The organism is Fibrobacter sp. UBA2449 (genome assembly GCF_002342555.1).
Taxonomy (GTDB): Bacteria; Fibrobacterota; Fibrobacteria; order Fibrobacterales; family Fibrobacteraceae; genus Fibrobacter.
On sequence record NZ_DDQF01000005.1, the window covers coordinates 57,672 to 172,210 of the forward strand.

A 114,539-nucleotide genomic window follows, 5' to 3' on the forward strand; every position below is an offset into this window, starting at 1 on the left:
CCCGCGTGTTCGCAGGTAACTTCGCCGCCCTTTCCGTGATTCTCGGGGTCGGCCTCGGCAGCGGAAACCAGATTCTCGTGGCGCATCTCGTGGGCGCGCACGATTTTGTGAAGGCGAACCGCCGCGTTTACCAGACGCTCGCCGTGGGCATCACGAGCGGGCTCTTGCTCTCGATAATCGTTGCGCTTTTGGGCGAACACCTGCTACGGCTCTACACTGACAATCCCGAAGTTCTCAGGCTCGGGAAAATTTGCCTCTGGTGCGACGTAGCCGTGCAGCCGTTCAAGGCGGTGAACTTCATCCTCACCACATCGCTGCGTGCCGCGGGCGATTCCAAGTTCCCCGCTATTGTCGGGAGCGGCATGATGTGGACGCTCGGGCTTGCAACTTCGCTTATACTCGCGTTTGTCGTGGGGCTAGGCCTCCCCGGACTCTGGCTCGGCATGGCGAGCGACGAATTCTACCGTTCGTTCGCGAACATCTGGCGCTGGCGTAGCGGCCGCTGGAAAAGCAAGGCCGTTGTTTAGTCCTGGAGACAACGGACGGAGAATTCGGAGTTCTTATCGTCGTAGTTCAGGCCCGCATCGTCGTGGTTGAAGTCTAAGCCCATGTAGTACGCGCTGAAGCTAATATTCTCCGTAGAACTCCAGAAGAGCGCGAGCCCGCCCTCGTTGTAGTAATCGACATTATTCTCCCTGTAACCAGCAGGCAACGCCGAGAACCCGAAAGAATCCGTGCCGTTGCCATTACTTTCCCATCCGGATGTGGACTTGAGCACCCTGCCAGCCGTCGATTGTCCGTCGACTGCATTGAACAAAGTTTCCCATTCGGCCTTGCTCGGCAGGTGCCAGCCTTCCGGGCATACTCCCTGGATGTTTCCTGATAGCAGAGAGCATGTATAGCCATAGCCACATTCGCTTTCCGACTTGCCTACCACCGCAGCCCACGTGTAAAGCCTTCCGTACTTGGTGCAGTTGGATTCATTGTTGTTATAGCAGAAACTGGAGTCCGTTTCGTAGTTCAGGTTTTCCGCCATCCATACTTGGTCACCAATTTTCACAGTCTTGTAAGTCTGACCATCGCGGTCATCCACCAACTCGCCGTATTCGCAGTTGTCTTCCGTTTCGGTCTTACAACCGACGACAGAATCCAAAGACTTAGACGAACTGCTGCTAGACTTGGCGCTGGACGAAGACCCGTCATCGCAGTCCTCGCACACGCTCGACGACGAGCCATCCGAAGGCCGCGTCACGAAATCGCTGTCGCCATCGCTACACGCGACAAAAGCAAGTGTCAGGCAAACGATTGCCGCCACCACGCTTCGCTCGTGGCAGGCTCTAGCAAATCCCCGCAGCAACCTAGAGAATAAGTACTTCATATTTCCTCCTATTTTTTTGAAATATAAGAAAATGCAGTTCAAAGGAAAACCGAAAGGACAAGCAGTCACGAGGTTTTACTCCCGCCGCCCCCCCCACATGCGCCAAAAACAACAAGCATTTTTCTACTGGAGTCCTCGTCATTTTTTGCGTAGAAGGCAACCTTACAAAGCGAATACTTAAACGAAGTGATTGTGCGAGCGTGCGGGGCGTGCCCGAAGCCAACATTTTTACTAAAAAAAGCTAAATTTGACGCATGCCGTTCTACCCTAACGAAGTCATTCAGCAGCTCAAGAGCCAAGCGGACATTTCGCTCGTGATCCAGCAGTTCTTGCCGCTGAAGCGCACGGGTACGAACCGCTACGTGGGCGTATGCCCCTTCCACGACGACCACTCCCCCTCCATGACCGTGAACCCCACGCTCGGCATCTACAAGTGCTTTGCATGCAATGCGGGCGGCGACGTGTTCAAGTTCGTGCAGGAGCACGAGAAAATCGACTTCAACGGCGCCGTGGAATGGGTTGCGAACTTCGTGGGTTTCGACCTCCCGAAATTTACATCGAAGGAAAACGCCGAGGTCACCGAAGAGCGCGCGATGGTGCGCAAGCTCAACGAACTCGCCTGCGAATGGTTCGAGCAGCAGCTCCCGCTCAGCAAGAAGGCTCTCGAGTACCTCAACAAGCGCAACATCAGCGAAAAGACGCGCAAAGAATTCCACATCGGTTACGCTCCCGATGGACGCGAAGGCTTTATCGGCTATGCGGCAAAGAACGGCTTTTCGCCCCGCGACTGCGTGAAGGCGGGCCTTGCCACCGAGAAGAAGAACGGGGGCATCGCCGACAAGTTCCGCGACCGCCTGATGATCGCCATCCAGAACCAGTCGGGAATCGTCGTCGCGTTCGGCGGCCGCGACCTCGCGCCCAAGCAGGAAGGCTTCGAACGCCCCAAGTACATGAACAGCCCGGATACCGCACTCTACAACAAGAGCGAGATCCTTTTCGGGCTCAACCACAGCCGCGCCGCCATCTCCAAGGAGAACGCGGTCATCATCGTCGAGGGCTACTTCGACCTGATGAGCCTCTACCAGGGCGGCGTGCAGAACGTGGTCGCCGCTTCGGGCACGGCGCTCACCGAAATCCACGCGAGCATCCTCGCCCGCTACGCGAAAACCGCCTACCTCGTGTTCGACGGCGATGCCGCGGGCCAAAAAGCGACCATGCGCTCGCTAGAAATCGTGCTCCCCAAGGGTATCAACCCGAGAATCTTTGCGCTGTCGCGCCCCGACGGTACCAAGATCGACCCCGACAATTTCGTGAACGAACAAGGAGCCGACGCATTCCGCGAAGAGCTCAAGCACGCCGATGACTGGCTCAGCTATCTCGCCCGCAAGACGGACCTCCAGAGTATCGAGTCCAGGGCCAGGTTCGTCACCTACGCAAAGTCTATCGTCAAGAGCATCCAGGACAGCGAACTCAGGAACCAGTACCTAAAGCTCATCGCCGAGCGCTTCGACACGTCGCGCTCACTGGACGGCATCCAAAGCATCCGCCCGCAAAGGGCGCCCAAGGTAAGCGTACCGCAGCCGCAACCGGATCCGGAATTCGCGGAATATGGCGAGATGCCCGCCGCTCCGCAGGAAGCCGAAAGTGTCCCGTGGAACGTCCTCGCCCAAGTAGAGACCCGGTTCGCGAATCTCCTCGTGAAAAACCCGACGCTTCTCGACCGTGCCTGCGAATATTTCGACATGGAACTCGCTGCGACCGGCATACAGTTCTTCGAATCCTCCCTCGTCGACGAATTCGTGATGACCGTCATCGCCTTCTACTCCGAAACAGGCACATTTTCCCCGCAGAGCCTCTACGAGCAGCTTTCGCCGTTACAGCAGCAGTTCATGGAAGGGCTTCCTGACGAAGCATGGACACCGCCGAAAGAAATCTACGAGTTCTACGAGACGCTCCTGGTGCTCACCTCCAGGCTGTGCGACCGGTTCCGCAAGACCATCGACCTCAGCACAAACGAGGGCGTGCAAAAGCGCATCTCGCTGAATACGTTCGTGCAGAACATGCAAAAACTCGAGATCCAATACCGGAACGGCGCCGTATCCATCGACAATCTCGCCGACCAGCTCATAAAGAGCAAGAAACCCCTTATACAAATCCTAGCCGCCACACAAGGATAAAACCATGTTATCTATCAAGAACCTGAAAGCAAGCATCGAAGACGGAACGCAAATCCTCAAGGGAATCGACCTCGAGGTAAGACCCGGCGAAGTCCATGCCATCATGGGCCCCAACGGCTCGGGCAAGAGTACGCTCTCGAAAGTCATCATGGGCCACCCCGCATACAAGGTGGACGACGGCTCCGTGGAACTCGACGGCAAGAACCTGCTCGAAATGGAAATCAGCGAACGCGCCAACTCCGGGCTCTTCATCAGCACGCAGTATCCGACCGAAATCCCGGGCGTGAACAACGTGGATTTCTTGAAGATGGCGCTCAACAGCAAGCGCGCCTACCTGGGCATGCCCGAAATGAGTGACGACGACTTCAAGAATCTTTGCGAAGAGAAGATGGCCCTCCTCGAAATGGACGAGCGCTACCGCGAACGCGGCGTGAACGACGGCATGAGCGGCGGCGAAAAGAAGAGGAACGAGATTCTCCAGATGGCGATTCTCGACCCGAAGGTGAGTTTCCTCGACGAGACTGACTCCGGCCTCGACATCGATGCGCTCCGCATCGTGGCTAACGGTATCAACCACATCATGGCGCCGGAAAAGGCCGTCATCCTCGTCACCCATTACCAGCGCCTGCTGGACTACATCAAGCCCACCTACGTGCACGTGCTCCGCCACGGAAAGATTATCCTCTCCGGAGGCCCGGAACTCGCCCTCAAGCTCGAAGAACAAGGCTACGACTGGATCGAGGAGAAGTGATGGACGCCATTGCCCGCATCAAGCAACTGGGGATGCCCCGCCGTAACGACGAACTGTGGACATTCTTCCCCGTTTCAAAGATTCCAGCGCCGGAATTCCCCGACGCATGCGCCTGCGAAGAGGACTTTTCGGACGAAAAGGATTTTGCAGCCCTCCTGCCCATCGCAAGCAACGCCCGCACGATGGTCCAAAGCATCGCCGACAACGCCGAGGAAATCGCGATGCTCAAATGCAACAACGACTTCGGGCGCACGGTACTCAACATCGGCAAGAACGCGAAGGCAAGCATCGAGATTCTCGACAACAAGGTCCTGCATCCCATATGCGCCGAACGCTTCGACGTGAACGTGGGCGAAGGCGCCGACGTCGAAATCTTCTTCGCGAACCCCGCAAACGACCTCCCGCTCGCCTTCAGGCACTTCCGCATCACGCAGGCGGCAGGTTCCCAGGTGCGTTTTGCCTCCATCGAGCGCGGGAACGGCATTAGCCGCGTGAGTATCGACGACTTCCTGAACGCCCCAGGCGCAAAGTTCGAATGCCGCACGCTCAACATGCTCGGCGGCACGGCAGAAAGCCACCACAGGCTGCATATCTACCACAACGCCCCCGAGGCAACGAGTACGCAGCTTTCCAGGAACCTGCTCGACGGCAGTTCCCGCGCGAGCTACGACGGCAGCGTCATCGTCGGTGCCAACTGCACCAAGGCTCTATCAAGCCAACTCGTGAACACCATCCTCCTCTCGGGAGACAGCTCCGTCTCCGTAAAGCCCGTGCTCAAGATTTACCACGACGACGTGGAATGCACGCACGGCAATACCGTGGGCGAACTCGATGCAGAACAGATGTTCTACCTCGTGAGCCGCGGAATCCCGCAGGAGACCGCCAAACGGATGCTCATGTCAAGTTTTGCAAAGGAAACGTTCTACCCGCTCCCCGATTCCGTAGGCAAGAAGCGCCTGCTGCAGGTCCTCGCCTAAGACCCGCCTACCGCAAAAAAAGAAACGCCCCCGTGCATGGGGGACGTTCCTTTGGTAGGATAGATTTTAGGAGGAGTTACGAAAGTGTCTGCAAAAGGTAGAGTGTCACGCCCATGAAGGCGAGCATGAAGTTGGCGAGGAACGTTGTGGAGGCGAGGTCTTTGAAGATTCGTGTCATCATCCGTTATCCCTTTTTTGGTTACGGTCACAATATAGAATAGAATATTCCAACTTCAAAGTAATGGAAATCACACTGCGATTTGCGTCACGCGAGATACGAACGGTCCTTGACAAGCGGGAACCAAGTTCCCAATTTTTCGCTACTTCTTCTCGTTCTCGATAATCTTGATGGGTTCGTCCATCATCTTTTCGGCGATGACTTCGGGCGTCTCTTCGGCAATAGCCGCATTAGATTCCTCGGGCATCCAGGGCTTGTCGAGGCTCTTTTCCCAAGATACAGTAGGCGCCGGCTGCACTTCGTGAGAAGCATCGACAACAGGCAAGCCAAGGAGTTCGCGGGCACGGTTCAACGCGGCGTCGATATTGCCAAGAGCATTCTCTTCGCCAAGCTGTTTCAAGACGCCGGCACGGGTGAGCGCCACCACGGGCTGAGCATGCACGCCACTGAGCAGGAGCTGCGTCCCTTCGCGGTTGCAACGATTCAGCAAGTCTTCAATCATCTGGATACCGGCGGCATCGATGCTTGAAACGCTGCGCATGCGCAAGATAAGGATTTTCGGCTTGTCGGAAATGCGCGCCATCGTGTCCTTGAACTTGTCGACCGCACCGAAGAACAGCGAACCGGCAAGCTCGTACACAACCACGCCCTTCGGCACCTGGCGGCTGAGTTCGTTGTGAGCGGCCTCCTCGTCGTCTTCCTTGAGGGCTTCGGTCACCGTCTCCATCTCGGAAACATCGCTCATGCGCTTGATGAAGAGCACCGCGGCCAGCAGCACACCGACTTCGATAGCCACCGTGAGGTCAATAATCACCGTGAGGAAGAAGGCCACGAGCATCACGATGACGTCGCTCTTCGGGGCCTTGAACATCTTGATGAAGCTCCGGTAGCCGCACATATTGAACGCCACCTGAAAAAGCACTGCAGCAAGCGCCGCCATCGGGATCATTTCGGCATACTTGCCGAGCACGAGCATAATGAGTAGAAGCACCACCGCATGCACAAGGCCCGAAACCGGACTCACTGCGCCGTTACGGATGTTGGTCGCCGTACGGGCAATGGCACCCGTCGCCGGGATACCGCCAAAAATCGGGGAAAGGATATTCGCCACGCCCTGGCCAAAGAGTTCGGTGTTGGAACGGTGCTTGGTAGAGGTCATGCCGTCGGCCACGACCGCAGAAAGCAGGGATTCGATGGCACCAAGGATGGCAATCGTCAAAGCCGGCTGGAACACCTTCTGCATCATCTCGAGGCTAATGTTCGGCAGGTGCGGAGTCGGAAAACCTGTCGGAATGTGGTTCTTCATGCCGATAGTCACCACGCCGTGGCCCGTAATCGGGTCGTCCCAGCCCAAGACCTTCACCATCACGGTCGCGACGATAATCGCAATCAGGGAGCCGGGCACCTTCGTGGTAATTTTCGGCCACAAGATGCATACGGCAAGCGCCACAAGGCCCACGATGACAGCATATATATTAATAGTGTCGAAAGAAGTCGCGTAAAGCTTGATCTTGCCGATAGCATCGGCGGGGTCCTTGGCCAAAAAGCGGAGTCCGAAGAAATTCGGGACCTGGCCGAGCGCGATGATGATGGCGATACCCGCCGTAAAGCCGACCGTCACCGGGTAAGGGATGAACTTGATGATGGCGCCAAGTTTCGCGATACCGAAAATGATGAGCAAAATACCCGCAAGGAGCGTCGCGGAAGCAAGGCCGTCGTAGCCGTACTGGGAGACGATGCCGTAGACAATAACAATGAATGCACCGGTAGGGCCGCCAATCTGGAAGCGGGAACCGCCCAGCAAAGAAATCGCAAAACCCGCGATAATCGCCGTGTAGAGGCCCTGTTCGGGACCCACGCCCGAGGCGATGGCGAACGCGATGGCGAGCGGAAGCGCGAGAATGCCAACGATGACCCCCGACATGAGGTCGCTCACGAAGTTTTTCTTGGTGTAGCCTCGACGCAGTACCCGGACAGATTCAGGGGTAATGGTCGCTTTAACGCCCGATAGGAAATTCTTGAAGGATTCCTTGGCGTGGATATTGGTCATCTGGCACTCCGAGATTGAAGAACGGCGCCAAATTTAGAAAACTTTACAATACCCGTTAAGGGTAAAAAGAAAAAATAATGGAAGACCTTTGCGAAGGCTACAACAGGCCCTTCTTGGCAGACCGCATCAGGTTCTTCACCTGCTTCTTGGAAAGCTGCGGAACCTCGGCGTCCTTCTGGGCCCTAGACTTCGGGGCGCATTCCTCGCAGAAGTGCTTGATGACGGTCCCGTAGCTTGCAGCGCCGTCCATCTTGTCGGCCTGGCGGGAGCGGAACGGCCTCACCAGTGCCTCGCGGTGGCACTTGTCGCAGATACCCATCTTGGGAGCAGCAGGCTCACGGCGCACGTGTTCCTTTTTGTCCTGGTCATGGGTCATTTCCCAGGCACGTTTCTGGGCGGCAATCTTCCTTGCAAATGCGTCATCTAATAGGCTCATATCATCTCCTTGTTTTCTTTAATCTCTTTCAATATACAATCTTGCAGGAAAAGGGAATGCAACGTGATGCACAAAGAAGTGGGTTTCGCCTCGTCCGAATAGAGGCTCCGGGCAAACTTGCCGCGTTCCACCTGTTTTTCCTTGAAAAATTGCGCGTGGCTGGCGAAATCGAGGACCTTGACGCGTCCCGGGAACTCGCTTTCGAAGCCTCGGATGGCCTCGTTAATGACCTCAATCTGGTCGGAAGCATCCGGGAGCAGGTCGCACGGAATGGTCTCGACAAAGATGTCGGACTGGGTCTTACTAACAAGTTCACGGACCAGGTTCCCATAGTTTTCGGCCGTTTTCGCCCCGTTGCCGTGTTCCCCCCTCGTCAAGTCGTGAAGCCCGAGGCCGAGCACGATGCGCCCCGCCTTCTTGCCGATGATATCGGACGCCGCACGCGACAGGAGCTGCGGAAGCAGGAGCGGAATCGGGGAATTGATGGAAAACTGCATGGGGCGGTTGGGCGCCCTGCAAAGGAGCATCTCGGCACAGCGGGTCGCCACTTCGCCCTGTTCGCCGAGCAATTCGTCACCTATGATGAGGATCCTGTTTTCCACGATTATAATCTACTACTTATCGGCGGGTTTGACCACCGAAATTTTCCAAAAATCCGCATTTTTTTCGCGGGAAACGATGCGGCAGCCGTCTGCAACCAGCGCTCCCGGTACATTTTCGATCGGGGAACCCTCGTCAAGGAGTATCGAAAGTTCCCTTCCCGGCGGAAAACCGGCCATCACGAGCCTTGACCGAGCCGCATTCAGGGGGCACTTCACCCCCCGCAGGTCGAGTTCGCCAGGCAAATCCCCCTGCAGGGCTTCCGGCAGAGGTCCGGACTTCGATTTTGCGCAAAAATCGGCAATTTCAGCCTGATGTTCTTCCGGGGACTCTAGCCAGCGGTTGACCGGGACGTCGGGAAGGCGCGCAAGGGCGACACGGGAAAGGGCCTCCGCAGGCGGAACGGGCACCCCCAATCCCCGGCGGAGCCACTCCGCACAAGCAAAGGAAACAAGCCTCGAAAGCGCCTCCGCAAACCCAGCCGAACCGCGGTTCGCCTCCATCCAGCGGACTACCGCCCGAGCATCTGCCTGTTGCCGTTCTTCCATCGTTTCATTCCTTTTATCATAAAAATCTGTTTTTTTCTCAGAAAAATACACAAAAATGATTTTTTTTCAAAAAAGCCTATCCTACCAACTTTTTTAACATAAAAAATCGACCTAGAACATAGCAAAGTTTTGGTTCAATTTCTATATTTGGCGCCAAGCATCACAAATGCAAAGGTTTTTGATACGATGAATACATTTCTCCTCTACGCAATGTTCGTAGTATATGTCATCGCCGGTGTGGGTTTGGTGATTTACGGCTTTAGCTGTTATTACAGCATCTACTTGTTCCTCAAAAACAGCCGAACCACGCGACTCACCGACCGCAAAAAGATTCTCAAGTTCTACCGCGAGCATTCCATCAATGACCTCCCGCAGGTCACGACCCAGCTCCCCGTATTTAACGAGGCGAACTGCGTGGAACGACTGCTCGACGCGGTTTGCGCTATCGACTACCCCAAGGACAAGCACGAAATCCAGGTTTTGGACGACTCCACCGACGAATGCTACGAAGTGGCGAAGAAGAAGGTGGCCGAACTTGCCGCGAAGGGTTACGATATCAAGCTTATCCACCGCACGAACCGCAAGGAATTCAAAGCCGGCGCCCTCAAGGAAGCCATGGCCGTCGCTAAGGGCGAATTCCTCGCGATTTTCGACGCGGACTTCGTTCCGGAGAAGGACTTCCTCCTCAAGACCATCCCCTACCTGGTGATGGACGACCAGATCGGCCTCGTTCAGGGCCGCTGGGGCCACCTGAACCGCACGGAATCGGGCCTTACGCTCGCCCAGTCCATCGGTATCGACGGCCACTTCGTTATCGAGCAGTCCGCCCGTAGCTGGGGCAAGCTGTTCATGAACTTCAACGGTACCGCAGGCGTGTGGCGCAAGCAGGCTATTTACGACGGTGGCGGCTGGGAAGGCGACACCCTGACCGAAGACATGGACCTCTCCTACAGAAGCCAGCTCGCCGGTTGGAAGATGAAGTTCGTGTTCGACGTGATTGTGCCGGCAGAACTCCCGAACGACATCAACGCCTACAAGGCACAGCAGTTCCGCTGGGCCCGCGGTTCCATCCAGACGGCCATCAAGATTCTGCCGCGCGTGTGGAAGGCGAAGGTTCCGCTCCGCATTAAGATTGGCGCGTTCCTGCACACCACGCACTACTCCATTCACCCCTGCATGCTGTTTACCGCCCTCTGCGCCTGGCCGCTTCTCGCGTTCTTCGAACCGGTCGCGCACTTGCCCAGCTGGGCCTACACCATCGGCTTCAGTTTCATTTTCCTCGCCGCTATCGCTCCTTCCGTCCTTTACTTCGTTGCACAGCGCTGCTCGGGCTACACCGGCTGGAAAATCCGCATGCTGAGCCTCCCCATCTTGATGGCGCTTGGCGTGGGCATCGCCGTGAACAACACGCGTGCCGTGTTCGGTGCCGTGACCGGCGTGAAGGGCAGCTTTGTCCGCACCCCGAAGAGCGGCGGATCCAAGAAGAAGGCGAAGAGCCACTACGCACAGAAGTTCCCCTGGATGGCCGTCCTCGAACTTGCCGTGGGCGTCTACTGCATCTTCGGTCTTCTGGAATACATCGGCGCACAGAAGTTCATTATCGGACCGTTCCTCGCCCTCTATGCGGTGGGCTTCCTCTCCGTGGGCGTCCTGAGCTTTATGCACTTTATCGGCAACATCATCGAAGTGCACAAGGCCCGCAAGGAACACGGCAACGTCGAAGAGCAGGAATCGTAATCCGCTACAAACGATTTGCATCAGGGCATCCGCGAAGTTCGCGGATGCTTTTTTGCATTTCTCGGACTTTCGCATCGAACATCAACGAATGCGAAGAAAGCGCGTAGGCGTAGTCGCGAAGCCCTTTTCCGTAAGCCCCGAGCGAAAGCGAGACCAGGACTCCGGCAAGAGCGAGAGCCACCATCAGTTCCATCAACGTAAATCCACGGTGCACCGCAGCAACCTCCTGAAAACGTAGGGTTCCGCGCGAACTTCCACCCACTGGAATCCGCCCATGCCGAGCGTCCACGATTGCAAGACGCTAAACCCGCCACCGCATGCAGGGGCAGGGCATGCAAACAAGGTGTCGGAGCAACGCTCCGGAGCGGAGATTCGTCGTTCCAAGTAGGATATAGCCTCTACCACAGCATCTGCCCGGGACTTTTCTCGAGCCGACATCCGGGCAAAAGCGGCCGGGAAAAATGAAATGGCGGCAAGCCCCGACGCAAGCACGGCAAAGGCGACAAGGATTTCCATCAGGGTGAATCCGCATGTCCGGTTCATGGTTCAAACCTCCGGCGGAACACCATACGGTCGCCATCGAACACGACCGGCAACAACGCAAAAGACGAATCCGTCACCGACCCCGGATACGACGCACCCAAAAGATTTTTTTTGTCTTCGATATCGACGCTACCTCCGGGGGATGCAATCACGCCCTCGAAGAGGGCGTGACCGGCGAGCTCGGCGCGGCTGTCGCCCGACCCGAGCGACACCGCGACGCACGGGAATATCCCGTGCGCACGGCCCGCGATGCGGAGCCCATCGCGGCCGTAGAGCCCGCCGGAAAAGCTGAATTCAGACTTAACTTCCACAAACGCATCGCTCACAAGTTCGAGGTACGCGACCGAGACTCGCCCCCCGAGTTCGACATTGCCGCGCGCAAATATGCGGAGCGTATCGAACGTCGCGCTCCCCTTTACCGCTACATTCCCGTCCACGTCGAAGGAGGCGCTCCGGACTCGTCCATCCAGGTCCAAATAAAGGTCCCCGTCCTGTATCCGGAACGCGGCCGAAGAATCGAGCGTAAAGAAGCGCCGGTTCCCCGACAAATGCCGCAGGCGCAAGTCGCCTGCAATCCCTTCGCGCACCCCACGGCGCAAGTTCTGAACAAACAGCATCCAGTCCTCGAAACGGAACCTCGCGAACTTCGACCCGTACAGGGCACAAACTTTCGATGGCTTCTGCAACGAATCGCCCGGAACCGGAGCGCACACCCTTCCCCACAAGCTTCCCTCTTCGGATTCTATGGCCACTTCCCCATGCGGCATGCCGTGAAGAAAAGCGACAATCGCCGACTCCGCAGCATAGATGCCACCCGCCTCCCGCGCGACCCTGTCCGCGTAGCGGCGCAGATTTCCCGAGGCATGCAGCAGTCCCTGGAAGAGGATTCCCAGCGAAAGCAAAATAATCAACACGAACGGCAAGACGAAACCCCTACATCCCATTTTCCACCTCCACGATACGGCCGCCGCAGGCAAGCGACACCTTAGAACCGCCGATGGATTCCACCCGGAAATTTCCAAGAGAATCACCCGTCCGAAACCAAGCCATTCGTCCATCTTCCATCTCGACCCGGACAAGCCTGCCGCCGACAATTCCACGAATCTTGAACAGCACAAGGCATGCGGGCGAATCCGGGAACGACGCTTCCGGAGAATCCACCTTCATAACCCGGACGCCATCCTTGCCCCTTGACATACCCATCGGATGATCAACGACGGTGATTTCCGGGGCGACCGACAAGGACGGGGCCGCCATGTCGACTTTTGCAACATTCTCTCCGCTCCCGCGCCAAACAAAGGAAAAAAAGAGAGCAACAGCGAATGTCGCCGCAAAGGCGAGACGCCATTTCGCCCGAGGTTTGATTCCATCGAACAAGTCCAGGTCGTAATCCTTCCAGAACGGGTCCCTGGATGCCGCCTTGAGAAGCGCCTTTCTCTGCGAATCCGAAAATTCCCTTGATTCCACAAAGACCTTCCGCCACGATTCCGCCCGCGAGAACAGGTCATCACGCATCAGGAACTCGTCAAAACGTTCAAGGCGTTCCTCCGCAGTCGCATTGTCGTGCGCCACTTCCTCCGTCCAATGGCACAGCCGCCCCTCAAAAAAGACAAGGATGTAAAGCGTCGATTCCGCAAGCACCGCATAGCGCAAGTTCCCGAAGCCATCGTTTGTCCGCATCAGCGCATCGGCAGCACCGTAAAGCATCGCCGTCTGCGGGAGCACCCGGTCAAAATGCCGCCTGAGACATTCTACGTCTTTTTCGGGAAGCGCCACCAGGAACCGGTGCCGACGCCCGCCCGAACTGTTGAAGCCCACCATCTCCCTGCAAACAGGATTGCGGTCCCTAAGCGTTTCCGGAAAATCTTCACGGAGCCATTGCAGCAATTTTTCATGGGACACGTCCGAATCAAAATTCGTCACAAGTTCCCAAGTCCACAGGCGGGCTCCAACAAAAGCAACACGTTCCAGCATCAGAAATTCACCTCGGGCGTGATGAAAATGGCCAGTTCGCTCTCGTCTTCGACCTCGCTCACGTAACTGAAAAGCCTGCCGATAAGCGGGATGCTCCCGAGGAACGGAACCGCCGTGCGCACCTCCGACTTGCCCTTCCGTACAAGGCCGCCCAGGCAAAGTGTCTCGCCGTTTTTCAAGGTGACGGTCGTCTTCAGGTTTCGCGTGCTGATATCGCGCGGGCCGTCGCCGCTCGAGCGCCCCGCCGTCTTGATTTCGGGCGAAATGTTCAGCGTGATGCTCCCGCCCTGCGTGACCGTCGGCGTGATTTCAAGCGAGATTCCGTCATTGAAACTGCGGTAATCCGTAATCGGGTAGCCGTCGGCGGATACCTGGCTCACCAAGTAATAGACCGTATTCGTCACGTTCAGTTCCGCCTTGTTGCCGTTGAGCGTCGTGAGCCGCGGACGCGCAAGGACTTCTGCCCTGTTGTTCTCTTCCATCGCGGAAAGTTCCATCTCGAAACGCGCCGGCAGAATCCCGATTTTCCCGAACGCTCCCGAGGTGGAAACGTCCTTCCCCATAAAGTCCCAGAACCCGCGCACGCCCAGGTCGTTCTCGCCCGTCTTGCGCGTAGAGCCGCTGTGGAGCCCGATTTCGAAATTGCGCCCGCGCTTGAGTTCCACGATTACGCACGAGATGGTCACCTGCATGGCGGGCCTGTCCAGGTTTTCAAGGATGGCGATTGCCTCCGCAATTTCTGAAGGCGACCCGCGAAGCATCAGCGCGTTCTGCTCCTTCACTTCCGACACGACAAGCCCCGAACCCGGCAACAGTTTGGAAAGTTGCGGTACGAGGGTCTCCGGCGTCGTTGCCCTCAGCGGGTAAAGTTCCGTTCGCGAGAGCACGTTTTTCGCCCCGCGTTCCGTCACAAACAAAGTATTTGAATCCAGCGCATAGGTGTAGCGGCTCCCGCGAAAGAGCGACTGCAGGAGATTCGCAAGCGGTTCGCGTTCAAAACGCATCTGCAAGCTCTCGCGCACGTCTCCGTACAGCATCAGATTGAGGTTCGATACCCGCGAAAGTTCCTTGAGGAAGATGTCCAGCGGGGTGCCGTCCAGTTCTACCGTATAGAGCGAATCGTCCTGAACGATATCCGGCACGGAATTTGCGCCCGCGGGCGAAACGCCGTTCGCACCCGCGCCATTCGGGCCCGAGCCACCCGCGGGAGAATTGCGCGAGCGTTCCACACGGAAGCAATCAGCATCGCGCCTCACGCGGAAACCGTGCGACTCGAGCAGCACCCGGAGCGCAGTCCCGGGCGGTACGGATTCCAGCCGTCCGCTCACGGGGCCCGCAACATCGGGCGAAGCCACCACGTTCAGTCCCGTATTCGCGGAAAAATCCCGGATAAACTCACGAACGTCGCGCTCCCGCACGTCAAGCGATACAAGCGAATCTCTGACCCGAAAAAAATTCTCGCCACGTTCCAGCCGCTTGCGGATATGGAAAACCGTCCCGTCGCGAATGAGTTCCAGCCCGAGGGTAGAACACAACGACGTGAGCCCCTCCAGCAGCCCGACACCATCGAGATGGAACGTGACGCGCGCCTCCGCACCGACGTCCACAAGCACGGGCACCCCGTAGGCAAGCGACACCGAGCGGGCGACATCCTGCAGGCTCGCATCCACGAAATCGAGCGAAACCTTGTCGGGCACGTCGCGCTCAGCGCACCACGCGCGCCCCAGGCAAAGAAGTAAAACAATAACGAGGCAAGCTACCGCGGGCATAAAGCATCCGCGACTTTCCTCCGCATTTTTGCGAGGCACAATCGTCCCCTAGATTTTAACACTATAATAAAAGGGCGTCACTCGACAGCCGACACAACCCGAAAAACGAGTTGAGCATAATCTACAAAATTAAAAACGGAAAAACCAGCAATTAGAGAAATTTTTCAAATTCCTTCAGGAGGGCTCGGCCTTCTTCCCATTCACCGAGGTTCGAAAGCGCATTGATATGCCCCTTGCGGCCCACGTCAAAGAACATCGAACCCCACGCATCCGCAAAAACACGCGCACGCTCAATAGTCACGTACTCGTCATTCTCGCTCGCGACAACACACGAGGGCACCGGCAACTTTTCCAAAGGCATCGGAGCAAAGTCCTCGACAATGTCAATCACGTCGATATCCGCAGGCGCAACGAGGAACACGCCCTTGACTTTCGCCGGAACGGCACCTTCCCTCGCCTTCTGCATAAGCCAGAGGACCGTCGTCGCGACCCCCAGACTGTGCGAAACGAGAACCGTATCGGACTCGAGCGCAGCCACCGTCCTGTCGAGCGTATCGACCCAATCCGCCTTGTGCGGGTGTTCCCAGTCGTGCTGTTCAACGCGACTTGCATCGGGCATGCTGTTCGCCCAATAAGTCTGCCAGTGAGTGGGGCCAGAATTGCTGTAACCGGGAACAATCAGATAATGCATCAAGAACCTTGTTGAATTACATGCTCACGAACTTGCGCATGCTTAGGATAGCAGTGAGTACGCTGAGGGCCAGACTTACAAGCAACGTAACCGCGGGAATGAAAAGCCCGACCAAGAACGTCTCGTGGAAAAGCTGGACCAGGAGGAGCAGCGGGACTACAACGAAAAGCGAGATGTGGGCCGCGGCACGGACCGTCTTTACGCGGAGCGAAAGCATCAGCGAGAACGATGTCGTGAGGAACACCGCCGAGAGCGCGCCGAGAATAGAAGCGAGCGCAGCGATGGTCGAAATATCGGGATGCGACGCCCAGTAGACGAACTGCGCCAGGAGCGCGAAACCCACCGGGAACGGAACAATCGCGAGCAACTTGCCCCAGAAGAGCCTCGCAGGCGCGATGGGAGAAAGCTGCAAAAGTTCAAGCGAATTGCGCTCGCGCTCGCCCGCAAACGAATCTCCGGCCAACGGCGAACCCATCGGGGCCATAAGGCAACCTAGCAGGAGCATCATGTAGCCTTCCATGCCTTCCATAATCTGCCCGCCGTACCGCGAAACTGCAATCCCCTGGCTCGCCGCGAGAATCACCGGCGGGATGATGAACGGAATCCAGAAGCGCGGATCCCGGAATATCAGGCGAAGTTCGTGTCTAAAAACGTGGAGCATGGGTTTGGGTGAAAAGATAGATTTATTCGCGCCAAAATAGGGCAAAGGTTCACTAAAAACATTTATTATCGCTTGCGGAACCAATGCAAAATGGGTATATTAAGGAGGGTATACTTATAGGGGATCTTTACAAGCCTCAAATACATTTCAAAGGAAGCCAGCAGGGACTAACAGTCACAAGGGCTTCCTCCCGCCGTTCATCTCGCAACCTGCAACAAAAAGCAACAAACGCTTGTTAACCGGAGCAATCGCCGTTGATTGGCGAAGGCGCGCGCTCCGCTAAGCGAACACTGGAACGAAGTGATTGTGTGAGCGTGCGAAGCACCGCCGCAGCCAACATTAATCCATGTGGCCACTTGCGGAACCGAATAAATAAAGGTATACTCAGAAAATAGATCCTAGCCTAGAGCTGCTTCTAGAACTTCATTCATTAGCGTCTGGTAGCCTACGCCATCAGACGCAGCCTTCTTCTTGTAGCCCTCAATTACGCGCACGGGAATGCGTATAGTGACGGCCTTCGATGCCTTCTCGGCCTTCCTTGCCTCACTCCTAGCCCGCGCCATAGCGAAGAACTGGTCGGGAGTCATGTTCTCTCCGACGAAACCGCGTCCGGACTCCACAGCCTCGCGCATTTCGTCGCCGAAGTCATGCTTCTTGTAGAAATCAACGTCCATGCTTTTCTTCATAGAGCCTTATCTCCTTTCCGTGCGCCCTTCGGGCAGTGATTACCGTTCCCGTGTTCCTGTTCGCGACGATTGTCCAGAGTTTTCCATCCCACTTTCCAGTGATGAGTTCGACATCTTCGTCGTGGTTTGACGGTGCCGACACGAATCGTCAGCCTTTTCAAGTCCATGCTTTCCGATCTTCATTGTAAATATAACCTGTATTTACACTTTTGTCAATACATTTTTGGGCGTTTTTCAGTGAATTTACTCCACGAACTATAAAAACAATATATTTAATGGAGGCAATCAATCATTCCGTGGCCCCGCGAGAAGATCAAAAACAAACCAGGCAATCAGCCCGCATAGAGCGAGAATGCCTCCAACAAAAGACCAGACAGCCAAAGCTCCGCTCAACAAGTCATTGTACATCAGCCAAAACGAAGCAAGCATCACCAACGCAAATGACACGGGGGTCAAAAGACGAGCCTTATGCAGAAAACGGCCAGCAGGCTTCAAAAACACAAGCCACACAAAAGCCCATAAGAAGCCGAAAGCAAAAGCCACAGCCTCTATCATCAGCACAACAATGGCACCAACACACATCGATTCCATAAAAACTCCTTGCACAAAATATACACAAAGCAAACGTCAAAAAATGTCAATAGGAACAAATTTCCAAAAAATGGCCCTAATATCACGAACCAATCTTTTTTTTGATTTCTCAGCCCCAATTCGCTTGCGAAAGCAAGTAAAACAAGATATATTACAAGAAGTAAACCTTACCCTCTTCAAGAGTCGACACGAAACCATCATGAAACTCATCAGTACAGATTTCTCTAATCTAGGGAAAAAGACCTTATACGACTTCGGCGACAACGAAGCCATTAATGAGCTTTTGAAAGAACATAAATCGACTAGGGATGAAATCACTAAAGAATTTTTCGATCTTGCCGACCCATTGGTTCGCTTAAACTGGATGAAGGATTTATCGGGGATGTTACAGCATGTAGACCCGAACACTAAAGAATTCTTCAAGGCCGTCGATAAAGAAATTGATAAATACAAGAAAGATCGCGACAAGAGAGCCGAAGAAGGCTGGATTGCAGATTGAATCATTTCCCGCCGCAGCCAACATTATTCCATTTTTCTCTTGCGGAATGGCGTGAAATTGGGTATATTACAAAAAAATCATATCGGAGAAAATCTGTGGAAGTCCAGTACATCAGCAAAATCGTTATCATCGCGATCGCCATTATAACATCCATCATCAGCATGGGTCTTTTGCAAGTACTCTTCCAATGGATCAAGGCCTTGCACTCCAACGTGGAGGTGAGCTATTTCAGGCTTCTCGGCATGAGACTGCGCAGGGTCCCAATACAAACCATCATTGAAGCGAGCGTCCTCGGCCGCAGCGAAGGCTACCCTATCGAATTAGACATGCTAGAAGCGCATTACCTCGCCGGAGGCAACGTGCTCCGCACAGTTCAGGCTGTCATCGCGGCAAACAAGGCGAACGTCAAGCTCGATTTCAAGGAAGCCGCCGCACTCGACCTTGCCGGAGACGACATGCTTGAGGTCGCAAAGAACATCGCCAAAAACAAGTCCTTCAACGGCATCATATAACCAGCGAGGCGTTTTAAAAATTCCTAACTTTTAACCATGGACGATATATTTGCTTTCATTGGCGCACTTTACATGGGAATCCATTTTACCCGGGCCAAGAAAATCGACTACATCTTCAAGATCCAATGGAATGAGCAGCCCGTACTTTTCGGCATTATCATACTTCTCTTTTGGTTTTTTGCACTAGACCGTTTTTACGGCTCTCTCGATCTTTTCGGGCTCTCCCCCATTACCGGGAGAACATTGAAGCTTCTGGACATCATCACATTTTTCGCAATATTCTTCGTCGCAACCATCGCAAGCATTTTCACGAAGCAGATCGAGATAAAGAAAAAGATTTTCACCTGGCAAGACAGGCCCCTAACCAGAAGTTCCATTCTGGTCATTTGCCTACTCTTGACAACCATTTTCGTGAAAGAACTGCTGGAATTCTTCGCTATTGTATGATTAGTAAATGAAACACGTTGTTTCATAAATACATCAAATAGCGAAGAATCCGCATCGAACGCACGATAAAGTTCCCCGATTCCGATAAATTTGCATCTTTAATTATATACATTAAGGTAGTTAGGATCGCAAAGTCCATGCGATTACGGGAAGGAGGAATACCATGTTCACGCTACGTTTTTTGTGGATTGCCGCAGCACTGTCCGCCATGTTCCTGGCTGGCTGCGGAACGCCCGTGTACAGGCAGGGGAACCTAACGCAAGGCATTTTCGAGACAAGCGTTCCCGAAAACTTCACCGGTGCAGGCAAGGAATTTGCAGCAGGCTCGTCTATCAAGGGTTTTTCTCTTTCGTTCGACTACACGACGGAAGAAGAAATGAAAATGAAAAACGTCAAGAACGCGGAACTCAAAGAAGGCGATTACGACCCTCTAATCAGCGGAAGCGACGATGACAAAAAAATCATGTCCGAAACAAAAATAAAGAAGTTCAGCTACAAGCGAAACCGCTTTCCCGTCTCGGCAGCATTCACGCACCTTTTCAAGGCGAAAGACGAACTTGCATGGGGATATTCCATCGGCCTGGACCCGGGAATCTACGCTCGGGTCATCGGCGGAATCAACAAGAAGAATTTCGAAGTCGGTGCCTATTTCGATATCGAGTTCTATAACGTGGGCGACATTTCGTTCGATTATTACGAATGCAGCGCCCCCACTAAGGAAGGATGCAAGGACATAACCGAAGAGAAGCACCTTGAAGAAGAAAATGTCCGTCAAGGCCGTCTGGGCGCAGGCATCTTCACGTCGTTCTACGTGAACGGCCTAGCGATTTCTTACTCACCGCTGCTCTACGTGCCCACAATAGAACAGGAATACGAGCTGCAAGAGAACGACATGCACGGGAACACCTTACGCACGCGCGTCGACAACCCATTCATACTGAGCCAATACGCAGGCGTATCGAAGTGGATTGACGAGCACTGGAAAGTTTCTCTCGGGGCAACGGTCCTCAGCAGCCTCTATTTCAACGACTTCTACCTTACCGCCAACGCTTCGCTCGGATTCTGGTTCTAAAAAAATTTCCGATGGCCTCCGTCTTAGCGAATGCAATCAGTAAGAGCTCGACGAAGACTCTAGTGTCCGCGCGCTCGACAACAAATCATGAACACTCATCGAACTTGAAGATTCGGGCATGGGAGGCTTGCCCGGATCCGGCTCATGCACAACTTCGTAAGTACTGTGCTTGGCATAAGGCGCCGAGTAATCGATATACTTGATACTTTCAAGTTCAGATCCATAATTTATTGCGAAATCAGACCAGCAGAGACAATAGGAACTCGCTTGCACATCAACAAATTTCAAGACCAAGGTGTCCCCAGACATCGTCTTGGATAAAGTTCCGCCAAGCCTTTGACAGTTATCTACAACATACCACATCGATCCCGAGAACCTTCCGTTCGAATCTGGCTGCATATACGCTTTGGTGGCAAGCGGCGGCACTTCCCCAATAGGATAATCAGCAAAGCAATTCATTGACACCTGGACATCCAATTCCTGCGGTCCCGAAGACGAAGAAGCATCTTCCGTAGACGAACTAGAATTCACAGTAGTCGTATCGCCCGAATCCGAGCTCGAGGATTCCTCAACGACTTCCGAAGACGACAGAGTTTTTTCTGATGAAGAAGATTTCTGTTCAGCTACAGAAGACGAAGATTTCGCCTTTTCTTTTGATGATGACGACACATCCTTTGACGAGGAACCTTTCTGTTCAATCGATGACGAAGAAAGCATTCCTTCTACAGAACTAGAACTGTCAAGTTCTGAATCTGCAGGATTTGAGGATGAAGGCGAATCATCGCCACAAGCAGCCAGCGCCATGGCAAGAGCCGTAGCCGTACTAAAGATAAATGATTTCTTCATAAGAACCTCCTTCTGTTTTCTCCCGTCCCCTATTAAATAATATAATCTTTTTTTCAACGCACTGCATGTAAAAAAGAAAGACGCAAAGTAAAATTAATTATCTTCACTTATATGAAATGAGCAAAAATGGCGGCTCAACGGCCGCCTCTTTTATTACTGTCTCGTGAGCGTCTTGTACCTGATGGGCTTCGGGTTGTCGGCATCTTCGCCGAGGCGCTTGCGACGGTCGGCTTCGTATTCACTCCAGTTGCCTTCGAACCACACCACCTTGGAATCGCCTTCATAAGCGAGGATGTGCGTGGCGATACGGTCCAGGAACCAGCGGTCATGCGAAATAATCACGGCACAGCCTGCGAACTTGAGGATTGCCTGTTCCAGAGCCTGCAACGTTTCGATATCCAAGTCGTTCGTCGGTTCGTCAAGGAACAAGAGGTTACCCGGCTTCTGCAGGTTCTTCGCCATGAGCACGCGATTGCGCTCACCGCCCGAAAGCGTCGTGAGTTTCTTCTGCTGGGCAGCACCGGTAAAGTTGAAGAGTCCGCAGTAGGCGCGGCCGTTCATCTTGCGGTCACCCACCATAATCTCGTCGTTACCGCCGGTGATTTCTTCCCACACGGTCTTGCTGTCATCGAGGCTATCGCGGCCCTGTTCCATGCTGATGATTTCCACAGTCTCGCCAATCTTGAGCGTACCGCCATCGGGCTTTTCCTGGCCCATAATCATCTTGAACAACGTTGTCTTACCCGCACCGTTCGGGCCGATAATGCCCACGATGCCGGAGCGCGGCAGGTTGAAGTTCAAGTCGTCGAACAGCACCTTGTCGCCAAAGGCCTTCTGCAAGTGTTCCGCCTGGATAACGATATCGCCCAAGCGTTTGCCGTTCGCAATGTGGATCTGCGCCACCTTGATCTGCTCGCGTGAATCTTCGGCGAGCAATTCCTCGTAAGCCTTGAGACGGGCCTTGCTCTTGGCCTGGCGTGCCTTCGGGCTCTGCTTGACCCATTCCTGTTCGCGGGCCAAACGTTTCTGCCTGTCGGATTCGCCCTTCTCCTCGCCACGGAGGCGTTCCAGCTTCTGGTCGAGCCACTGAGCGTAATTGCCTTCCCAGGGAATGCCGCGGCCGCGGTCGATTTCCAGAATCCAGTTCGTTACGTTGTCGAGGAAGTAACGGTCATGGGTCACGAGAATCACGGAGCCCTTGTATTCGCGGAGGTGGCGTTCGAGCCAAGCAACCGTTTCGGCATCCAGGTGGTTCGTCGGTTCGTCAAGGAGCAGCAAATCCGGTTCTTCGAGGAGCAAGCGGCAAAGGGCCACGCGGCGTTTTTCACCACCAGAGAGGTTCGTCACCGGCCAGTCACCCGGCGGGCAACGGAGAGCGTCCATCGCAATTTCGATATTGCGGTCGAGGCTCCACAAATCCTGCGCGTCGATGATGTCCTGAAGCTTCGCCTGTTCGTCGAGGAGCTTGTTCATCTCGTCGTCTTCCATGGGTTCGGCGAACTTCATGGAAATCTCGTTGAAGCGATCGAGCACGGCCTGCTTCTTGGCCACGGCCTGCATCACGTTTTCCTTGACGGTGAGGTTCGGGTCCAGCTGCGGTTCCTGCGGCAGGTAGCCTGCGGTACGGCCCGGTTCAATCCAGGCTTCACCCTGGAATTCCTTGTCGATGCCCGCCATAATGCGGAGGAGCGTCGACTTACCGGCACCGTTCTGGCCGATGATGCCAATCTTTGCGCCGTAGTAGAAACTGAGTGAAATATCCTTCAGCACCTCCTTGTTAGGCGGGTACGACTTGGTCATCTTGTACATGTAGAAAACGAATTTTTCTGCTTTATTCTGTTCGGCCATAAAAGGTTCCAGTTTGTTTATGGACTCTACGTCCAAGGTGATACGCTATATTTTTTCAATATAGCTTTTTCACGCAACGCCGTTCTTTACTTTTTGAACCGGACAATATCGGTGCGGTTTCCATTGCGGGCAACTACATGGTAGATTCCCGGGGCAAGGCCCTGCACATCGAAAACCGCCGAGCGCACCGCCTGCCTACGCATGACCTCGCGCCCCTGCAGGTCAAGGATGCGCACCGTCGCACCATCAATAAACGTGCTTCCGAGTTCTACAAACAGATGGCTGTCGGCGTAATGGACCGAAGTTCCGTACACGCTTGCGAAATCACCCAGCGCAGTCGTACCCGTGTCGGTTTTCGCCGTATCTTCCTTCGTCGGAATCTTGTCGTCCTTGCCCACCAGGCGCCACATCTGGTTCCATTCCCAGTCGTCGGCCCAGCTCTGCACCACGCGCTCGCCGTCCGTCGTCGCGCGCAGGTACATGTTGCTGTGCTGCATTTTCATGCGCACCACGGAGCCCTCGTAACCGGACTGCTTTTCCATCACCACCTTCTGGTGGGCGCCCCCATTCCACTTGTAAAGACCCATCGTGATGCCCGCATCCGTAGATTCGTTCGGGGTATCGAGAGAAATGTCGCCGAAGTTGATGCGGAACGTCGTCGAAGATAGCGGCGTAACCGTCGCAACAGCATTCTCGCCATTGCAATCACCCAGCGCAAGCTTGTCTTCGGATGTACGGACCATGCAGGTACCAAAATTCATTGACATGATGCGCACCGTATCGGGTTTCGCGGGCTTGGCCTGCCACACGCGCACCCAGTCCGCCTCGAAATACGCGGGCTTGTCGGAGGTAATCTCGATGTCGTCACCCGCCCAGCCACCGATGGCGAGGTTCACGATGATGTACTGCGCCGCGAGCTGCTTGATTTCTGTCGGGCGCGTGTAACTTGCAAACCGCTTGTCGTCAAAGTAAAAACTGAGTGTCGACTCGTCCCATTCCACGGCATAGTTGTGGAATCCCGCAGAACGGTCCACGTCATCGTCCTTGTGCCCGCCGAAGGACGCCTCGTGATCCCATGCAGAGCCGTGACTGCTATACCAGCTCGGGTCGGTGTAGTGCAGGTAGTAGTGGTGCTGCTTGCGCGACGCAGGAATTTCGAGAATGTCGATTTCCGGAGGCCAACCGTCCTGCAGGGTCCAGAACGCGGGCCACGTTCCCTTCTGCCACGGGGCCTTGAAGCGGCCTTCGATGTAGCCGTACTTGACTTCGAAGTGACCCTTAGTATCGATAGCGCCCGAGGTGTAGTCGACCGGAATTTCCTTGTTGTTGAACTTCGCCTTTTTTCCGTTGGCATTAGGGTGAACTTTCTTTTCGCCCTTCAGCTTGAGCGTACCATCGGAGACAATCACGTTCTCTTCGGCGCAGTAGGCGCGATGGTTGTGCGTCGGGCCCCAGTTGTACGTGGGGTTCCATTTCTTCTTGTCGAGAGAAGTACCGTCGAAGTTGTCCTCGAACACCTTCTCCCAGCCACTGAAATTCGCCGGCGGGTCAGCAAAGGCAAGCGTTACTGCAACCGCACCCGCGAGAACCAGGAATTTTCTTTTCATATCCTAAACCAACCTCATCCAAAGTTTATTTCCGACATCCCACCTTTTATTACCTCGCTTAATCTATACTCTTTTGTACAAAAACGCAATAGAGAGCCCCCGCACAAACGCAAAAACGCCCCGATTTCGGGGCATTTTCTAGAAAAATTTTACAAACGTTTATCGCATGCGGCGCGGGAGCTCGGACGCATGCTTCTGGAGCCACACGGCATCTTCGAGCGCGCGTTCGGCCTCGGTAGCCCAGTCGGAATCCGGGAACTGCTGCACGACGTCGCGGTAGCGCTGCGCCGCACTGTTGAAGTCGCGCAGTTCGCGGTAGATATTGCCCATCTGGAGCATGGCGAAGTAGCGTTCATCCGGAGAAATTTCCGTATTGAGCAGAGCCTTGTACATCTGGAGAGCCGCTTCGAAACTACCCGCCTTGAAGAGCAAGTTCGCATTCGCGATGGAATTACCGTCGGACGCGGGCGCCGTAGAAGCCTCGGGGGCGGATGCCGTCGCGGGGGCCGCGGCAGGTGCGGCGGCCACGGGTTCCACGGCACCAGCCTTCGCAATGGAATCCTTCTTCTCGGCTTCCGCAACCTTCAGCGAATCGGCGACAGCCTTCATCTCGGCAAGTCGGTCCTCGGCAGGGCGGCGGAACTTCGCATCGGGAGCGGCTTTCTTCAGGTACGCCGCCAGGGATTTCTTTTCGAGGTCGCCACGCTTGGTCTTCTGGTAGACAAGCGCAAGGTAGTAGTTGGCGTCGTTGCCCTCTTCCTTGTACTCGATACCCTTCTTCAGGTTGATTTCGGCCTTGTCGTATTCGCCCATGTAGTAGCGCGTGACACCGGCATAGAAATAGGCGCCCTTATCGCCCGGCTTCTTGGCGAGCACTTCGCGCCAGAGCGGAGCCGCCTCGCTGTATTTCCCGGCAGCGAGCAGGACCTTGCCCTTCTCGAACGGGTCGGTCGGCATCGCAGCCTCGGCCTTCGCGGGTTCCACCGGTTTGGCCTCAGGAGTGGCCTTTGCCGGTTCGGCGGCCTTTACAGATTCGGCCGGTTTCACGGGCTCAGCCGTTTTCACCGGCTCGGCGGCCTTCGTTTCGGGAGCCTTGGTCTCGACCGGGGCAGGTTTCGGTTCGGCGGGTTTCGCCTCCGCAACCGGTTCGGCGGGCGCTGCAGGAGCTTCCGCCTGCTGCACAGGCGCTTCTTCCACAGGCCTGTTCTTCGGGTCCTTCAGGCGCTCCTCGTCGGCCTTCGCCTTCTGCCCCATGAGTTCGTAGACTTTCGCGGCTCCCTCGTAGGCCTTGCTCATCGTGGGCGCAAACTTGTACGCGAGGCGGTAGTTGGCAAGCGCACGGCTATAGTTCTTCGTCTTGACGTAGACTTCCGCAGCAAGGAAGTAGGCCTCGGAATTCTGGGGCTGTTCCGCAAGGATCGCCCTGTATTCACCGAGAGCCATTTCGTATTCACCCTTCGCCTCGAAAATTGCCCCCTGTTCTATGCGGGGGTCAGCGGCAAAGGCGGCGCCAAACGCGAGCGCCAGCATGACAGCAGATACACGAATATTCATGCATAAAATTTAATAAAAATCCACTACGGGGCAGACTTGAAAATCTTCATTTGACGCACAGAGCCCGCCATCGTAAGCCGTACCACATACACTCCCGCACGCAGGCCCGAAAGGTCGACCACGCGGGAGGCGCTGGAGAGCACCTTCGTGCCGTCCATCTGCAAGACATCTACACGGGACGGGCCCGCCGCATAGACTTCCAGGCGGGATTCGCGGGCGATGTAGCGCATGGGCTCACCATGCAGGGATTTCGAGACCACGAGAGCGTCCGTACCATCCGAGGATTCCGCACTCGACGAGCTTTCCGCTTTTTCGGACGAAGAAGATTTCTCGGACGAGGAACTCGACTTCTCGGAACTGCTGGACAGATCCTCGACCGGAGCCGAGGATGACGAAGAAGCGGGAGTCGAGGATGACGATTCAACCGGCACAACATTCCCGTTCCAGCCCTTGTACGCCACAAGCGCATCCTTGAGCGGCTGGTTCACATCAGAAGAAGCATCATCAACAGAATTGTCGAAAGTCCACTTAAAATCGCCGCCCTGCACGCGGCCCGCATACCGGACAACGTTGTCCCTAGCCGTTACGGCATCGTCCGCCTTGTAGCTGTACATCACGGAATTGTCGGTATCGAAGTTGTTGTAGGTATTTCCACCATCGTACGACTTGACCGTAGAAGGCACCTTCGCGCTGCGGCTATCCACGACATACGCATCGAAATCCTCGGAGGTATTGATTCCCTGGCTCGCCGCCGTCGTTTCCACACCCTTCACCTTGTACGAGGTCGCGCCATACGGGATGAACGTGTAGGAGCCCTCCATGTAATTGCCGTAAGCCTTGATGGTACCGCCCGCTTCCTTGCTGAACGTGCCGTTGTTCGTCGGGTCGCGCTTGGTGCCGCTCGCATACACGTCAGTCCCCTGCATCGAAGTGAGCATCGGGTACTTGCAATTGCGGAAGTAGTTGTTTTCCATGAACACCGAGGAACCCAGCGTAGAGCCCGCACCGTATTTGGCATTGCCGTCGTAGTAGTTGTTGTACACATGCGCGCTGTAGTAGCGCACGCGCGGGTGGCGGCTGTCGGAATGGTCGTACCAGTTGTGGTGATACGTGATGTAGTAGCCATCGTTCGTACCTTCCTTAAGCCCGAGCAGGTTCGACTTGCCGTTGTCCCAGAAATGGTTATAGCTGAACGTAATGTACGTGGAAAGTTTGCAGTCAAGCGCGCCATCGCCCTTCACCTGGTCCTTGTCGCTGCCCGCATCGCCGTAGAAGAAGTCGCAGTTGTGCACCCACACGTACTGGTTGTTCTGCTGCAGGCCAACGTTGTCGCCTTCATCGCTGTTCACGTTCATGATTCCGAGATTACGGATTTCCACGTTCTGCGCGTTCTTGACGCGAATTCCCCAGCCGTTCACCGTAGCATCGGGCCCGACACCTTCCACCGTCACATAGGAGGTTTCAGACTTGCCGAGGTCAATCACCATGTCGCCCTGCACAAGCGAGTCGGAATCCGTCACGTTGCCGACAAGGCGCAGGTCGAGCGGAGTCGTCTCGTAGCCCTTCTTGTAGCAGTTCAATATGCCCTGGAAGCTCTTGCAAGTTGTCTTTGTACCCTTTGAACTTGTAGCCACGTCCATCGTCACGGTATTCTTGGTGCTTTCGGTAATGTAGAGCACCACGGCGCCATCCTTGAGCGTGCCGTCGGCCTTGTACGCACCGGGAACGCGCCCGTTAGCAAAAGCAAAACCGCTGCGGTCGTGCGCCTTTACCGAAAGCGTCTTTGTAGTGGCAGAAGCGCCTTCCTTGCCGCCCTTCACGCCCACAATCTTGAGCGTGTAGTCGCCCGCCTTGAGCCCCGGAACGTCTACGCGCCAGGTAGAGCCGTACTTGCGGACAAGTTCCGCATCGACCTTAACATTGCTCTTGCCATTACCCGAGTAATACACGTTGTAACTGTCGGAGCCGTCCGAAGCCCACTGGGCATAGGCAGATTCGAGCCAGCCACCGGCATCGCCGAGGGTCACCTGGGCACCCGCCACGGCCACCAAACCGAGGCAAGAAATAGCCATAACCAAACATTTCATACATCCATCCCTTTTTCGGGAACACCGCGAAGACATTCCGCTATTTGTTCTCAAATTGTTTCTCAAAAATATAATTCAATTTCAACTCAACTTGCAATTATTTTCTCTATTTTTAGGTAATTTTACAAAATTACGTTCTCAAATTTTTATAAAAACACCATTTTCAACGCAGATTTTGCGTAGAATATTACAAAAAACACGGAAAGTCATGATACAAAAGCCAACAAAAAACAACGCTTATTCCGGAAGTCGCCCCCTTTTTCACGCCTATTTTTTTATTCTTGTAGAAAATCAATTCGGAAAAAAGATGAAGTCTAGATTACTTTTGACAATGTTGTCCCTACTTTTTGCAACAACATTTGCAGAAAACGCACCGGACACAGCCAATTTCGATATTCTTCACGGAAGCGCCTACTACTATTCCGTAAATGCGCCGAGTGAAGCCCCTTCCACACTAAGAAACCTCTACACCCCGCACCTCATGTTCGGGCACAACCTCGCCTCCATCAACCTCAACGTGAACACCGGCGGCATCGCAAGCTACGCCTCCGGCAGCCACACCTCCTATATCGCCCTCCAGGGCAGAGAGGCCATGTTCGGCATCGCTACAAAGACCTTCGGTCTGGGCTTTGGGCTCATCATCGACGAAAAAGTGGACCTTTCCAGCGAAAAGGACGCCTACCACAAGGACGAATCCACAGAAATCGTCAGCAAGAACGCGCTCTCCCTCCGTTTCTCCATGCCCCTGCAATCAGTCGACTTCTTGGCGTTCTTGAGATTCACGCAAGGCGTCGATTCCGTTGCCATAAATGAGTACACCGACAGCGAAGGCAAGAACAACCTGGATTACCACAGAAACAACTACGAAATTTCCGGCTCGCTGAGCCTCACAAACCGGCCTTCCGCCAAAAACTTTTTCTGGAGCTCCGGCATAGGCGCAACCCGCAACAACAGGACAAGGGAGACGACCTACAAAAGCACAATCGACCCCGACGACAACTACCACAACCAGACCAACGCACAGGACAGCTACATCTATGCGAACCTCTTCTACAACTTCAGCAGCATCGTCCTGAAATCGAAGAACGCGCGTCTCCATGTCGGCAACAGCGCCCGCCTCTACGCCACCCTCTACGACCAGGTCGAAGACAAGGACAGCCATCGCAAGGACTTCTACGTAACCGGATCGCTCATTCTCACTCCCAACATACTCGCCGAATACGCATTCAACGAGAACTGGATGTTCTGGGGTGCGGCAAGCTACACCTGGACCACCTCCGGCAACCACGAAGACTACATCGAATACTGGAAAGACGAAAACGAAACGAAGAACAAATTTACGCGATTCTCCACCAATACCGGTGCAGTCGACGTGAGCACGGGACTCCTTTTCAAGTACAAGAAGCTGACTCTTGAAGCGGGAGTCGCCTCCAATTTATTCAGCAACCCCTTCAGGGGCTTCAGCGGCAACAACGTCCTGTACAACTTTACCGGGATTGTCGAATTTTAATCGGGAGAAAACATGAAAAAGACGCTATTCCTTTCTCTGCTCTTGATTCTAGCCCTTATTGTCGCGTGCACCTCGGACTCCGCCATCACAGGGCCGCACAACAGTTCCACCCCGCATGACAGCGCATACGTCTATTCCAGCAGCTCGAAGAAGGCCTCCAGCAGCAGCAAGGCCATCGAGAGTTCTTCCAGCGCAAAGTCCTCGTCCAGTGAAGACGACGAAATTTCCAGCAGCTCCGCAAGGTCGAGTTCTTCCGTAGCATCGAGTTCCAGCGAAGACGACGAGGAAAGTTCCTCCAGCGCCGAAGAAGAATCGAGCTCCAGCGAAGACGACGAAGAAAGCTCTTCCAGCGCCGAAGAGGAATCGAGTTCCAGCGAAGATAACGAGGAAAGTTCTTCCAGCGCCGATGAAGAATCGAGCTCCAGCGAAGCCGGAGAAGAAAGTTCATCAAGCGAAGAGGATCCGGGTTCCAGCAGTTCGGCGGAGCCGTCATCCTCGACATCAAACGAGGAGACCTCCAGTTCGTCGGACGACGTGGGAAACTCTTCTAGCAGCGAAAAAGTTTAAGAAACAATAACAAAGGACAAGCAATGAATATCAAACTGATTACCTTGACTGCGGCAGTCGCCTTCGCAACCGCCATGGCTCAGGATTCCAGCGAAGACACAAGCGCAGCCCCGCAGGCAGAACCTGCCGTGGAAGCTCCGGCGCCCGCACCAGCCCCCGCTCCCGCCCCCGCTCCCGCCGCCCCGGCTCCGGCAGCCACTGCGCCTACCACCGCACAGGCGACCGATTCCACCACGGAAACTCCGAAGGCAAACCGTATCCACGGCATCGCTTACAACAGGGTCGGCAACCAGGCCGCAGACGCGACAATCCGTGACAACCTGAACAAGCCCTACAAGATGGCCGGCGCCAAGCTTGTCTATATGGAACCCACGAGCAACTTCAGCGCAGTCGCCTTTGGCAACGGCAACACCAAGTTCCTCTCGTTCGATATGGAACAGGGGCTGGGCCTTGCCACCGCGGGTATCGCCAACGGCATGATGGGTATCTCCTTGAGCTACGCCCTGAGCAAGCAGATTACCTTTACCAAGAGCAAGGACGCCTACGAAATGGAAACCGAGGACACCTACACGGTCAACGCGGGTGACATCCTCCGCCTCCGCTTCGCCATGCTCCTCGGCGCCATCGACCTGAACGCATCCGTCTTCTGGCTCACCTACCAGAACGAAACGTCCACTAGCGAAGAATACAAGGACGCCGACACCAAGAGATCGACCGACATCGACCGCGACTACTGGGATATCGGCGGAAACGTGTTCGTGAGCAACGACCCCTCCGCCAAGGGCATCTTCTGGAACGCGGGCGTGAACTTCACTCGCCACGAAAGCGCCTACGAAAGGGAAGCGAAGAACGGCAACTCCACGTCCACCACCGAAACGACCGGGGAAGACGCGAACATCTACATCCAGCCGTCCATCAACATCGGCGCAAGCATCCTCCAGAACAAGTTCGCCAGGGTGCTTCTCGGCATCTACGCCCGCGCGCCCTTCGTCTTCTACGATGAATTCGAAGACGAAACGAACAAGAACAAGGATTCCTACTTCACCATGGGAATCTACGCCGTACCCAACATCTTTGCCGAACTTAGGCTCGGCAACTGCTGGAAGGTATTTGCAGGCGCGAACTTCAACTGGACCGTATTCGCCATGGAAGACGAAGAGTTCATCACCGACTACAACGACGAACTCGACATCGTGAAGAACAACACGACAAGCATCAGCATGCGCACGGGAACGACGAACGTGGATATCGGAGCCCGCTTCCAATACAGCAACTTCGCCGTGGAAGCCTCCATCGCCAATACGTTCTACTCGAATCCGTTCGGCGGGTTCGCGGATGAAAACTTCAACTTCATTGCCAACTTCGGCGGGTTCATCTACTTCTAACAGGGAGGCATCATCATGAAAAAAACATTTGCCATTCTTCTTGCGTCCTTAGCAGCAGTCGTCCTTTCTGCATGCTCCGCCGCAGACGACAGCACGATAACCTCCCCGCGCATGGGTAAAATTGCGAACGACATCTGTCCCAACCCCACCGCCATTACGGTCACCGCCTCGTACACCACCATCAAGTGTGACGACGGAACCACGTACAAGTGCGATGATCTCGGCTGCGAGAAGGATTAATTTATTATAACCCTACGGCAAGCACAGTTTGCCACGCGCCCGAAAGGGCGCGTTTTTTATAGTTTTTCAAGCTGGGCGTACAGGTCGTAAAGCCTCTGCACCCCGTTCTCGAGTCCGAAGTAATGCCTTATGTAGGGCACGAGAAGCACAAGGAACATCACGTCGAGGCAAAACACGGCAAGTGTGGGGTTAGAGACGAAGAAAAAGAAACCGCCGACCGTCAACAGCGCAAACAGCACCAGGACAATTTCATGCGCAAGCCTCTCGTGCTGGAAGAATCCGATATGCGTACGTACCGACAGCAGCTGCGCTTCCGTCAGCGGGGTACCTTCTGTGACAAGGTCCTGGAGCGATTTTTCGTAGTCGGAGAGTTTCTTGAGCATGGCGAATCCTTTTTTGTGCAAAATAATCAAAATATTTCAAAAAAAACATGAAATTTCGTAATAAGAATAGTATTTTAAGGGCATGGAACCGTTACAGTTTACCTCGCTTGTGTCTATGTTCTTTGCCAACTGCTCCCGCAATGACTTTGGCGGGTGGTACAAGCGGGTCGAAGGCCAATGGCTGCACTACTCGCGCGAATTCCTTCGCGACAGTTCCATCTACCTATCCATCGCCCTGAACAGCCGCGGACTCAAGCCCCGCGAAAGTGTCGGCATCATCGCGCCGAGTTCCCCCGAATGGTTCATCGCGGATATCGCGACGCAAATCAACCATGCGCAGGTGGCCCCCCTGTTCCCGAACATCTCTTCAGAAAATTTCAAGTTCCAGTGCGAGGATTCCAACGTCCAGATCCTGTTCGTGAATTCCGTCTCCGAGCTGGAAGCTCCGCTCAAGGAATTCCTTCCGCAGTTCAAGCTGGTCATCTGCATCGATTCCAATTCCGAGCTCCCCGAAAACGCCATCTACTGGAACACCCTCATCGACGAGGGCAAGGAGCTCGCAGAAACGAACCGGTATTTCAGCTGGGTAGACGACCAGATCCAATCGATACGCCCCGACGACCTTTTCAGCATCATCTACACGAGCGGTTCCATGGGAGCCCCGAAGGGCGTGGAGCTCACGCACAGGAACATGCTAGTGCAAATCCAGAACCTCCTCGAGCTCTACCACATGAACCGGAAAGAGGACTGCTGCCTCACGATATTGCCGGTCGCGCATGTGTTCGAGCGCATGGCGGTCTACTTCTACACGCTGAACGGAGTGCGCATCTACTTCGGCGACACCCCGAAAAACGTGGCGACCATGCTGACCGAGGTCCGCCCCACCGTGATGATCGTCGTCCCGCGCATCCTCGAGCGCCTCTACGAAAGCATAACCATCATCGGCGACAAGGCGAGAGGCCCCAAGCGGCTGCTCATCCAGAACGCCATCAAGCTTGCAAAGATAAGCGAGCCCGGAAAGAGGCGTTCGCCCATGCAGCGCATCTACGACCGCCTCGTCTACCGCAAGATGCGGGAAGCTCTCGGCGGAAGGTTCAAGCTCATCGTGAGCGGCAGCTGCGCCTTGAACAAGTCTATCCTCCGGTTCCTCCTGAACATCGGGCTTCCCGTATTCGAAGGTTACGGCATGACGGAATGCAGTCCGGTCGTCACCGCGAACAGCCCCAATTCCTCGAAGCCCGGGACCATAGGCAAGCCGCTCGCCCACCTCCAGGTAAAGATCGGCGACAACAGCGAAATCCTCGTGAAGGGCGAAAGCGTGTTCCGCGGCTACCACAACGATCCCGAGGCCAACAGCAGGGCTTTTACCGAAGACGGTTTCTTCAAGACGGGCGACCAGGGATTCTTCGACTCCGACGATTTCTTGAACTTCACCGGGCGTATCAAGGAACTCCTCAAGACGAGTACCGGCAAGTACGTGTGCCCGAGTCCCATCGAACTCGAAATCTGCCGCCACCCCGTCATCGAGCAGGCGCTCGTCATCGCGAACGATCGGAAGTTCACCTCCGCGGTCATCTGGCTGAACCCCGAAGGCGCACGCAGGCTCCTCAAGTTCCAGAAAGAAGAATTCAGCATCGAGAAGGCGCTTCAGTCCGGGCGCGTGCGCGAGGCAATCAACCGCCACATCACGCGCGTCAACAAGAAGCTGAACCACTGGGAACAAATCCGCAAGTGGACGCTCGTCGGCGACGAACTCACCACCGAATCGGGACTTCTCACGCCTACGCTGAAAATCCGGCGCAAGGTCGCGGAAGCCATGTACGCCGACAAGATCGAAGCGATGTACAAATAAACTACTTGGCGATAGCCTTGAAGCTTCCCGTCGGTGTCGTTTCGCCCGGCGGCAAAATCATCATGACCTTTTCCATGCGAGTGCCGTCCATCTTGAGGACGCGGAAGGTGTAGCCCTTGACCTTGATTTCGGCACCCGGGGAGGGAATCACGCCGAGAGTCGCCTGGATGAGTCCGGAGAGGGTTTCCACATGGGAATTCTCGGGAGCCTCAAGTTCGACGCCCAGTTCCTCTTCCAAATCCGAAAGCGTCATGAGCGGGTCGAGGATGTAGCGGCCGTCCTTCAGTTTCTGCACGTCGTCTTCCTCGTCGGCATCGTCCTCGTCCTTGATTTCGCCGACGATTTCTTCGAGGATATCCTCAAGCGTCACGAGGCCCGCGGTTCCGCCGTATTCGTCGATCACGATGGCAAGCTGGTTACCCGTCTTGCGCAGTTCGGTCAAAAGATCGTCAATCTTCTTGTGGTAGGGCACGAATACCGGCGGCATCACTATCTTCATGATGTCGAAAGGTTCATCGCCATGTTCGGTATACCATTCCAGGAAGTCCCGGTTCGAGAGGATTCCCACGATGTTGTCCATCGTATCCTTGTAGACCGGCAAGCGCGAATGGCGTTCGTTGTTCAGCACCTTCACCAAATCCTCGAGCGGCGTATCCACGTCGATAGCGCACATTTCCACACGCGGGGTCATGATTTCGCGCACGGGAGTTTCCACGAAGTCGAAAATATTGAGGATCATCTGCTGTTCCTCTTTTTCCAGGCCCTCGGCATCGCCGGACTTGACATCGGAAAGGTCGGCCTGCACGGCATCGCGCATCTCTTCGGGCAAGAAGTTCAGCTTGGAATCGTAGCCGAGAAGGTTCAGCATCTTGACAAACACCACATGGCAGAACTTGGCCACCGGAACAAACGGGAGGCGAATGAGCCTGAACAGCGGCACGAGGACGACAGACAACGTATCGGGCTTGAGACTGGCGAGCAGGTACGGGATGAACACCGTAAGCGTATAGAGAACCGCACTCGCAAATACCAGATACGCAGCGACACTCAAGTAGGGATAGGTGCGCACGAAATCCCACTGCGAATTGGCGAGTACAAAGAACCCGAGAACGCCCGCGCTCACGTTGCCGAAGATACGCCCGATGGAGACGCATTCGTTGAATCCGCGCCAGCGGACGAGCTTCGCTATTTTTTCTTCGCGCTCGCTGCGGTCATGCGGATCGCGCTTTGCGAAGATGAGGCTGAACGCGCACTTGGTCGCGGAGAACGTCGCCGAAGTCAGGACAAAGATGCAGAGGAATACGATAGCGAGGATTTCGGACGTTTCCATTATGCACCTTCCTTGTAGGGGTCGAGCCCCAGGAATTCGCATTCTCGCTTGCGCATCACCTTTCTATCGGCAGCCTTGATGTGGTCGTAACCCGAAAGGTGCAGAAGCCCGTGGACAATCACGCGCTTCATTTCGGCGTAGAAGGTGTTGCCGTATTCGGGAGCCTGGCGCTTCACCTGGTCACGCGCGATGTAGATTTCGCCGAGCATTTCTTCGGCACCCGGGAATCCGTCATCGTGCCACTCGAACGAAAGGACATCGGTCACCTTGTCGAGCCCACGGTAATCTCGGTTCATGTTACGGACAAACTCGTCCGTACAAAGTACGATATTGACGCTCCTTTCCTTGCCTTCTTCGGCAAGGAGCTTGCGCGCCATTTTTTCGAACTTGTCCTTATACGGAAAGCTTTCGATATCGCCTTCGCAAAGGAACTCTATACTGTAAAATTTCTTTTTACTACTAGCAGGGTCTGCCATTAAATGTTATACCACTTCTTGAGATTTTCAATAATGGCTTCGGCCTGGGCCTTGCCACTGATATTGAACTTGCTGCGGGCCTTGAAAGCACCACCAGCCTTCTGGTAGCGGCGGAGGTACACCTTCGGTTCCCCGAATTCGCCCGTTTTCGCGTTTTTTTCCTGACAAAGGAACATCATCGTCTGCCAGGCGCCCTTGGTGAGGACGGCCTTGTCCAGTTCCTTGATCACTTGTTCGCCAGTTTCGGCATCGACCATTTCGACGGTCGGTTCTTCAACTTCCATGCTCATTTTGGACCTCGCTAAAAAAAATCACAAAACACTCACACCAAAGATACATTTTTCTTCCACCTCGGGCAAAATAATACATATATTTGTTTATGGTATTCATCTTGCAAGTGAGGCTACATGTCTTTTTCGCAAAATTTAAAAACATCCGTTATCCTTCTGGTGGCACTCGGCACCATGGCCATGGCAAAGAGCACCACAGGCAGAGTGACCGACCGCGTCGGTGACGTCAAGGTCCAGAGCGCCAAGACCGGGAAATGGGAAGAAAACATCCAAGTAGGCGCGCGCATCCGCGAAAGGGACCAGATCAGTACCGGCGCCGAATCCTATGTGACGGTGCGCCTCCCCGACGGAACCTCCATCACCGTGCAAGAACAATCCCTGGTCCAACTGGACACCCTGGATTCCGAGAACGGCGTCCAGATGGCCTTCACCGACGTGAAGACGGGTAAAATCAAGTTCGAAGCCCAGAAGCAGAAAAACGGTGGATACCTCAAGTTCAAGACCGGTGTGGCAACGGCAGCCATCCGCGGAACGGTCGCCTTCATCGGTATAACCCCCGGCGGAAAGGCGTTCGTCTCGGCCAGCGAAGGTAAAATACGCACCACGCACAACAAGACCGGCAGGGAATGTGACGTGAGCGCGGGGCAGACGCTCTTCTTCACCAAGAACAATGACAACTGCAACGTCGTGGAAACGCAGACTTCCGGCGACCCGAGTTTCGTCAATGAGCTCGAAAGAATCCTCGACAACGACAGCCTGTCCATCGAAGAAATCACGAAATCTCTGAAAGATGCGGACGCGAACCTGCTACAGCTACTCTCCAAAATCAGCACGGAGAGCGCCTGCACGTTCGAAAGCCTAGAAGACACCGTAACGGTCAACAAGGTTTCCATCAAGGGATCCTGCCCCTCCGGTACGACCCTGCAGATCGCAGGCGCCTCCCAGAAAGGTACCGGCAACGCGTTCGACATTCCGGCCGAATGGGCCCCGAGTGCGGACGGCGATAAGAAATTCCCGGCTACATGCTCCATTGTAGCAGTCACCCCTTGCGACAAGAACAGCACCGACAGGAATTCCAAGAAAGGCAAGCAGAAGAAATCCGAAACATGCTCGAAGCCACTCACCTTCAACTGCGGCGAACTGCATACCTACTACAAGGCTCCCGTTTCCCCGGACACCGTCGTTGCGGACACTGCCGTGGCAGACACCTCGGTTCAAGACTCCTCCAGCACCAAGTCTTTCTCGATAAAGACGGCCTCCCCGGTAAAGGTTTGCGACCCCGGTTCCGTGACCATCGAGGGCACGTTTGACCCGAGCGACCCCGAAGCCTCCCTCTATGTGAAGCTCGGGAACTACACATCCCGGAACCTTGTCCCGCTAAGCGCGAACGGCGAATTCTCTCACACCGTTACCATCAACGACATCGTCGGGAACTGGAACGTGAAGAAGGCGACCGTCGAATACAAGGGCAAGAGCGGAAATCGCAGCGCCCACATCGAACTCGACATCGACAAGACCTGCAAGCAGGTGAACCAGGGACGCCCGATCGTATCGTTCACGTCGAGCGACTCACTCCGCTGCAAGGCGACCTTCATGGTTTCCGGTGCAAAGAGCGACATCGTCCTTGTCGAAAGCGAAATTGACGGAGACCTCATCAAGGAAACCACCTTCATGCAGGACGACCCCATAAAGATCAAGCTCAAGAGCGGCATCCACACCTACACCTTCACGGCCAAGGACCAGGCCGACAACAGGAGCACCCTGCAAAAGAAACTCAGCTGCCATCCCCAAAGCAACACGTCTGTGGAATTCACCGGCGGCGATTTCGAGCGCCTCCGCGTTCCGCCTCCGCCGCGAGGAATGTCAAGCACCTTCGTCAGGAACATGCATTTCAGAATCACCAATGTCCACTCGCTTAACCCGGCCCACATCAGGCGCCTCCAGGTAACGCAGGGGAACAAGTCGCTATTAAACATTAGCAATGGCCAGATTACCGACCTTGACTACGACGTTCAAGTCAACCTGACCCGCGGAGAAACGACAAAAGTGACCGTCACCATAGACATGAAGAATGGCATGAAGGTCGTTAAATCCAAGACTTACGAGGTCCGCTAATGAAGTATTCCTACAAGACCCTTATTTCGACCATTGCACTCGGTTCCACCCTGGCTTTTGCCCAGGCTACCCAACCGGCAGCGCCGGCCCCCGTAGCAGAAGAACCAGCCCCGGCAGTCAAGGAAGCTCCTGCAGAGGCGTCCGCCGACTCCTCGCAGGCAGCAACACCCGCAGCCACCCCTGCTCCCGAAGCTACAACCGCACCCGAAGCAAGCCCTGCGCCTGCAGAAAGCTCCACAGCCGCGGCAACACCTGCCGATTCCCTGCAGGCAGCAACCGACTCCACTGCAAGTGACAGCACAATGGCGGCTCCCGAGGAGCAAGCTGCAGCGCCCGCTGCAGAACCCGCCGTGGCCAAGGCCGATTCTTCGGCAACTGTCAATGCCGATTCCGCAGCCGCAGGATTTGTCGCCGACACGACAACACCCCCGCCGTCACTGCTTTCGGGAACAGAAATCTCAGGCAACGTCCATGGCTTCTTGAAACTGGACAAGTCGCCCTACCTCGTCACCGAAAACCTGACCGTCGCCCCCAATACGAGCCTCATTGTCGAGCCGGGCGTCGTCCTCTACTTCAAGCCCGGGACCGGCCTCGTCGTCAACAAGGGCCAGCTGGTCATCGCCGGTTCCAAGACCTCGCCCGTCATTATGCGTTCCGCCTTCGACCGTCCGAAAAGCGGGGACTGGAAAGGCATATCCATTACGGGTGACGAGCGCGCCGAAATCCGCCACCTGCAGATCAGCGATGCCGAAGCAGCCATCGCCGTCGAAAACGGCTCGATGGACTTCCAGAATTCGAGCGTCGAGAACACCTCCGTTCGCGGCGTCTTTGCGCGCAATTCCGAAATCAAGGTCAGCGACTGCGAATTCAAGGGAAACCGCGTGGCGGTCCACATATCCAACTATGCCGACGGTTCCATCGAACGCAGCACGTTCACCAAGAACGAAATCGGCATCCTGAATTCGAAACTCGCAAGCGTATCCATCTCCTCGACCGAAATTTCGGACAACGAGCTCGGCCTTCTGAGCATGGACAACAGCATCGTCTCGCTGAGCAACACCAAGATCGAAAAAAACAGGCTGGGCGTTGCTTCGGCAGAAGTTCTCGCTCCCGAAATCATCGAGAACGTCAAGGGCAATGAACTCGACATGAACAACGAGGCCGTGGCAGCCTCCTCGGCGCTCCCGCCCAACCCCGAAATTCCGGGCGTCGAGCAGCGTCCTGTCCGCGAAACCGACAAGATTGCCGACATCGTAAGCGAGAGGGCCGCAGCAGCCGACACTACCGCCAAGCGCTGGACAGTCATCGGAAACGCCATGCTCGGCGGAACGTTCCACCTCGTCACCACAAGCAAGAACGAAACCGGCAAAGATTACATTTCCAACGGGGACACAATCGCTCCGGGCAAGGACTACAAGAACATCTTCCAGGTTCCCGGACTTGCAGGCAGGGCCAGCGCTTACCTCTACATGCAGTCTCCCGACGGCAAGACTATCGAGTTCAACACCGACCTTACGGTGGATTCCTGGAACCACTTCTCTCCCAATCCTGTCAGCCTGCGTTATGCGGACAGCTACAATAACGTAGCCCTCGGCGACTTCCAGCTCGTCGGCGGGGAAACCTACATGGCGAACCTTCCGGTGTTCGGTGCCGACTACACGGTATCGCTCCTGAAGAACAACGCGAACCAGCCGCTCTTCCAGCTGAACGGATTCTTCGGAGAAGCCAAGAGGAGCCTCGTGGAAGGCGCTCGCCATCCCTACATCTACAACGACTACATCGACGACGGTGAACTCCAGGCCCAGCGTCTCGCTTCTGGCGGTTTCATCAAGTGGGCCCCGGTGCGCCGCTTCGATGCGAAGTTCGGCCTCGTCTACGCGACCGACGAACTCGAAGACCCGCTCCTGCGCGACGGTGCTAGCGGCAACTGGACCACGAGCGACCCGATCCAGAAATCCCTCACGCTCTATGCCGACGGGAACTGGCTGTTCTTCCCGGGCGACATCGAGCTCAACGGCCAGATTGCCGTCGGCCGCGCCGACACTGCCGACGTCATCCGCCAGCGCGCCATCAACAAGGTTTTCGCCGAAGAAGGAATCAGTTCGGCCTCCTACAACCTCCTGCGCAAGCTGATGAGGAACCCCAACAGGATTGACCAGCTTACCGAAGCGGAACTTCTTTCCATCTTCGGAGACAACACGACGCTCCGCAAGGGCCAGATGATCGAAAAGCTGAAGACCCTTATCGAGAAGGCAAAGCTCGTCCAGACGGAAGAAGAAAACGACCGCGACGACGGACGCGTGCTGGGTCTCAACTGGGGCAGCCAGAATTTCGCCATCGGCGCATCGCTCAACTGGAACATCTACAAGACAAGCATCAACGGCCACATCAAATACGTGGGCGAAGAATTCTACAGCGCAGGCTCTCCCGACCAGCTCTCCGACACCCGTGAATTCGGTGGCCGCATCGAGCAGGAAATCCTCACGTTCTGGGATCTCGGATTCGAATACCAGATTAACGTCGAGAATGCAGCCAAGGGAGACAAGACAAACATCTTCGGCCTGGGCGAAGGTTCGGAATGGGGGCTCTTCGCCGATGACGAAGGTTCGTGGTTCGACAAGCACGAGCTCGACAACGACCGTACCAAGTACATCCACAATATCGGCCTCGACAACACGTTCAAGATTAACAAGGACATCGACGTGACCGCGGCATACAACTTCGAATACAAGAACCAGTACCGTCCGTTCCAGCTGCACGGAGACTACATCCTCGAAGACGGCATCTATCGTGACGACTGGTTCGATGCTCGCAAGGGCAGGGATTCCACCGCGATTGACGACAACGGCGACACCACCTACGTGGATGCAGAACGCTGGGGCGAATACATGAGCCTCGCCACCAAGCCCTGGATTGCGAGCCGCTTCAAGGAACGCCTCTTCAAGCATACCTGGAATCTCGGAGCCTCCCTCCGTGCCCTCAATTCCGTATTCAAGGTCAACGGTCGCTGGACCTACCGCACCGACGGCTCTGTATTCGAACGCGACAGCCTCATCGACGGCATGGAACTTTCGAACACGACCTGGGACAAGCTCGGTTACTTCTTCGGCGGTTCCGACTACTTCGAACAGAGCTACCCCATGTCCGTCACGACGACTCTCAACATTCTGCAGAACCGCTTTGCCGTCACTCCGCGCTTCAAGAGCTACAACCGCGACAACATGGGCGAATTCGAAATCACCGTCGAGGATGAATTCGAGATGCCGTTCAAGAACCGCTTCTTCGTGCTGACCGTGAACGCCTCGTTCCGCTACATGAACACCGACTGGGAAGAAGAAGGCGAAAGCTTCGACGAAACCGAAATCGATGTTCTCAGCAACGCGAACCTCCGCGTGAACCACAACAAGAAGTTCTACACGGAATGGTTCCTGGGCAATGCGCTGTACTACCGTCCGGACAATCCGAGCAACGAATACAACGACTTCTACGTGGGCGTGAACGCACACTACGTGTTCTAAACCTAGATTCAGATTTCAAAAGGCGGGCCGAACGGTTCGCCTTTTTTTGAACGCAGAGTTTTTTATTTTTGACAGCAATGTTCACCTACCGCTTCAGAGAACTGCAGGTCGCACTCGACCGCAAAGGCCAAGTCCGCGAGGCCCTGGCACGAGAACTGCGCGTGCATCCCGAATGCATTTTCAATCTCGAGGTGGAGAGGTTCTCGCTGGATTGCCGCAGGAAGGGCGATCCGAAATGGAACTACAACGTCATCTTCGACGTGGAAAAGCCGTTGCGCGTTTCGGGAAACGCGGCGCGTGGCCTCGTGGAGGCTACGCGGGAGCGCGAGGCGCTCGACGGCGATGAATTCGCACACAGCATCCCGATGGCTTCGCACGTGGACATCGTAGGCGCGGGACCCGCAGGGCTGTGGGCAGCACTCCACCTGCTGCGTCGCGGATTCACCGTAGATTTATACGAGCAGGGCAAGCCCGTAGAGGAGAGGTTCCGCGACATCCGCAGGTTCTTCGTTGACCGCAAATTCAACGCACATTCCAATGTGCTGTTCGGCGAAGGCGGGGCCGGTGCATTCAGCGACGGAAAGCTCAACACGCGCACCCGCAACATCTTCAGCGAGACCGTGCTCCGGGACATGGTGGAATTCGGAGTTGATTCCCATGTCGTCACGTTCGCAAAGCCGCATATCGGAACCGACAGGCTCGTGCTGATGCTGAGGAAAATCCGCGCGGAGATTGTGCAACTCGGCGGCAAGATCCATTTCGACACCGCGCTTGAAGATATCGAAATCAGCGACGGGAAGGTAAACGCCATCAAGATACGCGATGTCTCGACAGCAAACAGTGCCGCTAGCTGGAAAAGTTGCGAAGCGCTCGTGCTTGCCACGGGACATTCCGCCCGCGACATCTACACTATGCTGCACGTACGCGGAGTTGCACTCGAAAGCAAGGCTTTTGCGATGGGCGTCCGCGTGGAACATCCGCAAACGCTCATCAACATGAGACAGCTTGGCAGGGGTGTCGACACGCGCCTCACGGGTTCCGCCGAATACTTCCTCGCCACCCCGACGCTCAACAAGACGAGCAGCGCCTACAGTTTCTGCATGTGCCCCGGCGGAGTACTCGTGCCCTGCGCTTCGGAACCGGGGACGCTCGCCACCAACGGCATGAGCTACAGCAGGCGCAACGGCTGGGCCGCAAACGGCGCCATCGTCGTTCCCGTGGAAGCCAGCGACACGCTCTTTGGCGGCCTTGAATTCCAGCGGAAAACCGAATGCGACGCATTCGAAGTCGGAGGCAAAGGCTACGCCGCCCCCGCACAGACCATCAAGGCTTTTCTCGCCCACCGCGCCGACAAGAACCAACCCAAGTCGACCTATCCGTGCGGGCTTGCCGCATGCAACTTGTGGGACTGGCTCGACAAGAAAATCTGCAAGTCGCTCGCCGAAGGGTTCCAAAATTTCGACCGCAAGATTCCGGGATTCATCGAAGAAGGCCTGATTGTAGCCCCCGAGACGCGCACGAGCTCCCCGCTACGCATCACGCGCAACAACGAGACGCTCGAAAGCATCAACACGCAGGGGCTTTTCGTACTTGGCGAAGGCGCCGGATATTCCGGCGGTATCGTCACGAGTGCGGCAGACGGAATTCGCCTCGCCGTGCGTGCAAAAAAATCCCGCTAATGCAGAGGCTTTCCCTGAGCCGACCCCCGGGACACAAGCCAGAGAACCGCGACCGTATCTGCAACACAAAATCCCAATAGCCATGCGGCCGTGCCGCCCTGGAATCCGTAGCTGTGAAGCCCCACGCCCAGCAGGTTCACGCCGAACCAGCAGAGGAACGTGACGATGACGTTAAAGCAGTTAATCAGCGCGAACCCGCGGGTCGAAACGATGCGACCCGCACGCAAGTGAAGCGCAAGCATCGCCCACAAAATGACAAACAGCGCTCCGCACTCCTTCGGGTCGAACCCCCAGAAGCGCCCCCACGCGTAATCGGCCCACACGCCGCCAAGGAGCGTACCGAGCGTCGTGAACACTGCACCAAATACGAGCACTCCGTACAGGAGCGAATCGAGCGGGATGGCCGCATGTTCCTTTTCTGAGGAGGCCCGAAACAGCGCCACATGTGCGACAACTCCCGAAAGAATCATGCCCGCAAACCCGAGCGCAATCGTAAACACGTGAAGCGTGAGGAACACCGAGGAATTCAGCACCGCCGGAATCGGTCGGAACGTATCGCCCGGCTCCAGTACGAACTTCGCGAAGAACAGCATGAGAGCCGCCATGAATGTCACGGGAACCATGAGCGAGAAGGTGCGGCGCTTGCAGAATATAAACGCCCCCGATTCGAACGCCATCAGCAGCATCGCCACAAGCAATACGATTTCATACAGGCTCGAGAGCGGAGCTCGTGCGGCAACATACGTGCGCAAGGCAAACGCCACTGCGAGGATTCCCGCCGTCGCGATGCAGGCCACATTTGCGGCAACATCCATTTTCCGCGACTTGAAAACCATATTCAGCGAGGCAAGCAAGCAGGCGATACACGCCAGGATAAAAGCTATCAATGCAAAATTCGCCTTGTGGTAAAGCACTTCCGCCGCAAGGCGTGAATTATCCACACTAGTTTCGGAGTCAACCACGACCGAAAACGCCACCCGCTTCGCAATCGATTCGTATTGTTGGACATTCGCAAGCAACCGGCGCATTTCAAGAGTCGCCGGATGGCTGTCATCCCGGCTCGCATAGAGTTCCAGCAAGTTCCGCGCCGGGAGCAAGTCCGCATAGCTCACATAACGGCGGTCTTCGGGCAAGTGCAGCGCCTGGGCCACATCGCTACGGAGCACCTTGAATATTGCAAGGTCTTTCGCCTCTTCCGGGTTGTTCAGTATCAAGCGGACAACATTCCCTGCCGAAATCTTTCGAACATCCTGCTTTTCGCAATACGGGACTCCAGCCCCGCACTTGTAAGTCACGCGCCCGTTCACATCGTCCAGGAACCCGCGGGCAAAAGATTCGAAGGGACGCACCGCAGAATCCACAAGAACAGGAGAATCAGCCTTCAAGCCTACCCAAATAGGAACCGGTCGCGCCGACGCCTGCGAATTGGCGGGCACCATCGCGACAAGGCACGCAACATACGCCAGCACCGGCATGATTTTTGAAGCCACGCGAGCAGCCGACGCTTGAGCAGCCCCCTTCCGCGCACCGCGCACCTTCACCACGTAATGGAACACCGCCCCCAGCAGGAACAGCGCCATGAACGCATACGGCACAAAATGGAACGGGTCGTAATAGGCCTTATACATCGCGACATTCTTGTTTCCCGCCATCGGGACATCGCCACGGAAATGCACATAGTAGGGCCACGCATCCGCAATCTCTACAGGACGCATGCCAAGGCTATCGTCTGCGGCAAAGAACTTCAGGTTCTTCCCCAAGGATACATCCAAAGCCGTCGAATCCGCCGTTACGACACCGAACCCGTTATATTCCCGCTTGATTCCGCTTCCGGCAACGCCACCCGCAAGAAGCACGAGGAGCGCCACGTGCATAAGCCAGAGCCCCGCATTCTTCCAGCCGCGGGGCATCCGGAAGACCATGCTCGCGACAAGATTCACGCACGCAAGAATTGCGATACTCTTGAACGCAGGCAGCGGCACCACACCCAGCGTCCATATGAAATAGCTGTCAAAAAAACGGTCGATGGCAACCGATGCCGAAAAACCGGCCGATTCCGCATTCGCCTGCGCCAGGGTTCCCCAGAACGTAAGCACAAGGAAAGCGACGAGAATTGCGACAGTCACCTTCAGCGAAGCCAACTTTTTCAAAAAATCTTTCGTCCTTCGTCTTTCCACTTTCGTCTAAACAGCCTCCACCCAAACGAACTTGCTTTCGTCGAGTTTCTGTTCGCCATCAAAACGGTAGGCGACAAGCCGCCCATCACCGCGGTAACCCGCCACACTGTAGTCCAGGCAACACACGTTGTCGCGTATGAGTTTCGGGAGTCCGGTAAGCCAGTAGTGTCCGAAGAACACGGGCCGTTCGTTCTCGCCGTAATAACCATGTCCGGAAACTTCCGCAGGCGCATCGCAGGCCGGCAGTTCCACTCCCGGCTGGAAGGCGAGTTCCCGCAGACTACTGCCCTTCGGGTCAATCCACCATTTTAGCCGCGCACGCTTGCGCAGCACGTTTTCGCCATCGCGGAACGTGATTCCCGCAGGCAGGTCCATCTCGGGCCCCTTCAAGAAAAAGTTTATCGGGTCAAAGAGCGAATCGTCGTATTCGTTGAACTGGTCATTTGCGCGGGCAATAAGTTCGTCAAAGTTCCCGTCGGCAAAACTGCGGATGCCCGCTGCATCTAGCGCACGTGCGGCACCCAAGTCAAAGCAGGCGTGCTGCGCCCGGAACGATTCTTCTTCGATAAAAAACGGGAGCGTCTTCAAGAAGTCGAGCATGTCCTCGAATTCTGCACGGCGCCCGCGGTAGCTGTCTACGGTCTTCGCGTGGATCGCCACCTTGTTGAAGCTGTGCTCGCGCAGGTAGCCCCCAGGAATGCAGTGAATCACATGAGAGCCGCCGGCGCCGTTCGGTTGCCAGAAGCAAAGCGCATTGAACTCGTGATTCCCCATCAGGGCGACCGCCGAACCTGCGTCGCGCATGGCACGCACCAGGTTTATAACCTCGCGCGACTGGCTCCCGCGATCGATGTAGTCCCCCAGAAATACGACGGAACGCTCGCCACCCGGGTAGCGGAATGCGCCCATGGATTCCTCGTAGCCAAGCTTCTGCAGCAGGGCTCGAAGTTCATCGCAATGGCCGTGAACGTCGCCAATAAAGTCAAGGGAATCCGTCATACCTCCAATATAACAACTAATGGCTCCGCCCATGCATGCGCCATGCTTTTTCAGTTGCTATCTTTCTCCACAAACACTTGAACGGAAGGTCCCCCATGGAAATAGGAAAATATAACCGCGCACGCGTCGAAGCAATCATGCCCCAGGGCTACTACCTGGAACTCGAAACGGGAGGCCGCGTGCTCCTCCCCGGCAAGCGAGACGAGTTCACGCTCCAAGAAGGCGAAATTCTCGACGTGTTCGTCTACATGGATTCCGAAGACCGCCCCATCGCGACCCTCGACAAGCCGCTCGCCACCGTCGGCGAATTTGCCGTTCTCGAAGTAAAAGACGTGAACCGCTTCGGCGCATTCCTGGACTGGGGTTTAAACAAGGACCTCTTCCTCCCCTTCAAGCAGCAGCTGGGAGAACTTGAACGCGGCGACCGCTGCGTCGTATTCGTGCTCGAAGACGAAAAGAGCGGACGCATCGTCGCGACCGAAAAAATCAAGAGCTTCATCGACACCGACACCTCGGAACTCCACATCGGCCAGAAAGTCCAGCTCGCCGCCTACGAGGTGACCCGCGACCATATCGACTTCCTCGTCGATTACCGCTACACGGGACGCCTCATGGTCAATCCCGCGACGCCGCGCATCTACATCGGCGACACGATGGCAGGCTACATACAACGTTTTACCGAAGATGGAAAGATAACCCTCAACCTCACTCCCGTGGGCTACAAGGGCATCATGAAAAGCGAAAGCCCCGCGGCCATCCTCCAGAAACTCGAAGAAGCGGGCGGATTCCTGCCCTACGGCGACCACAGCGATCCCGAGGACATCCGCCGCGAATTCGGCATGTCGAAGAAGACCTTCAAGAAAATCCTGGGGACGCTCTTCCGCGAAGGGAAAATCATGCTCGACGACGACGGGTTCCGGAGCATCTAGCACCTTACAACAACAAAGAGAAGGCTCCCCTGCGGGGAGCCTTTCGAATATCGGTTCAAGCCGGATTCGACTAGAAGAACTGGGGCGGCCAACGCGGGTTCTTGGAGGACATGTCTATCTTGTAGAAGTCCCTTTCGAAGCGACCGTCGTCGAGTCCGTACATCTGCATCACGTGGCGGGCAATCCACTTGCCGAGCTTCATCACGGTGAGCTTCTTGCGGAGCCTGCCCTGGCAGTCACGGTTCATGATGTCCGGGAGGGTGGACGTCGTGAGGATTTCGTCGATGGCCGGGCTGTTGAGCTTTTCGCGGGCCTCGGGGCTCGTGTGGAAGTGCGTCACGCCGAAGCACACGCGGTTCGGGTTGCCCTTCTTGATATGCTCGCAGCACTGCACGATGGTCGTACCCGTACGCACCATGTCATCGAACACGATCACGTCCTTGCCCTGGATTTCCTCGATGCTGATGTCGGAGAGTTCCGGGTTGAAGGTCATGCTGATTTCACGTTCGCCGGTACGCACCTTGTCCATCACCACGCGCTTGCATTCCGGCAGGTCGAGTGCCTCGTAGACGGCGTTCATGAACGGGCGAGCGCCCTTGTCCGGAGAGACGATTACCAGGTTGTTGCCGTCCTTGCCGGTCTGCACGAAGTTGCTGTTCTTGATGTAGTGGGCATAGACGTCGGTCGGAATCAGGTTGTGGAAATTGTCCTTGCCGAAGATGTCGGCAAACAGGTTCTGCACCTTGATGCTGTGGTTGTGCACGGTCACCACGGCGTCGACACCGGACTTCTTCAGGAGTTCGGCATAGAGGAGGCTCGTGAAGGCCTGGCCATCGAACTTCTTGAGGTCGACATCCGGACGGTCCTTTTCGAGTTCGCCGATGCGGTGGGGGCCTCTGTCCTGAGCGCTGTAGAACAGGTCGGGTTCAACAAGCACCACCTGCTCGGCACCATTGTCCTTCGCGGCGCGGGCCAGGATGCAGTTGCGCATGGCGTAGTCGTTACGGCTGCGTTCATGGTTCGAAACCGAGCAAATCAACACGATCTTACCTTCCAGACGGCGGCCGATATGTTCCATGTCGTCCACGTCCAGCATGTAGCGAGGGCAGAATTCGGAGTTGGCGAAGGTCTTCAGGGAGACCACGTCGGAGATGTCTTCACGGATTCCGATGTACTGCGCCATGTCGATGGCGAACGGATCATCGGTAAAGTTTCCGGTCACGATAAAACGATCTGACATATTTTTGCCTTGATTTGAGAGTTGAACCTTTGAGAGTTAAACCTTTGGGTGTGTAAAATATAGCTTTATTCCTCGGAAGCCCCGACTTCGTCCTTGTTCACGACGCGGATTTCGATGCGGCGGTTCGCCTTGCGGCCCGCTTCTGTAGCGTTGTCTTGCTTGGGATGGCTGGAACCGTAGCCCACGGCGCTCACGCGGTCCTTCGCGATTCCCTTGCTAATCATGTATTCCATGACGCTATTCGCACGGTCTTCGGAAAGTTTCTGGTTAAAGCTTTCGCTACCTTCGCTGCTGGTGTGGCCTTCGATTTCGATTTTGGCCTTCGCGTTCCGCTTGAGGCCGGCAATCGCATTGTCCAGCGTCTTGAGTGAAGAGGGAATCAGTTCCGCACTGCCCGCCTTGAAGTTCACGCCGGTAAGTTCGGCACGGGTGTCGTCAAAGAGCACCGTAATGCCGCCCGTGCTTGCCGTCCTGGATACATAAGGTGTCTCGCCACATTCGAACGGGCCAGTCAGGCTCTCGCAAAGGATCGTATAGGAATCCTCGCGCGGAATCATGAAGGCGGCCTCGCCGTAAGTATCGGTCGTCACCGTAATCTTGTTCTTCGGCTTTTTCTGCCCCACGAATACGAGTTTTTTCTTAACCTGCGGCACGTCATCGTAGTTCGTGTAGGTGACGTTCAGCACGGCGTGCGTCTTGTTGGGCGCAAGCGAACCTGCGTGTACAAGCGCAGTTCCCGGAAGCAAAAAAGCGGCCACAGACACGGCCAAAGCGGATACCTTCATAAAGAACCTCTCAATTTACGCGCCAAAAATAGAATTTTATCACACAATCGTGCAATCATGTATTTGAAAAAAGGGTGCACAATTCTATCTTTGTCAACGGATTTTCAAGGAGTGTGTACACCGTCTTCCCGGACGGTTTCCTGTAGGAGAAATAAATGAAACGTTTGAAGATTGCAGCTGCCCTTCTAGTCGCCGGCATGGCGACCTCCGCATTCGCCATCGATGGCGAATTCAGCCTCAAGGGCAACATCCAGACCCAGGTCACCAAGTCCATCGCCAACGACTCCACCAATTTCAACAAGGGCTGGTTCCGTGCCAACGTGGGTGGCCAGTACAAGAGCGACAACCTCGAAGGCCTCATCATGCTGCGCATCTTCGCGCCGGAATTCGGCAACAAGATCGAAGGCAAGATGTACGACAAGATTCTCGCCGACCTCTACTGGGCGAACTACAAGTGGAAGCTCAGCGAAAACGACGTGCTGAACCTGAAGATCGGTCACTGGAAGACGGACTGGTCGCAGTCCACCCATTTCGGTACCTACGTGGACAAGGAACTCACGGCCCGCGGCCTCTGGATGCGCGACTACAGCCACAACGCCCTCGAACTCGGCTGGAAGCACGGTCTCAGCTACCTGACCGCCATGCTCGCCACAAAGGATGAGTTCGCGAACCGCGGGTACGTCCGCGTGGAAGAAGACATGAAGTTCACCTTCCCGCTCGAAATGAAAGTCGCCTACCGCGGAAACCTCATCGACGTCCTGCAGAACACCGCCTACATTACGCACCGTATCGCCGCCTACGCAAGCTACAACGTCCTTCCGATTCTCCGCTTGTACGGCGAATACTCCTGTGTCTACACCCAGGACGACGACCTCAACAAGGACGCGAAGAACTACATTGCCCCCGAAACGAAGTACTACCAGCCGGGCATCTACTTCCAGCCGTTCTACCTGGGCCTCGACTTCGCCCCCAAAAGCGGTTTCTGGAACATCCTCATGAGCGACCTCATGGTGGAATGGGAATTCATCGACAAGCGCGACAACCTGTACGCCGTCTCGAAGCATACCTACGACGACTGGGCCTGGACCGTCGCCTGGAACAAGAAGATTGGTTCTTCGAGGCTCCAGTTCAGCGTCTACAGCGAAAAGGAAATCAGCGACGTGGCCTTCGCCTTCCGCCTGACCTCCACGTTCAAGTAATTAATAGAAGTTCATGTTGAACCAGGCCTTGGTGCCGTCACCGCTATAGGCGATGCCACACGCCAGCGAGGTGTAGCGCGTATTCTTCATGTTCAGGTAGTGGCCGATGTAGGAATAGTCCTCGGACTTGTTCGGATCGCGTTCTCCGCTCGTCACGAGCTTCTTCTCATCGTCCCACATCATGTTCACGTAGGTATCGACAATCTTCTCGGGCGTGCCGTACCACTTGGTGCTGACATTGGGGCCGGTATTCTGCGCCGATTCATTGCAACTGCCGAAATTCGCATGTCCCTTGCCCGCTTTCATGTCGGCGGCGGCCTGTTCCTCCACGCAGGATTCACGTTCCGCAGTCGCTCGTTTAAGGGGCGGAAGGTCTTCGGTCGCGCGCTTTGCATTTACGACCTCCAGACAGTAGTCTCGCCAGTCCGCCGATGCCGTCTCAGAGCTTGCGGGAGCCTTCTCGCTAGAACTTGACGCCGCAGGCTTGCTTTCGCTCGAAGCCGCAGTTTCTTCCTTGGCAGAAGAACTTGCCGGGGCCTTGGCGCTGGAACTTGGAATCGGGAGGTTCACCTCGCCGCGATCGATAAAGTCGTCGCCACTGGTCGCCGAAGAATCGTCGGAACAACCAACGGCAAAGAAAGATGCCACGGCCAACGCCGCACAGATTTTCAGGAAACTAGCTTTCTTCTTCATCAGTTCAACTCCGTTACACAACGAACATAAAGTCCTTTCTGCACATTCTGGTCGGTGCGGTCGATACTCTTGGCCTGCCGCCTGAATTCCCATGAACGTCCCGTGTTTTTCATGATGGAGGTCGAGGACCAGTAATGGCCGGTCATGTCGCTATTGCAGTAGCCGTCCCAGTCCTTGCAGCCGCCACGGCCCAGGTTATCCCAGTTGAGCCTCGCTCGGTCCTTCTGGAAATCGCGCCATTCGCCGTCGTCGGGCAGGTGCCAGCCGCTCGGGCATGCCTTTTTCGCCTCGGTATGCGTGTAATAGCGGCCGAACTTCTTGCAGAAAGTCGTGTCTTCGAGCAGGCACTGCTTCGCGCTCGTGAGGCTATATTTCAAGTTCGAGACCATCCACAGCCTATCGTCGCGCTGTTCGACCTTGTAGACCTGGTTGTCGCGCGGGTCGGTGAGTTTCATCGTCTTGCTGTCCACGAACTTTTCGGCATAGAAGTCGCGTTCGGAGACACAGCGCACCGTCACCACCGCCTCGGGAGGGAGCGTGACCATCTTCGCGTTGCCACGCTTCACGTCGAGCATCATGGCCCGCGCCCCGTCGGGGTCGGCAACCGCGAAATAGGCGGCGTCCTTGCCCTGGATGTTTCTCGCAGGGTCCGCCATGTCATAAAAGCCTCTCGTCTTCCCGGCAAAGGACTTCACGTTCGAAAGCTTGCGGGGGCCCGTAAAACGGTCCTTGGCAAAGAGAGTCCATTCCTGGATGTCGGGAAGGTGCGTCCCCGCAGGGCACGATGCCATCCACCCCGACTGCTTGTAGAAAGCGTTTTTGTCTTTATCCCTGAAGGCGACTGTCTTCTGGTAAGAAAGATTATCGGTAAACCAGTTCAGTTTTCCAGATGCGATTGCCCTGTAGGTTCTCCCGTCGCGGCTATCCCTCACAACGGGGTCCGCATAAGCAAATTCTGCTACAAAAATAAAGGCCACAGCCAAACGGCCAACAAGTCGAAACATTCAATACACCTCTAGAGGTAAAAACTTTTCCTTAATATATATACAAGCTCGGAAAAAAGGAGCTTCGTCAAAAAAAAAATGTTAAAAAACTAGAAAGTGAGGCTCAATCCGAGCGCTCCGGGTCCGCCCCAGACTCCGGCAATCGAAAGTGGGCCAATTCGTACCGATTTTTTATGGAGTTCAATCACGGCGAGGCTTATTCCGGCCCCCGCGAGCGAACCTATCACGACATCGGTCAGGTAGTGTTTGCCAGCCGCGATGCGTAGCACCCCCACAAAGCCCGCCAGCGAGAGCGAGCCCGCCCAGACGAGAGACCTATACCGGGAATTCGGGTACATTTCCGAGAACCACTCGCCCGTAAACACGGCGACCGTAAAGGCTGCCGAGGCGTGCCCGCTAAAGAAGCTCCCGTAGGCCTCCCCCGTGGCTTCCGCAGCAGCATCCGCGCCCGCCCCCCCGGTCGCATACATGTAGGGACGCGGCCAGAACTTCATGGAACGCACGGCAAGATTGAACCCGTTCTGCAGAGCGAGCGCCTGCGCGAACATCAGGGTATAGGCAGCAAAATCTCCCCCGGCGGCATCCCCCCGGAACCAGGAGATTCCCGCAAGGGCCACAGGAGCCGCCCCAAGCACGGCAAACCACGTACTCACATCTCCCGCCGCCTCGCTGTAGCGCCCCGCAATGGCGCGGTCCCACGGCAAAAGGTCCTCGCGCGCAGGCATGTCCTCCGGTGCGGACACCGGCATGTTGCCCAGAAGATAATTCCCGTAGACACTCGCAAAAGCAGAAAAAAAGGTCAGCGGCATGTCCAGCGGAAGCGAGACTTCGTAATGGCGCTCCACGGTTTGCGATGCAGGCGCCCCCGCAACACAACAGGCAAGGATAGCGAAAATGCAGATTTTCAACGAAAAGCGCGACACTCCGTAAAGTTAAATAATTATATTGCATAGCGTATGCAACGCGAACCGATTACCCCGACGATGGATTTGTTCGGCGCCATTTCCGACGAGATGCGCCTCAAGATTCTGATGCTCCTCGACATTGCGGAATTTACCGTCAACGAAATCAAGGATATTCTCGACATCCACCAGAGCAACGCGAGCCGCCACCTCTCGAAGCTTTCCGCCTGCGGCCTCCTCAAGGACAGGCGCGACGGCATCAAGGCCTACTACCGCTTAAGCGAAGAACTCCTGCTCAGCAACCGCGTGCTTTCCGTAATCCGCGACGCCTACGGCGAACTTCCCGACAAGGATATCCTGCGTTGCCGTGCCGAACAGGTGCTCGAAGAACGCACCGACCAGACCAAGGGGCAAATCCACAAGCTGAACCAGGCGGGCGGAAGCCTCAAGGCACAGATTAGCCTGTTCAGCAAGCTCATGATACCTTTTGAGAACGCGGTCGATATCGGCTGCGGCGAAGGCGGCGACCTCTCGCTCATGCTCGCAAGCCGCTGCAAGAACGTCACCTCGCTCGACTACGACCCGAAGGTCATCAGCGGGCTTACGAAAATCCTGAAGCAGAAGGGCATCAAGAACATCACGCCGAAAGTCGCCGACATGACAAAGACAGGGCTCCCAGACGACTACGCCGACCTCGTACTCATGAGTCAGGTGCTGCACCACGCGACAGACCCACGGCTCGCCCTCAAGGAGGCGGTGCGCATCCTGAAGCCGGGTGGAACGCTCGCTTTCCTCGACCTCGCACAGCACAAGGAAGAATCCTTCCGTACTACGCACGGCCACATCTGGCTGGGCTTTGACCGCGGCCAGCTCGAATTCTTCATGAAGGAATTCAACTGCAAGATTCTCGAAAGCGAAATCATCCCGAGCGAGAACGAGGTAGACAAGAAGCTCCCCGTCATCTGCATGATTTTGACGAAAGAGAACTAATTAACGGATTTTCAGCTGAGTGAAAGATTCGTAGTGGTCTGACGTGTAGTAGATTACGCAGTCCGGCTGGTACACGAGTCTTTTGGTTCCGCGATTTGCTCCGGAATAATCCACGTCGGCTTCGTGGTAAGAACCTTCGGGCAACGTCTCGTGAAAGTTCTCCGGATTCGAGGCCAAATTGTCAAAGTTGTCGCCACCGATCATTACACCGATTGTGGTCAACGGGTTGAAATTCCACTTTTCGAATGTATTTCCCGTCTTGGATTCGTAAAGCTTTTTGCCTTCGTTCTTGCCGACATAGTTCGCGGGCAACTTGTCGAACTTGCACAGGTATGCAGCCACGGAATCCCTGGTCGTGTACAGGCCGGTTTCCTCTACAACCTCGTAGATGCGTTTGGCATCTGCATCGGACGATTCTGCGACACTGCTCGAAGAAACCTTTTTGAAGCTAGGCGAGGAATCATCACTGCCGACAGGCTCTCCCGTCGCGGTGCATGCAGCAAAAAAAAATGCGGCAAGACCGGCAAGTAGAATCTTTATGGAAACATTCTTCATACGATAAATATACATTAAAAAGGCCCAAGCACACAAAACAGCAAGGCAACAGACGATAAAAGAACTATATTGTGGGCGATTACTAAAAACTATTAACTATCAACTGGCAACAAAAAATGGATATTAACGAACTCGCACAACAGCACATCTTGAAGCAGCCCGTCTACGTGACCGGCAAACCCATCGCCTACACCGCCCGCGAATTCGGCCTCGACCCGAAAGACGTGGACAAGCTCGCGAGTAACGAAAACCCCGTAGGCCCGAGCCCGAAGGGCATGGAAGAGGCCCGCAAGGCCCTGGAAGAAGTGAACCTCTACCCGGACGGCGGCAGCTACGACCTCATCGGAAAGATTGCAGAGTTCCGCGGCGTGAAGCGCGAACAGATTGCCGTGGGTAACGGCAGCAACGAGCTCCTGGACATGATCGCCCAGGTGTTCCTCGGCGAGGGCTGCGAAGCCGTCATGGGCAAGCACAGCTTCGCCGTCTACAAGCTCGCCACTATGGCGATGAACGCGAAGATTGTCGAAGTCGACATGCCGGCCCCCGCCTACAACTACGACCTCAAGGCCATGCGCGCCGCCGTGAACGAGAAGACCCGCATCGTGTTCCTCGCGAACCCGAACAACCCGACGGGCTCCGACCTCACCGCCAAGGAAATCCTCGACTTCGCCGACAGCCTGCCCGAAACCTGCGTGCTCGTGATGGACGAAGCCTACACCGAATTCATCGAAGACACACCGGAGCTCGTCCCGGATTTCAAGAGCCGCATCGATGCCGGCAGGAACATCATCTGCTGCCGCACCTTCAGCAAGATTTACGGTCTAGCGGGCCTCCGCGTGGGCTACTGCATCACCCGTCCCGAAATCGTCGGCCTCATCAACCGCGTGCGCGAACCGTTCAACGTGAACAGCATCGCCCAGGCGGCCGCCATCGGCGCCATCGACGACCAGGAATTCGTGAACAAGGTCCGCGAGCTCAACAAGAAGGGCCTCGAACAGCTCAAGGCCGGCTTCCGCGAAATGGGCCTCCCCTATGTGGATAGCCACGCGAACTTCATCGCCGTGAGCGGTTTCAAGGATCCGATGGACGCGTTCAAGTTCCTGCAGATGAAGGGCACCATCATCCGTCCGCAGCCTGCCATGGGCGACGTGCTCCGCATTACCGTGGGCACCGAAGCGCAGAACGAAAAATGCCTCAAAAACATCAAGGCATATCTCGGCAAGTAAAGGCTCACGGAGTCGCGCGAGTCATCTCGAAGCGTGGCTTCTGTAGCCGCAGCGCAGCAGAAAACCTGGTCCGCGAGGGCCGGGTTTCTTTGCGTGGTAAAATCGTGCGCGACCCCGAAACGCCCGCCTACGAGAACGACGAAATCCTTGTGGACGGCACGCCAGTCGAGGCCGCCCAGAAGTTCTATTTCGCAATGAACAAGCCCCGCGGAATCGTCACTACCGCAAGCGACGAAAAAGGCCGCAAGACCGTGATGGACTTGTTCCGCGAAGAATACGCCAAGATGTTCCCCTGCAGGCCCGTACCGCACATATCGCCGGTGGGCCGCCTCGACGCCGCCAGCGAAGGATTGTTGCTTTTTACGAACGACACGCAATGGGCCGACACACTGCTGAGTCAAACCCGCTGTCATTCTGGAGCCGCAGGCGATAGAATCCACAAGCAATCCCACTTGAAAATCTACCGCGTGCAGGTCGCGGGCAAACCTTCCGCCGACGACCTTGCGAAAATGGAAGCCGGCTTCAACGTACCGCCCCGCGTCTTCGGCGAAAAGGAAGAATTCATGCATGCCGAGCGCGCAGCCATCGCGAGCGTTGGCGAAAAGAACTGCTGGCTCGAAATTGAATTGTCCGAGGGCAAGAACCGTGAAATCCGCCGCATGCTCGCCCACCTCGGCTACGAAGTCATGCGGCTCATGCGCATCCAGTTCGACAAATACACACTGGGCAATTTAAAGCCAGGCGAAATCAGGGAAATCAAGCCACTTTAAAACAACTTACTGGCGGCGGTCAACGACAAACCCAAGTGGAAATTATTCCATTCATCGACGGGGTCGCGTTTCGGGTTCTCCCCTATCCGGAATCTATCGTCGCCATATTCTTCGTTATTGGGGCCAGCGGCAGTGACGTGAAATCCCGCAGTCAAGGTGAACCCGACAAGGTAATATTCCGATATGCTCCAGAGTTTGCCCGCCTCGACCTTGAAGCCGACATCAAAATCACAATACTCCATCCCATAATTTTCCCACTGGTTGTCGCTCCACATGAAAGAGAGCGTAGTACCCGCAAACAACCCGTACAAGGCAGAGTTTTTGGACGTGAAGGGGAAAACCTTGAGTCCGAAGCCGAAAAGCGGGCGGACCATAACCTCGGTTTCGGCGTATTCATCCTTGTCGCGGGAATAAAGTTTGTAGCGGGAATCACCTATCGATACGAAAAGACCGAAATCCAACAAGAAGACGAACCTTTCGCCAGGAGAAAATCCCGCCTGCACACCGAGCATCGGGCCGCCACCTTCAAAAGAGAAGATATCGTACGTGAGGTCCTCGTCATAGACCATCTCGTCGCGTTCCGTATCGTGATACCAGTGCGTGAAGGATTCCGTCTTGATGCTGTACGACGCATAATGGCCACCCAGGGACACCTCGAAATACGCGAACCCCGAATCATCCAAGGCGAGCGCCGCACAGGCCAGGCAAGCAACTAATAGCACCATCCGTGGGAACATTTCAACCTCAGGGCGGCATAATTCACGAACTTGCCACAGGACGTATCCTCGGGCGGCAAGAATTTCTCGAACTCAAAATTTCCACGGACAGAGCGTTCGTCATATTCCACAAAGCGGAAATTGAGGTCATCCGGTTTCCAGTATTCCGAGTGGCTGTCAATCTCGTACGTGGGCAGTGCAACGACCTTGTCGCCGCAATAGAAGGAGATATTGACAGAAACCTTGTTCTCGCGACCTAGCGAAAACAGGCTGTCGCAAGTGTCCCTGCAAACAATCCTATTCACCGAATCCTGTACTACGGATGTATCCGCCCAGACCGTGTCCCCGGCCTGGTACGTAACGCGCAATTCCAGGGAATCTACCTTGTCGGGCTTATATGCAGCAATGTCTGTCCAATATTCGGGATTACCCCACTCATCCACCGGGTCACAAGCCATACAGCAAAAAGCCAGCCACGAAAAGACTAGCACGCGGAGCATCACAAATCTGAACCCGATAGACTTCATCAGGTTCTAATATACATACAAATTTAAAGCAGCGTAACAGAATTTGCGAAAAAAAATTAACAGCAGAAACTGAGTGCCGCTACCAGCGGGGCATTCCAGTTGATGGCGGTCTCGTTGCTCGCAAAGGAGCAACGTTCGTCCGTGTACGAGAGTCCCGGCTGCGGGCCCGGATAATGCGGGAAACGGTGCAGGTCCTGCCTGTCGGCGTTGATGCCGCCCGCAAGAAGCCCGGGGATAGGTTCCGCGATGCCGTCGGAATGGCTGATGCGGTGATGGATGAACTTCGGGGAACTCCACGCGGAACCCGTCACGAAGCAACGGTCCACCGGATTCTTCCCGAAAATAAAGTCCAGCATGCGCCTTGCACAGTCCGCATAAGCGGCCGACGGGAACCATTCGTTTGCGAGGAACAACGTTAGCGCGTGGTTTGCAATTTCGCCGTTGGAACCCCATACGAACTTGCGGATAGAAAGCCCGTAGGCATCTTCGGCAGCAAGCTTCACGATCTTGTCCGCAACGCCCTTCAGCGTATTGCGGGCCCGCACCTGCAAGTCAAGGTCCTGCGACTGCAACGCAAGCGCAATCCAGCCCAGGTTCTGCGTATCGCGCCAGCTCATGCCCAGGTCGGGCGGGCATTTTTCCATGTCCGACAGCAGGTGATTCCTGAAGTGGTCGCAATCATCCCGTTCGCAATCCGCGCAAATCTTGACGCTTCCGCAAACCTCGCGGAACAGCATCGCGCGCGCCCAGAAGAACTCGTCGTTGTAGCGCTCGTCTCCATACCCGCCGCTACCCTCGGTATTGTGCGGGTAAGTGACATCGGGATTCTCGACGGCCCAGCGGTAAGCACGGAGGGATGCATCCAGGCACTGCTTCGCAAATCCGGGATACGCATGGGCAAACACGCGATGCGCCTGCGCGAGTGCGCCTGCAAAATTCAGCGTCGATGTGGTCGATTTCCCCAGAATCTGGCGCTTCTGCAGGGCATCGGACTGCGACGGCGAAACGAAACCGTCCCAGCGCACCGGCGACACCTTGAAAAACACGCCGCCGTCATCGTCCTGCATGCGGAGGAAAAATTCAAGCTCGAACCGGATTTCCTCGAGCAAGTTCGCACGGAACGAGCCCGCATCGAAAAAGTCAGCATTGGCGAAAGTCACACGCCGGTCATCCGCAAATTCGGCAGCCAGAAGGAGCGTCGCCACCGAAACGCCGCCATTCACGATATACTTGCCGTAGTCGCCCGCATCGTACCAGCCGCCATGCGCATTCCAGGTTCCCTTCCGTTCCATGCTCGGGTGGAATTCGATGTTGTCATCCAGATGGGCCGCGGGCCTCGCCCACTTTCCGGCACGGTCCGGAGTCAGTTCCACGCCGCAACGCTGGAAATAGAACGAGCGGAGCGTCGACGAAAGCTGTTCCAGCACAAGCCTGTCCGAAATTTCGAAGAATTTGGATTCGGCAAGCACGTTCCCCTTCGCGTCGATTACCGAAACACGATACTTTCCCGACTTTTTGATTGTCGAAAAATCCCCTTCCCATACAAATTCGTCCGTATAGGTGCATGGCCCCTTCTCAGCCATCGAGGCACCGAACACGCGTTCCCCGTTTTCGGAAAGGATTTCGAACCAGGGCTGCATCCCCTTCAGGGGATTGTCCACCACATCGCAAGCAAGCAAAAACACCTTCGGCCCCCTGGGGGCGTAGCCGACATGGTTGTAGCGGACGCTGAAATTCATGCCCTAAGAATAAATTTTTCCCGGCTCAAAAGAAAGGGCCCCGGCATCTTTTCCGTTTACAAAAATAACCAGCGCGATTAAATCAGGTCACGGGTCAGGAGTTCGCCGTGGTCAAGCACCAGGCGGCGGAAGGGGCTATTCAGGTAAAAGTCCGGATTATGCGTCGCCATCACCACCGTCGTCCCGCGGGCGTTGATTTCCTTGAAAATCTTGAACACCTCGTCGGCGTTTTTCGGGTCGAGGTTTCCGGTCGGTTCGTCCGCCAAGAGCAAGTACGGGTTGTGCACCATCGCACGGGCAATCGCCACACGCTGCTGTTCACCGCCCGAAAGCGTATAGGGCATCGCAAATCGTTTCTGGCTTATCCCCACCAGGGCAAGCGCATCAAAAACGGCCGCATTTATCTTGCTGCTCGGGGTTCCCACAATGCGGAGCGCGAGCGCCACGTTCTCGAAAACGTTCCTGTCGGGCAAAAGCTTGAAATCCTGGAAGATGATTCCCATCTTGCGGCGGAACGCCTGTATCCTGTTGTCCGGGGAACTCTTGCTGTCGTAAACGCAATCGCCGGTGAATTTCACCATCACCTGGCCACCGCGTTCCGCATCCGGACGTTCGTCCATATAAATTAACTTGAGCACGGTTGACTTTCCCGCACCCGAATGCCCGGTGAGGAAAACGAATTCACCCTTGTTGATACGGAAGGTGATGTTGTTCAGCGCCTTCCAGTTGTCCTCGTAGGACTTTGTCACGTGGGTGAAGTGAATCATGGTGAACCTCGCGTCTCGCGACTTTCCCGAAGCTATTCCGTCATGCGGATTTCGATATGGACTTCCTCGCGCCACTTCTTGATGAGCGCGTTCAGTTTCTCGTTTTCGAGATAATTCGCCGCCATCGCCTCGATCTTACCGTAATCCTCTTCGAGCGTGAGTTCACGAATCTGGCGGGAATCGTCCAGGCGGAACAAATGGTAAGAACCGTCGATTTCTACCGGAGCCGACACTTCGCCCACATTCAAGTTCGCAACCGGTTCGACATACGCAGGTTCCATCTCGTTTTTCTGGAACCAGCCCAGAAGCCCGCCAGCAAAGTTGCTCGACTTGTCGGTACTGAACTTTTTCGCAGCCAACGAGAAATCGGCCTTCGTTTTAATCGTGGTCCGGAGTGAATCGGCAAGACGCAATACGCGGGCAGAATCCGCAGCCGTCGGAATCGTACGGAGCAGGATGTGCGCCGAACGGACACCATCTTCCTTACGGCCGATTACACGAACGATATGCCAGCCGCGGTCCGTCTTGACAGGGGTCGAATAGTACTGGCCGTTCTTCAGCTGATCGAGAGCGCGTTCAAATGCCGGATCCAGAAGTCCGCGCCTAAAGTAACCGAGATCGCCGCCCTTTTCGGCAGACGAATCCTGCGAATGATTCTTGGCCAGAAGTTCGAACTTGATTCCATAATTCAGGCTGTCGATAAGCGCTTCCGCAATACGCTTCACAGAATCCACAATAGCGGGATCCGGTTCAATTTTCAACTGGATATGGCTCAGCTGCACGCAGTTGAACTGGCGCGGCAGGGAATCCTTGTAGGCCTTGTAAAAAGCGTCCACTTCTTTTTTCGTGGGGCTCACCGCACCCACATGGCGCTGGCGCACACGCTGGGTCTCGACATGGCTACGGATCTGCTTTGCAAGCTGGTCGCGGTACTGCGCCATGCTCACACCGAGCTGCGAACGGATAGCCTTTTCAAGCGTCGCCATGTTGATGTTCTGGCTTGCCGCAAGCTGGGTCAGGTGCGCCGTTACGCGCTGGTCGATTTCGGCATCGCTCACCACGATGGAATCACGGTCGATACGGCTCAAAAGGACTTTTTCTTCGATCAACTTGTCGAGAACGTAATCTTTCTGCTCCTGCTCGCTCATCGCGGCAGCCGTAGGAGTCTCCTGGAAATGGTAAAGATTGTTCAAGAACTCCGAACGCATAATGGGCTTGCCGTCGACAATCGCCGCAATGCCTTCCATAAGCACCGGGGCGGCAAAAGACGCCGACAAAAGGGTTCCCAGAGCAAAAACTAACAGACCAAACTTTTTCATTGGCTTTCCTTTTCATTAAACACGTTCATCTTCGAAAAGATAGGACGCTTCATTTTCCATTCTTTCTTGAGGCGATCCATGACAGCCCTGCGATGCTCAATCCACACCATGTTGGACACGTCTTCGGACACCTCCTTGTAAGGACGGACATCGGCAGAATCCAGACGTTCCGTGACCACGGCCATTTTGAGCGCCCCATTGCAATAGCGCATTACGGAGAGTTTCCCGAGAGGATAGCTCACGATATCGGGAATCATGCAAGAATCCGGCGTGGCGGCCACGTTCTCGAACTCCACAATCGAACTAACCTGGGGAGTCTGCGTCGGGACCACATTGAACACGCGGGTTTTCATTTCCTTATAGTAGGCATCGGCACTCGCCCAATCCTTGAAATGGAGGATAGCACCCGACACGGTCGTCTTTCCACGGAGATAGTCATTCCGGTGCGTCTGGTAGTAGTTCAGTTTTTCGCTGTCCCCTATCATCATGGTATCGGCAAACGTCTGCAGGTAGAAATCGACCACCATCTTGCGAATCGTGCTTTCGATCTGCGTCGAAAGGATGGTGTCGTTCATGACATTCGCATCCATCGCCTCTTGGTAGATAACCTCTTCGTCAATCCAGCGTTCCAGAAAGCCCAGTTTTTCACGGTCGGAAATGGAATCCCACTGCGGCACCATGCGATAGACTTCGGACTGCGTAAGTTTCCTGTTTCCAACCGATACCACGACCGGATCATCCTTGCCGAACGGCAGGTTACACGCCGAAAGGCAAAGGAAAACAAGACACGCCAGTATTTTCTCAAATAGTTTCATCGCCCCAAATTTAGCAAATTTGACCCGTCCAAGGCCAATCTTCAACTATTTCAAGCGACCGAAACGCCCCTTGAGTTTGGCAAGGGCATCGTCTTCGATGATTTCTTCGCTATCGTCGCCCTTGCGCTTGAACTTGAGGATTTCAAAATCCTCGAGCATGGCTGATGCCTGCAGGTAGAGCTCGGGGTATTCCGCATCGTCCTGTTGCATGCGTTCCATTTTCGAGAGGATTTCGCGGGCATTTTTGAGTTCGTGGTCCTTCATGAAGCGGGCCTTGAGGAAGGGGCGGAACTTTTCGCGAAGGTCCTTGACGGAGAGGTCGACTTTATCGACGATTGGGGATGCAAGCAACTTGTCGCCGGCATCAAGTGAGCTACCGAGCGCGGCCAATCTTTCGAACAAAGTATTTTCCTTGTGGTCAGGCAGGTAGAGCGCCACGATTTTCGAGATGGACTTGTTCTTTGCCATGAGCGCGGCGATGGCATCGCGGGCATGGTCTCCGCCCTGGCGCATCGCCACCGAGAATTCGCGGAGGATCTCCCAGAATTTCACGAAAGCGTCGGCCCCGAGAAGCGCCGATTCATAAGTTGCACGCACGAGCGCGAGGCGCATCTCTTCGTCTTCGCTACGGGTGCTTGCGGCAAGGTTTCTGAAGTCGTGAATCTTTTTGCCGCGGGAATACTCGAGGCCCGAAAAACGCACGCAGCGGTTCGCATCCAGATTGTCGGCAGAAAGCGACTTCAAGACCCACGACTTGAGCGCCGTTTTGAAGCCGTCGGAATAGAGGCCGCCAGTCTCGAGCATATTCAGGCGATCAACGATAAGCGAGGAGTCCCCCTCTGTCATCCCCGACCCGGTCGGGGATCTTCCTTCCACGCGCTTGCGGAACGCCTGCCAAAAAGCGGATTCTGCCGGGGTCATGAGCGCCGATTCGCCCAAGCGCCAGCCAAAACGCATGTCACCAAGCGCAAAGTCGATACCGAACGTCACGAGGACGGGGCGCACCGCCGCAAAGAGTCTGAAACTTCCCCATTCCGGGTTAATCTCGCAAGGGAATTTTTCCGCAAAGCCCTGCTTGAAGATTCTCGCATGAATCCGCAGGTGGTTTTCCTTTTCGGGCGTGACCGTCGGGATATCGCAATCGAGCTGCTTGATTTCGGCAAAGACCTCGTAGAGGCTAAAAAGCGGAGCCTTGTGCGGGTTCGCCTTGAGCTTGTCGCAGAAGGCGTCATCGATAAACGTGCGTTTGCCTTCCAACTGCTTTTTTGCAGCCTTGGGCATCTCGCGAATGATAGATTCTGCCATCCATTCGCGCCACTGGTGAATCGAAAGTGCAAGCGTCGCAGGCGTCACCTGCGGGAGCATGTCGTAAGGCAGGTCCAGCGTAATGCCGTCGCAGTCGCGCATCGCATCGAATACCATCTCGCCCACTACCATGCGACTGGAACCGTCTAGACCTTCGATGCGGAACTGTTCCAGCGAGCCGCCGAGAGTGGGCTCCTGCGGTTTTGCAGCCTTCTTCTTGTCACCCTTCGCCAGGGCATCGAAAGCGCGGTTGCTGAAACCCGAATCCGTATAGCTTACACCCGTTTCGCTCTGCTCCAACCAGAATTTCGCATCGAATTTCAGGAACTGGTCCGTATGTTCGCGGATATAGTCCTTAAGCGTCTTGATGGAATTCACCTCATGCGCAATCCGCACATAATAATCCACCAGTGCATCCTCGCTCGGGGCAAGTCCGAATTGACGCTTGCGGGCTTCCAGCGCATGCAAGTCCTCGACGACGCGTTCATTGTGCGTCATGAAAGCGAAGGGGCGCGCCATCTGGCCAAGCACTACGGCCTCGCGCCAGAAAATCTCGGCACATTCATTAGGGTTCACGCGGGCGTAATCCACGCGGTGGCCACGGCTAATCACAAGCCCGCGGAAGCTAACCTCTTCCACCGCTTCCACGAAACCGCGTTCCTGGTTCCACGTGGGCGCATACCAGCGACGCGTGCAGAAGGGTTCCGCCACCTGCATAATCCATTCCGGCTTGATTTCAGCAGCCTTGTTCAGGAATATGCGACTTGTCTCGCGCACTTCGGCGCTAAAGAGCCATTCCACGCTCTTGCCGTAAAGGTCGCTGCCCGGGAAAACGTGCGTCTCGCGCCCGCTCACCAGGCGGTAGCAACCGTTCTCGATATCACGCAGGGCTATGCCGCCCAGGAATCCCGAAAGGAGCGCAATGTGCAGGTTATCGCGATGGAAACTGTCGAGCGGACACACGCGATTCTCGAATTTCACGTCGAGGATACGCCCGAACTGTTCGTACAGATCAATCCATTCGCGGCACCGCAAAAAATGCAGGCTGTTCTTGTCGCAGAACTTGCGCAACTTGTTCCAGGTCTTGCCATCCCATTCGGCACAGAAGGCATTCCACATGCAGATGAACGTGAGGAAATCGCTCTTGTGGCCCGCGAACTTGCGGTGCAGCTGGCGAATGCGGGTGCGTTCGGGTTCTTCGCTGGGAACCACGCGCGGGTCCTGGATGGAGAGCGCCGAGCAGACAATCAGCGCAGGCTGCAATACGCCCGCATCGCGCGCCCGCAATAGCACCGCCGAGAGCGCCACGTCCATCGGGAGGCGCGTCATCTCGCGGCCAAGTTTGGTCACATGCCCGCTGGCGTTATCGGCGGTAAGCGCACCGAGTTCAAAAAGCGTCTTGTACGCGCCACGGAACGCCGAATGCGGTGGCGACTGCAGGAACGGGAAATTTTCGAGTTCCAGCCCGAGGCTGCGCAACTGCAGAACAACGTTCGCAAGATTACTCCGCCGGATTTCCGGCTCCGTAAACTCGTCGCGCTTCTCGAAATCCTCGGGAGAATAGAGGCGGATGCACACGCCAGGCTTCACGCGCCCCGCACGCCCGGTACGTTGCCGCGCAGACGCCTTCGAGATGTCCTCGACGGGCAACCCCTGGATTCGAGACTGCGCGTTGTACCGCGAAATGCGGGCTGTACCCGTATCGACCACGTAGGCGATTCCCGGAATCGTGAGCGATGTCTCTGCGATGTTTGTCGCGAGCACCACGCGGGTCTTTTCCGTATGCTTGAAAATGCGACGCTGTTCATCGGGGCTCATGCGCCCGTACAGCGGGAGAATATCGAAAGTCGCAGAATCTAGTTCGTGCGCAAGTTCGCCCGCCAAATCCTGGATATCGCGTTCCGTCGGTAAAAAGCAGAGCAAGTGATCGCGGTGGCGCGTTTCCAAATCGAGAATCGCATCACGCGCCTCGTCGAGCAAGCCCGAATCGCCCTTGCCGCTGGTGTCGCGACCCGTATTGTCATCCCCGCGAAGGCGGGGATCTCCATTCCCGTCGCCGAAATAGTACTCTACATCGACGGGGAACGTTCTTCCCTCGGCTTCCATCACGCAGCTGTTGTCGTAAAATTCCTCGAAGAGCTTGGCATCGAGCGTCGCGGAGGCCACAATCAGTTTGAATTCCGGGCGTTCATGCAGAACCGTCTTGAAAATGCCGAGCAGGATGTCGATGTTCAGCGAGCGTTCGTGCGCCTCGTCAATCACGATGGCCGAATACTGCCTAAAGAGCCTGTCGCGGCGGAATTCCTGCAACAAAATGCCGTCCGTCATCACCTTGATGGGGGCGTCACTCTGGCCCTGTTCCCAGAATCGGATTTTCGTGGAGACAAGCGTCTCGTCCTTGAGTTCCTCGCGCAGGCGGTCCGCAATCGAAATCGCCGCCAGCCGGCGGGGCTCCGTCACACCGATTTTGAAAGTCGCATTGTCACCCTGGAGCCGCTGCGCGGCGATAGGGTCCACGTGCTCTTGGATTCTATCGGTCGCTTCGCTCCCTCCAGAATGACATCCTTTACAAGCATACCACTCTAAAAGAAACTTTGGCAACTGCGTCGACTTGCCGGAACCGGTATCCGCCTTGACAATCACTACCTGGTGCTTTTCGAGCATCTCGAAAAACTCTTCACGATGTTCGACAACGGGAAGCTCCGGATACACGATTTTCAAGGTGGACAAATCCATAAGAGCAAAGCGACTATGTTCCGCCCAAATATATTAAAATCGGCACCATCTTTTTCAAAAAGTTTTATCTTTAAGGCAAGCCCCTAGCTACAGAATTGAAAATGAAAAAAATCGTTTTTCCCCTGCTCTTTATCTTGACGTCCCTTGCCCTCACCGCTTGCAAGGAACAAAGGCCCGCCGTCATCCGAATCACCAACGAAAAGACGGCAGTCCCTCCCGCCAAAGCGCCCGCATTCCTCAAGAAGGGCGACAAAATTGCGCTCGTTTCCCCTGCCTACAACACACCCGATTCCAACACCTACAACACCGCCAAAGTCCTTAAGGAATGGGGCTTCGTCCCTGTCATCGGAGAAAACGTCAGCAAACTCTACATGGGCAAATATTCCGGGACGCCCGAAGAACGCGCAAACGACTTCATCAACGCCATCCGCGACACAAGCATCAAAGCCATCATCTGCAACCGCGGCGGTTTCGGCGCCATGCACCTGATCGACCTCATCAACTTCGACGATATCGCGAAGAATCCCAAATGGCTTGTCGGCTTCAGTGAAATTTCCACCCTGCACGCACTGGAAGCAAAGATGGGCAACATGAGCATCCACGGCACCATGAGCGCATTCATCGGGAAGTCCGCCGGACGCGATGCGGGTAGCCTTCTCGTGAAAGACATCCTCCTCGGGAATATACCCACCTACAAGATTCCCGCCAACATCCTGAACCAGAAGGGACACGCCAAGGGAATCCTCGTCGGCGGCAACATGGCATCCTTCGTCCCCCTCATCGGCACGCCCATCGACGTCTACTCCAGGGACAGCATCATCCTCTTTGTCGAAGAGCTAGAAGAAACCATGCGGAATGTCGACCGCATGTTCAGTTCGCTGGAACTCCGTGGCATCATGGGAAACGTGAAAGGCGTCATCATGGGCGATTTCACCGACTGCGATACCGACCTCGATGTCGACAGCGCGCAGGCCATGCTTGCCGAGCGCCTCAAGAAATACAACATCCCCGTCATCAGCGGATTCCCGGCCGGTCACGGAAACGAGAACCTGCCGCTCATCATGGGCGCAGAAGTAGAGATGGATGTTTCCGATTTCGGGGCAACCCTATCGTTCAATGTCGATGGCAAGAAAGAAACAATCTTCACCGACGACTTTATCTTCAAGGCGAACAGGTCCAGATAGGCCCTGGATTCACTCCTTGATGTGCCCGCACTTGTCGCAGGTGAGCTTGTAGCTGTTGTCGGGGTCGACGACCATCACGCCGTCGCATTCCGGCACTTCGCACGGGAGTTCTCCCGGCATCACTTCGCGGTAGGTTTTCTTCTCTTCCATCGCTAGCCCCCGATTTCCTTCAGGTAACGAGCGAGGGCATCCTGCCATGTGGGGAGCGGCTTGAAACCGGCTTCCACGAGTTTGCTCTTGTCGAGCCTGCTGTTGAACGGGCGCGCAGCCTTGCTGAGGCCATATTCGGCCGTAGTCACCGGAACGACCTTCGTCGCAAGCCCAGCCTGCCTGTAGATTTCGCAGGTAAAGTCGTACCAGCTGATGAACCCGCCCTCGTTTGTGGCATGGTAGTAACCGTATTTTTCGGTTTCGTTCATGTCGATGAGCAGGCGAGAAAGGTCGAGCGTGTATGTCGGCGTGCCAATCTGGTCGTTCACCACGCGCACGGTGTCGTGAGTTTTGCCCACATTGAGCATCGTCTTGATGAAGTTCTTGCCGTTGAGGCCGAACACCCACGCGATACGCACAATAAAGAATTTTTCGAGAGTCCCGCTCACGGCAAGTTCGCCCTCGAGCTTGGTCTGGCCGTAAACATTGAGAGGCTTGTAATCCTTGCAGTCGGGCTTCCAGGGTTCCGTTCCCTGGCCATCAAACACGTAGTCCGTGCTGATGTAGGTCATCTTGCAGCCGAGTTTCTTGCAGGCATTCGCGATGTTCTGCGTACCGCCCGCGTTCACCGCACGGACCTTCGCCACATTCGCATCGTCTTCGGCCATATCGACTGCAGTCCATGCAGCACAATGAATCACCGCATCCGGGTTCACTTCCGAAATCGCCTTTTCGACAGCAGCGGCATCCGTAATGTCGAGCTGCACGTAGGGCATCGTCGTCACTGCACTGCCATCGGCAACGCCGCTGTAGGCGGGAGCCATGTCCGAGCCCACGCCCGTATGCCCGCGCTTCGCAAGTTCATTCATCACGTCGTGGCCCAGCTGGCCACCAACACCCGTCACAAAAAATTTCATAGTAAAACCTCTTGTGCAAAAAGATAGTTAATCCTAAAGCCCTCGAACTACGGTTCCTTTCTTTTACTATATTTAACGCATGGCTTATGTTCTTCTGATTCTCGCATCCATTGTCGGCCTTGCCGTATGCGCCTATTTCTGTCGCAAAAACGTTATCGCCATCCACGAGAAAAACAAAAACGAACCCAAGGCCTACAAGCGCGGACTCAACTACGTCCTCACTGCGCTCTGGTACGGCTACCTGACGTTCTTCTTCGTCGGGTTGACCGTCAACAATTTAGGGAACTGGTAGAGGCCCGCGTTCTCACTTGCGGCTCTGCAGCCAGCGTTCGTACAGGAACAGCGCAATGAGGTTTTTTCCGTCCACAAACTGGCGGGCAGCCTCCTCGTAAGGCAGCACTTCTGTCCGGATCCACTCGATTTCCTCGGTATACTGCTGGTCTTTCCCGTCCATCGCCCTCAGCTGTTCTGGAGTCACGTCACGCTCTATCGCATACAAGCGAATACGTTCGTCCAGGAGTCCACAACTGGCAGCAAAGCCGTCGCTTTTTCCCTGGTACCAGAAATCCATGAGGTCAATGAGTTCCGATTCCTCGGCATCTATCTGCGCTTCTTCCTTGAGTTCGGAGAGGGCCACCTTGCGGTAGTCCCCTGTCCAGTCAAGAATCCCCGCCGGAATTTCGAGCGATGCCTGCTCGCTAATGGCAAAACGCGGTTGCCGCACCAGAAGCAGGTATTTCTTGCCTTCGCAGCGGAGCACCACCAAGATTCCAACCGCGTTGCCGCGGACCAGCACAATTCCGTGCACCGGGCGCCCATCCGGAAGCGTCGCAGTCGCAGTCAGCTTTATAAAGAGCGGCTGGCGTCCTTTCCGCAAGAAATCGACCGAAGAAAAGTGGACCTTGGTCACGACAAATTTCTTTTGTGACGCTTCCAGCCATTCCCTGTAGATGCGGGATTCCAGGACCACCGGGCGGTCCGCTTCGGCAATTTCAGGAGAGAACGAATATTCTATTTCTTGCATGTTACTTTATCTTGCGGGCCTCGGATTTCCACAGGCCATAAAGTGAATCGGCATCGAGAGAATCGGGAAACACGCGGTTGCGTCCGATATCATAAATGAAGACATCGCGAAGCGCAGACGGGCCGCACGCCGTTTCGGATTCATCGGGAACCATGATTTCGCGGGCAAAGTTCACTTTTCGCCCCACGGAGAATGCGTCAAACGCAAAGGCGTTCATCGACGCGCAATCGGGAATTTCTTCGACATAATAGAAGCTCGTATGCCATAGGGTGTCGGTCCGCTCCTGCACATCGCCTATCGAACTGGAATCGTCCACCCAGCGGTTATTCGAGCAATAGGTCGAATCTCCCAGCGCACACGACTTGCGGACGGGAACCAGGGCCGTATCGGACATGTTCCACACCGCCGGGAAAATCGTATCCGCCACGACCGAGCCGCACTTGTCGACAATCAGGCCACATTCGGATTTTATCGGCCGCCAGTAAAAGACACGCGGAGTGAGGCTATCGACAACCTTCAGAATCGAAGGCGAGCCCTTGGTACGCAGCGGCAAGGCCGACACAGAATCAAAAAGCGAATCCACATAGATGGCGACGGTGTCCCGTTCGAAGCGTCCACGACGCAGGAGGATCGTATCGAGTTCGCGCCCTTCATCGTTGCGGATGCGGAGTACGGATGCGCCGGAAACGTCGTCGGCATCCAGCAGAAGCTTGACGGTCGTATCGGGATGAAGGAACGGGGACGGGCAATCCTCCCCATCGGATTCGATAATTATCTTCGGAGAGATTACCAAGGAGCCGCCATCGTTCGAAGCATCGAGCTCAATGCGCTTGAGAGCGCAGTTGGAATAACTCCAGAGGCTATCGAGATTGATAAAAAGCGTGTCGGAGACGAGGTGGATGAACGCCCCGGAATCCAGGGTGGCCTTGCGGAAAAAACCCGTCCCTACAAAGCTATCGTCTTCCGCGGAAACGGGAATCGGTCCATCGTCGCCCTGCGTGCAGGCAGCCAAAAAAAATGGAGCAGCGGCAAAGGCGACAGAAGCCGCCGCAATCTTAAAAAGCCGATCGAAAAAACGCCTGCACATTCCCGGATCCATCAAAAATCTATATCTTTTACGAATCTAGCAATTTCGGTCTTCTCCAAGGGATGCGCTTCGGAATAGAAATCCTTCCAGCGCACGAAAAGGCCGTTGCGACGGACCGAAAGGAAAAACGTCGAGCTGTCCCTAGGCGCAAGCCTTCCAACCGTAGTTGCGACATCGACGGAATCTCCGACCTTGAGCGAATCAGAAACTGTCGACGGATACAGCCCGGACATCTTTGAGACAACGTTGTTCCCATGGTCAAGTTCGATGAAGTTGCCCATGGAATCCTTCCCCGCGGCAAGCACGATGCCAGGCAAAATTGGATGCACCGGCGCTTCGCCAATCCCGAGGAGAGCATCCATCGCCAGAAGCGATTCCTGGCCCTCGAAGTCAAAGTCTTCCGTAATCGGAAGCGCAGACCAATCCAGCGGCTGCTTGGGGCAAAGCCCCGGGAACCGGCATCCGTCATCCATGTTCACCCAATAAAACGAGGAATCCGCCCCGAGAACATGGAGGTAGGTAGACACCACAGAATCTTCCACCTGGACAAGAGTCGCCTCCGAGAAATTATCACGGGGAGCCACCCAGTGCAAGCGCGGACGCGAAGACCTGGTCGTCTGCGAAAGGTAGCGCAAAAAACTGTTGGGCAGGTAGAATATGGAATCGGAGAGCACCCAGGAGCACTGGCCAAGACCGTTCTTGAGTTCGAAAGCCCTGCCATGCAATTCCTTGCACCGCGAATCCCAGGTCACCTCTGCCGTTTCGGAATTCCCGGGTAGCGGGAGGAGGTTCACCACCTTCTCGGCAATTCCCAGCTTGATGAAGAGGAACAGGAGGATGCCAAACAAGAGCAGCCGTACAACGGGGATGTTACGGCGGCGTGACTTGTACTTTTTCTTGCAGTGATGCTCCGAGAAGCCTTCCGACATCGGTCAAATCACATCAGGAAGTAGGCGACGGCGCCACCGAGCACCAGGAGTATCAGAATGATGAAGAAGACCGTCTTGCCCGACGAAGATTCTTCCTCGAACGGCATGTTCATGCCCTTGGCGGCTAGTTTCTTCTCGTCCTTGACGACCGCGTTGAAACTCTTGGTAAAGCGACGGTTGTGACCAGTGCGGCGTTCTGCACGGGGCTGTTCGGCATCCAAGGCCGAATGGACATTCTGGGACGCGACCGGCGCGACTTCCGGTTCCGGAACCGGCGATGCAGGAGGAAGCGGTTCTGCCGGGCCATGGCTATGCAGCGAGAAAGACATCATCTCCGCTTCGGCCGCGAACACCTTGAGCGAGCGGTCGAGACCAGCCTTCTTGAGGCCGTCCGCTATCGTCGCGCTGTTGCTCAGGAGAGCGAGCATGCCACCCTTTCCCGAAAGTTCACCCTGGAACTGGACAAACGCATTATAGGCATCGCTATAGACAAAATCGAGACCCGTCAGGTCAACGGCGACAAACTTGTCGTCGGGGTTGTCATCGATCAGCTTCCGGGCATCCTTCTTGAACTGCTCCGCATCGAACGCCCCTATAGGGTTCAGGGGTGCAGACAACAAGTCAAAAATGCCGACTTCGCGATAGTTCTTTAATTCCGTCATACGATTGAAATATAGACTAATTTTTTCGTAATGTGATGGATATCGCCAATAAAATGCAAAAAAAGTTAATTTTCGCCCTATTCTTCCCAGTAGGTTCCGCCGGCGGAACGCTCTTCGAGCACCTCTTCCGACGCATCCTCGACCACCGGAGCCGCCGGGGCGGCCTCAGACTGGGCCTGTTCTGCAGCAGGAGCCTCCGGGGCCGATTCCTCGGGATGGGGCTCCTCTTCTAGCAGGGAGCCCTTGTATTTGGACGGGCCACGCTCGCGTTTCGGTTCCGGACGGGGTGCGTGGGCGAACAGGTAAGGGCTCACGCTGATGCTCACGCGGTGAACCGGCGAAAACACCGGGTGCGATTCGAAGGCGTAGTCGACCTTCAGGAACTTCGCAATGACAAGTCCGGCACCAGCAGTAAAGCTTTTAAAGGTGGTGAAACTCGAAAGCCCCGCACGGACGCTGAGCCCGAAATCGAAGGCGAACTCGACGCCGCCCCGGCCGCCCGAAAGCCAGTCGAGCGGGCTTTCCCAGATGGGGCCCCCCACTTCCTCGTCGGTTTCAAAATCTAGCGCTCGGGCTTCGTGATGGAAGAGCCCGGCCCCCTGCCAGTAGAAATTCAACTTGCCGTAAAGGTAGGCCACCGGCAAGCTGTAGCTTACCGCCAGATAGACTTCGGGAGCAGAATACTCGAACTCCCCCGATTCCCATGTTGTCGCAGAAGAAGTCCAGCCCTTCAACATCGCCGACACGAAAAGGCTGTCGACAGCCCGGAAGCGGAGTCCGGCATCGCCCCGGAAGCCAAAGCCCGTCTGGTCCATATCGCGATACAGTAGGTGGAAGCCCACGCCCAAGTCCAGCCGATCGGTGAGGCGTCGGCCCCACGAAACAGAAAACACCCAGTCGGCAATCGAAAGCGTCTTGTAGTCGCTACCTTCGGGGAGCGGTTCGCCCTCGCGGATATAGGGAATGTCATCTGCAGCGAATCGCGAGAAGGACACGCCAATGCCCTGGCCCTCGGACAGCGGAATCGCCGCCGAAGCAAAATCGAACTTGGTATCTTCGTAGTATTCCGTATGCGAGAAAGACGCCCAGGCATAGTTCACGTTTGCGAGCTGGTACGGGTTGGCCGTGAGCCCCAGGTAATCCCCGTCAACAGCCATCGTCGCAGAACCTAGGGCTGCAGAACGGGCTCCCGGTTCCATGTCAAGCGTCGCATTCGCCCCCACCACGCGGTCGGCAGCAGAGGACGCCCCCGCAAGCAGCAGGGTCGCAGCCAAAGCGACCACCGCCCATCGGCGGCAGTCCTCAAGCGTCGGTGTGTCAAGTTTGCACGCGAAATTCATACCTTACCCTCTAAAATAGATTTTTCGCAAGGGCGTGACCAACAAGGAGCCCCTTTATTATGGTCTTTTGTTTGTTAAATTATGCGGCATGAACCTTCCGGAACACATCGAGCAATTCTTGCAGTATATTGCGGAGCGGCGACGTTTTTCACCCCGCACAGTAGATACCTACAAGAAGTCGCTCACGAAGTTCCTCGAACACCTGGGCTCCGAGAATGCGCCCGCGCTTTCGGCATTTTCCGAGATGAATGTAAAGGGCTTCGTGTGGGACCTGAAGATGAAGCAAAAGCTGGCGCCCACGAGCATCTGCGAGCACCTCGCCGCATTAAAAAGCTTCGGCAAGTACCTGGTGCGTTCGAAAGTGCTGGAAACAAATCCCGCCGAAGTAGTCCCGATGCCAAAGCGGCCCAAGCGACTGGTGAACGTACTCGGGCAAAAAGACCTCGCGCCCGAAAAATTCCCAGAACTGCCGGACCCTCCGACACTACAGCAGGTACGGGCACGCATATTGCTCGAACTCATCTACGGTTCGGGGCTCCGCATCTCTGAATGCCAGAGCCTCACGTGGGACCGCATCGACGTGAATGCGAAACTCGTACGCGTTCTTGGCAAGGGAAACAAGGAGCGCATCGTGCCCTTGACCGAAAGCTTCATCGAGCGCATCGCGAACTTCAAGCAGATGGAGGCGGAAGCGGGTCACCTACCTACAGCAACAGGCTACGTATTCTTGAGCGATGACGGCAAGCCATTCGGACTGCGCACGCTCAGGAACGACATCCACGACCTGCTGCGCGACATCGGCTGGGAGGGGAAAGCGAGTCCGCACGTATTGCGTCACAGTTTCGCCACGCACCTGCTCGAAAACGGCGCAGAAATCATGAGCGTGAAGGAGATGCTCGGGCATTCGAACATCTCTACTACTCAAGTCTATACTCACGTGAATGCAGAACGCCTGCGCGCCGCCTTCAAAAAAACACACCCGCGGGCGTAACAGCCGCGGGTATAATTCCCGCGCGCTTATTTATTAGAAGAAGCTTCCCTTGATGCCGACAGCGATGGTCCACTGCTGCAAAATGTCGCCCCAGTCGGGAGCGTTCCATTCGCGCATCGGGCTCTCGTCGTACTCGTCGCTCGGGTCAGCCGCATTCGCCTTGTCGTGTATGGGCACGGAGAGTGCGAGGAACACCGGGAAATCTGCATCCGAGAACTCGATACCGTAGGCAAGCGCCACGGACCACGCCTGATGATCGGGGTCGGGGCGCGGGTCGTACGTACCCGCCTTCTCGGAACTAATCCAGGCAACGCCCAGAGGTACAGACAAGTTAACACCTAGACTCTGCACGATTCCTGCACGCCCGCGGTAACCGTAGGCAATCGAAGCGCCCACGGAAGGCGGAGTATATGCGCCCAGGTCGTTTTCGCCATAGGGCTTGAAGCGGTACTCGAAGCGGTCGCCATCGTGCTCGATGTTTTTCCAGTAGCTGTCGTTGAACTCGTTCTCGCCCGAAATCAGGTGCATCGCGAACGGGTACGTAAACGTAAGCCCGTAGAGCCAGATTCCCTTGTCGGTATCGCGACTGTAGTCCCAGCCGAGCGTAAGCGAATACAGGCCCGAGCCCTTCTGGAAACTTGCTGGCAAGATTTCTTCGGAAGCATCCGTACCACGCTTGATGTCGTACTGGCCGGTAGGAATCGTGAGCGATGCAGAAAGCGACGCCGCTCCCCCGCTACCAATCGTCTTGCTAAAGTCAAAAGAGATATCGCCGAGCCCGCCGGTACTGCGGTCGGTCGGAGCCTGGTTACTGCGGTACTGGACTTCACCCTGGTGCGAAACAAACGGGATGGACACGCCGAGTTTCGTGGACCACGTGGGCTTGATGGAGAAATGCGGGGTAAACGTCAGGCCCGAGAAATTCTGGCCGACGCTGTACTTGGTAAACACTTCCGTCTCGAGATAACCACCCGAAACGCCCTGACCGATCCACTTGATACCATCGCCAGCGCCGCCACCGGAACCGCCGGCACCGCACCCGCCAATGGATTCCCAGGGGGTAGCGGGTTCGACCGGAGCGTTGTATGCCGCAAGGAAAGCGCAGGTAGCGACAGCCGTGAGAGATGCGACCGCACCGAATTTTTTGCCAGACTTGAGTAAGGATTTCTTCATTGCGTACCTCACGGAAGTTCCAGCAAATAGCCGTAGTTTGTACCGGTGGCAAGGAACCTGCCATCGGGAGAACGCCCGCCAATCATGGGAATGGAGGCGATTTCACGAACATCTCCGACCCACTCTACCGCAAGGTCGCTCGGGGCTCCCGCATTCAGGCGAACTTCGCGCATCACCGTGCGGCCCACGGAACCGTCCTGCACGGATTCCTGCGTGAGGTCGTTCTTGTTGAGCATCTGCGAGCCCTGCGGGAATTCAGTCCACATCACAAAAAGCCTGCCGTTATAGGCAAACCAGTGCGGCTGCGCGGGTTCCGAAAGCGAGTTCTGCCCACGTTCGATTTTCACCGGCGAAGAGTTTGCGGAAAGTTCCTGGATGTAGGCTTCCCACGTCGTCGGATTCTCGAGCACGTTATAGACGATGAAGTTACCGTCGGGCGAAATCATCGGGGCGTCGATGCTCCAGCCGGACTTGCCGGAAGGCCTTGCCAGCTTCTTCGCCTTCTTGATGCCGCCGTTCGCAAAATCAACAAACACAATCTTGTCTTCGTCGTTCACGTAGGTCAGGCGTACCTTATCGGTACCAAAGAAGCCTTCCATCGTGGAATCCGCGGCATCCTCGTCAACAGAGGCATCCGGCGAAACCCACAGGTGCGGGGACGCCGTCTCGATAATCTCCTTGTCGTAGAACCAGAACCGCTTGCTATCCGACATGCGCACGGCAAAAATTCCGTAGTCCAGATTCTCGCAGGCCTTCTTCCCGTCCAAGTCGTAGGCACGGAGCGCGACAGCGTAGTCGGCATGCGTACTCCATTCCGGGTCCTGGAACTGGCATTCACCCGCCGACGTATCGCGCATCATGTACCAGAGCACCTTGCCCGAAGTATCTGAAATAGTCAGACGGTCGTGCTGGATTACCCCGCTTGTCGTATAGTCCGAATCCGATGGTGTCACCTTGAGCGTACCGCCAAAGTTCAGCCAGAGCATCGCAGCAGGATAGTTCACCGTATCCTGGGACACGGAGGGGTTACAAATCTGCTTCTGCGTGTTTACCGGGAAAACCGTCCCGATATCGGACTTGCCGCTGGACGCGGACTCGACCGATTCAGCCTCGAAGGGCTCCGGCGAGTAGCACGCGACAAGCAACAGCGCGGGCAGGAGTAATCCTAATATTCTTTTCATCAATACTCTTTTCCAACCCCAAAAATTACAGCATGACCTTCACCTTTTCGCGCATGGCCATGACCTGCGCCTTGGCTTCTTCAACGGAGTCACGGCGGGCAAGCAACACGCCCAGGCGGCGGTGGCCCTTGAGTTCGGGCTTGCCGAACAGGCGAAGCGCAGTGTCAGGTTCTGCAAGCACATCTTCCAGGCCGCCGAACTTCACATGGTCGGAATTGCCGTCCACCACAATAGCCTTCGAGGCGCTCGGGCCGTGGAATGCGATGTTCGGGATAGGCAGGCCAAGAATGGCGCGTGCATGCAGCGCAAATTCAGACAAATCCTGCGAAATCAATGTCACCATGCCGGTATCGTGCGGGCGCGGGGAAACTTCGCTGAAGAGCACCTGGTCCTTGCATACGAACAGTTCCACACCAAAAATGCCGCGGCCACCGAGAGCGTCGGTAATCTTCTTCGCGATGTCCTTCGCCTGTTCCAGGAGTTCGGGCTTCATCGGCTGGGGCTGCCAGGATTCCTGGTAGTCGCCGCCCACCTGATGGTGACCCACCGGTTCAAGGAAGCTGGTTCCGCCCACATGGCGAACCGTAAGCAATGTAATCTCGTAATCGAACGGCACGAAACCTTCGACAATCACGCGGCTGGCATGGCCGGTGCGGCCCTCGTGCTGGGAAATGTCCCACGACTTCTGCACGTCGGCCTCGGTCTTGATGACGCTCTGGCCATGGCCCGAGGAACTCATCACCGGCTTCACCACGCACGGGATGCCGATTTCGGCGACGGCCTTCTGGAAATCCTCGAAATTGTCGGCAAAGCGGTACGGGCTCGTCTTGAGGCCCAGTTCCTCAGCGGCAAGGCGGCGGATGCCCTCGCGGTTCATCGTAAGCTTGGTGGCCTTCGCGGTCGGGATGACGTTGAAGCCTTCCTTCTCAAGTTCCACGAGCGTGTCGGTCGCAATCGCCTCGACTTCCGGGACGATGTAGTCGGGCTTCTCCAGTTCAATCACGCGGCGGAGTTCGGCACCGTCGAGCATGTTGATGACGTGGCTGCGGTGAGCCACCTGCATGCCGGGCGCATTGGCATAACGGTCCACGGCAATCACCTCGACGCCGAGACGCATCATCTCGATGATGACTTCCTTGCCGAGTTCGCCCGCTCCGCAAAACAGCACCTTAGTGGCGCTAGAACTTAGAGGTGTACCGATTTCTGCCATAAAAAACTCCTTGGTTTAGGAATAATATAAATATAGTTAGTCCTTGAGGCAACGGACTGATAAACTGAAGTTCTCGTCAGTGAAGCTGAGGGTCGCACCGATCGCATTCAAGTACCAGTAGTCAGCGGAATGGTTATCATACTCAGTAAACTCAGCGGCACTCCAGAAGCGGGCGTACCCGCCGACATCGTAGAAAGCGCTACGCATGTAGCCGCCGGCAGGAAGCGCGGTGAACCCGTACGCATCGGTTGCATCAGGCCAATTGTCAAAGCCCTTCGCCTGCATGGCATTCGACGATTTGCCCATCACGCTATACAGCGTTCTCCATTCCGTAGAATCCGGGATATGCCAACCTTCCGGGCAAATACCACGCGCAGGAGTCTTTATGGTACATTCTACATCATAGCCACAACCCTTGGCATTATCCGAAAATACAGCTGCACTGTCCATGGCATCCGCCCAAGTGTAATAGCGACCGTACTTGGCACAGGAATCCATGTAGCAAAGGCTATTCGCCGTTTCGTAATTGAGGTTCTCGGCCATCCACGTCTGGGTGCCGATGGTCACCTTCTTGTATATCTGCTTGTCACGAGCATCTATGAAAAAGTTCTCGGCCCCTTCAATGCTCTTGCCGTCTTGACCATCTTTACCATCGTTGCCGTCTTCGCCTTGTTCTCCTTTTTCGCCGTTCAGCACAACGCCGACGGAATCTCCGCCACAGATGACCTTGAAACCGCTGCTATCGAGCAAGGACTCCATTGTGCAAGAAGTACCAGATTCGCCCTTGTCGCCTTTGACTCCTTGGTCCCCCTTATCGCCTTTCGCACCATCTTCGCCGTCTTTACCGTCACGGCCATCCTTACCGTCGGCGCCGTCCTTACCGTTGAACGAAGTCCATTCGCGGTTGATGCAGGCGTACGACGCAGCAGAATCCAGCGCATAAACCATCGTGCCTTCGTTTTCCGTGGTGCACTCGGGCAACTTCTCGCCCTCTTCGACAATCTTCATGCCGGTCTCGTGGACTTCGGTCACTTCGGTGACTTCATCGCCGCAGGCTACAAGGAGCGTGGCTGTTAACGCCACAATTCGGGTTAAAGAGTGTTTCAGGGACATGGGTGCTCCTTTGAAGGGGTTAGCTTCTTTTAGAACTTCGTATCGACCGGGTTGAAGGTGAACTTCACGCCGGAACGCAGCCAGCCGTCGTAACCGTCGTCGCCCTTCACGTGCGCGAGATTTTCGTACTTGCGGAAACCGCCTCCCACATAAAAGCCGAACCAGCCGTTCACCTTCATCCTGTAGAGCGCATCTACCAGGTACTGGGCTTCTTCCACGCCGGAGGGAGAATTCTCGCCGCCGGCGAGGGCCACGTTGTAGTCGGTGTACATTTCCTTGTCGCCCTGGCGCAGCCATGCGAGCGTAAGCACGAGCGAGTGCTTGCCGTACTGCCAGCCGAAATCGAACCACAGGTCGAGAGCGTCGGCGCCACGGCGGTAGCCTATCGGGTAATCCACAAAGTAGGCGTCGGCGTAATCGGGGTCGTCCTGTTCGCGGTAGTTGCTGCGGTAGTTGCGGCGGCTCGTGTACTTGAGGAGCGGGAGCCTGCTGTTGCCAGCCACGGGGTCGGTGCGTACCACGTCGAGCCTCCAGCTGAACTTGCCGTAGAGCGCGGTCGAAAGTTCGTGATAGTAGCCCACAAGGTAGTTGATTACGGAGCGGCTCGTGCCCTTGTCATCGTCCTCACCCACCGGGCTGTTGATGTCTTCCATGTTTATCTGGCTGTAGAACTTCGCGCCGTTGCTCGTCTTGTAGCCGAGTTCCACGGAGGTCGCTGCCGACGTGTAGCCGGTCGCGTAGTTGTCGTGCCAGTAGATGAACGGGCTCATGGAGCGGAACTCGGGAGCCTTGCCGCCAATCATGCTCTGTTCGGCGATGTAAATCCAGAACTTTTCGGTCTCGATGCCGAACTTGTGGAACATGAAGGTCTTGATGTTGTCGTCGTACGTGCGGTTGCGCTGGTTTGCCACCTGGTTGTCGCGCTCGGTGCATTTTTGCGCGTAGGCCTCGGTACCCACGGGCGGGCAGCCGGTCGAATGGTCTATCACGTCGCCGTAGAGCCAGGCGTTGAGCGAACTGAACAGGAAGTCGTAGCGGAACATGCCGGCAGCGAATTTCCAGCGCAGGCCGTCGTGGTAGGGAGCGCCGCCCACCAGGATGTCGTTCTTCGAGACCATTAGGTCGTCGAGCGCGAACCGCCCGAACTGCACGTAGCCCGCGGAGTTCTCCCACACGGCGTAGGCGTTATTCGGAACGTTTATGTCGAGTTCGCTCGGATCGTACGTGAAATTCTTGTGGAGTTCGTCCTGATACCAGGCCTCGAGATCGCGCCGGAGCGGGGCTTCCAGAAGCACGTGGAAACTCTTGTAGCCCGCGCGGAAACTGAGGGTGAAGAACGGGTCGAGGTGTTCCTCGTAACTGCGGGCGGTTTCGAGCGGAATCTGCAGGCCGCGCCAGTTGCCCCCGAACCAGTCGGCGGTATCTACCGCGAAGGTGGGGTCGGTGGGGCCGCCGTTGAACCCGAAGTCGAAATCGGTGCCTATCTGGAAATAGCCGCGTTCGCCCGACTGCGGGGGCGCCGGGTATGCATGGCCCGAAACGGCAAACGCGAGCGCACAGAGAGCGAAGATGTGGGCACCGGACCTCATGAACGCTAAAATAGCAAAGATTCCCGAACAGGGACATTCAAAACACGAAAAAGGACTACCCAGGCAGGGAGACCCAGGTAGTCCCTTGTGTGTTGTGGGGATGTGCGTGGAATACGCACACCCTGTGTGTGTGTTATTCTTCTTTCTAGAAGTTCTTCAGAGACATCATTAGAAGATGTCGCTCAGGGCGTTTCCGCGGAGGAAGGCGGGCACGTCGTAGTCAACACCGTTGCTCTTGAGGGAACCGGCTTCGTACTGCGTGGACTTTGCCGCGGGGGCAGCCGCGAGGGCCTGCTGGCGGATAAAAGTCGGAGTGCCGAGGTTGGCCGGTTCTTCGCGCATGGCGCTCACAGAAGCAGTCTCATGGACTCCGTTCATGTCGTCCACATCCGCGACGGCAGAGAATTCCTGCGTTTCGGGAAGGGAGGCGTTGGGAGTCCCGAGAATGGATTCTTCGGCAGCGGGAGCCGTAGCCGAGAATTCAGGAGCAGCATAGCCCTGAGCGGGCTGCTGCACGGCACCCTGCTGTGTGAACGTCGCCTGCGGAGCGGCAGGAGCGACGGCCGGCATGGCAACCGTGTTGTGCGCAAGGGCAACGAAATTCAGGCTGGTCGGACGCGGAGTCGGCTGCACCGGCTGCGGCGCGACGGGAGCCTGCTGGACCGGGGCCTGCGAGAAGCCTGCAGGGCTACCGATGGTGTTCACCAGGTCGCTCGGGCGGGGTGTCGGAGCCACGTAGGGCTGCTGAGCCACCTGGGCAGAAGCGGACTGCTGAATGCCGGTGTTGCCGCAGCCTGTCGCGATAATCGTGATGCAAACCTTGTCGCCGAGTTCCGGGAGGAGGATATCGCCGATGATGATATTCGGGTCACCCATGTCGCCCACGGCCTCGTAGATATGTTCCATGGCCTCGCTGTATTCGATCATGGAGAAACTTTCGCCGTGGGAAACATTCACCAGCACGCCGGTAGCGCCTTCCACGTTCACGTCTTCGAGAAGCGGAGAAGATAGGGCCATGTCAACAGCCTTGATGCCGCGGTTTTCGCCTTCGGCAATGCCCGTGCCCATGAGGGCGGAGCCGCCGTTGGTCATCACGGTCTTCACGTCGGCAAAGTCAACGTGGATAAGGCCATGGCGGAACATGATGTCGCAAATGCTGCGGACGGCGTTACCGAGAATGTCGTCAGTCAGCTTGAACGCGCCTTCGAGGGTCATGTTCTTGTCGGTATTCTCGACCACGTTCATGAGCTTCTTGTTGTCAACCACAATCATGGTGTCAACCGTGTCCCTCAGGTTCTTGATGCCCTTTTCTGCATTCCTGGAGCGGACAGGGCCTTCGTGCCTGAAAGGCTTGGTGACTACGGCTATGGTAAGGATACCGAGTTCACGAGCAGCAGCGCCAATCACCGGGGCTGCACCCGTTCCGGTTCCACCGCCCATGCCGGCAGTGACGAAGATGAGGTCGGCCCCCTTCATGGCCTCCTTCAGTTCCTCGACGCTTTCTTCGGCAGCCTTGCGGCCCACGTCCGGCTTTGCGCCGGCGCCGAGAGTCTTGGTGGTCTTCTGGCCAATGGCGATCTTGTGATCGGCAAGGCTCAGTTCCAAGGCCATGGCATCGGTATTCACGGCGTAGTATTCCACGCCCTGAATGTTCATGCCGACCATGCGGTTCACGGTGTTGCCGCCGGCACCGCCGACACCGAACACCTTCACCTTCGCGTTGTTGAGGGTGGATTCATCCATTTCGATATGGGATGTCCCGTTCATGTATTCACTCATAGTTTTTCTCCCTGGGATTGAGTGGTTGTTTTTTGTTGTTTAAAAGTATGTCTGGACCAAATCCTTGATCCACTGAAGACCTTTCTTGACGGATACCGTAATCTGCTTACCCGTCTCGTTCCTTCTGTTCTCGCGCTGCTTGCGGGCGGCGTAATGCAGGAGCCCGATGCCTGTCGCGTAGGATGGCTTGCGGAACGCTTCCTGGATTCCGCTGAAGAACTTGGGAAGCCCGATGCGCACCGGCTTGTGGAACACCTTCTCGGCAATCTCGTCGATTCCTTCGAGGGCGCAGCAGCCGCCCGTCAGCACGATTCCGCCGTTGATGAGGCCGTCGATTTTGTGCTTCTGGAGGTCATCGCTCAGCATCTTGAAAATCTCGGCGACACGGGCCGTGATTACGCGCGCAAGGAGCTTGCGGGAGCACTGCACGTCGCCACGGTCACCCACGCCGGGCACCGGGAACGTCTCGTCCTCGATAAGGTTGTTGATCTTGCAGGTGCCGTACTTCTTCTTGATTTCTTCGGCCTTCGAAAGCGAAATGGGAACCTGGAGGCACTTGCTGATATCGCTCGTGATACTGTTCCCAGCAAGGTCAAGGGAAACCGTATAGCGAACGGACTCGCCCACGAACACGGCCACGTCGGCAGAACCGGCGCCAATGTCAATCAGGGCGACTCCCAGTTCCTTTTCATCCTCGGTGAGCACGGCATAGGCGGCAGCAAGGGGTTCCAGCACAAATTCCATCGTGTGGAGACCGGCGCTCTTTACGCACTTGTCCAGGTTCTGGATGGCGTTCGGGCGCGAGGTAACCACCTGGACTTCGACGCCGAGGCGGCGGCCGTTGAGGCCCTTCGGGTTGCGGATGCCCGGCTGGTCGTCGAGCGTGTATTCGCCCGGGAACACGTGGATAATCTGCCCGGCCGATTCGGGAATCGTGCTCGCCTGGTCCTTGACCGTTTCGATATCCTGGCTGCGGACTTCTCCGGTCGGAAGCGTAATGAGTCCCCTGTAGTTGAACGAGGAGACATGCTTTCCGGCGATACCCACGTACACGTCGTGGACATCCACGCCGACCGTCGACTCGATGGACTGGGCCGCATTCTTGAGCGTCTCGACCACGTGATCGAACTCGTCCGCATTGGTAAGCGGGAAATCCCCGCACTCCAACACGCGCACGGAGGCTCCGTCCACCATGCCGACGAACAGGTTAATTTTCGAGGCTCCGATATCCAGACCGAATATCAGGTCCTCTTTCCTCATTTCATTCCTTGCTTCATCCATTGACACACCTCTTGTCAAAATTCCTTACATAAGCAAAACCGGCATAACGCATGTCCAATTCACCGGCACAACGCAAATCCTTCGGAAATCCCGCCTTGACCATCTCGTACAGGGCGAAGAGATCGCTGTTCCAACCCGACTGCGGAAACAGCACATGAAACTCGACATCGCGGAAGAACACCTCGAAGGCCTTGTCTTCCGAATCCCAGCCCACCTGGGAAATCTGGCCGAAAAGCTTGGAATCGATCTTGCGCATTTCGGAGAGAAACTTGCATATGCGCTTGATTTCGTCCATGGAACCGGGTTCCACTATCGGAAGCCTGAGCGCAGTCGACATCGATAGCGGCATGGGCACTCCGCGTTCGGAATAGACAGTCGCCTTGCCCCCTTCGAAGAACGAAGCCACGGGATCCGCCTCCTGCAAACGGATTGTCACGGAGGAGGGGAACTTCTTCTCCACTTCCGCCGAACGGATGAGCGGCATCTGCATCAGCATTTTTTCTACCGAATCAGGTTCGAGTTCCGACATGAGCATTCCCGGTTCCACCTGCGCATTCTGGATAACGTCTTCCCACGAGAGCATGCGATTCCCCTCGATATCGATATACTGCAAATGGCGCAGTTCGAGCGGGTTGAATCGCTGCACGTAGAATCGGTTCGTCCAGAGAGCGACACCGGCGACAACCAGCAGGATTGCAACAATCCAGCCACGGCGCACGAACCAACGAGCGGCACCCTTGAAGCCGCGTTTCAGCTTTTGAACGCGGGCCTCCTTGCGCTTGCTCTCGTTGTAGCCGATGCGACGGCCGAGGAATGTCGTCCTGGATTCGGTCAAATGCATTCCTCCAAAATACGGTCTCCCAACTTGTAGATGCTTCCGGCGCCCATCAGCACCACCACGTCGCCCGCCTTGAGTTCCTCCTTCAGAATCAGAAGCAGGTTCATCTGGTCGCCCACGAAACGGGCATTGCGGTGGCCGCGGTCGCTCGCGCTGTTTGCGACAAGCGCGCCTGTCACGCCTTCGATGGGGCGTTCACGCGCCGGATAGATATCCGTCACCAAAAGCACATCGCAGTTCGCGAAAGCCATACCGAAAGCTTCGTGCTGGTCGCGGGTGCGACTGAAAAGGTGCGGCTGGAACGCAACGACAATCCTCTTGTCCGGGAAAGCCTCGCGGAAGCCAAGCAGCGTCGCGGTCGCTTCAGTCGGGTGGTGCGCGTAGTCATTGAACACCATCACGCCGTTCTTCTCGCCCATGAATTCGAAGCGGCGCGTCACGCCCTGGAACGCGGCACACGCCTTGCGGGCCACATCGGCAGAAATGCCTTCCTCGATAGCAAGCGCCACGGCGGCGGTCGCATTGAGCACGTTGTGGCGGCCCGGAATCTGGAGGCGGAATTCGCCCAGGTTTTCGCCGTCGTTCAAGATTTCAAATACGGGATATCCCTTCTCGAAGCGAAGGTTGTCCACGCGATACTTGGCCTGTCGAGTAAAGCCATATGTTATCACCGGTTTCCTGACGCGCGAGAGAATCGCCTGCACGTTCGGGTCGTCGAGGCAGAGGATTGCCTGGCCGTAGAACGGAATCTTGTTCACAAACTGCACGAACGCATCCTTGATATCCTCAATATTCTCGTAAGTATCCAGATGGTCGGCATCGATGTTTGTCACGATGGCCGAAGACGGCATCATCGAAAGGAAACTGCGGTCGAACTCGTCGCTTTCGGCAATCAGGTAGTCGCCCTTGCCCACCTTGGCACCCGAGCCCTTGCCCTTCACCACGCCACCCACGATAATCGTCGGGTCGAGACCGGCTTCTTCCCAGATTTCACCGACGATAGAGGTTGTCGTCGTCTTCCCGTGCGTCCCGCAAATCGAGAGCGTATACTTCATGCGCATGAGTTCGCCGAGCATTTCGGCGCGGCGAATGACGGGGATGCGGCGGTTGTGCGCTTCCACGAGTTCGGGATTATCGTGCGGAACGGCGGACGAATACACGACCAGGTCGGCATTTTCCACGTTCTTCGCTTCGTGCTTCGGCGCAATCTTGATGCCAAGACCCTTGAGGTAGTCGATGACGGGACTTTCACCCGTATCGGAACCCGACACTTCAAATCCATTCGCATGCAGCACCTCGGCAATGCCGGACATCCCGGCGCCACCGATGCCCACAAAGTGGAGACGACGAACACGTTTACAATCATTGATCTGCATTACGCTTCTTCCTTTTCCAAGATGGCCTTCGCGATCTGGTCGGCGGCATCGGGCATTCCCAGCCCCTTCGCGGCAGCGGCCATAGCATTCAAACGGGTTTCATTCGCCAGAAGCTGCTCCACCTTTTCCCACAGGTGGTTCTCTTCGGCATCGAGCTCGACGAGGCATGCCCCCGCCTTTTCGACCACGCGGGCGTTGTGTTCCTGGTGGTTCGCAGTCGCATGCGGGAACGGGAGCAGAATCGACGGCTTTCCGAACGCGAGGATCTCGGCCAGGGCGGAAGCCCCGGCACGGCTGATTATCAGGTCGGCATGCTTCATGTAGGCGTAGATTCCGTCGAGGAACCCGCGGATGGCAACATTCGGCACATTGCCGACACGTTCCGAGATGGCTTCGACATTCTTCACGCCCACCTGCCACACGACAGACACGTCGTCGCGGGCGGCAATCGTCTTGATGCTTTCTTCAATCTTGTTGTTGATACCGGCTGCGCCCTGCGAACCGCCCACAATAAACACGGCCTTCTTGCCTGGGGCAAACTCGGCCGGACGAGCAAGCGAATCGCCATCGGGCAGCTTGCGCACGGGGTTTCCAAAGACCATGCACTTTTCTGCGGGGAAGAACTTCGCCGCATCATCGGAGGTCACAAACACAGTCTTCGCATAGCGAGACCCGACCTTGTTCGCGACACCGGCAACGGCATTCTGTTCCTGCAGGTAGACGGGAATTCCGAGACGGCCTGCCGCCATCACAATCGGGAGCGACACGTAGCCGCCCGTCGCCACGACCACATCGGGATTCACTTTCTTCACGACGCTCTTCGCACGCACCAGCGACTTCGAAAGCTTGAACGGAAGAGCCAAATTCTTGAGGAACGGACCGCGGTGGAGCGGTTCCGCCGTGATATATTCATAAGGCCAGTTGCCAGCCACAAGGCGTTCTTCCATAGAATCCTTACGACCGGCGAACGTGATGTCCGTATAGCCCTTTTTCTTTAGGCTTTCGGCAATCGCAACTGCCGGGAAAATGTGGCCACCGGTGCCACCGCACACAAACAGGAACTTTTTCATGATTCAGCCCTCGTTATATCAAAACCGCCGAACGTATAGACGTTCGTTTTCTCGCCGCCCACATAGGGCTCGTCTATTCTCTTTCCCGTCCCGGACTTGGAAATATTCAACAGGACTCCTATGAACAGGCCGGAAACAATCAGGTTCGTCCCGCCAAAGCTGAGGAAGGGAAGCGGCTGGCCCGTTGTCGGGATGAGCCCCGTACTCACGCACACGTGGACGATAAAGTTCAAGAACAGGGATGTCGTCAGCGCCACCGCCATATACTTTCCGAAGCGGGTCGAAGAATTCCTCGCAATCTCGAATCCCTGGTAGAAGAGCACTCCAAAAACGAACAGCACGCAGAACGTCCCGATAAATCCAAATTCCTCGCCTATGACCGAATACACCACGTCCTTGTGTGCCTCCGGAAGGTATCCGAGTTTCTGGATGCCCATGCCAACTCCCGTTCCAAAAAAACCGCCATTGCCGAGGGCTTCCAGGGAACGTTCCGCCTGGTAGGCACTGTCCTGGTGCATCGACGGATCCAGGAACGCGGCAATACGCTTCGAAGAATGGCTTTTCACCAGAAGCATGATTACACCCATCAGGAGCCCGCCCCCCAACGCCGGCAGCAAGTGCTTGAAGTTCACGCCGGCAACAAGAAGCATGGCCACGACAATGCTTGCGAACATGATCAGCATCGAGAAATTGGGCTGCAAAATCAGGAGGATTGCCGCAATCGCAAAAGGAATTCCGGGCTGGATTAAGCTGCACTTCAAGCTCTTTATTTCGGAGCCCGCCTCCGAAAGCTTGACCGCCACCATCACGATTAGCCCGAACTTCAGCACCTCGGAAGGCTGCAGCTGGAAGAATCCAAAATCCACCCAGCGTTTGGCACCAAGATGCGCCTTCCCGAAAATGAGGCAGTATACCGTCAGGGCGCAGCCCCCCGCAAAGATGACGCGCGAGAATTTTTTCCAGACCGAATAATCGATTTTTGCAGCAAAGAGCATGACAAGCAGCGTTACCAGCACCATCATGCAATGCTTCTTCAGGTAGTATTCCGGGGCAAGCCCCATCCTGAGCGCATGCTGGGTACAGGCCGTATAAACGACAACGATGCCAAAGCTCATCAACAAGAGTGTTGACAGCAGAAGCAGCTTGTTTACGCCTGTAGTCTGGTTGCTCATCTTAACTTCTCGATACCTTACGCCTTAGAAACCGGAGCCTGCTTCAGCAGGGCATCCACCACCTGTTCCATATGCATTCCGCGGCTGCCCTTCACGAGGAGCACGTCGCCTTCGCAGACCACTTCGCCCAAAAACTCAATCACGTCCTGCACAGAATCGAAATGGAAAGCCTGCTCCAGGCCGCCTTCCTTGGCGCCTTTCACATATTCCTTCGCATCCTCGCCCACAGCGAGCAGCAGGTCGAAATTCATCTCGGGAACGAGCTTTCCGATTTCGCGGTGCATTTCGCGACTCGCCTTTCCGAGTTCCAGCATGTCGCCGAGGACTGCGATACGGCAGCCGCGCACGTTCATGTTGCCGATGGTCTGAAGCGCCATGCGGGTAGAAGAGGGGTTCGCGTTGTAGCAGTCCGAAACAATCTTAAATCCGTTGCCCTTGCGGAATTCCATGCGCATGTTTGTCGCATGGAAAGCCTTGAGCGCCTTCGCGATATCGGCCTTCGGCACGCGGAAAGCCTCGCCCACGGCAATCGCCGCAAGCGCATTGTAGAGGTTGTGCGTCCCCGGCACGCTCAGTTCGAAATGCGTGCGGCCGACATAGAAATCGGCACAGGCGTTCTCGTTCCAGGTGAGCCTTTCGGGCTTCACGATTCCGCGATGCACGCCGAACGTGACGACCTTCATGTTCTTTGTCGAACGCACCTTGCAGAGGCGCGGGTCATCGGCATTCACGATCAAGGTGCCGTTCGTCTTGAGGCCATCCTTGATGGTAATTTTTTCGCGGAACACGCCGTCCAAATCGCCAAGGCGTTCCAGATGCGAAGCGCCAATGTTCGTAATCACGGCGACATCGGGTTCTGCGGCCAGCGAAAGCGGGCGGATTTCATCGGGACCGCTCGTGCCCATCTCGACGACAGCAGCCTCATGGCTGTGCTTCAGCTGGAACAGCGTCATCGGCACGCCAATATGGTTGTTGAAGTTGCCCTGCGTCGCATGGGTCTTATATTTCATGGAGAGCACGGCCTTCGTCATCTCCTTGGTGGTCGTCTTGCCGTTGCTTCCGGTAATGGCGACCTTCTTCACCTTGAAGAGCCTCTGGTAGCCCTTGGCGAGCTTGAGCAGCGCCTTGGTGGTATCTTCCACCGGGGCATACATCTTGATGGAATTGCTTTCTACGGATTCCTGGTTCACAACGCTCATCAGCGCACCATCCTTTTCCATTTGAGAGACAAACTTGTGCGCATCGAAACGCGCTCCCTTTATAGGCCAAAACACCACGCCCTTGGCCTTCTCGCGTGAATCCATGCAGAGATTCACTTTCCGCTTCAAGACGCTGGCCGGAACACCCACGGCGGATGTTTCCAGGATTTCCAGCATTTCGCGGACTGTCAAATCAAGCTTTAACATTCTTCCATCGCCTTCACCGCTTCTTCGCGGTCGTCAAAATGATGCTTCGTCTTGCCGACGATCTGGTAATCTTCGTGGCCCTTGCCCGCAATTACGAGCCAATCGCCATCCTTCAGCGCGGCACATGCCTTGCGGATGGCTTCCGCACGGTCCGCCACGACCTCAAACTTGTCCGTACTCATTCCCGCGCGCACATCCTCGATAATCGCGAGCGGGTCTTCCGTGCGCGGGTTGTCGGAAGTGAGCCAAGCCTTGTCGGCAATCGTTTCCGCGATGTGGCCCATGATGGGGCGCTTGGTGCGGTCGCGGTCACCTCCGCAGCCGAATACCGTAGAGAGCGTCCCGCGGCAGAGCTTGCGCGCCGTCGTAAGCACGCGTTCCAGGGCATCGGGCGTATGCGCATAGTCGACCACGACATGCTTTCCGTCCTTGTTCCATACCTTCTCGAAACGGCCCGGCACGCGGACGCTCGCAAGCGCAGCACGCATCGAGAGTTCCGGGATTCCGATTGCATTTGCCCAGGCGAGCACAAGCAACACGTTATCCACGTTAAAGTCGCCACAGAGGGGCGTCTCGAATTTTTCCTTCGCAACGGCAGGCAGGCTGAACACGAGGCCGTTCTCGGTATTCTGCACGTCGCCTTCCGGCTTCACGGAGGCCTTCGCATTCCCGAGCCTCGAAACCGCGACGGCATTTTTCCCGAGCGTCTTCAGTTCATCAAAAAGTCTCTCGCCGTGCGCATCGTCGATGTTCACCACGGCAACGCCATCATCGGCAAGGTATTTCGTAAAGAGGAGTTTCTTGGCCTCGAAATAGGCATCCATCGTCTTGTGGTAATCAAGATGGTCTTGCGTGAGGTTGCTAAAGAGCCCGCTCCTGAAGCGAATTCCGGCCACGCGCCCCTGGTGCAGCGAATGGCTCGACGTTTCCATGACGAGGTCGGTGCATCCGGCCGCAACAGCCTTCGAGGCGAACGCGAACAAATCCAAAAGGCCCGGAGTCGTGAGCGTCGCGGGAACGGACGATTCGCCAATCTTGTTCTTGATGGTGCCGAGGAGAGCCGTTTTCCGGCCTGCCGATTCAAGCATCGCATTCATGAGGAAGGCGCTGGTGGTCTTTCCGTTCGTTCCGGTAACCGCATGGCAGCGGAGCTTCGCGAACGGATCCTTGTAAAATACACGGGCCGCTTCCAGGCGAGCTTCCTTCACGTCCGAAACCTGGATCCACTTGGAGGCAAGCCCTGCAGGGGCAGCCTGTTCGCTCACCACGGCAACGGCACCCGAAGCAAGGGCGCTGCGCGCAAATTCTTCATAGCCATCCGCGGGCATGGAGAAAAACAGGTCCTGCGCCTTCACGCGGCGGGAATCGTCGCAAAGTCCCTTGACAGACAAATTCTGCATCAAAGCTTCCGAAATCATCAACCTCTCTCCTTAAGCTTCAGCTTGCAAATTGTACCCTTGCGTAGTTCTTCCTCCGGCATCGGGGACTGCGCCACGACATGGCCCTTGCCCTCGTATTCCACGTTCACGCGGATGTTGCCCATAATTTCCATGGCGTCGCGTAGCGAAAGCCCCTTCAAGTCAGGCATCTTCGATGCGGCCATCTCGCCAAGGACAAGCGTCACGCCCGCCGTATCGGATGTGTTCTGGCGCTGGGAAATAACGCGGGAACCCACGCCGTCAAAAGCCACCTTGCAGTTCCTGTCGCTTGCAACCTTTTTCGCGCCATCGAGCGGCATTCCCATAAAATCGACATCGCAGGGAGTATCGCGTTTCACCTGCGCCAGGTTATACGAAATCGGCGAAAGTTGCGGATGGAAGTAGATCCCTTCCATAATCCGACGGAAAATAGGGCCCGCCGTGACGCCACCCGTATGTCCGCGGTCCTTGTCCATATTCGGGTCATCGACCAAGACCATGCACACGTAGCGAACATCCTCGATCGGAGCAAGGCCAATAAGCGAAGCAACCTGGCGATTCTTGTCGTACTTGCGCGTCACGTGGTTATACTTTTCGGCCGTACCCGTCTTGCCACCAAAAATCACATTCGGAATCTTCTTGCTCATCGCCTGCTTTGCCGTTCCCTTCTTGTCATACACCACGCGCTGGAGCATCTTGCGGATAGAGGCCGCAGTCTTCTCCGAAATCACGCGGCGAACGGCCGTCGGCTTTTTCTTGTCGACCACGTTGCCCTGCCAATCGCGCCATTCCTTCACAATCATCGGCTCCATGAGCACACCGCCGTTCGCGATTGCCGCATACGCCATCGCCATCTGTATCGGGGTCACCATCACGGCATGCCCGTAGCCCATCGTCATGAGCGTACGCGCATCGCGTTCCAGTTCGAAGGGCTTCAACAGGCGTCCGCTTTCCTCGCCCTGGAAATATTCCGAAGTCTGGATGCCAATACCGAAGCTGCGCGCCATGCGATAGAACCTGTCGGCGCCAACCGCATCCGCGACCCTCGCAAAGTACACGTTCGAGGACTGTGCCATGGCCTCGGGCATATCCACCTCCCCGATGACATGGGAATCGCAAATCGGCTTCTCGTTCTTGAACTTCGGATTGCCTTCCCACCATTCCCAGCAGCGCCCGCCATTGCTCGGGTAAACCTTGTCCGGCGAAACAATGCCGTCTTCGAGGGCGGCGGCAGCCGTAATCACCTTGAAGGTAGAACCTGGCTCGTAGGGAAGCGAAACGATGTCATTCTTGGCCATGCGCCCCACGCCCTGCGTTCTGGAATTCGGGTCAAACGTCGGATAACTCGCCATCGCGAGGATTTCTCCCGTAACGGGCTCGATGACCACCGCGCTTGCACTTGCCGCCTGGAACTCCTCGACGCCATCTTTCAGCGCCTTCTCGACAATTTCCTGCATGTTGCGGTCGATGGTGAGGACTAGGTTCAGTCCCGGTTCCGCCTTCGCCACTTCCTCGGAGCGGCTGTAAATTTCGCGCTTCTGGACATCGCGCACGCCCACGCGTATCCCTTCGATTCCGCTCAACGTGGTGTCGAACACCTTCTCCATGCCCATGTTGCCGCGGCCGTTGAAATCGAGTTTCCCGACAATCTGGCTCGCCAGATGCCCTTGCAAGAATATGCGGCTATAGTCATCGACACCCTTCGTGGTATCGCGATAGTTGTCGGCAAACACAATACCGTTCCTGTCCATGATGCGTCCGCGACCCGCATACACGTTGCGCGTACTCGTCACGCGATCCTTCGTCTTGGTCTGGTAGACTTCGCTGTTGAGCACCTGGATGTTGAAAGTCTGCCACATCAGCACGCCGACGAGGCTCATCACGACCCACTTGAGGAAGGCCAGCGGTTCCAATTTTACCCTATTGTACACCGGGACCTCCCGCATCCATCACCTTCACGGGGACTCCATTGAGCCCAAGCCCCACCGAGTCGGCAAAACTGCACAGGTATTCGAGCGACGAATACTGATTTATTTTCAGGTCCAGCATCAAAATGTCGCGCTTCAAAAAAACGATCTCGTTCGAAAGCGCATAGGACTTCGAATAGAGCGCATTCACCCTGTTCTGAAGGTACAAGGGAGTCACGAGGCCGATGACAATCAGCACGAACACAACCGCAACGATCAGGAAGGTCGCCCTGTTCGTCTTCGGTACCGGCAATTTATCCGTAGCGCTCATACCCGTTCGTACACCCTCAGTTTCGCAGAGCGAGCCCTGCTGTTCCTTGCAATCTCTTCACTTGTCGGCAAAATCGGCTTGCGGTTCACCTTGCGCAGGCGCTGGTGATTGCCGCCGCACGTGCACACCGGCTGGCGTTCGGGGCAAATGCAGGCCCTCTCGAACTTCGCGGCGGTTTCCTTCACGCAGCGGTCCTCCACCGAATGGTAGCTCATCACCACCAGGCGACCACCCACCTTGAGGCAGTCCACCGCGGCGCTCAGGCTATCTTCAATCTCCTTGAGTTCGCCATTCACTTCCATGCGTATAGCCTGGAAAACGCGTGCCAAAAGGCCGTTCACTTCGCGCTTCTTGTCGGGGAATACCGATTCCACCACGACCTTCACGTCGGAAGGGAGAATATCGCGGTTCCCGGCCTTCACCGTGCCCGCCATTTCTACAAGGCGGGTCGCAAGTTTGAACGCACGGTCCATATCCGAATTCTTGCGGAGAGCACCGGCAAGCGTTTCTGCATCGACATTCTTGAGCCATTCCTGCGCAGACACGCCCTCACGGCGGTCCATGCGGAGGTCGAGCGGGTTGTTACCCACAAAGGTGAACCCGCGCTTGGAATCATCTACCTGGTGGCTGCTGATTCCCAAATCGTAAAGAATGCCGTCGAGAGTATTCGGTGCAATCTCGTTCTTCAGTTCACCGAAGCGCACCGGATGCACAACGAACTTGCACTTTACACCCGCAAGGCGCTTGGTCGCAAACGCAACGGCTTCCTCGTCACGGTCAAACGCGTGGAGCGTTCCGCCTTCGTTTAATTTGTTCGCAATCGCGTAGGAATGTCCGCCACCGCCGAGCGTGCAGTCGCCATAGGTACCATCAGGCCTGATGTTCAGCCCATCAAGGCATTCGGCAAGCATCACGGGGTCGTGATAGAACACGCCATCGGTAGCGCCGGCAAGAGCCGCAGAATATTCGTTTGTCTGTAAATTAGTTTGTCTGAGGTCAGCGTTTGTCATCAAGACCCTCCGACGAACCGATCAAGTAGAACATCTCATCGAACGCGTTCTGAGCTTCAACAGAATCCATGTTGCGCTCCTTCTCGAATCGTTCGGGGTTCCACAATTCCAGAGACCGTCCGCGACCGGGAGTGTAAACCACTTCGGTCGTAAGACCCGCATAATCCAAGAACTTCTTGGGAATGAGAATGCGGTTCTGGCCATCCATTTCAACTGGGCTGGCATCGAGCTGTTTCCGGAATACATCGGCTCGACGGCGATCTTTGAACGCGTCGAGTTCGGCCATGAACTTCACGTACTCGGGCAACATGTACAACCGGAGGGTGTGGTTCGGGTCGCGAGCGATCACGAACTCAGTCCCTTCGGTAGGCCACAGCTGGCGACGGAGTTCCCTGGGGAAGGAAGACCTTCCCTTTCCGTCTATCGCCGTCTTGGCGTTACCTATGAAATACGGTAAATTCATTTAATTCCTTGACACACTTTGCCACAACACTTATAACACATGGTAAAATTAAACATTTTCTACCACCACGGCAATAAAATTTTTGAATATCGCCCCAGAAACCGGAAAACTTACAGAAAGCATACCTCGTACCGAGGTCCGATTTCGTTTTAGTGTTCAGATGTGCATTAACAAAAAAAAGACCCTATCGGGCCAAGTTGGATTTATCAAACTAAATTTTGACTACGCTATGAAAAAGTTCAAGCTCACCAAACTGAAGATCAAGATTATCGCGATTGTCCTACTGTACCCTACCCTAGTCGTAGGGCACAACATCTATTTTGACGAAACCACGCTCTTCGGCATGCTAGCCCTGCCCTCTACCATCTGGTTCGGCCTTGCCATTTTCATCATGTGCAATGCCGGAGCGCTCCCTCCTGGAGCCAAGCCATACGAATACGTGGTCGAAGACGATTTCGACAAGGCGCTAAAGAGCATGAAAAAGAATAAGGGAAAGGACAACAAGCCCAAAAGAAAATACCAAGGGCTTGATAAGTGAGACAAGGGAGGGCTAAAAGCCTTCATTTTGACATTTTAGCAGACCAAATCGGTTAAAAGCTGTCATTGCCGGTCTATTTTTGGGGAGGCAGGGTTTACGCCCTAGTCCTTAAGGCAACGAACAGAAAGCCCTTCGTACTTGCCGTTGTGAGTCAGTCCCGCATTGTCGAGGTCGTAGTACAAGTCCATGAAGAACGCGCTGTAGCCATCGTATTCAGTAGAACTCCAGAACCTCACTACGTCACCCTCTCTGTAGTAATCAAAGATGTCCCTGAAGCCGGCGGGCAACGCGGAAAAGCCGAAAGCATCGGTGCCGTTGCCACTGCTGTTCCAGCCGCTAGTGGACTTGAGTACCTTACCCGCTGTACTGGAACCACCAACTGTCGTAATCAACGTATTCCATTCCGTGGAGTCCGGCAGGTGCCAGCCCTCGGGACAAACACCACGTACCAGATAGTCCGGCGAGCAGGTCATACCGATTACACTGTAACCGCAGCCCTTGCCATTTGTGCTCCACGTACCAACGCTATCCATGGCTGCAGCCCAGGTGTATAGGCGACCGTACTTGGTGCTGTAGGATGCGTCGTTGTCGTAGTACCAACTAGTAGAATCGAGGGTGTTGCCACTATGGTTATAAGGGACACCGGTGTATGCGTAGTTAAGGTTTTCGGCCATCCAAGTTTGGGTGCCGATTTTCACGGTCCTATACGTCTGGCCGTCGCGGGAGTCGGTCATAGTTCCGGTGGGCACACTTGTCTTGCTATCGCTCGACTTCGGTGTGACGCTGGGCGAAGAATCCTTCCCGTCCGGGCGCGAGATAAAGCCGCTATCGTCATCGCTACAGGCGACAAACATCACGGGCAAAAGCAATACAAACAAAACTTTCAAGACACGCATTCGTCCTCCTTAAAAAATGCGTCCAAAAATATAGCGCTTATCGAGTCTCGCGCAAATACTTGATGGCGGCAAGGCCCGCAATGGCGCCCTCGCCCACGGCGACAGCGACCTGCAAGGTACCGCCGGTGCAATCCCCCGCAGCAAACAGGCCTGGCACCGTCGTCATAAAGCTCTTGTCAAGTACGGCGCTGCCGCCGTCGAAGGCGGCTCCCGCCTTCCGGCACAAGTCCATGGCACTTGCGCTGCCGAGGGCGACAAAAAGCCCGTCAAGTTTCAGTTCCTCTCCATCATCGAACTTTACGCCGCCAAACGTTCCCTCGCCCACAAGGCCCGCGAGCTTTCGCTTGTCAATCCTTACTTTGTCTGTAAATTCAGCCGTCGGTTCCGCACCATTCGTAAGGAGCGTCACACTTCCGACCACATTCAGGAGTTCATTGCATTCATGCAGGGCATACTCGCCCGCACCGAGAACCGCGACATCTTTCCCGCGGTAGAAGAACGCATCGCACACCGCGCAGTAGCTCACGCCGTGACCTTCCATCTCGGCCATACCCGGGAGCGGCGTCTTCTTGCGGGCAGAACCCGTCGCCATGATGCACGCATGGCCACGGTACTCGCCCTTGAGTCCCGTCGCCACGAATTCCTTCCCGTCGAAAAACAGGTCGGTCACCTCGTCCTCGGCAAATTTCGCCCCGAGCCGCTCGGCCTGGCGTTTGCCCACCTCGAACAGTTCCGCGCCCGTCAGCGGTTTCTCCAGGCCATAGTAATTCTCTATCATGTGCGCCTTTTCGAGCGCACCGGCACCCTTCCCGACCAAGATAACGTCCAAACCGGCACGCAATGCATAAAGCGATGCCGAAACGCCCGCCGGACCCTGACCAATAATCAACATATCTGCCATAAATACCTCTCGTTGTAAAAATACGAATTTTCGCGCTTGTTTTACACTTGTTTTCAAAAAAACGCTTTTGCATACGGTGCAAATTAAGTTATTTTAGATAATAGAATTGAGGATTTTATATGGAATGTAAAAAGCCCCGCGACATGTTCGTCGAAGCAGGCTATGGCCCGAACTTCGCCGACCAGCTAATCCAGAACGCATTCAGCAAACTCTTCGAGGGCGACCCCATCGACGAGCGCGTGTGCTTCGAGGCCGCCGACGACATGGCATACATCATCGACATCGGCCACGACGACATCCGCTCCGAAGGCATGAGCTACGGCATGTTCATCGCGGCCCTCACCGGCCACGACAAGCTTTTCCAGAAGCTCTGGAACTTCGCGAAGAAATACCTGCGAAACGACGACGGCCCGCACAAGGGCTACTACTCCTGGCAAGTCTCCACCACCGACTTCTCGATGATGGACCCGGGAGCCGCCCCCGACGGCGAGGAATACATCGCGGCAGCCCTCCTCATCGCCGCAAAGAAGTTCGGCCGCGACGACTACAGGCAGGAGGCCATCGAGCTCATCAACTGCATCAAGAACAAGCCTTTCAACGAACTCGTGGGCCCGATGATCGACCCCGAACGTAAACTCATCAAGTTCTCGCCCGTGCTGGGCAACGACTTTACCGACCCGAGCTACCACACCATCGCCTTCTACCGCGCCTACGCCGTTGCGACCGGCGACAGCGAATGGCTCGAGATTGCCAAAAACAGCATCGAGTACCTGAAGAAAGCCGCCCACCCCGAAACGGGCCTCTGCGGCGACTACTCCGAATACGACGGCACGCCCAAAGCCATGCCCTGGTTTCCCGAGAGCAACTGCTTCAGCGGCGACGCCTGGCGCGTTGCGCTCAACCTGAGCCTCGACTACGCACTCTTTGGCGGCGACGAGAGCGAGAAGGAAATCTGCACGCGCCTGCTGAACTTCTTCGAGAACAGGAGGCCCTACCTCTCTGACTACGCGACCGACGGCGGGCCCTACCCGCGCCAGGGCCGCAACGCTACGCCGGGCATCATCGCGATGAACGCGGCCGCGACACAAGTCCTCGATTCCGAAGACCCGCTGGTAAAGCCTTTCGTCAAAGACCTCGCGGCACTTTCCGTCCCGTTCCGCTTCTGGCGCTACTACGACGGCATGCTCTACATCATCGGGCTCTTGGCAACTGCCGGAAAAATTGAATTCTAAAACAAGGAGATACAAATGAAACAGAGAACATTGCTCATCGGCCTGTCGCTTACGGCAGCTCTCGCCTTCACCGCCTGCGACGACATCCGCACGCAGGAATTTCCCGATGGCAAGGTGCGCATGGAATCCACCTATGTCAACGACAAGAAGCAGGGTATCGAAAAGGAATACTACAATAGCGGAACCCTCAGGCGCGAAACGAACTTCAACGCAGACCGCAAGGAAGGCGTGCAGAAGGAATACTACGAAGACGGCACCCTCCAGGCCGAAACTCCGTATGCCGACGGCTACATCGAAGGCGAAGTCGTCAAGTACCACAAGAACGGCAAGCTCGCCTCCAAGGCCAAGTACCAGAAGAACAAGCAGATTGAATTCGGCGAAATGTACGATCCGGACGGTTCTCCCGCCACCGACGGCAGCTACAAGGACCCGCGCGACGGCTACGCCTACCAGTGGATCCGCATCGGCACCCAGGTGTGGACCGCAGAGAACATGAACTTCGGCACGTTCGAAGGTTCCGTGTGCAACCAGTGCAACCACTGGGGCCGCCTCTACAACTTCGAGAACGCGAAGAAGGCCTGCCTCGACGGCTTCCACATGCCCACCAAGGAAGAATGGAAGACGCTCCTCACCTTCGCCGAGACAAGCGGCAAGGTCGGCACCGTGCTCAAGGCCGGTTTCGGCTGGGATCCCATCAAGGAAGGCGGCAATGACTACGGCAACGGCAAGGACGAGCTCGGGTTCGGCGTGAAGGCCGGTGGCGCCCACTTCGCAAAGAGCGATGTTCCGCTGAAGGAACGCAAGTTCGAAGACGCCGGCAAGAAGGCCTACCTCTGGACGGCCGAAGGCGAAGTGCTCGTGTTCTACCACGACAAGGACATCGCGAAGTTCGAGAAGTTCAATCCCGAATTCGGAGCGAGCCTCCGCTGCCTGAAAGACTAGCTAGCATTCTCACTTCAGTCTTTTCACTTTATAAGTAAAGCCCTCGGTCGCTGCCGAGGGCTTTGCCATTACAATCCTAATGACCAATAACTAATGACTAACAACTACGTCGTATATTCCGCGTTGATCTTCACGTAGCCGTAGCTCAGGTCGCAGGTGAACGCGCTTGCGGATGCCTGACCGATGTTGAGCACGAGCGTTACTTTGTATTCACGCTGGCGAACCACAGCATGGAGTGCCGCCGTCTGAGCTTCGTCGAGCTGGAGCGGGCGCCCGCCTTCAAGCACCTTCACGTCGCCAAAGTACAGGTCGGTGTGTTCGGCCACCATGTTGCAACCGCTGGAACCCGCACTGCTGAGGATGCGGCCCCAGTTCGGGTCTTCACCGAACATCGCGCACTTCGCGAGGTTGGATGTCCCGATGAAGCGGGCCATGCGGAGCGCTTCTTCGTGGCTTTCGGCCTTCTCGATACGCAGTTCGATAAGCTTGGTGGCACCTTCGCCATCACGCACGATGTCTTTCGCGAGGCTCTGCATGATGAGCATGAGGGCTGCACGGAACTCGCCCTGTTCGCTCAAGCTCAGGTCTTCGTAACGGAGTCCGCTCATGCCGTTCGCAAGCAAGATGCACGTGTCGTTCGTGCTGGTGTCGCCGTCGACGGTAATCGCGTTGAAGGAATCCGCAATGTCGGCACGGAATTCGGCGAAGAAGTCTATGGGGAGCGAGATATCGGTCGTGACGAAGGCAAGCATTGTCGCCATGTTCGGGTGAATCATGCCCGAGCCCTTGCAGGCGCCACCGATGGTCACCACGCCCTTTTCCGTCTGGATTTCCACGGCATGGCTCTTGAGGGCAAGGTCGGTCGTGAGGATCGCGCGCCCGAATTCCTCGGAAGCGTCGGCGTGCAGCTTTTCCACGAGCTTCGGGATTCCCGCCTCGATCTTGTCCATCGGCATCAGGTGGCCAATCACGCCCGTGCTGCAAACGAGCACGCTCTTCGGGGTAAGGCCAAGGGCCTCTTCGGTCATCACGGCCATGCGTTCGGCATCCTTGTAGCCCTGTTCGCCGGTGCAGGCGTTCGCATTGCCGCTGTTCACTACGACCGCAGTCGCGAAATGGGCATGTTCAAGCGCAGCCTTGTCGTACAGTACCGGAGCGGCCTTCACCTTGTTGGTGGTAAAGACGGCGAAGCAACGGGCCGCCTTCTCGCTTTTCAAAAGCGCCATGTCGGCGTTACCGCTGGCCTTGATGCCAGCGCAAATTCCAGATGCGGTAAAGCCCTTGGGGGAGCAAACGCCGCCTTTTTCCAGCACAGTGTACATAGTATCTCCTAAAAAGAAGCTTTCTTTGCGATTCGGGGCTCGCAACGCCCGTTAAAATTTTTACCTTGTAGAGCATGGAAAAGATCCCGTTTACACAAGAAGCTTACGACCAGCTCGTCAAAGCACTCGAAAATTTAAAAAATGTAGAACGCCCGCGCGTCCTGCAAGAATTAGTTGATGCCCGTGCACAGGGCGATTTGAGCGAGAACGCCGAATACCATGCCGCGAAGGAACGTCTCGCCTCCATCGACAATATCGAAATGCCCAAGCTCCAGGACCAGCTGGCCAGGGCCGAAGTCGTCGCGTTCGACCCGAACTCCGACACCATCCGCTTCGGCGCGAAGGTCACGCTCATCAACGCCAAGACCAAGAAAAACGTCGTCTACCAGCTGGTGAGCCCCGAAGAAGCCGACGCCCTCAACGGCAAAATCAGCTTCAAGAGCCCCATCGGCGCCGCCCTCATGGGCAAGAAGAAGGGAGAAACCGTCGAGGTGACAACCCCGAGAGGCGTCAACAAGTTCGAAATCGTCGACTTCAGCTAAGGTACCCCCAACCCGCATGATTGTCACGCTCATCGGCAAGGACGAATTCAGCAAGGAAGCTCGAATCGGGAAATTCCTCGAGGAAGCCCTCGGCGACCGCAAGGACGACCCGATGTCCAGGCAAATCCTCTTTGCCACGGACACCAACATCCCTTCCATCGCCGATGCCGTCATCACCGCCTGCGATTCCGTCTCCATGTTCGCCCCCGAACAGGTTGTCGTCGTCCGCAAGGGCGAAGCGCTCAAGGCAGACGACAGCAAGGCCCTCGCCAAGTGGCTGAGCCACAATCCCCAGTGCAAGCTCCTCTTCGAATTCGAGAAGCTCGATGCCCGCGGCGAACTGTTCAAGGCGCTCAAGGGCGCAGGCGAAATCGAGAAATTCGAGGAACCCAAGCAGTACAAGATGGCCGAATGGATCGACGCCGCCATCCCCTCGCACTTCAACAAGGCGATTGACCGCGACGCAAGCCGCTACCTCGCCGAGGCTCTCGGCACCGACACCAAGCTCGTCTGCGAAGAAGTCGAGAAGGTGCTGCTTTTCGCTCCGGACTGCAAGAAGATTACGCTCGACCTCGTCCGCACCATGATCGTGCCGCAACGCGAGATGGTATCGTACGAAATCAACGATTCGTTCGGGCTGCGCGACGTAAAACAATATGCCCGCATGCTCAACGAGCTCTTGAACAACGGAGTGAACGCCATCCAGATCGCGGGTTCGCTCTACCGTTACTCCGTCGACCTGCTGAACTTCTCCTCCCTCCTAGACAAGGGGATGACGCCGAAGGATGCAGCCGCCGAACTCGGCAAGAACGACTACATCTTCAACGTGAAAGGCCGCGCCCCCGAATGTGCGCGACGCTGGAGCAAGCCGCTCCTCTGCCGCGTCATCCGCCGACTCGCCGACCTCGATTACGAATTCAAAAGCGGACTCTGCAGCACCCGCATTGCGCAGGAACTCGCGCTCGCGGCCCTCGTTATCCGGTAATGAAACTAGGGAGGGCACCTATGGGGTTTGCTCTCCCGAACAACGAGAATAAACTTCGGCAAGCAAACTTGCCTCGCGCTTACGCAAGCATAAGCGTTGAATAAACAGAAAAGCCCGCTGGAAGCGGGCTTCTTAAGTTCTTGACAGAACGACTTAGTTCCAGTCGTCCTGGACGTCGGCGGAAGGTTCCGGAGCGGCCGGAGCAGCGGCAGCAGGTTCCTCGGCCGGAGCAGGCTCTTCGGCAGCCGGGGCAGGTTCTGCGGCAGGAGCCGGAGCGGGTTCGGCCGCAGGCTGAGCCGCGGGAGCCGCTTCCTGTGCGGGCTGTTCAACCTTCTTCGCCTGCGGGGCTTCCTGCTGGTCCTTCACTTCGGCAGCGGGTTCAGAGATATCCACGTTGCCGATGTAGTTGCGGATGATACGCGGCGTCACGAAAATCACGAGGTCCTTCTTGGTGACGGACTTGCGAGAATACTTGAAGAGGTTGCCGAAGAACGGGATATCCTTGAGGAACGGGATGCCGCTTTCGGATTCCTGGGTTTCGTTGCGGGTCAGGCCTCCGATAATCACGGTTTCGCCGTCGGCCACCACGACCTTCGTCTTCGCTTCCTGAGTGCTGATCACGATTTCGCCCTTGGAGTCGTAATCGTAGGAGTTGTTCTCGGGATGCAGGTCGAGCAAGATGCGGTTGTCGCCCGAAACGTGCGGGGTCACCGTCAGCTTGATACCCGTTTCCACGAGCTGCGTCGAAGATTCACCGCTGTCGTCAATCACGCGGATAGAGACCTTGTCACCCATGAACACCTGGGCTTCGGTATTGTCGAGGGTGGAGACCTGCGGAGACGCCAGCACTTCGGTCGAAGCGTCGCCCATCAAGTTCGAAATCGCAAGCTGGAGATGGTTGTCGAGGAGGCTCGTGGTAATAGCGGTGGAAGCGCCGCTCACAGCAGGCGAGACACCGTTGTTCGGGAAAGACTGAACCACGGCTCCGGCACGGGTAGCATTCGCGGCGGTTCCGTTCGCAGCACTCGCAGTTCCCGGCGTAAGCACGGTTCCATTGCCCATGGTAGCCGTCCAGTCCACACCGAGTTCGCGGGCGCGCTGGCTGTTCACCACCACGAGTTTCGCGGTAATCATGATCTGGAGCGTTTCCACATCGAGTTCGGTAAGGGCATTTTCCATCTGCTCGATTTTCGAATCGGTATCGTAGACGATGATGGAGTTCGTGCGTTCCACGACCGTAATGCGGCCACGGCCACTCTTCATGCTTTCAAGCACCTTCACGAGTTCATCGGCCTTCGCGTGGTGAATCTGGAAGTTCTTGCGGACGAGCGGAGCCGTATCTTCCTGCTGCTTTTCTTCGTCGGCAATCTTCTTCTGCTTCGCCTGGTAAGTGCTCAAGCGCTGCACCACGATGTACTTGTCCTGGATAACCCAGGTCAGGTCGTTGATTTCGCAGATAATGTCAAGTGTTTCCTGCCAAGTCTTCTTCGTGACCTTGAGGCTCATCTTGCCCTTCACATCGGGAGCGAGCAAGATATCGACACCCGCAACCACGGACACCGAGCGGAACACGGCACTGAAGTCCGTATCCACGAACGAGAAGTCGTACAGCTTCTTGTTGGGTTCCACGGAACCCGACGCGGGGGCAGCACAGACCGAGGAGAGTCCCAAAACCAGGGACAGGACCATGAGTATTTTAATCAGCTTTTTCACTTTTGACCCCCAAATTTATCGGGAAGACCCATAGAGTAGCGACGGCTCACGCCAAATTCTTGAATAAGGAAGAGCACGTCTGTTTGTGTGATTTTAAGAACTTTTCCGTTGAGAATCTTGTCGCCTTCCTTGAGCGTGTAGGAGATGGAAGGATTCTTGGATTCCACGAGGAGCGCCATCGGGACATCGGATTCCCAGATGATACCGACAAGTTCGACCTGGTCGATGTTGATGCCTTCTTCGACGAGGCCCTTGATTTCGACGAACGGGTCGCGACGGCCGAAAGAACTGTAAGTAACGCGGTCATCATAGAGGCCATCAAGCTGGCTTCCGGCAACCTCGCCACCCTCGGAAACAATTTCGCCCCTTTCCTTGTCGACCTGTTTCAGGCGTTCAATCTGCACGGCGGAAAGTTCGTCCATGTAGCTCACGGCGCGCTTGTTCACGAAACCGATGTGGCTACCGTGCTGCACCTTGCAGTAGAGACCCGAAACGTCGAGGCTCACCAGGCGTTCGCCGAAGGTAAGGCGCTTCAGCACCTGGGAATTGTCGTTGGGCGCGGCAAAGAGTTCGATTTCGTCGGCGACAACGATGAGTTCGCGGACGACCGGACGCAGGTGGAATGTCTGCGAGCCAGAGACCAGCTTCTTGCTTTCCTTGTCGTGCTTGTTCACGAAAGACTCAAACGAAGGCTTCTCTTCGGAAGACTTCATCCAGTCGCGAACGAAAATTCCATCCGGATGGGCGCTCCAGAAAAGGAACCCGTCCTTCTTGATGGTCGTTTCGCGGACCTGCAAAATCAGGGCGCCTTCCTGCACCACGATTACCGGAGCAACACCGGCCTTGAGCTGGACCTTGAGACCGTTTGCGCCCCAGGTGACATGCTTTACGAGAGTGCCTGCGCCAATCTTGAATATCGGGGACTTCTGCGGACCCGCAAGGCCAATCGTGATGACGGCCGCCTTGTCCGGGCCAGAAACGTTCTGGATTTCAATCGGAGTCGTCGCCACCAGGCGGAACTGTTCCATGCCCGAGCCGACAAGCACCGTCATTTCCTTAAGGTTCGGAAGCAGCGCCGAAATCTTGCCACCTTCCCTGATGGCCTTGTCAAGGTTCTTCTGTTCCTCGGCGAGACGCTTTTCTTCTTCCTTCGCAGCCTTTTCCGCAGCCTTCTTCTCTTCGAGGGCGCGCTTCTCGGCTTCCTTCCTTTCGGCAGCTTCGCGCTTGCGTTCTTCGAGAGCAGCCTTTTCTGCAGCCTTCTTTTCTTCGAGGGCACGCTTTTCAGCGGCCTTCTTTTCTTCGGCAAGACGCTTCTTTTCTTCGAGGGCGGCCTTTTCCGCTGCCTTCTTGTCAAGCGCAGCCTGCTTCGCAGCGGCCTTCTTCTCTTCGGCGAGGCGCTTCTTTTCTTCGAGGGCGGCTTTTTCCGCTGCCTTCTTGTCAAGCGCAGCCTGCTTCTCGGCAGCCTTCTTCTCTTCGGCGAGGCGCTTCTTTTCTTCGAGGGCGGCCTTTTCCGCTGCCTTCTTGTCGAGCGCGGCCTGCTTCTCGGCAGCCTTCTTGCGGTCGGCAAACAACTTGGAGAGCGTCCAGGACTTTCCGTTCTTGCCGTTGAAAGTCAGCTTGAAGTCAGACTTTTCAAGAGCAATGGCATTCTTGTCCGTATTGATGGCCGAACCGACAGCCATTTCCACCTTCAAGAAATCCGTCCCGTGGAACGGTTCCTTGAAAACGCGGATAGCCTTCACCCAATCGCTGGAGGCGTCCACATCGAACACACCCTCGCCAAGGGCGAAAGTCGTCGCGGAGAATCCGAGCGTGAGCCTGTGGGTCTTGGCGTCATATTTCTGGAAGAACGTCGGCAAATCGGAATCCGACGCAAACTGGAACGTCATCGCGCATTTCTTGGAATCGCAGTTAAAACGCACATCCTTGATCTGGGCTGCATTGGCGGCCACCGCGACGAACAGGAACAAAGCAATTAATTTGTTCTTTATCATTGGGCAACCTTCTTGGATGTATAGGTGGTCAGGTTGAACGAGACCGACACCGTAATAGGCGTCCAGCCGTGCGTTTCAGCCTTCTGGAGTTCTGCAGCAATTCCCGAGTAGCGGTTCAAGCGGAGGTTCGTAATCGCAGTCGGATAGTTGAAGTTTGCGATTTCGGCGAACAGGTAGCCAAGCATGTGGTAACCGGAATTGACCGCGATGGAGTAGCGGTTTTCCACGTAGTGTTCCTTTGGCGAAGAACCTTCGGGGTTGAACCTCTGAATTTGCACGCCGGAGCTGCGGAGCACGGCGTAGAGGTCCTGCAAACGCAGCGGGACCTTTTCCTCTTCGGGGAACATCTCCTTCAGTTTTTCGAAGTCCTTCTCGGCCTGCACCAGCTGCAGTTCGAGTTCGGCAATGCGGTGCTTCTTTGCATTAATTTTGTCGAGTTCCGACTGTGCGGCATCGCGTTCGCGTTCGAGTCGATCACGGTCCTGCACGAACGGATCCCACACATAAGAATACAGGCAATAGCCCGCAGCCAAAAGCAAAAGGACTACGACTATCGCGTATATGTTCTTCTTATCCTTGAAATCTATATTTCCCATACTAGCCCTCCCCCAGATCCTGTTTCAGGACAACCTTGATGGTGAAGCTGTAGGCTTCCTCGCCATCGACCTTCGTCGTGGCGATTGTAAGTAAAGTAACCTTGTCGATACTCACCTGTTTTTCGAGCTTGACCATATACTCGGCCACCTCGGAGAAGTCGAACGTCGTCCCCTTCATTTCGAGGTTGTCCTCGGAAACCTGGTTCAAGCTCGTGAGCCACATGTTGGGAGGCAACACCGAGGATACATTCTCGAACAGCACCACCCAGCGCTTCTTGCTCACCTGGATGCTCTTGAGCGCGTTGATCTTGGTATTGACAATCGCCTGCTTCTGTTCGAGTTCGCCAATCTTGGTGAGCAGCGGACGTTCGCGTTCCACCTCCGACTTGATGCGTTCGACATCGCTTTGCAGACCCGATATCGTTTCGGTCGTGAAAGAGTAGAGCATCATCGCCGCAACGATTGCGACAATCATTGCCACCGTAGGCCATACCACACGGCGGTCCGTGATCCACGAGAAATCCTTCTGCGCCTTGCGGTATTCACCGGGCAAAAGGTTAATAGATATGCAAAGGGATTTCTTCGCTACATTCTTTGTCTTTTTAGCAGCCATTAGAATTTCCTCATTGCAAGGCCCAGAGCGGGCGCCAGGATGTTAGAAAGCGCAAGCGACACGCCCGACTCCCCAACGACGCTCGCGTCACATTCCACATAGCGGAAGGGGTTGACCGTATCGGTTTCGACACCGGAATGCTCGGCAATAAAAGCCCTGAGCCCGGGGATGGAAGCTCCGCCTCCACCCAAGAGAATCTTGTTCAAAGGTTCGGAGTCTTCGGACGAGGAGAAGTAGCGGATACCGAACTCGACCTGCGCCATGATGTCTTCGAAAGAAAGCTTCAGGGCTTCTTCCACTTCGGCTTCGGAATACCCGTCCACGATGCCCAGATCGCCCGTTTCGAACAACTGATGGCACTTCGCGGCATCGATGCCCAGCGTGACGCCGAGTTTTGCGATAATCATATCGATGGAACCGCCGGTCATGGCACGCATGGAGTGGAACTTGCCCCCCTGGATGAACCCAATGCTCATCTTCTTCTCGCCAATATTGATAACGGCGGTCGTCTGCTTCAGGTCGTCCTCGGACGCGGTCACCACGAACGCATTCAGGAGACCGAAAATATCTACATCCATCGCGGTAAGCTTGAGTCCCTTGATGGTAAAGAACTGTGCCCAGGAATCGAGAAGTGCGTTCTTCGCGGCGACTACGTTCGCCTTCACCTCGTCGCCTTCCCTGGACTCGACCTCGTAGTCGATGACGTTGTCCTGGTCGTCGAAGGGCGGACGGGACTGCGCGGTCTGAAGAATAATGGCGGCCTCGTTTCCGTTTTTCGGGACCTTGACGCTCAGGCGGTCCACCAGCACGCCACCGGCGCCAGCACCGCAGTTCACGCAGGCAACAAGGTCCGTATTCGGGTCGCGCGGATGGCGAAGCATCAGCTTGGAGAGGGCTTCGCTCAGAAGTTCGTAGCCATCCTTCTCCTTCTTGCCGTCAGGGCCCGTCGGGGCCTCATCGCCTTCACGGCGCTGGATTTCTCCGTTGACAATGGCGCCCTCAGGAACGGGCTCCGTATCGATTTCGACGACAACTCGGCCTCCGCGACTGTTATGGTAAACCTTCACGTACTTGATGCTGTAGTGGCCAACATCGATGCCGATTGTCTCGCGTTCACCGCGAATTCGAGCAATTAATCCTAAAGCCAAAGTAAAACTCCGATCGGAAACAGTACTATCCTAATTCTACCTTTATAAAATCGAAATGTCAAGCAAAAAAACGTCTAAGTCATTGAAAATTATATAGTTAGCGCATTTTTCGGGGTGTTTTTCAGCCCTTTTTCGACTTATGGAGCTCAAATATGTACTGAAGCACCCTTTCCTGGGTCCAACCGAAGGCTCCGGAGAAGGATGCCGTCATGGAATAGAACTCGGGATGTTCAGCGTTTTTTTGCCCCAAACTGCGCAAAATCTCAATTTCCACATCTTCCGGGCCGAAGCTCGGGAGCTCAAAATGAATCCGTATATGCTGTCCGCTTGCGCACTCGACCGGCAGCCCGATAAGGATACCGCCCGCCGAAAGGTCGTAGAGCAGGCCGGTGCACTTTTTCCCGTCCGGCAGTTCCGCCTCGACATCGAAATTCACGATTTCACGGCGCCAGCGACGCAGCTGCTGTTTTTCAAGCTGGCAGGAATGCCGGAGCACCAGGATTCCCGGTTCGCACCTCGCAACCCTGATGGTCGTAGAATAGACGGCATCCTCAGGACGGGTCCAGCGGACCTTCACCTCGCGCCCCACAAAGGAGGACGCCGGGCCGAAACTTCCGTCGTACGAGACCCCCCATTCCTTCTCCGCACGCCATACAATTTCGGAATGTTTGAGTTTGGCCCCGCCACTATCCAGGAGCAGGTCCACGCGGTTCCCCACGTTGAACTGGCGCGTGCTGGCAATGACCGAGAACGGGTTTGCCGCATCGAACTTGAGCTTGTCGCGCAGCCGCGCCACGGCTTCGAGCGTCTCGTCGCGAACATTGTCCACGTTACGGAACTCGTAGAAATCCGAAACCGCAGCCTCGAACAGATGCGAGGAGTTGAGCACCGCATCCTTGTTTTCGAACTTGGAGGCTCGGACCAGTTTTTCGAGCGTGCGAATTTCCTTCGGGCTCAGGTTGTATTCCGCCACCTTGAGGTCGAAATCCTTCGTGCCGAACATCTCCTCGTTCTCGCGACGGTCGTTGGAACGCTGTATTTCCACCAACACGAGGAGCAATAGCCCCAAAATCAGGAGCACTACTATCAATAGGAGATGAGACGGCAGAATCATAGGCTACACCTCGGTCCACACCCCGCCGATGTAGGAGGCGACTATGGAAGACGGAATTTCCTTGCCCAGAAGCGGCGTGTTGCGCGTCTGGCCGGCGAACAAGGTCGGGACGACCTTCGTCGGGCGGTCCGGGTCCAGGAGGACCAGGTTCGCCCGTCCGCCCTTCGCTATAGCGGAAGGGCAGGCGCCGGCCAACTGTGCCGGAGCGGTGGAAAGCAGTTCCACCGCGCGCGCGGCGGACAGCCGCGTGCAGAGCGGTTTCCAGATAGCGCCGAGCGCTATCTCCAGCGAAACCGCTCCCGGCACCGCATCTTCGAAATTCACTTCCTTGTCCTGACGCAACACCGGGTCGTGATTCATGCTGATTGCATTCACGATTCCCGATTCGAGCCCTTGCCACAAGGCTTCGCGGTCTTCGGCAGAACGGAACGGCATCGGCACGTTGCAGTGCGAGTCGAGGTCGAACAGGCAGGAGTCGTCCAGGAGCAGATGGTAGATATCCACGTCGCAGGTCACGTCCACGCCCTGCACGCGCGCCGTCTCGATAAGCTTGAGCGTATCGCCACAGCTAACTTGTTTGAAATGCACCGGCACCTTGAGGAAACGCGCCATTTCTAGAATCCTGAAGGCGGCAATCGTCTCGGCGATACGGGGAATTCCCTTCATGCCGAGCGTGTCGGCGTAGCAGCCCTCGTGCACAAGCCCGTGATGGCGGAGCGAATCGTCGAGCGGCATAAAGAAGAATCGCTTGCCCGTCATGGAACCATATTCCATCGCGAGGCGCAAAAAGCGAGAGCGGGAGCAGTCCTTGTTGCCGTCCCCGAAACCGACGGCGCCGCCCTGGGCAAGTTCCACCATTTCGGCCAGGTCCTTGCACTGGTAGCCCATGCTGAAGGCTCCCAAGAAGACGAACTCCATGCCGGACTTCGCACTCAGCTGCTGCATCGCGGTGAGTTTCTGAGAATCGTCAATCGGGTTTGCAGAACTTTCGTACAGCCCGCCGAAGAAGCCGCCACGGCGCATAGCAGAGACTCCGTCCCTGAACGTGTAGATATCGTCGCGGAGCGGTTCCTTGAAGTCGAGTCCGAGGCCGAAGAGCGCAGGAATTGCAAGAGCGCCCTTCGCATCGAATTCGTCGGTCTCTGCGGGAGCGGAATCTGCCCACGCGCCATCCACAAGGCACATCTTCGTCGGCTCGCCGAACTTCCCGTCCACGAACGGGCGAACGTTGTTCAAAACCACATTACGCATTTGCACGACCTCCAGCCAAAAGGAAGAGAACAGCCATTCGCACAGCCACTCCGTTGGTCACCTGATTGAGGATAACTGAATTTTCCCCGTCGGCAATTTCGCTGTCGAGTTCCACGCCACGGTTGATCGGGCCCGGGTGCATGATGAGCACCTTGTCCTTCGCGCATTCCAGGAGTTCGTGCGTGATACCGAAGGTGTTGCGGTATTCGCGCATGCTCGGGAGAAGCGCATCGTCCATGCGTTCTTTTTGCAGGCGGAGCGCGATGATGGCATCCGCATCCTTCACTGCCTTCTTCACGTCGCTCTCCCAGGTCACCTTGTCCATGAGTTCGGTATTGCGCGGGACCAGGGTGGACGGTCCGCAGAGCGTCACGTGCGCACCCATCGTCGTCATGCCCCAGAGGTTGCTGCGGGCCACGCGGCTGTGGCGGATATCGCCCACAATCGTCACGTTCTTGCCTTCGAGAGTTCCGAGTTTTTCTTCGATGGTGAGCATGTCGAGCAAAGCCTGTGTGGGATGCTCGTGCGCACCGTCGCCCGCGTTCACGATAATCGCATTGCTGTTGTCAGCGAGAAACTTCGGGACGCCCGTCCCCTTGTGGCGGACGACAACGATGTCGATCTTCATGGCCTCGATGTTACGGAGCGTATCGACAAGCGTTTCACCCTTCTTCACGCTGGAGTTCGAACTCGTGAAGTTCACCGTATCTGCAGAGAGTCGTTTTTCTGCAAGTTCAAAACTCGTGCGGGTGCGGGTGCTGTTCTCGAAGAACAGGTTCACAACCGTCATGCCGCGCAGGCTCGGAACCTTCTTTACCGGGCGTTCCAGAATTTCGCGGAACTGCTTCGCGTTATCGAGAATCATGCGGATATCGTGCTTCGATACCCCGCGCAGTCCAAAAAGGTGTTTAATCTCAAGCGCGCTCACGCTATGCCTCCACTTCTACGAGATAAACGGAATTTTCACTGTCAATGGGTTCAATCATCACGCGCACTTCCTGGTTCTGCGCGGTCTCGACCGTAAGACCCACACAATCCGGTGCGATCGGGAGTTCGCGGTGACCGCGGTCTACCAGCACACAAAGACGGATGGCGGCGGGACGGCCGAGGTCCAAAATCGCCTGCATGGCGGCACGGACAGAGCGACCTGTGTAGAGCACGTCGTCCACAAGGATAACCGTCTTGCCTTCGACGGTCGCGGGCATTTCGGTAAAGCGCATCTCGGTGGAAGCGCTGGGCTTGCGGTAGTGGAAGTCGTCGCGGTAGAATGTCGCGTCAAGGCAGCCCATCTCAATGGGCTTGCCGAATTTTTGCGAGAGCCTGTCGCTCAGTTTCTTTGCCAGCGGGATTCCGCGGCTTGCCATGCCGAGAACAATCAGGTTTTCGGCAGACGGGTGCATTTTTGCGATTTTCGCGGCCATTTCGTCGAGGGCGAATTCCATGGCCTGCGCGGAAAGCAATTCCTGGATACGTTTGCAGTTGTCTTTCATACAGTGTTTTAATCTAGCATTTTTTTTAGAAAAAGAGGAAAACTGCACCTTATTTTTGTATATATACAATGCAAAGAGAAACAACCTATCAACCACTGGAGTTTACATGTTCAATCAGCTGGATAAACCGCAGCCGGGCGAAACCATCGCCATCATGACCACCAACCACGGGGTAATGAAGCTCCGCCTCTTCGAAGACCGCGTCGGCGAATGCGCAACGAACTTCATCGAACTTGCAAAGCAGGGCAAGTACGACGGCGCCCCGTTCCACCGCATCATCAAGGACTTCATGATCCAGGGCGGCGACTTCACCCGCAGGAACGGCACAGGCGGACACTCCGCCAAGGGCCCCGGCACCACTATCGGCGACAAGTACGACCCGTGCCTCACCCACATGCGCGGCGCCCTCAGCTGGGCAAAGACCGCCATGCCGAACAGCATCGGTAGCCAGTTCTTCATCGTCCACGGCGACAACGTACACTTCTTGGACCACGACCAGGTGGGCCCTGGCCCGGCTGACGGCTACTCCGTGTTCGGCCAGCTCTACGAAGGATTCGAGGTTCTGGACGAAATCGCAGGCGTCAAGACCGACCGTAGCGACCGCCCCTTCGATGACGTGATTATCGAGTCCGTGACCATCGAGAAGGCATAATTTTCACGGCGGCGGAGATTTTTTGAAAAAAAAGTCTTCTGCCCCCTTGACAAGGGCCAAATATTTTTCTCTATTTGGCTCACCTTTCGGGGTTATAGCTCAGTTGGTAGAGCGCCTGCATGGCATGCAGGAGGTCAGGAGTTCGACTCTCCTTAGCTCCACTAAAAAGACTCGCTTAAAAGCGGGTCTTTTTTTATGCCCTTCGCACAGACAAACTCCGGCATGCCGTAAGATTTTTGTATCTTTCAGCACATGAGGAACATTTCATACAAACTTATCGGTACCGCACGCAAGGCCTTCGCGCTCTGCCTTTGCGCAGGGTTTACGGCCACATTCGCGGAAGAATGCGACGAAAAGATGATGGACGCCTTCGCCTACGAGGACTGCCTCGCGGCCAACGGCGGGCAGATCGACAACGATGCAAAAAAGGGCAAGACGGACGGTCCCCGCCTTACCATACTCGGCCAAAAAACCGATCCTTACAACCCCTTCAAGCGCGATGCCTATCTCACCTCAAGCTTCGGCGAGAACCGCGGGACGCGCTACCACATGGGCATAGACTATTCGACGCAGATGGAAGAAGGCTGGGTCATCTACGCCCCCGAGGACGGCATCGCAAGCGAAATCAAGACATCCCCCTACGGCTACGGCAAAGCGCTCTACTTCAAGGGCAACAGCGGCAAGACATGGGTGTTCGCGCACCAGAGCAGCTTCAGCGCCCAGCTCGACGAACTCGTATACAAGAAGATGTACAGCACCAAGAAGAACGACATCGTGATTTCGCCCAAGGTCGCGTTCAAGAAGGGCGACACGCTCACCTTCGCGGGCAGCACCGGCATCGGGAACCCGCACCTGCACCTGGAAGTCCGGACCGCCGACAACAAGGGACTCTCGCCCTGCAAGGAGGGCGCCCTCTGCCTCGACACCATCGCCCCGCAGATCTTCGCCGCGGCGGCCACCTACAAGGACGACGTGGCGTTCACGTCGACCGAGGCGCTCGACAAGGGATGCATAGCGACTCCCATCAAGAACACCTTCGAGAACGACGCGCC

The 114,539-nt window shown here is 56.0% G+C and carries 107 protein-coding genes and 1 tRNA gene (2 of these 108 cut by a window edge); 33 read left to right on the forward strand and 75 right to left on the reverse strand.

What is annotated here, in order from left to right; all coding sequences use genetic code 11:
• Window positions 1–527: the 3' end of an MATE family efflux transporter gene (locus tag B4B27_RS01745; protein WP_290723068.1), read on the forward strand. The gene continues 814 nt to the left of window position 1, outside the view; 527 of the gene's 1,341 nt are visible here — the last part of the coding sequence; the start codon falls outside the window, past its left edge; the stop codon is at window positions 525–527.
• Here the strand turns inward: B4B27_RS01745 and B4B27_RS01750 are convergent.
• The gene (locus tag B4B27_RS01750) at window positions 524–1,378 is read right to left on the reverse strand and encodes a fibrobacter succinogenes major paralogous domain-containing protein (protein WP_290723071.1); all 855 of its coding nucleotides are present in this window, start codon (window positions 1,376–1,378) and stop codon (window positions 524–526) included. The two genes, B4B27_RS01745 and B4B27_RS01750, sit on opposite strands and share 4 nt — an antisense overlap.
• 254 nt (window positions 1,379–1,632) lie before the next feature.
• Between B4B27_RS01750 and dnaG the strand changes: the two genes are divergently transcribed.
• The 3 genes from dnaG to B4B27_RS01765 are packed head-to-tail and all read left to right on the forward strand — an operon-like array spanning window position 1,633 to window position 5,283.
• Window positions 1,633–3,555, forward strand: coding sequence for a DNA primase (gene dnaG, locus B4B27_RS01755; protein ID WP_290723073.1), 1,923 nt, complete (start codon window positions 1,633–1,635; stop codon window positions 3,553–3,555).
• Between the two features lie 4 nt (window positions 3,556–3,559).
• Window positions 3,560–4,306, forward strand: a complete 747-nt coding sequence (gene sufC, locus B4B27_RS01760) for a Fe-S cluster assembly ATPase SufC (RefSeq protein ID WP_290723075.1) — start codon at window positions 3,560–3,562, stop codon at window positions 4,304–4,306.
• Entirely contained in the window at window positions 4,306–5,283 is a 978-nt protein-coding gene (locus tag B4B27_RS01765; protein WP_290723078.1) for a SufB/SufD family protein, read from the forward strand. Before sufC ends, B4B27_RS01765 begins: the two co-directional genes overlap by 1 nt.
• A gap of 320 nt (window positions 5,284–5,603) precedes the next feature.
• Here B4B27_RS01765 and B4B27_RS01770 read toward each other — a convergent pair whose 3' ends face one another.
• The 4 genes from B4B27_RS01770 to B4B27_RS01785 all read right to left on the reverse strand — a co-directional run bounded on the left by B4B27_RS01770 (window position 5,604) and on the right by B4B27_RS01785 (window position 9,095).
• Window positions 5,604–7,511, reverse strand: a complete 1,908-nt coding sequence (locus B4B27_RS01770) for a SulP family inorganic anion transporter (protein WP_290723080.1) — start codon at window positions 7,509–7,511, stop codon at window positions 5,604–5,606.
• Between the two features lie 97 nt (window positions 7,512–7,608).
• Window positions 7,609–7,947 (reverse strand): hypothetical protein, encoded by a 339-nt coding sequence (locus tag B4B27_RS01775; RefSeq protein ID WP_173366135.1) that lies wholly within the window; start codon window positions 7,945–7,947, stop codon window positions 7,609–7,611.
• Entirely contained in the window at window positions 7,944–8,549 is a 606-nt protein-coding gene (locus B4B27_RS01780; RefSeq protein ID WP_173366136.1) for a hypothetical protein, read from the reverse strand. The genes B4B27_RS01775 and B4B27_RS01780 overlap by 4 nt, the downstream gene beginning before the upstream one ends.
• 12 nt (window positions 8,550–8,561) lie before the next feature.
• Window positions 8,562–9,095, reverse strand: coding sequence for a sulfurtransferase TusA family protein (locus tag B4B27_RS01785; RefSeq protein ID WP_290723083.1), 534 nt, complete (start codon window positions 9,093–9,095; stop codon window positions 8,562–8,564).
• A gap of 210 nt (window positions 9,096–9,305) precedes the next feature.
• Here B4B27_RS01785 and B4B27_RS01790 point away from each other — a divergent pair, with 210 nt between their 5' ends.
• On the forward strand, window positions 9,306–10,832 hold the full coding sequence (locus B4B27_RS01790; RefSeq protein WP_290723086.1) for a glycosyltransferase: 1,527 nt from the start codon (window positions 9,306–9,308) through the stop codon (window positions 10,830–10,832).
• Between the two features lie 4 nt (window positions 10,833–10,836).
• Here the strand turns inward: B4B27_RS01790 and B4B27_RS01795 are convergent, their stop codons facing one another.
• From B4B27_RS01795 to B4B27_RS01840, 10 genes are all read right to left on the reverse strand, one after another.
• Window positions 10,837–11,046 carry a prepilin-type N-terminal cleavage/methylation domain-containing protein gene (locus tag B4B27_RS01795; protein WP_290723088.1) on the reverse strand — a complete coding sequence of 70 codons (210 nt, stop codon included), beginning with the start codon at window positions 11,044–11,046 and terminating at the stop codon, window positions 10,837–10,839.
• Window positions 11,025–11,375 (reverse strand): type II secretion system protein, encoded by a 351-nt coding sequence (locus B4B27_RS01800; protein WP_173381267.1) that lies wholly within the window; start codon window positions 11,373–11,375, stop codon window positions 11,025–11,027. Before B4B27_RS01800 ends, B4B27_RS01795 begins: the two co-directional genes overlap by 22 nt.
• Window positions 11,372–12,319: a hypothetical protein gene (locus tag B4B27_RS01805; protein ID WP_290723092.1), complete on the reverse strand. Its 948-nt coding sequence runs from the start codon at window positions 12,317–12,319 to the stop codon at window positions 11,372–11,374. Before B4B27_RS01805 ends, B4B27_RS01800 begins: the two co-directional genes overlap by 4 nt.
• Window positions 12,309–13,349, reverse strand: a complete 1,041-nt coding sequence (locus B4B27_RS01810) for a hypothetical protein (RefSeq protein WP_173381269.1) — start codon at window positions 13,347–13,349, stop codon at window positions 12,309–12,311. The genes B4B27_RS01805 and B4B27_RS01810 overlap by 11 nt, the downstream gene beginning before the upstream one ends.
• Window positions 13,349–15,118: a type II secretion system protein GspD gene (locus tag B4B27_RS01815; RefSeq protein WP_290723095.1), complete on the reverse strand. Its 1,770-nt coding sequence runs from the start codon at window positions 15,116–15,118 to the stop codon at window positions 13,349–13,351. The genes B4B27_RS01810 and B4B27_RS01815 overlap by 1 nt, the downstream gene beginning before the upstream one ends.
• A 151-nt stretch (window positions 15,119–15,269) precedes the next feature.
• On the reverse strand, window positions 15,270–15,809 hold the full coding sequence (locus tag B4B27_RS01820) for an RBBP9/YdeN family alpha/beta hydrolase (RefSeq protein ID WP_290723097.1): 540 nt from the start codon (window positions 15,807–15,809) through the stop codon (window positions 15,270–15,272).
• A gap of 16 nt (window positions 15,810–15,825) precedes the next feature.
• Window positions 15,826–16,470: an ABC transporter permease gene (locus B4B27_RS01825; RefSeq protein ID WP_290723099.1), complete on the reverse strand. Its 645-nt coding sequence runs from the start codon at window positions 16,468–16,470 to the stop codon at window positions 15,826–15,828.
• Window positions 16,471–16,868: 398 nt separating this feature from the next.
• Window positions 16,869–17,156 carry a BrnA antitoxin family protein gene (locus B4B27_RS01830; RefSeq protein WP_290723101.1) on the reverse strand — a complete coding sequence of 96 codons (288 nt, stop codon included), beginning with the start codon at window positions 17,154–17,156 and terminating at the stop codon, window positions 16,869–16,871.
• Window positions 17,134–17,298: a hypothetical protein gene (locus B4B27_RS01835; RefSeq protein ID WP_290723103.1), complete on the reverse strand. Its 165-nt coding sequence runs from the start codon at window positions 17,296–17,298 to the stop codon at window positions 17,134–17,136. Before B4B27_RS01835 ends, B4B27_RS01830 begins: the two co-directional genes overlap by 23 nt.
• A gap of 143 nt (window positions 17,299–17,441) precedes the next feature.
• A complete protein-coding gene (locus B4B27_RS01840) occupies window positions 17,442–17,747 on the reverse strand; it encodes a hypothetical protein (RefSeq protein WP_290723105.1) in 306 nt (101 codons plus the stop codon).
• 199 nt (window positions 17,748–17,946) lie between these two features.
• On the opposite strand from B4B27_RS01840, the gene B4B27_RS01845 reads away from it, so the two are divergent.
• The 4 genes from B4B27_RS01845 to B4B27_RS01860 all read left to right on the forward strand — a co-directional run bounded on the left by B4B27_RS01845 (window position 17,947) and on the right by B4B27_RS01860 (window position 20,277).
• A complete protein-coding gene (locus B4B27_RS01845; protein ID WP_290723107.1) occupies window positions 17,947–18,246 on the forward strand; it encodes a hypothetical protein in 300 nt (99 codons plus the stop codon).
• A 95-nt stretch (window positions 18,247–18,341) separates the two neighbouring features.
• Window positions 18,342–18,758, forward strand: coding sequence for a flotillin-like FloA family protein (locus B4B27_RS01850; RefSeq protein ID WP_290723109.1), 417 nt, complete (start codon window positions 18,342–18,344; stop codon window positions 18,756–18,758).
• Window positions 18,759–18,794: 36 nt separating this feature from the next.
• A complete protein-coding gene (locus B4B27_RS01855; RefSeq protein ID WP_290723110.1) occupies window positions 18,795–19,205 on the forward strand; it encodes a hypothetical protein in 411 nt (136 codons plus the stop codon).
• 163 nt (window positions 19,206–19,368) lie between these two features.
• Complete coding sequence (locus B4B27_RS01860; RefSeq protein WP_290723112.1) at window positions 19,369–20,277, forward strand: hypothetical protein; 909 nt, start codon at window positions 19,369–19,371, stop codon at window positions 20,275–20,277.
• Between the two features lie 36 nt (window positions 20,278–20,313).
• On the opposite strand, the gene B4B27_RS01865 is transcribed toward B4B27_RS01860, so the two are convergent.
• From B4B27_RS01865 to B4B27_RS01885, 5 genes are all read right to left on the reverse strand, one after another.
• Entirely contained in the window at window positions 20,314–21,123 is an 810-nt protein-coding gene (locus tag B4B27_RS01865) for a hypothetical protein (protein WP_290723114.1), read from the reverse strand.
• A gap of 153 nt (window positions 21,124–21,276) precedes the next feature.
• Entirely contained in the window at window positions 21,277–22,971 is a 1,695-nt protein-coding gene (gene ettA, locus B4B27_RS01870) for an energy-dependent translational throttle protein EttA (RefSeq protein ID WP_173381279.1), read from the reverse strand.
• 86 nt (window positions 22,972–23,057) lie between these two features.
• On the reverse strand, window positions 23,058–24,578 hold the full coding sequence (locus tag B4B27_RS01875; RefSeq protein WP_290723118.1) for a family 16 glycosylhydrolase: 1,521 nt from the start codon (window positions 24,576–24,578) through the stop codon (window positions 23,058–23,060).
• Window positions 24,579–24,737: 159 nt separating this feature from the next.
• Complete coding sequence (locus B4B27_RS01880) at window positions 24,738–26,132, reverse strand: tetratricopeptide repeat protein (RefSeq protein ID WP_290723120.1); 1,395 nt, start codon at window positions 26,130–26,132, stop codon at window positions 24,738–24,740.
• Window positions 26,133–26,155: 23 nt separating this feature from the next.
• Complete coding sequence (locus tag B4B27_RS01885) at window positions 26,156–28,219, reverse strand: pectate lyase family protein (protein ID WP_290723122.1); 2,064 nt, start codon at window positions 28,217–28,219, stop codon at window positions 26,156–26,158.
• Between the two features lie 331 nt (window positions 28,220–28,550).
• Between B4B27_RS01885 and B4B27_RS01890 the strand changes: the two genes are divergently transcribed.
• Genes B4B27_RS01890 through B4B27_RS01905 form a run of 4 tightly spaced genes read left to right on the forward strand, consistent with a single transcriptional unit; the run spans window position 28,551 to window position 31,921 of the window.
• Complete coding sequence (locus B4B27_RS01890) at window positions 28,551–29,729, forward strand: hypothetical protein (protein WP_290723124.1); 1,179 nt, start codon at window positions 28,551–28,553, stop codon at window positions 29,727–29,729.
• Between the two features lie 12 nt (window positions 29,730–29,741).
• Window positions 29,742–30,296, forward strand: coding sequence for a hypothetical protein (locus B4B27_RS01895; RefSeq protein ID WP_290723126.1), 555 nt, complete (start codon window positions 29,742–29,744; stop codon window positions 30,294–30,296).
• Window positions 30,297–30,319: 23 nt separating this feature from the next.
• Window positions 30,320–31,681 carry a hypothetical protein gene (locus B4B27_RS01900; RefSeq protein WP_290723128.1) on the forward strand — a complete coding sequence of 454 codons (1,362 nt, stop codon included), beginning with the start codon at window positions 30,320–30,322 and terminating at the stop codon, window positions 31,679–31,681.
• Window positions 31,682–31,696: 15 nt separating this feature from the next.
• Entirely contained in the window at window positions 31,697–31,921 is a 225-nt protein-coding gene (locus B4B27_RS01905) for a hypothetical protein (protein ID WP_290723130.1), read from the forward strand.
• Between the two features lie 56 nt (window positions 31,922–31,977).
• On the opposite strand, the gene B4B27_RS01910 is transcribed toward B4B27_RS01905, so the two are convergent.
• The gene (locus B4B27_RS01910) at window positions 31,978–32,304 is read right to left on the reverse strand and encodes a hypothetical protein (RefSeq protein WP_173381285.1); all 327 of its coding nucleotides are present in this window, start codon (window positions 32,302–32,304) and stop codon (window positions 31,978–31,980) included.
• Between the two features lie 82 nt (window positions 32,305–32,386).
• On the opposite strand from B4B27_RS01910, the gene B4B27_RS01915 reads away from it, so the two are divergent.
• Complete coding sequence (locus B4B27_RS01915) at window positions 32,387–34,156, forward strand: AMP-dependent synthetase/ligase (protein ID WP_173381286.1); 1,770 nt, start codon at window positions 32,387–32,389, stop codon at window positions 34,154–34,156.
• A 1-nt stretch (window position 34,157) separates the two neighbouring features.
• Here the strand turns inward: B4B27_RS01915 and B4B27_RS01920 are convergent, their stop codons facing one another.
• Genes B4B27_RS01920 through B4B27_RS01930 form a run of 3 tightly spaced genes read right to left on the reverse strand, consistent with a single transcriptional unit; the run spans window position 34,158 to window position 36,252 of the window.
• A complete protein-coding gene (locus B4B27_RS01920; protein ID WP_290723134.1) occupies window positions 34,158–35,486 on the reverse strand; it encodes a hemolysin family protein in 1,329 nt (442 codons plus the stop codon).
• Entirely contained in the window at window positions 35,486–35,962 is a 477-nt protein-coding gene (ybeY, locus tag B4B27_RS01925) for an rRNA maturation RNase YbeY (protein ID WP_173365635.1), read from the reverse strand. The genes B4B27_RS01920 and ybeY overlap by 1 nt, the downstream gene beginning before the upstream one ends.
• Complete coding sequence (locus B4B27_RS01930) at window positions 35,962–36,252, reverse strand: hypothetical protein (protein ID WP_173365634.1); 291 nt, start codon at window positions 36,250–36,252, stop codon at window positions 35,962–35,964. Before B4B27_RS01930 ends, ybeY begins: the two co-directional genes overlap by 1 nt.
• A 117-nt stretch (window positions 36,253–36,369) precedes the next feature.
• Between B4B27_RS01930 and B4B27_RS01935 the strand changes: the two genes are divergently transcribed.
• The 3 genes from B4B27_RS01935 to B4B27_RS01945 all read left to right on the forward strand — a co-directional run bounded on the left by B4B27_RS01935 (window position 36,370) and on the right by B4B27_RS01945 (window position 43,564).
• Complete coding sequence (locus B4B27_RS01935; RefSeq protein ID WP_290723138.1) at window positions 36,370–38,367, forward strand: FecR family protein; 1,998 nt, start codon at window positions 36,370–36,372, stop codon at window positions 38,365–38,367.
• Entirely contained in the window at window positions 38,367–41,885 is a 3,519-nt protein-coding gene (locus B4B27_RS01940; protein ID WP_290723140.1) for a right-handed parallel beta-helix repeat-containing protein, read from the forward strand. Before B4B27_RS01935 ends, B4B27_RS01940 begins: the two co-directional genes overlap by 1 nt.
• A gap of 77 nt (window positions 41,886–41,962) precedes the next feature.
• Window positions 41,963–43,564 (forward strand): NAD(P)/FAD-dependent oxidoreductase, encoded by a 1,602-nt coding sequence (locus B4B27_RS01945; RefSeq protein ID WP_290723142.1) that lies wholly within the window; start codon window positions 41,963–41,965, stop codon window positions 43,562–43,564.
• On the opposite strand, the gene B4B27_RS01950 is transcribed toward B4B27_RS01945, so the two are convergent.
• The gene (locus B4B27_RS01950) at window positions 43,561–45,714 is read right to left on the reverse strand and encodes a cytochrome c biogenesis protein (RefSeq protein WP_290723144.1); all 2,154 of its coding nucleotides are present in this window, start codon (window positions 45,712–45,714) and stop codon (window positions 43,561–43,563) included. The two genes, B4B27_RS01945 and B4B27_RS01950, sit on opposite strands and share 4 nt — an antisense overlap.
• A gap of 33 nt (window positions 45,715–45,747) precedes the next feature.
• On the reverse strand, window positions 45,748–46,740 hold the full coding sequence (locus B4B27_RS01955; protein ID WP_290723147.1) for a metallophosphoesterase: 993 nt from the start codon (window positions 46,738–46,740) through the stop codon (window positions 45,748–45,750).
• Between the two features lie 95 nt (window positions 46,741–46,835).
• Between B4B27_RS01955 and B4B27_RS01960 the strand changes: the two genes are divergently transcribed.
• Window positions 46,836–47,669, forward strand: coding sequence for a CvfB family protein (locus B4B27_RS01960; protein WP_173365629.1), 834 nt, complete (start codon window positions 46,836–46,838; stop codon window positions 47,667–47,669).
• A gap of 70 nt (window positions 47,670–47,739) precedes the next feature.
• Here B4B27_RS01960 and B4B27_RS01965 read toward each other — a convergent pair whose 3' ends face one another.
• Entirely contained in the window at window positions 47,740–48,909 is a 1,170-nt protein-coding gene (locus B4B27_RS01965; protein WP_173381292.1) for a ribose-phosphate diphosphokinase, read from the reverse strand.
• A 65-nt stretch (window positions 48,910–48,974) separates the two neighbouring features.
• Window positions 48,975–49,694 carry an OmpA family protein gene (locus B4B27_RS01970; protein ID WP_173365627.1) on the reverse strand — a complete coding sequence of 240 codons (720 nt, stop codon included), beginning with the start codon at window positions 49,692–49,694 and terminating at the stop codon, window positions 48,975–48,977.
• A 155-nt stretch (window positions 49,695–49,849) separates the two neighbouring features.
• Here B4B27_RS01970 and B4B27_RS01975 point away from each other — a divergent pair, with 155 nt between their 5' ends.
• Complete coding sequence (locus B4B27_RS01975) at window positions 49,850–50,893, forward strand: hypothetical protein (protein ID WP_173381293.1); 1,044 nt, start codon at window positions 49,850–49,852, stop codon at window positions 50,891–50,893.
• On the opposite strand, the gene B4B27_RS01980 is transcribed toward B4B27_RS01975, so the two are convergent.
• The 3 genes from B4B27_RS01980 to B4B27_RS01990 all read right to left on the reverse strand — a co-directional run bounded on the left by B4B27_RS01980 (window position 50,894) and on the right by B4B27_RS01990 (window position 53,513).
• Window positions 50,894–51,586 (reverse strand): CAP domain-containing protein, encoded by a 693-nt coding sequence (locus B4B27_RS01980; protein ID WP_290723153.1) that lies wholly within the window; start codon window positions 51,584–51,586, stop codon window positions 50,894–50,896. It lies immediately after the preceding gene.
• Entirely contained in the window at window positions 51,586–52,590 is a 1,005-nt protein-coding gene (locus B4B27_RS01985; protein ID WP_290723155.1) for an FISUMP domain-containing protein, read from the reverse strand. Before B4B27_RS01985 ends, B4B27_RS01980 begins: the two co-directional genes overlap by 1 nt.
• Before the next feature lie 89 nt (window positions 52,591–52,679).
• Entirely contained in the window at window positions 52,680–53,513 is an 834-nt protein-coding gene (locus B4B27_RS01990; protein WP_173381295.1) for a phosphatase PAP2 family protein, read from the reverse strand.
• A 33-nt stretch (window positions 53,514–53,546) separates the two neighbouring features.
• Between B4B27_RS01990 and B4B27_RS01995 the strand changes: the two genes are divergently transcribed.
• Entirely contained in the window at window positions 53,547–54,482 is a 936-nt protein-coding gene (locus B4B27_RS01995; protein ID WP_290723158.1) for an ArsR/SmtB family transcription factor, read from the forward strand.
• Here the strand turns inward: B4B27_RS01995 and B4B27_RS02000 are convergent, their stop codons facing one another.
• Window positions 54,483–55,037 carry a ribonuclease domain-containing protein gene (locus tag B4B27_RS02000; protein ID WP_290723160.1) on the reverse strand — a complete coding sequence of 185 codons (555 nt, stop codon included), beginning with the start codon at window positions 55,035–55,037 and terminating at the stop codon, window positions 54,483–54,485.
• Between the two features lie 116 nt (window positions 55,038–55,153).
• Between B4B27_RS02000 and hisC the strand changes: the two genes are divergently transcribed.
• On the forward strand, window positions 55,154–56,263 hold the full coding sequence (gene hisC, locus B4B27_RS02005) for a histidinol-phosphate transaminase (protein ID WP_290723164.1): 1,110 nt from the start codon (window positions 55,154–55,156) through the stop codon (window positions 56,261–56,263).
• Window positions 56,227–57,033, forward strand: a complete 807-nt coding sequence (locus tag B4B27_RS02010; RefSeq protein ID WP_173381298.1) for a pseudouridine synthase — start codon at window positions 56,227–56,229, stop codon at window positions 57,031–57,033. Before hisC ends, B4B27_RS02010 begins: the two co-directional genes overlap by 37 nt.
• On the opposite strand, the gene B4B27_RS02015 is transcribed toward B4B27_RS02010, so the two are convergent.
• The 7 genes from B4B27_RS02015 to B4B27_RS02045 form a co-directional block, all read right to left on the reverse strand.
• On the reverse strand, window positions 57,030–57,758 hold the full coding sequence (locus B4B27_RS02015; RefSeq protein ID WP_290723168.1) for a hypothetical protein: 729 nt from the start codon (window positions 57,756–57,758) through the stop codon (window positions 57,030–57,032). The two genes, B4B27_RS02010 and B4B27_RS02015, sit on opposite strands and share 4 nt — an antisense overlap.
• Complete coding sequence (locus B4B27_RS02020; protein ID WP_290723170.1) at window positions 57,746–58,276, reverse strand: hypothetical protein; 531 nt, start codon at window positions 58,274–58,276, stop codon at window positions 57,746–57,748. The genes B4B27_RS02015 and B4B27_RS02020 overlap by 13 nt, the downstream gene beginning before the upstream one ends.
• A gap of 56 nt (window positions 58,277–58,332) precedes the next feature.
• Window positions 58,333–60,015 (reverse strand): glycoside hydrolase family 9 protein, encoded by a 1,683-nt coding sequence (locus tag B4B27_RS02025; RefSeq protein WP_290723172.1) that lies wholly within the window; start codon window positions 60,013–60,015, stop codon window positions 58,333–58,335.
• Window positions 60,016–60,092: 77 nt separating this feature from the next.
• A complete protein-coding gene (gene ftsE / locus B4B27_RS02030; RefSeq protein WP_290723174.1) occupies window positions 60,093–60,782 on the reverse strand; it encodes a cell division ATP-binding protein FtsE in 690 nt (229 codons plus the stop codon).
• A gap of 32 nt (window positions 60,783–60,814) precedes the next feature.
• Window positions 60,815–62,101 (reverse strand): peptidylprolyl isomerase, encoded by a 1,287-nt coding sequence (locus B4B27_RS02035; protein WP_290723176.1) that lies wholly within the window; start codon window positions 62,099–62,101, stop codon window positions 60,815–60,817.
• Window positions 62,098–62,916: a hypothetical protein gene (locus tag B4B27_RS02040; RefSeq protein WP_290723179.1), complete on the reverse strand. Its 819-nt coding sequence runs from the start codon at window positions 62,914–62,916 to the stop codon at window positions 62,098–62,100. Before B4B27_RS02040 ends, B4B27_RS02035 begins: the two co-directional genes overlap by 4 nt.
• Window positions 62,917–62,961: 45 nt before the next feature.
• Window positions 62,962–66,957, reverse strand: coding sequence for a DUF3418 domain-containing protein (locus B4B27_RS02045; RefSeq protein WP_290723182.1), 3,996 nt, complete (start codon window positions 66,955–66,957; stop codon window positions 62,962–62,964).
• Between the two features lie 101 nt (window positions 66,958–67,058).
• Here B4B27_RS02045 and B4B27_RS02050 point away from each other — a divergent pair, with 101 nt between their 5' ends.
• Window positions 67,059–68,141 carry a S66 peptidase family protein gene (locus B4B27_RS02050; RefSeq protein WP_290723184.1) on the forward strand — a complete coding sequence of 361 codons (1,083 nt, stop codon included), beginning with the start codon at window positions 67,059–67,061 and terminating at the stop codon, window positions 68,139–68,141.
• Window positions 68,142–68,150: 9 nt separating this feature from the next.
• On the opposite strand, the gene B4B27_RS02055 is transcribed toward B4B27_RS02050, so the two are convergent.
• Both B4B27_RS02055 and rfbD read right to left on the reverse strand, forming a co-directional pair.
• On the reverse strand, window positions 68,151–68,291 hold the full coding sequence (locus B4B27_RS02055; protein ID WP_012820363.1) for a hypothetical protein: 141 nt from the start codon (window positions 68,289–68,291) through the stop codon (window positions 68,151–68,153).
• Window positions 68,292–68,293: 2 nt separating this feature from the next.
• A complete protein-coding gene (gene rfbD / locus B4B27_RS02060; RefSeq protein WP_173381306.1) occupies window positions 68,294–69,208 on the reverse strand; it encodes a dTDP-4-dehydrorhamnose reductase in 915 nt (304 codons plus the stop codon).
• A gap of 79 nt (window positions 69,209–69,287) precedes the next feature.
• Between rfbD and B4B27_RS02065 the strand changes: the two genes are divergently transcribed.
• A complete protein-coding gene (locus B4B27_RS02065; RefSeq protein WP_173365158.1) occupies window positions 69,288–69,500 on the forward strand; it encodes a hypothetical protein in 213 nt (70 codons plus the stop codon).
• A 12-nt stretch (window positions 69,501–69,512) separates the two neighbouring features.
• Here the strand turns inward: B4B27_RS02065 and B4B27_RS02070 are convergent, their stop codons facing one another.
• The 5 genes from B4B27_RS02070 to B4B27_RS02090 all read right to left on the reverse strand — a co-directional run bounded on the left by B4B27_RS02070 (window position 69,513) and on the right by B4B27_RS02090 (window position 74,250).
• The gene (locus B4B27_RS02070) at window positions 69,513–70,232 is read right to left on the reverse strand and encodes an NUDIX domain-containing protein (protein ID WP_290723194.1); all 720 of its coding nucleotides are present in this window, start codon (window positions 70,230–70,232) and stop codon (window positions 69,513–69,515) included.
• A 1-nt stretch (window position 70,233) separates the two neighbouring features.
• A complete protein-coding gene (locus B4B27_RS02075; protein WP_290723197.1) occupies window positions 70,234–71,331 on the reverse strand; it encodes a hypothetical protein in 1,098 nt (365 codons plus the stop codon).
• On the reverse strand, window positions 71,331–72,248 hold the full coding sequence (locus B4B27_RS02080) for a M23 family metallopeptidase (RefSeq protein ID WP_290723199.1): 918 nt from the start codon (window positions 72,246–72,248) through the stop codon (window positions 71,331–71,333). The genes B4B27_RS02075 and B4B27_RS02080 overlap by 1 nt, the downstream gene beginning before the upstream one ends.
• A gap of 8 nt (window positions 72,249–72,256) precedes the next feature.
• Window positions 72,257–72,910, reverse strand: coding sequence for an STAS domain-containing protein (locus B4B27_RS02085; protein WP_173381309.1), 654 nt, complete (start codon window positions 72,908–72,910; stop codon window positions 72,257–72,259).
• Between the two features lie 77 nt (window positions 72,911–72,987).
• Entirely contained in the window at window positions 72,988–74,250 is a 1,263-nt protein-coding gene (locus B4B27_RS02090) for a hypothetical protein (protein ID WP_290723202.1), read from the reverse strand.
• Between the two features lie 88 nt (window positions 74,251–74,338).
• Between B4B27_RS02090 and B4B27_RS02095 the strand changes: the two genes are divergently transcribed.
• The gene (locus B4B27_RS02095; RefSeq protein ID WP_290723205.1) at window positions 74,339–75,241 is read left to right on the forward strand and encodes a tyrosine-type recombinase/integrase; all 903 of its coding nucleotides are present in this window, start codon (window positions 74,339–74,341) and stop codon (window positions 75,239–75,241) included.
• 33 nt (window positions 75,242–75,274) lie between these two features.
• Here the strand turns inward: B4B27_RS02095 and B4B27_RS02100 are convergent, their stop codons facing one another.
• From B4B27_RS02100 to B4B27_RS02180, 17 genes are all read right to left on the reverse strand, one after another.
• Window positions 75,275–76,414 (reverse strand): hypothetical protein, encoded by a 1,140-nt coding sequence (locus B4B27_RS02100; protein ID WP_290723208.1) that lies wholly within the window; start codon window positions 76,412–76,414, stop codon window positions 75,275–75,277.
• A gap of 8 nt (window positions 76,415–76,422) precedes the next feature.
• The gene (locus B4B27_RS02105) at window positions 76,423–77,595 is read right to left on the reverse strand and encodes a hypothetical protein (protein ID WP_290723210.1); all 1,173 of its coding nucleotides are present in this window, start codon (window positions 77,593–77,595) and stop codon (window positions 76,423–76,425) included.
• 25 nt (window positions 77,596–77,620) lie between these two features.
• Window positions 77,621–78,805 carry a formate-dependent phosphoribosylglycinamide formyltransferase gene (gene purT / locus B4B27_RS02110; protein ID WP_290723213.1) on the reverse strand — a complete coding sequence of 395 codons (1,185 nt, stop codon included), beginning with the start codon at window positions 78,803–78,805 and terminating at the stop codon, window positions 77,621–77,623.
• Window positions 78,806–78,841: 36 nt separating this feature from the next.
• Entirely contained in the window at window positions 78,842–79,918 is a 1,077-nt protein-coding gene (locus B4B27_RS02115; protein WP_290723215.1) for a fibrobacter succinogenes major paralogous domain-containing protein, read from the reverse strand.
• A 29-nt stretch (window positions 79,919–79,947) separates the two neighbouring features.
• Window positions 79,948–81,507 carry a hypothetical protein gene (locus B4B27_RS02120; protein ID WP_290723217.1) on the reverse strand — a complete coding sequence of 520 codons (1,560 nt, stop codon included), beginning with the start codon at window positions 81,505–81,507 and terminating at the stop codon, window positions 79,948–79,950.
• Window positions 81,508–81,675: 168 nt separating this feature from the next.
• Window positions 81,676–83,286: a cell division protein FtsZ gene (ftsZ, locus tag B4B27_RS02125; protein WP_173365141.1), complete on the reverse strand. Its 1,611-nt coding sequence runs from the start codon at window positions 83,284–83,286 to the stop codon at window positions 81,676–81,678.
• A gap of 39 nt (window positions 83,287–83,325) precedes the next feature.
• Window positions 83,326–84,567 carry a cell division protein FtsA gene (ftsA, locus tag B4B27_RS02130; protein WP_173365140.1) on the reverse strand — a complete coding sequence of 414 codons (1,242 nt, stop codon included), beginning with the start codon at window positions 84,565–84,567 and terminating at the stop codon, window positions 83,326–83,328.
• Window positions 84,560–85,408, reverse strand: coding sequence for a cell division protein FtsQ/DivIB (locus B4B27_RS02135; RefSeq protein WP_173365139.1), 849 nt, complete (start codon window positions 85,406–85,408; stop codon window positions 84,560–84,562). The genes ftsA and B4B27_RS02135 overlap by 8 nt, the downstream gene beginning before the upstream one ends.
• The gene (gene murC, locus B4B27_RS02140) at window positions 85,399–86,781 is read right to left on the reverse strand and encodes a UDP-N-acetylmuramate--L-alanine ligase (RefSeq protein ID WP_290723222.1); all 1,383 of its coding nucleotides are present in this window, start codon (window positions 86,779–86,781) and stop codon (window positions 85,399–85,401) included. Before murC ends, B4B27_RS02135 begins: the two co-directional genes overlap by 10 nt.
• Window positions 86,781–87,851: an undecaprenyldiphospho-muramoylpentapeptide beta-N-acetylglucosaminyltransferase gene (gene murG / locus B4B27_RS02145; protein ID WP_173381319.1), complete on the reverse strand. Its 1,071-nt coding sequence runs from the start codon at window positions 87,849–87,851 to the stop codon at window positions 86,781–86,783. The genes murC and murG overlap by 1 nt, the downstream gene beginning before the upstream one ends.
• On the reverse strand, window positions 87,848–89,023 hold the full coding sequence (gene ftsW, locus B4B27_RS02150) for a putative lipid II flippase FtsW (protein WP_173365136.1): 1,176 nt from the start codon (window positions 89,021–89,023) through the stop codon (window positions 87,848–87,850). The genes murG and ftsW overlap by 4 nt, the downstream gene beginning before the upstream one ends.
• Window positions 89,024–89,040: 17 nt before the next feature.
• Window positions 89,041–90,429, reverse strand: a complete 1,389-nt coding sequence (locus tag B4B27_RS02155; protein WP_173365135.1) for a UDP-N-acetylmuramoyl-tripeptide--D-alanyl-D-alanine ligase — start codon at window positions 90,427–90,429, stop codon at window positions 89,041–89,043.
• Window positions 90,423–91,847 carry a UDP-N-acetylmuramoyl-L-alanyl-D-glutamate--2,6-diaminopimelate ligase gene (locus B4B27_RS02160; protein WP_290723227.1) on the reverse strand — a complete coding sequence of 475 codons (1,425 nt, stop codon included), beginning with the start codon at window positions 91,845–91,847 and terminating at the stop codon, window positions 90,423–90,425. The genes B4B27_RS02155 and B4B27_RS02160 overlap by 7 nt, the downstream gene beginning before the upstream one ends.
• A complete protein-coding gene (locus B4B27_RS02165) occupies window positions 91,847–93,778 on the reverse strand; it encodes a penicillin-binding transpeptidase domain-containing protein (protein WP_290723229.1) in 1,932 nt (643 codons plus the stop codon). The genes B4B27_RS02160 and B4B27_RS02165 overlap by 1 nt, the downstream gene beginning before the upstream one ends.
• On the reverse strand, window positions 93,768–94,085 hold the full coding sequence (locus B4B27_RS02170) for a hypothetical protein (protein ID WP_173381322.1): 318 nt from the start codon (window positions 94,083–94,085) through the stop codon (window positions 93,768–93,770). The genes B4B27_RS02165 and B4B27_RS02170 overlap by 11 nt, the downstream gene beginning before the upstream one ends.
• Window positions 94,082–95,095, reverse strand: coding sequence for a 16S rRNA (cytosine(1402)-N(4))-methyltransferase RsmH (rsmH, locus tag B4B27_RS02175; protein ID WP_290723232.1), 1,014 nt, complete (start codon window positions 95,093–95,095; stop codon window positions 94,082–94,084). Before rsmH ends, B4B27_RS02170 begins: the two co-directional genes overlap by 4 nt.
• Window positions 95,082–95,558 carry a division/cell wall cluster transcriptional repressor MraZ gene (locus B4B27_RS02180; RefSeq protein ID WP_290723235.1) on the reverse strand — a complete coding sequence of 159 codons (477 nt, stop codon included), beginning with the start codon at window positions 95,556–95,558 and terminating at the stop codon, window positions 95,082–95,084. Before B4B27_RS02180 ends, rsmH begins: the two co-directional genes overlap by 14 nt.
• Window positions 95,559–95,787: 229 nt before the next feature.
• Between B4B27_RS02180 and B4B27_RS02185 the strand changes: the two genes are divergently transcribed.
• On the forward strand, window positions 95,788–96,096 hold the full coding sequence (locus B4B27_RS02185) for a hypothetical protein (RefSeq protein ID WP_290723236.1): 309 nt from the start codon (window positions 95,788–95,790) through the stop codon (window positions 96,094–96,096).
• Window positions 96,097–96,197: 101 nt separating this feature from the next.
• Here the strand turns inward: B4B27_RS02185 and B4B27_RS02190 are convergent, their stop codons facing one another.
• The gene (locus tag B4B27_RS02190; RefSeq protein WP_173365129.1) at window positions 96,198–96,992 is read right to left on the reverse strand and encodes a fibrobacter succinogenes major paralogous domain-containing protein; all 795 of its coding nucleotides are present in this window, start codon (window positions 96,990–96,992) and stop codon (window positions 96,198–96,200) included.
• Between the two features lie 37 nt (window positions 96,993–97,029).
• A complete protein-coding gene (locus B4B27_RS02195; RefSeq protein ID WP_290723239.1) occupies window positions 97,030–97,893 on the reverse strand; it encodes an NAD(P)/FAD-dependent oxidoreductase in 864 nt (287 codons plus the stop codon).
• Between the two features lie 119 nt (window positions 97,894–98,012).
• On the opposite strand from B4B27_RS02195, the gene B4B27_RS02200 reads away from it, so the two are divergent.
• A complete protein-coding gene (locus tag B4B27_RS02200) occupies window positions 98,013–99,125 on the forward strand; it encodes a glycosyl hydrolase family 8 (protein ID WP_173382514.1) in 1,113 nt (370 codons plus the stop codon).
• Window positions 99,126–99,140: 15 nt separating this feature from the next.
• Window positions 99,141–100,067, forward strand: a complete 927-nt coding sequence (locus B4B27_RS02205; RefSeq protein ID WP_290723242.1) for an FISUMP domain-containing protein — start codon at window positions 99,141–99,143, stop codon at window positions 100,065–100,067.
• Window positions 100,068–100,171: 104 nt separating this feature from the next.
• Here the strand turns inward: B4B27_RS02205 and argJ are convergent, their stop codons facing one another.
• A complete protein-coding gene (gene argJ, locus B4B27_RS02210) occupies window positions 100,172–101,389 on the reverse strand; it encodes a bifunctional glutamate N-acetyltransferase/amino-acid acetyltransferase ArgJ (protein WP_290723243.1) in 1,218 nt (405 codons plus the stop codon).
• 74 nt (window positions 101,390–101,463) lie between these two features.
• Here argJ and greA point away from each other — a divergent pair, with 74 nt between their 5' ends.
• Together greA and holA are read left to right on the forward strand one after the other, a co-directional pair.
• Window positions 101,464–101,931 (forward strand): transcription elongation factor GreA, encoded by a 468-nt coding sequence (gene greA, locus B4B27_RS02215; RefSeq protein WP_173365124.1) that lies wholly within the window; start codon window positions 101,464–101,466, stop codon window positions 101,929–101,931.
• Between the two features lie 16 nt (window positions 101,932–101,947).
• Window positions 101,948–102,916 carry a DNA polymerase III subunit delta gene (holA, locus tag B4B27_RS02220; RefSeq protein ID WP_173382517.1) on the forward strand — a complete coding sequence of 323 codons (969 nt, stop codon included), beginning with the start codon at window positions 101,948–101,950 and terminating at the stop codon, window positions 102,914–102,916.
• A gap of 153 nt (window positions 102,917–103,069) precedes the next feature.
• On the opposite strand, the gene pilQ is transcribed toward holA, so the two are convergent.
• From pilQ to pyrR, 9 genes are all read right to left on the reverse strand, one after another.
• Window positions 103,070–104,629, reverse strand: coding sequence for a type IV pilus secretin PilQ (gene pilQ, locus B4B27_RS02225; RefSeq protein WP_290723246.1), 1,560 nt, complete (start codon window positions 104,627–104,629; stop codon window positions 103,070–103,072).
• The gene (locus tag B4B27_RS02230) at window positions 104,626–106,623 is read right to left on the reverse strand and encodes a hypothetical protein (RefSeq protein ID WP_290723248.1); all 1,998 of its coding nucleotides are present in this window, start codon (window positions 106,621–106,623) and stop codon (window positions 104,626–104,628) included. Before B4B27_RS02230 ends, pilQ begins: the two co-directional genes overlap by 4 nt.
• Entirely contained in the window at window positions 106,620–107,219 is a 600-nt protein-coding gene (locus B4B27_RS02235) for a type 4a pilus biogenesis protein PilO (RefSeq protein ID WP_173365121.1), read from the reverse strand. The genes B4B27_RS02230 and B4B27_RS02235 overlap by 4 nt, the downstream gene beginning before the upstream one ends.
• A 1-nt stretch (window position 107,220) precedes the next feature.
• Entirely contained in the window at window positions 107,221–107,832 is a 612-nt protein-coding gene (locus tag B4B27_RS02240) for a PilN domain-containing protein (protein ID WP_173382519.1), read from the reverse strand.
• On the reverse strand, window positions 107,832–108,980 hold the full coding sequence (gene pilM / locus B4B27_RS02245) for a pilus assembly protein PilM (RefSeq protein WP_173365119.1): 1,149 nt from the start codon (window positions 108,978–108,980) through the stop codon (window positions 107,832–107,834). Before pilM ends, B4B27_RS02240 begins: the two co-directional genes overlap by 1 nt.
• 121 nt (window positions 108,981–109,101) lie before the next feature.
• Window positions 109,102–110,061: a PilZ domain-containing protein gene (locus B4B27_RS02250; RefSeq protein WP_173382520.1), complete on the reverse strand. Its 960-nt coding sequence runs from the start codon at window positions 110,059–110,061 to the stop codon at window positions 109,102–109,104.
• A gap of 36 nt (window positions 110,062–110,097) precedes the next feature.
• A complete protein-coding gene (locus B4B27_RS02255; protein WP_290723252.1) occupies window positions 110,098–111,345 on the reverse strand; it encodes a dihydroorotase in 1,248 nt (415 codons plus the stop codon).
• Window positions 111,338–112,273: an aspartate carbamoyltransferase catalytic subunit gene (locus B4B27_RS02260; protein ID WP_173365116.1), complete on the reverse strand. Its 936-nt coding sequence runs from the start codon at window positions 112,271–112,273 to the stop codon at window positions 111,338–111,340. Before B4B27_RS02260 ends, B4B27_RS02255 begins: the two co-directional genes overlap by 8 nt.
• Before the next feature lies 1 nt (window position 112,274).
• A complete protein-coding gene (gene pyrR / locus B4B27_RS02265; RefSeq protein ID WP_290723254.1) occupies window positions 112,275–112,835 on the reverse strand; it encodes a bifunctional pyr operon transcriptional regulator/uracil phosphoribosyltransferase PyrR in 561 nt (186 codons plus the stop codon).
• A 106-nt stretch (window positions 112,836–112,941) separates the two neighbouring features.
• On the opposite strand from pyrR, the gene B4B27_RS02270 reads away from it, so the two are divergent.
• The 3 genes from B4B27_RS02270 to B4B27_RS02280 form a co-directional block, all read left to right on the forward strand.
• Entirely contained in the window at window positions 112,942–113,487 is a 546-nt protein-coding gene (locus B4B27_RS02270) for a peptidylprolyl isomerase (RefSeq protein ID WP_173382523.1), read from the forward strand.
• Between the two features lie 88 nt (window positions 113,488–113,575).
• Window positions 113,576–113,648, forward strand: a tRNA-Ala gene (locus B4B27_RS02275).
• 91 nt (window positions 113,649–113,739) lie between these two features.
• Window positions 113,740–114,539 carry the 5' portion of a M23 family metallopeptidase gene (locus B4B27_RS02280; RefSeq protein WP_290723257.1) on the forward strand. Its footprint extends 1,198 nt past the window's final position, so the window shows 800 of its 1,998 coding nt (coding positions 1–800); its start codon is at window positions 113,740–113,742; its stop codon lies beyond the right edge, outside the window.

Bases quoted from the DNA above. Each gene is read 5' to 3' on its own strand.
- B4B27_RS01910 (WP_173381285.1), bottom strand. From the start codon at position 32,304: ATGCTCAAGAAACTCTCCGACTACGAAAAATCGCTCCAGGACCTTGTC.
- B4B27_RS01880 (WP_290723120.1), bottom strand. From the start codon at position 26,132: ATGAATATTCGTGTATCTGCTGTCATGCTGGCGCTCGCGTTTGGCGCC.
- ettA (WP_173381279.1), bottom strand. From the start codon at position 22,971: ATGGCCGAACAGAATAAAGCAGAAAAATTCGTTTTCTACATGTACAAG.
- B4B27_RS01840 (WP_290723105.1), bottom strand. From the start codon at position 17,747: ATGGAATCGATGTGTGTTGGTGCCATTGTTGTGCTGATGATAGAGGCT.
- B4B27_RS02135 (WP_173365139.1), bottom strand. From the start codon at position 85,408: ATGCATTTGACCGAATCCAGGACGACATTCCTCGGCCGTCGCATCGGC.
- B4B27_RS01945 (WP_290723142.1), top strand. From the start codon at position 41,963: ATGTTCACCTACCGCTTCAGAGAACTGCAGGTCGCACTCGACCGCAAA.
- B4B27_RS01775 (WP_173366135.1), bottom strand. From the start codon at position 7,947: ATGAGCCTATTAGATGACGCATTTGCAAGGAAGATTGCCGCCCAGAAA.
- B4B27_RS02160 (WP_290723227.1), bottom strand. From the start codon at position 91,847: ATGATTTCGGAAGCTTTGATGCAGAATTTGTCTGTCAAGGGACTTTGC.
- purT (WP_290723213.1), bottom strand. From the start codon at position 78,805: ATGGCAGAAATCGGTACACCTCTAAGTTCTAGCGCCACTAAGGTGCTG.
- B4B27_RS01805 (WP_290723092.1), bottom strand. From the start codon at position 12,319: ATGGGATGTAGGGGTTTCGTCTTGCCGTTCGTGTTGATTATTTTGCTT.
- B4B27_RS02085 (WP_173381309.1), bottom strand. From the start codon at position 72,910: ATGACGGAATTAAAGAACTATCGCGAAGTCGGCATTTTTGACTTGTTG.
- B4B27_RS01820 (WP_290723097.1), bottom strand. From the start codon at position 15,809: ATGCATTATCTGATTGTTCCCGGTTACAGCAATTCTGGCCCCACTCAC.
- B4B27_RS02025 (WP_290723172.1), bottom strand. From the start codon at position 60,015: ATGAATTTCAGCGTCCGCTACAACCATGTCGGCTACGCCCCCAGGGGG.
- B4B27_RS01995 (WP_290723158.1), top strand. From the start codon at position 53,547: ATGCAACGCGAACCGATTACCCCGACGATGGATTTGTTCGGCGCCATT.
- B4B27_RS02115 (WP_290723215.1), bottom strand. From the start codon at position 79,918: ATGTCCCTGAAACACTCTTTAACCCGAATTGTGGCGTTAACAGCCACG.
- B4B27_RS01890 (WP_290723124.1), top strand. From the start codon at position 28,551: ATGTTGTCCCTACTTTTTGCAACAACATTTGCAGAAAACGCACCGGAC.
- B4B27_RS02015 (WP_290723168.1), bottom strand. From the start codon at position 57,758: ATGGTGCTATTAGTTGCTTGCCTGGCCTGTGCGGCGCTCGCCTTGGAT.
- B4B27_RS01770 (WP_290723080.1), bottom strand. From the start codon at position 7,511: ATGACCAATATCCACGCCAAGGAATCCTTCAAGAATTTCCTATCGGGC.
- B4B27_RS02080 (WP_290723199.1), bottom strand. From the start codon at position 72,248: ATGTCGGAAGGCTTCTCGGAGCATCACTGCAAGAAAAAGTACAAGTCA.
- B4B27_RS02040 (WP_290723179.1), bottom strand. From the start codon at position 62,916: ATGAAACTATTTGAGAAAATACTGGCGTGTCTTGTTTTCCTTTGCCTT.
- B4B27_RS01955 (WP_290723147.1), bottom strand. From the start codon at position 46,740: ATGACGGATTCCCTTGACTTTATTGGCGACGTTCACGGCCATTGCGAT.
- B4B27_RS02270 (WP_173382523.1), top strand. From the start codon at position 112,942: ATGTTCAATCAGCTGGATAAACCGCAGCCGGGCGAAACCATCGCCATC.
- B4B27_RS01915 (WP_173381286.1), top strand. From the start codon at position 32,387: ATGGAACCGTTACAGTTTACCTCGCTTGTGTCTATGTTCTTTGCCAAC.
- B4B27_RS02105 (WP_290723210.1), bottom strand. From the start codon at position 77,595: ATGAAAAGAATATTAGGATTACTCCTGCCCGCGCTGTTGCTTGTCGCG.
- B4B27_RS02255 (WP_290723252.1), bottom strand. From the start codon at position 111,345: ATGCGTAATGTGGTTTTGAACAACGTTCGCCCGTTCGTGGACGGGAAG.
- murG (WP_173381319.1), bottom strand. From the start codon at position 87,851: ATGAAAAAGTTCCTGTTTGTGTGCGGTGGCACCGGTGGCCACATTTTC.
- B4B27_RS01765 (WP_290723078.1), top strand. From the start codon at position 4,306: ATGGACGCCATTGCCCGCATCAAGCAACTGGGGATGCCCCGCCGTAAC.
- ftsW (WP_173365136.1), bottom strand. From the start codon at position 89,023: ATGAGCAACCAGACTACAGGCGTAAACAAGCTGCTTCTGCTGTCAACA.
- B4B27_RS01830 (WP_290723101.1), bottom strand. From the start codon at position 17,156: ATGAAGAAAAGCATGGACGTTGATTTCTACAAGAAGCATGACTTCGGC.
- B4B27_RS01960 (WP_173365629.1), top strand. From the start codon at position 46,836: ATGGAAATAGGAAAATATAACCGCGCACGCGTCGAAGCAATCATGCCC.
- B4B27_RS02190 (WP_173365129.1), bottom strand. From the start codon at position 96,992: ATGCGTGTCTTGAAAGTTTTGTTTGTATTGCTTTTGCCCGTGATGTTT.
- B4B27_RS02230 (WP_290723248.1), bottom strand. From the start codon at position 106,623: ATGATAAAGAACAAATTAATTGCTTTGTTCCTGTTCGTCGCGGTGGCC.
- B4B27_RS01975 (WP_173381293.1), top strand. From the start codon at position 49,850: ATGAAACGTTTGAAGATTGCAGCTGCCCTTCTAGTCGCCGGCATGGCG.
- hisC (WP_290723164.1), top strand. From the start codon at position 55,154: ATGGATATTAACGAACTCGCACAACAGCACATCTTGAAGCAGCCCGTC.
- B4B27_RS01935 (WP_290723138.1), top strand. From the start codon at position 36,370: ATGTCTTTTTCGCAAAATTTAAAAACATCCGTTATCCTTCTGGTGGCA.
- B4B27_RS02075 (WP_290723197.1), bottom strand. From the start codon at position 71,331: ATGGATCCGGGAATGTGCAGGCGTTTTTTCGATCGGCTTTTTAAGATT.
- B4B27_RS01815 (WP_290723095.1), bottom strand. From the start codon at position 15,118: ATGCCCGCGGTAGCTTGCCTCGTTATTGTTTTACTTCTTTGCCTGGGG.
- B4B27_RS01845 (WP_290723107.1), top strand. From the start codon at position 17,947: ATGAAACTCATCAGTACAGATTTCTCTAATCTAGGGAAAAAGACCTTA.
- B4B27_RS01900 (WP_290723128.1), top strand. From the start codon at position 30,320: ATGAATATCAAACTGATTACCTTGACTGCGGCAGTCGCCTTCGCAACC.
- B4B27_RS02155 (WP_173365135.1), bottom strand. From the start codon at position 90,429: ATGTTAAAGCTTGATTTGACAGTCCGCGAAATGCTGGAAATCCTGGAA.
- B4B27_RS01985 (WP_290723155.1), bottom strand. From the start codon at position 52,590: ATGTTTCGACTTGTTGGCCGTTTGGCTGTGGCCTTTATTTTTGTAGCA.
- B4B27_RS01825 (WP_290723099.1), bottom strand. From the start codon at position 16,470: ATGCTCCACGTTTTTAGACACGAACTTCGCCTGATATTCCGGGATCCG.
- B4B27_RS01920 (WP_290723134.1), bottom strand. From the start codon at position 35,486: ATGGAAACGTCCGAAATCCTCGCTATCGTATTCCTCTGCATCTTTGTC.
- B4B27_RS01930 (WP_173365634.1), bottom strand. From the start codon at position 36,252: ATGAGCATGGAAGTTGAAGAACCGACCGTCGAAATGGTCGATGCCGAA.
- B4B27_RS02045 (WP_290723182.1), bottom strand. From the start codon at position 66,957: ATGGATTTGTCCACCTTGAAAATCGTGTATCCGGAGCTTCCCGTTGTC.
- B4B27_RS01800 (WP_173381267.1), bottom strand. From the start codon at position 11,375: ATGAACCGGACATGCGGATTCACCCTGATGGAAATCCTTGTCGCCTTT.
- B4B27_RS02100 (WP_290723208.1), bottom strand. From the start codon at position 76,414: ATGAAGAAATCCTTACTCAAGTCTGGCAAAAAATTCGGTGCGGTCGCA.
- B4B27_RS01905 (WP_290723130.1), top strand. From the start codon at position 31,697: ATGAAAAAAACATTTGCCATTCTTCTTGCGTCCTTAGCAGCAGTCGTC.
- B4B27_RS01865 (WP_290723114.1), bottom strand. From the start codon at position 21,123: ATGAAGAAATCATTTATCTTTAGTACGGCTACGGCTCTTGCCATGGCG.
- B4B27_RS02095 (WP_290723205.1), top strand. From the start codon at position 74,339: ATGAACCTTCCGGAACACATCGAGCAATTCTTGCAGTATATTGCGGAG.
- B4B27_RS01895 (WP_290723126.1), top strand. From the start codon at position 29,742: ATGAAAAAGACGCTATTCCTTTCTCTGCTCTTGATTCTAGCCCTTATT.
- murC (WP_290723222.1), bottom strand. From the start codon at position 86,781: ATGCAGATCAATGATTGTAAACGTGTTCGTCGTCTCCACTTTGTGGGC.
- B4B27_RS01790 (WP_290723086.1), top strand. From the start codon at position 9,306: ATGTTCGTAGTATATGTCATCGCCGGTGTGGGTTTGGTGATTTACGGC.
- B4B27_RS02055 (WP_012820363.1), bottom strand. From the start codon at position 68,291: ATGGAAGAGAAGAAAACCTACCGCGAAGTGATGCCGGGAGAACTCCCG.
- rfbD (WP_173381306.1), bottom strand. From the start codon at position 69,208: ATGAAATTTTTTGTGACGGGTGTTGGTGGCCAGCTGGGCCACGACGTG.
- B4B27_RS02090 (WP_290723202.1), bottom strand. From the start codon at position 74,250: ATGAATTTCGCGTGCAAACTTGACACACCGACGCTTGAGGACTGCCGC.
- holA (WP_173382517.1), top strand. From the start codon at position 101,948: ATGATTGTCACGCTCATCGGCAAGGACGAATTCAGCAAGGAAGCTCGA.
- B4B27_RS02050 (WP_290723184.1), top strand. From the start codon at position 67,059: ATGAAAAAAATCGTTTTTCCCCTGCTCTTTATCTTGACGTCCCTTGCC.
- B4B27_RS01970 (WP_173365627.1), bottom strand. From the start codon at position 49,694: ATGAAGGTATCCGCTTTGGCCGTGTCTGTGGCCGCTTTTTTGCTTCCG.
- B4B27_RS01980 (WP_290723153.1), bottom strand. From the start codon at position 51,586: ATGAAGAAGAAAGCTAGTTTCCTGAAAATCTGTGCGGCGTTGGCCGTG.
- B4B27_RS02070 (WP_290723194.1), bottom strand. From the start codon at position 70,232: ATGCAAGAAATAGAATATTCGTTCTCTCCTGAAATTGCCGAAGCGGAC.
- B4B27_RS01940 (WP_290723140.1), top strand. From the start codon at position 38,367: ATGAAGTATTCCTACAAGACCCTTATTTCGACCATTGCACTCGGTTCC.
- ftsA (WP_173365140.1), bottom strand. From the start codon at position 84,567: ATGGATGAAGCAAGGAATGAAATGAGGAAAGAGGACCTGATATTCGGT.
- pyrR (WP_290723254.1), bottom strand. From the start codon at position 112,835: ATGAAAGACAACTGCAAACGTATCCAGGAATTGCTTTCCGCGCAGGCC.
- argJ (WP_290723243.1), bottom strand. From the start codon at position 101,389: ATGTACACTGTGCTGGAAAAAGGCGGCGTTTGCTCCCCCAAGGGCTTT.
- B4B27_RS02000 (WP_290723160.1), bottom strand. From the start codon at position 55,037: ATGAAGAATGTTTCCATAAAGATTCTACTTGCCGGTCTTGCCGCATTT.
- greA (WP_173365124.1), top strand. From the start codon at position 101,464: ATGGAAAAGATCCCGTTTACACAAGAAGCTTACGACCAGCTCGTCAAA.
- B4B27_RS02235 (WP_173365121.1), bottom strand. From the start codon at position 107,219: ATGGGAAATATAGATTTCAAGGATAAGAAGAACATATACGCGATAGTC.
- B4B27_RS02020 (WP_290723170.1), bottom strand. From the start codon at position 58,276: ATGAAGTCTATCGGGTTCAGATTTGTGATGCTCCGCGTGCTAGTCTTT.
- B4B27_RS02240 (WP_173382519.1), bottom strand. From the start codon at position 107,832: ATGGCTGCTAAAAAGACAAAGAATGTAGCGAAGAAATCCCTTTGCATA.
- B4B27_RS02170 (WP_173381322.1), bottom strand. From the start codon at position 94,085: ATGAGCGCTACGGATAAATTGCCGGTACCGAAGACGAACAGGGCGACC.
- dnaG (WP_290723073.1), top strand. From the start codon at position 1,633: ATGCCGTTCTACCCTAACGAAGTCATTCAGCAGCTCAAGAGCCAAGCG.
- B4B27_RS02205 (WP_290723242.1), top strand. From the start codon at position 99,141: ATGAAACAGAGAACATTGCTCATCGGCCTGTCGCTTACGGCAGCTCTC.
- ybeY (WP_173365635.1), bottom strand. From the start codon at position 35,962: ATGGCAGACCCTGCTAGTAGTAAAAAGAAATTTTACAGTATAGAGTTC.
- B4B27_RS01810 (WP_173381269.1), bottom strand. From the start codon at position 13,349: ATGCTGGAACGTGTTGCTTTTGTTGGAGCCCGCCTGTGGACTTGGGAA.
- B4B27_RS01885 (WP_290723122.1), bottom strand. From the start codon at position 28,219: ATGAAATGTTTGGTTATGGCTATTTCTTGCCTCGGTTTGGTGGCCGTG.
- B4B27_RS01785 (WP_290723083.1), bottom strand. From the start codon at position 9,095: ATGGAAGAACGGCAACAGGCAGATGCTCGGGCGGTAGTCCGCTGGATG.
- B4B27_RS02035 (WP_290723176.1), bottom strand. From the start codon at position 62,101: ATGAAAAAGTTTGGTCTGTTAGTTTTTGCTCTGGGAACCCTTTTGTCG.
- sufC (WP_290723075.1), top strand. From the start codon at position 3,560: ATGTTATCTATCAAGAACCTGAAAGCAAGCATCGAAGACGGAACGCAA.
- B4B27_RS01860 (WP_290723112.1), top strand. From the start codon at position 19,369: ATGTTCACGCTACGTTTTTTGTGGATTGCCGCAGCACTGTCCGCCATG.
- B4B27_RS02120 (WP_290723217.1), bottom strand. From the start codon at position 81,507: ATGAGGTCCGGTGCCCACATCTTCGCTCTCTGTGCGCTCGCGTTTGCC.
- B4B27_RS01875 (WP_290723118.1), bottom strand. From the start codon at position 24,578: ATGAAAAGAAAATTCCTGGTTCTCGCGGGTGCGGTTGCAGTAACGCTT.
- B4B27_RS02195 (WP_290723239.1), bottom strand. From the start codon at position 97,893: ATGGCAGATATGTTGATTATTGGTCAGGGTCCGGCGGGCGTTTCGGCA.
- B4B27_RS01750 (WP_290723071.1), bottom strand. From the start codon at position 1,378: ATGAAGTACTTATTCTCTAGGTTGCTGCGGGGATTTGCTAGAGCCTGC.
- B4B27_RS02180 (WP_290723235.1), bottom strand. From the start codon at position 95,558: ATGAATTTACCGTATTTCATAGGTAACGCCAAGACGGCGATAGACGGA.
- B4B27_RS01965 (WP_173381292.1), bottom strand. From the start codon at position 48,909: ATGTCAGATCGTTTTATCGTGACCGGAAACTTTACCGATGATCCGTTC.
- ftsZ (WP_173365141.1), bottom strand. From the start codon at position 83,286: ATGAGTGAATACATGAACGGGACATCCCATATCGAAATGGATGAATCC.
- B4B27_RS02010 (WP_173381298.1), top strand. From the start codon at position 56,227: ATGCCTCAAAAACATCAAGGCATATCTCGGCAAGTAAAGGCTCACGGA.
- B4B27_RS02200 (WP_173382514.1), top strand. From the start codon at position 98,013: ATGGAATGTAAAAAGCCCCGCGACATGTTCGTCGAAGCAGGCTATGGC.
- rsmH (WP_290723232.1), bottom strand. From the start codon at position 95,095: ATGACAAACGCTGACCTCAGACAAACTAATTTACAGACAAACGAATAT.
- B4B27_RS01855 (WP_290723110.1), top strand. From the start codon at position 18,795: ATGGACGATATATTTGCTTTCATTGGCGCACTTTACATGGGAATCCAT.
- ftsE (WP_290723174.1), bottom strand. From the start codon at position 60,782: ATGATTCACTTCACCCACGTGACAAAGTCCTACGAGGACAACTGGAAG.
- B4B27_RS02185 (WP_290723236.1), top strand. From the start codon at position 95,788: ATGAAAAAGTTCAAGCTCACCAAACTGAAGATCAAGATTATCGCGATT.
- B4B27_RS02065 (WP_173365158.1), top strand. From the start codon at position 69,288: ATGGCTTATGTTCTTCTGATTCTCGCATCCATTGTCGGCCTTGCCGTA.